The organism is Corynebacterium glyciniphilum AJ 3170 (genome assembly GCF_007673095.1).
GTDB lineage: Bacteria > Actinomycetota > Actinomycetes > Mycobacteriales > Mycobacteriaceae > Corynebacterium.
In genome coordinates, this window is record NZ_VDYZ01000007.1 from 57,400 (window position 1) to 172,742 (window position 115,343).

The 115,343-nt window shown below is 67.5% G+C and carries 90 protein-coding genes and 1 tRNA gene (2 of these 91 only partly in view); 30 read left to right on the forward strand and 61 right to left on the reverse strand.

The features are described 5' to 3' along the window. The 4 genes from FS507_RS08180 to FS507_RS08195 all read left to right on the forward strand — a co-directional run. A protein-coding gene (locus FS507_RS08180) for a cutinase family protein (RefSeq protein WP_145942299.1) crosses the window boundary here: on the forward strand, positions 1 to 220 show its final stretch. It extends 710 nt beyond the left edge of the window; the window shows 220 of its 930 coding nt (coding positions 711-930); the start codon falls outside the window, past its left edge; its stop codon occupies positions 218 to 220. 97 nt (positions 221 to 317) lie between these two features. Further along, positions 318 to 2,210 (forward strand): FadD32-like long-chain-fatty-acid--AMP ligase, encoded by a 1,893-nt coding sequence (locus tag FS507_RS08185; protein ID WP_145942300.1) that lies wholly within the window; start codon positions 318 to 320, stop codon positions 2,208 to 2,210. Between the two features lie 229 nt (positions 2,211 to 2,439). Next, entirely contained in the window at positions 2,440 to 7,440 is a 5,001-nt protein-coding gene (gene pks13 / locus FS507_RS08190; RefSeq protein WP_145942408.1) for a polyketide synthase Pks13, read from the forward strand. 19 nt (positions 7,441 to 7,459) lie between these two features. Continuing rightward, entirely contained in the window at positions 7,460 to 9,076 is a 1,617-nt protein-coding gene (locus tag FS507_RS08195) for an acyl-CoA carboxylase subunit beta (RefSeq protein WP_145942301.1), read from the forward strand. A gap of 101 nt (positions 9,077 to 9,177) precedes the next feature. Here FS507_RS08195 and FS507_RS08200 read toward each other — a convergent pair whose 3' ends face one another. From FS507_RS08200 to FS507_RS08210, 3 genes are all read right to left on the reverse strand, one after another. Then, positions 9,178 to 10,638 (reverse strand): DUF6114 domain-containing protein, encoded by a 1,461-nt coding sequence (locus FS507_RS08200; protein WP_145942302.1) that lies wholly within the window; start codon positions 10,636 to 10,638, stop codon positions 9,178 to 9,180. Then, positions 10,638 to 11,207: a DUF6230 family protein gene (locus FS507_RS08205; RefSeq protein WP_145942303.1), complete on the reverse strand. Its 570-nt coding sequence runs from the start codon at positions 11,205 to 11,207 to the stop codon at positions 10,638 to 10,640. The genes FS507_RS08200 and FS507_RS08205 overlap by 1 nt, the downstream gene beginning before the upstream one ends. 129 nt (positions 11,208 to 11,336) lie before the next feature. After that, entirely contained in the window at positions 11,337 to 12,554 is a 1,218-nt protein-coding gene (locus FS507_RS08210) for an MFS transporter (RefSeq protein ID WP_145942304.1), read from the reverse strand. A 75-nt stretch (positions 12,555 to 12,629) separates the two neighbouring features. Here FS507_RS08210 and FS507_RS08215 point away from each other — a divergent pair, with 75 nt between their 5' ends. Then, entirely contained in the window at positions 12,630 to 13,562 is a 933-nt protein-coding gene (locus FS507_RS08215) for a LysR family transcriptional regulator (RefSeq protein ID WP_260853236.1), read from the forward strand. On the opposite strand, the gene FS507_RS08220 is transcribed toward FS507_RS08215, so the two are convergent. The 6 genes from FS507_RS08220 to trmB all read right to left on the reverse strand — a co-directional run bounded on the left by FS507_RS08220 (position 13,537) and on the right by trmB (position 20,202). Then, positions 13,537 to 13,959, reverse strand: coding sequence for a DUF3054 domain-containing protein (locus FS507_RS08220; protein ID WP_186314611.1), 423 nt, complete (start codon positions 13,957 to 13,959; stop codon positions 13,537 to 13,539). The two genes, FS507_RS08215 and FS507_RS08220, sit on opposite strands and share 26 nt — an antisense overlap. A 125-nt stretch (positions 13,960 to 14,084) precedes the next feature. Continuing rightward, positions 14,085 to 14,981: an arginase family protein gene (locus FS507_RS08225; protein ID WP_145942306.1), complete on the reverse strand. Its 897-nt coding sequence runs from the start codon at positions 14,979 to 14,981 to the stop codon at positions 14,085 to 14,087. Positions 14,982 to 15,008: 27 nt separating this feature from the next. Continuing rightward, positions 15,009 to 16,289, reverse strand: a complete 1,281-nt coding sequence (locus FS507_RS08230) for a lysylphosphatidylglycerol synthase transmembrane domain-containing protein (protein WP_145942307.1) — start codon at positions 16,287 to 16,289, stop codon at positions 15,009 to 15,011. A gap of 8 nt (positions 16,290 to 16,297) precedes the next feature. Then, on the reverse strand, positions 16,298 to 18,712 hold the full coding sequence (locus FS507_RS08235) for an MMPL family transporter (RefSeq protein ID WP_145942308.1): 2,415 nt from the start codon (positions 18,710 to 18,712) through the stop codon (positions 16,298 to 16,300). A 15-nt stretch (positions 18,713 to 18,727) separates the two neighbouring features. Further along, a complete protein-coding gene (locus FS507_RS08240; RefSeq protein ID WP_145942309.1) occupies positions 18,728 to 19,420 on the reverse strand; it encodes an NYN domain-containing protein in 693 nt (230 codons plus the stop codon). Continuing rightward, positions 19,417 to 20,202, reverse strand: coding sequence for a tRNA (guanosine(46)-N7)-methyltransferase TrmB (gene trmB, locus FS507_RS08245; protein WP_145942310.1), 786 nt, complete (start codon positions 20,200 to 20,202; stop codon positions 19,417 to 19,419). The genes FS507_RS08240 and trmB overlap by 4 nt, the downstream gene beginning before the upstream one ends. Positions 20,203 to 20,250: 48 nt before the next feature. Here trmB and FS507_RS08250 point away from each other — a divergent pair, with 48 nt between their 5' ends. From FS507_RS08250 to FS507_RS08265, 4 genes are all read left to right on the forward strand, one after another. Further along, positions 20,251 to 21,195 carry a hypothetical protein gene (locus tag FS507_RS08250; protein ID WP_145942311.1) on the forward strand — a complete coding sequence of 315 codons (945 nt, stop codon included), beginning with the start codon at positions 20,251 to 20,253 and terminating at the stop codon, positions 21,193 to 21,195. Next, positions 21,192 to 21,716 carry a DUF6802 family protein gene (locus tag FS507_RS17580; protein WP_186314612.1) on the forward strand — a complete coding sequence of 175 codons (525 nt, stop codon included), beginning with the start codon at positions 21,192 to 21,194 and terminating at the stop codon, positions 21,714 to 21,716. The genes FS507_RS08250 and FS507_RS17580 overlap by 4 nt, the downstream gene beginning before the upstream one ends. A gap of 68 nt (positions 21,717 to 21,784) precedes the next feature. Further along, entirely contained in the window at positions 21,785 to 23,617 is a 1,833-nt protein-coding gene (locus tag FS507_RS08260; RefSeq protein ID WP_145942312.1) for a phosphoenolpyruvate carboxykinase (GTP), read from the forward strand. A 31-nt stretch (positions 23,618 to 23,648) separates the two neighbouring features. Then, positions 23,649 to 24,800, forward strand: a complete 1,152-nt coding sequence (locus FS507_RS08265) for a glycerate kinase (RefSeq protein ID WP_145942313.1) — start codon at positions 23,649 to 23,651, stop codon at positions 24,798 to 24,800. On the opposite strand, the gene FS507_RS08270 is transcribed toward FS507_RS08265, so the two are convergent. Further along, positions 24,784 to 25,020 carry a hypothetical protein gene (locus FS507_RS08270; RefSeq protein ID WP_145942314.1) on the reverse strand — a complete coding sequence of 79 codons (237 nt, stop codon included), beginning with the start codon at positions 25,018 to 25,020 and terminating at the stop codon, positions 24,784 to 24,786. The two genes, FS507_RS08265 and FS507_RS08270, sit on opposite strands and share 17 nt — an antisense overlap. A gap of 158 nt (positions 25,021 to 25,178) precedes the next feature. On the opposite strand from FS507_RS08270, the gene budA reads away from it, so the two are divergent. Further along, the gene (gene budA, locus FS507_RS08275; protein WP_145942315.1) at positions 25,179 to 25,910 is read left to right on the forward strand and encodes an acetolactate decarboxylase; all 732 of its coding nucleotides are present in this window, start codon (positions 25,179 to 25,181) and stop codon (positions 25,908 to 25,910) included. A 3-nt stretch (positions 25,911 to 25,913) separates the two neighbouring features. On the opposite strand, the gene FS507_RS08280 is transcribed toward budA, so the two are convergent. Further along, a complete protein-coding gene (locus tag FS507_RS08280) occupies positions 25,914 to 27,515 on the reverse strand; it encodes an alpha/beta hydrolase (RefSeq protein WP_145942316.1) in 1,602 nt (533 codons plus the stop codon). 294 nt (positions 27,516 to 27,809) lie between these two features. Here FS507_RS08280 and FS507_RS08285 point away from each other — a divergent pair, with 294 nt between their 5' ends. Continuing rightward, positions 27,810 to 29,267, forward strand: coding sequence for a YeeE/YedE thiosulfate transporter family protein (locus FS507_RS08285; RefSeq protein ID WP_145942317.1), 1,458 nt, complete (start codon positions 27,810 to 27,812; stop codon positions 29,265 to 29,267). 137 nt (positions 29,268 to 29,404) lie between these two features. Further along, a complete protein-coding gene (locus FS507_RS08290) occupies positions 29,405 to 30,364 on the forward strand; it encodes a YihY/virulence factor BrkB family protein (protein ID WP_260853250.1) in 960 nt (319 codons plus the stop codon). Between the two features lie 15 nt (positions 30,365 to 30,379). Here the strand turns inward: FS507_RS08290 and FS507_RS08295 are convergent, their stop codons facing one another. The 4 genes from FS507_RS08295 to FS507_RS08310 all read right to left on the reverse strand — a co-directional run bounded on the left by FS507_RS08295 (position 30,380) and on the right by FS507_RS08310 (position 35,776). Continuing rightward, positions 30,380 to 31,036: a DedA family protein gene (locus FS507_RS08295; RefSeq protein WP_145942319.1), complete on the reverse strand. Its 657-nt coding sequence runs from the start codon at positions 31,034 to 31,036 to the stop codon at positions 30,380 to 30,382. Between the two features lie 188 nt (positions 31,037 to 31,224). Then, a complete protein-coding gene (locus FS507_RS08300; protein ID WP_145942320.1) occupies positions 31,225 to 33,516 on the reverse strand; it encodes a 3-hydroxyacyl-CoA dehydrogenase NAD-binding domain-containing protein in 2,292 nt (763 codons plus the stop codon). 39 nt (positions 33,517 to 33,555) lie between these two features. Then, on the reverse strand, positions 33,556 to 34,782 hold the full coding sequence (locus tag FS507_RS08305; RefSeq protein ID WP_145942321.1) for an acetyl-CoA C-acetyltransferase: 1,227 nt from the start codon (positions 34,780 to 34,782) through the stop codon (positions 33,556 to 33,558). A 145-nt stretch (positions 34,783 to 34,927) separates the two neighbouring features. Continuing rightward, a complete protein-coding gene (locus tag FS507_RS08310) occupies positions 34,928 to 35,776 on the reverse strand; it encodes a class I SAM-dependent methyltransferase (RefSeq protein WP_145942322.1) in 849 nt (282 codons plus the stop codon). A gap of 199 nt (positions 35,777 to 35,975) precedes the next feature. On the opposite strand from FS507_RS08310, the gene FS507_RS08315 reads away from it, so the two are divergent. Then, a complete protein-coding gene (locus FS507_RS08315; RefSeq protein WP_186314613.1) occupies positions 35,976 to 37,103 on the forward strand; it encodes a glycosyltransferase family 4 protein in 1,128 nt (375 codons plus the stop codon). Here FS507_RS08315 and FS507_RS08320 read toward each other — a convergent pair. Both FS507_RS08320 and FS507_RS08325 read right to left on the reverse strand, forming a co-directional pair. Continuing rightward, positions 37,084 to 37,545: a hypothetical protein gene (locus tag FS507_RS08320; protein WP_145942324.1), complete on the reverse strand. Its 462-nt coding sequence runs from the start codon at positions 37,543 to 37,545 to the stop codon at positions 37,084 to 37,086. The genes FS507_RS08315 and FS507_RS08320 overlap by 20 nt on opposite strands. Before the next feature lie 36 nt (positions 37,546 to 37,581). Then, positions 37,582 to 38,139 carry a manganese efflux pump MntP gene (locus tag FS507_RS08325; protein WP_145942325.1) on the reverse strand — a complete coding sequence of 186 codons (558 nt, stop codon included), beginning with the start codon at positions 38,137 to 38,139 and terminating at the stop codon, positions 37,582 to 37,584. A 376-nt stretch (positions 38,140 to 38,515) separates the two neighbouring features. On the opposite strand from FS507_RS08325, the gene FS507_RS08330 reads away from it, so the two are divergent. Genes FS507_RS08330 through FS507_RS08340 form a run of 3 tightly spaced genes read left to right on the forward strand, consistent with a single transcriptional unit; the run spans position 38,516 to position 40,499 of the window. After that, on the forward strand, positions 38,516 to 38,902 hold the full coding sequence (locus tag FS507_RS08330; protein ID WP_145942326.1) for a GntR family transcriptional regulator: 387 nt from the start codon (positions 38,516 to 38,518) through the stop codon (positions 38,900 to 38,902). Next, complete coding sequence (locus FS507_RS08335; protein WP_145942327.1) at positions 38,899 to 39,612, forward strand: ATP-binding cassette domain-containing protein; 714 nt, start codon at positions 38,899 to 38,901, stop codon at positions 39,610 to 39,612. Before FS507_RS08330 ends, FS507_RS08335 begins: the two co-directional genes overlap by 4 nt. After that, positions 39,609 to 40,499, forward strand: a complete 891-nt coding sequence (locus tag FS507_RS08340) for a hypothetical protein (RefSeq protein ID WP_145942328.1) — start codon at positions 39,609 to 39,611, stop codon at positions 40,497 to 40,499. The genes FS507_RS08335 and FS507_RS08340 overlap by 4 nt, the downstream gene beginning before the upstream one ends. A 92-nt stretch (positions 40,500 to 40,591) precedes the next feature. Here the strand turns inward: FS507_RS08340 and FS507_RS08345 are convergent, their stop codons facing one another. Both FS507_RS08345 and FS507_RS08350 read right to left on the reverse strand, forming a co-directional pair. After that, positions 40,592 to 42,262, reverse strand: a complete 1,671-nt coding sequence (locus FS507_RS08345) for a hypothetical protein (protein WP_145942329.1) — start codon at positions 42,260 to 42,262, stop codon at positions 40,592 to 40,594. 139 nt (positions 42,263 to 42,401) lie between these two features. Further along, complete coding sequence (locus tag FS507_RS08350) at positions 42,402 to 43,706, reverse strand: DUF3068 domain-containing protein (RefSeq protein ID WP_260853237.1); 1,305 nt, start codon at positions 43,704 to 43,706, stop codon at positions 42,402 to 42,404. A gap of 123 nt (positions 43,707 to 43,829) precedes the next feature. Between FS507_RS08350 and FS507_RS08355 the strand changes: the two genes are divergently transcribed. Further along, positions 43,830 to 44,981, forward strand: a complete 1,152-nt coding sequence (locus FS507_RS08355; RefSeq protein ID WP_145942330.1) for an acyltransferase family protein — start codon at positions 43,830 to 43,832, stop codon at positions 44,979 to 44,981. A gap of 92 nt (positions 44,982 to 45,073) precedes the next feature. Here FS507_RS08355 and FS507_RS08360 read toward each other — a convergent pair whose 3' ends face one another. From FS507_RS08360 to FS507_RS08375, 4 genes are all read right to left on the reverse strand, one after another. Next, complete coding sequence (locus FS507_RS08360) at positions 45,074 to 46,486, reverse strand: ATP-binding protein (protein ID WP_145942331.1); 1,413 nt, start codon at positions 46,484 to 46,486, stop codon at positions 45,074 to 45,076. A 113-nt stretch (positions 46,487 to 46,599) separates the two neighbouring features. After that, positions 46,600 to 50,184 carry an alpha-(1->3)-arabinofuranosyltransferase gene (locus tag FS507_RS08365; RefSeq protein ID WP_260853238.1) on the reverse strand — a complete coding sequence of 1,195 codons (3,585 nt, stop codon included), beginning with the start codon at positions 50,182 to 50,184 and terminating at the stop codon, positions 46,600 to 46,602. A 22-nt stretch (positions 50,185 to 50,206) separates the two neighbouring features. Next, positions 50,207 to 50,401, reverse strand: coding sequence for a DUF2613 domain-containing protein (locus FS507_RS08370; RefSeq protein WP_145942333.1), 195 nt, complete (start codon positions 50,399 to 50,401; stop codon positions 50,207 to 50,209). A 49-nt stretch (positions 50,402 to 50,450) separates the two neighbouring features. Further along, a complete protein-coding gene (locus FS507_RS08375; protein ID WP_145942334.1) occupies positions 50,451 to 51,068 on the reverse strand; it encodes a universal stress protein in 618 nt (205 codons plus the stop codon). Positions 51,069 to 51,174: 106 nt separating this feature from the next. On the opposite strand from FS507_RS08375, the gene FS507_RS08380 reads away from it, so the two are divergent. Beyond that, on the forward strand, positions 51,175 to 52,398 hold the full coding sequence (locus FS507_RS08380) for a glycoside hydrolase family 3 N-terminal domain-containing protein (RefSeq protein ID WP_260853239.1): 1,224 nt from the start codon (positions 51,175 to 51,177) through the stop codon (positions 52,396 to 52,398). 36 nt (positions 52,399 to 52,434) lie between these two features. Further along, positions 52,435 to 54,207, forward strand: a complete 1,773-nt coding sequence (locus FS507_RS08385; protein ID WP_440130343.1) for a VanW family protein — start codon at positions 52,435 to 52,437, stop codon at positions 54,205 to 54,207. Between the two features lie 843 nt (positions 54,208 to 55,050). On the opposite strand, the gene FS507_RS08390 is transcribed toward FS507_RS08385, so the two are convergent. From FS507_RS08390 to FS507_RS08405, 4 genes are all read right to left on the reverse strand, one after another. Further along, the gene (locus FS507_RS08390; RefSeq protein ID WP_145942336.1) at positions 55,051 to 56,130 is read right to left on the reverse strand and encodes an acyltransferase family protein; all 1,080 of its coding nucleotides are present in this window, start codon (positions 56,128 to 56,130) and stop codon (positions 55,051 to 55,053) included. Between the two features lie 43 nt (positions 56,131 to 56,173). Further along, complete coding sequence (locus FS507_RS08395) at positions 56,174 to 56,647, reverse strand: hypothetical protein (RefSeq protein ID WP_260853240.1); 474 nt, start codon at positions 56,645 to 56,647, stop codon at positions 56,174 to 56,176. Between the two features lie 141 nt (positions 56,648 to 56,788). Beyond that, entirely contained in the window at positions 56,789 to 57,310 is a 522-nt protein-coding gene (locus FS507_RS08400) for an arsenate reductase/protein-tyrosine-phosphatase family protein (protein WP_145942337.1), read from the reverse strand. Then, positions 57,307 to 58,383, reverse strand: a complete 1,077-nt coding sequence (locus FS507_RS08405; protein WP_145942338.1) for an acyltransferase family protein — start codon at positions 58,381 to 58,383, stop codon at positions 57,307 to 57,309. The genes FS507_RS08400 and FS507_RS08405 overlap by 4 nt, the downstream gene beginning before the upstream one ends. 131 nt (positions 58,384 to 58,514) lie before the next feature. Between FS507_RS08405 and FS507_RS08410 the strand changes: the two genes are divergently transcribed. Then, positions 58,515 to 60,998, forward strand: a complete 2,484-nt coding sequence (locus tag FS507_RS08410) for a glycosyltransferase (protein ID WP_145942339.1) — start codon at positions 58,515 to 58,517, stop codon at positions 60,996 to 60,998. Between the two features lie 9 nt (positions 60,999 to 61,007). Here FS507_RS08410 and FS507_RS08415 read toward each other — a convergent pair whose 3' ends face one another. From FS507_RS08415 to FS507_RS08440, 6 genes are read right to left on the reverse strand one after another with little or no spacing between them, the layout of a single operon-like run. Then, positions 61,008 to 61,475 (reverse strand): hypothetical protein, encoded by a 468-nt coding sequence (locus FS507_RS08415; protein WP_145942340.1) that lies wholly within the window; start codon positions 61,473 to 61,475, stop codon positions 61,008 to 61,010. 22 nt (positions 61,476 to 61,497) lie between these two features. Next, positions 61,498 to 62,757 carry an amidohydrolase gene (locus tag FS507_RS08420; RefSeq protein WP_260853241.1) on the reverse strand — a complete coding sequence of 420 codons (1,260 nt, stop codon included), beginning with the start codon at positions 62,755 to 62,757 and terminating at the stop codon, positions 61,498 to 61,500. 11 nt (positions 62,758 to 62,768) lie between these two features. After that, entirely contained in the window at positions 62,769 to 63,986 is a 1,218-nt protein-coding gene (locus FS507_RS08425; RefSeq protein WP_145942341.1) for a hypothetical protein, read from the reverse strand. Between the two features lie 56 nt (positions 63,987 to 64,042). Beyond that, a complete protein-coding gene (locus FS507_RS08430; RefSeq protein ID WP_145942342.1) occupies positions 64,043 to 66,760 on the reverse strand; it encodes a polysaccharide biosynthesis tyrosine autokinase in 2,718 nt (905 codons plus the stop codon). Then, positions 66,732 to 67,847: a glycosyltransferase gene (locus tag FS507_RS08435; RefSeq protein ID WP_145942343.1), complete on the reverse strand. Its 1,116-nt coding sequence runs from the start codon at positions 67,845 to 67,847 to the stop codon at positions 66,732 to 66,734. The genes FS507_RS08430 and FS507_RS08435 overlap by 29 nt, the downstream gene beginning before the upstream one ends. Beyond that, on the reverse strand, positions 67,848 to 69,485 hold the full coding sequence (locus FS507_RS08440; protein WP_260853242.1) for a sugar transferase: 1,638 nt from the start codon (positions 69,483 to 69,485) through the stop codon (positions 67,848 to 67,850). It lies immediately after the preceding gene. Between the two features lie 236 nt (positions 69,486 to 69,721). On the opposite strand from FS507_RS08440, the gene FS507_RS08445 reads away from it, so the two are divergent. Continuing rightward, positions 69,722 to 71,386, forward strand: coding sequence for an MFS transporter (locus FS507_RS08445; RefSeq protein ID WP_260853243.1), 1,665 nt, complete (start codon positions 69,722 to 69,724; stop codon positions 71,384 to 71,386). Positions 71,387 to 71,397: 11 nt separating this feature from the next. Here FS507_RS08445 and FS507_RS08450 read toward each other — a convergent pair whose 3' ends face one another. Further along, entirely contained in the window at positions 71,398 to 72,138 is a 741-nt protein-coding gene (locus tag FS507_RS08450) for a DsbA family oxidoreductase (protein WP_145942344.1), read from the reverse strand. A 223-nt stretch (positions 72,139 to 72,361) separates the two neighbouring features. Next, positions 72,362 to 75,997 (reverse strand): bifunctional proline dehydrogenase/L-glutamate gamma-semialdehyde dehydrogenase, encoded by a 3,636-nt coding sequence (locus tag FS507_RS08455; protein WP_145942345.1) that lies wholly within the window; start codon positions 75,995 to 75,997, stop codon positions 72,362 to 72,364. A 179-nt stretch (positions 75,998 to 76,176) separates the two neighbouring features. Between FS507_RS08455 and FS507_RS08460 the strand changes: the two genes are divergently transcribed. Beyond that, entirely contained in the window at positions 76,177 to 77,643 is a 1,467-nt protein-coding gene (locus FS507_RS08460) for a GntR family transcriptional regulator (RefSeq protein ID WP_145942346.1), read from the forward strand. Between the two features lie 71 nt (positions 77,644 to 77,714). Here the strand turns inward: FS507_RS08460 and FS507_RS08465 are convergent. After that, positions 77,715 to 77,788 (reverse strand) — tRNA-Gly (locus FS507_RS08465). A 104-nt stretch (positions 77,789 to 77,892) separates the two neighbouring features. Between FS507_RS08465 and dcd the strand changes: the two genes are divergently transcribed. Further along, the gene (gene dcd, locus FS507_RS08470; protein WP_145942347.1) at positions 77,893 to 78,504 is read left to right on the forward strand and encodes a dCTP deaminase; all 612 of its coding nucleotides are present in this window, start codon (positions 77,893 to 77,895) and stop codon (positions 78,502 to 78,504) included. 403 nt (positions 78,505 to 78,907) lie between these two features. Here dcd and FS507_RS08475 read toward each other — a convergent pair whose 3' ends face one another. The 7 genes from FS507_RS08475 to FS507_RS08505 all read right to left on the reverse strand — a co-directional run bounded on the left by FS507_RS08475 (position 78,908) and on the right by FS507_RS08505 (position 85,956). After that, entirely contained in the window at positions 78,908 to 80,116 is a 1,209-nt protein-coding gene (locus FS507_RS08475) for a lipase family protein (protein WP_145942348.1), read from the reverse strand. Between the two features lie 33 nt (positions 80,117 to 80,149). After that, entirely contained in the window at positions 80,150 to 80,872 is a 723-nt protein-coding gene (locus tag FS507_RS08480; RefSeq protein WP_145942349.1) for a response regulator transcription factor, read from the reverse strand. A gap of 26 nt (positions 80,873 to 80,898) precedes the next feature. Next, positions 80,899 to 81,144: a hypothetical protein gene (locus tag FS507_RS08485; RefSeq protein ID WP_145942350.1), complete on the reverse strand. Its 246-nt coding sequence runs from the start codon at positions 81,142 to 81,144 to the stop codon at positions 80,899 to 80,901. A gap of 33 nt (positions 81,145 to 81,177) precedes the next feature. After that, complete coding sequence (locus FS507_RS08490; protein ID WP_145942351.1) at positions 81,178 to 82,470, reverse strand: sensor histidine kinase; 1,293 nt, start codon at positions 82,468 to 82,470, stop codon at positions 81,178 to 81,180. Positions 82,471 to 82,482: 12 nt separating this feature from the next. Next, positions 82,483 to 83,739 carry a pyridoxal phosphate-dependent aminotransferase gene (locus FS507_RS08495; protein ID WP_145942352.1) on the reverse strand — a complete coding sequence of 419 codons (1,257 nt, stop codon included), beginning with the start codon at positions 83,737 to 83,739 and terminating at the stop codon, positions 82,483 to 82,485. Positions 83,740 to 83,831: 92 nt separating this feature from the next. Continuing rightward, positions 83,832 to 84,908 (reverse strand): hypothetical protein, encoded by a 1,077-nt coding sequence (locus tag FS507_RS17585; RefSeq protein WP_186314614.1) that lies wholly within the window; start codon positions 84,906 to 84,908, stop codon positions 83,832 to 83,834. Positions 84,909 to 85,038: 130 nt separating this feature from the next. Then, positions 85,039 to 85,956, reverse strand: coding sequence for an alpha/beta hydrolase fold domain-containing protein (locus FS507_RS08505; protein WP_260853244.1), 918 nt, complete (start codon positions 85,954 to 85,956; stop codon positions 85,039 to 85,041). Between the two features lie 220 nt (positions 85,957 to 86,176). Between FS507_RS08505 and dnaK the strand changes: the two genes are divergently transcribed. Together dnaK and grpE are read left to right on the forward strand one after the other, a co-directional pair. Continuing rightward, on the forward strand, positions 86,177 to 88,039 hold the full coding sequence (dnaK, locus tag FS507_RS08510) for a molecular chaperone DnaK (RefSeq protein WP_145942353.1): 1,863 nt from the start codon (positions 86,177 to 86,179) through the stop codon (positions 88,037 to 88,039). Positions 88,040 to 88,041: 2 nt separating this feature from the next. Continuing rightward, entirely contained in the window at positions 88,042 to 88,695 is a 654-nt protein-coding gene (gene grpE, locus FS507_RS08515; RefSeq protein WP_145942417.1) for a nucleotide exchange factor GrpE, read from the forward strand. Between the two features lie 154 nt (positions 88,696 to 88,849). Here the strand turns inward: grpE and FS507_RS08520 are convergent, their stop codons facing one another. From FS507_RS08520 to FS507_RS08530, 3 genes are read right to left on the reverse strand one after another with little or no spacing between them, the layout of a single operon-like run. Further along, the gene (locus FS507_RS08520; RefSeq protein ID WP_145942354.1) at positions 88,850 to 89,935 is read right to left on the reverse strand and encodes a hypothetical protein; all 1,086 of its coding nucleotides are present in this window, start codon (positions 89,933 to 89,935) and stop codon (positions 88,850 to 88,852) included. A gap of 22 nt (positions 89,936 to 89,957) precedes the next feature. Next, complete coding sequence (locus tag FS507_RS08525; RefSeq protein ID WP_222121398.1) at positions 89,958 to 92,786, reverse strand: hypothetical protein; 2,829 nt, start codon at positions 92,784 to 92,786, stop codon at positions 89,958 to 89,960. Positions 92,787 to 92,791: 5 nt separating this feature from the next. Next, entirely contained in the window at positions 92,792 to 93,859 is a 1,068-nt protein-coding gene (locus FS507_RS08530) for a hypothetical protein (RefSeq protein WP_145942356.1), read from the reverse strand. 190 nt (positions 93,860 to 94,049) lie between these two features. Here FS507_RS08530 and dnaJ point away from each other — a divergent pair, with 190 nt between their 5' ends. Together dnaJ and FS507_RS08540 are read left to right on the forward strand one after the other, a co-directional pair. Then, positions 94,050 to 95,264 (forward strand): molecular chaperone DnaJ, encoded by a 1,215-nt coding sequence (dnaJ, locus tag FS507_RS08535; protein ID WP_145942357.1) that lies wholly within the window; start codon positions 94,050 to 94,052, stop codon positions 95,262 to 95,264. A gap of 20 nt (positions 95,265 to 95,284) precedes the next feature. Then, entirely contained in the window at positions 95,285 to 95,758 is a 474-nt protein-coding gene (locus tag FS507_RS08540) for a heat shock protein transcriptional repressor HspR (protein ID WP_145942358.1), read from the forward strand. Between the two features lie 177 nt (positions 95,759 to 95,935). Here the strand turns inward: FS507_RS08540 and FS507_RS08545 are convergent, their stop codons facing one another. The 3 genes from FS507_RS08545 to FS507_RS08555 are packed head-to-tail and all read right to left on the reverse strand — an operon-like array spanning position 95,936 to position 99,091. Then, a complete protein-coding gene (locus FS507_RS08545) occupies positions 95,936 to 96,118 on the reverse strand; it encodes a FitA-like ribbon-helix-helix domain-containing protein (RefSeq protein ID WP_145942359.1) in 183 nt (60 codons plus the stop codon). Between the two features lie 36 nt (positions 96,119 to 96,154). Continuing rightward, complete coding sequence (locus FS507_RS08550) at positions 96,155 to 97,672, reverse strand: basic amino acid/polyamine antiporter (RefSeq protein ID WP_260853245.1); 1,518 nt, start codon at positions 97,670 to 97,672, stop codon at positions 96,155 to 96,157. A gap of 21 nt (positions 97,673 to 97,693) precedes the next feature. Next, positions 97,694 to 99,091 (reverse strand): alpha/beta fold hydrolase, encoded by a 1,398-nt coding sequence (locus FS507_RS08555; RefSeq protein WP_145942360.1) that lies wholly within the window; start codon positions 99,089 to 99,091, stop codon positions 97,694 to 97,696. 246 nt (positions 99,092 to 99,337) lie between these two features. Here FS507_RS08555 and FS507_RS08560 point away from each other — a divergent pair, with 246 nt between their 5' ends. Next, positions 99,338 to 99,622: a hypothetical protein gene (locus tag FS507_RS08560; protein ID WP_145942361.1), complete on the forward strand. Its 285-nt coding sequence runs from the start codon at positions 99,338 to 99,340 to the stop codon at positions 99,620 to 99,622. 267 nt (positions 99,623 to 99,889) lie between these two features. Here the strand turns inward: FS507_RS08560 and FS507_RS08565 are convergent, their stop codons facing one another. From FS507_RS08565 to FS507_RS08590, 6 genes are all read right to left on the reverse strand, one after another. Further along, entirely contained in the window at positions 99,890 to 100,816 is a 927-nt protein-coding gene (locus tag FS507_RS08565; protein ID WP_145942362.1) for an exodeoxyribonuclease III, read from the reverse strand. Between the two features lie 30 nt (positions 100,817 to 100,846). Beyond that, positions 100,847 to 101,932 carry an LLM class flavin-dependent oxidoreductase gene (locus FS507_RS08570; RefSeq protein WP_145942363.1) on the reverse strand — a complete coding sequence of 362 codons (1,086 nt, stop codon included), beginning with the start codon at positions 101,930 to 101,932 and terminating at the stop codon, positions 100,847 to 100,849. A gap of 99 nt (positions 101,933 to 102,031) precedes the next feature. Then, the gene (locus tag FS507_RS08575; protein WP_145942364.1) at positions 102,032 to 103,177 is read right to left on the reverse strand and encodes an NAD(P)-binding domain-containing protein; all 1,146 of its coding nucleotides are present in this window, start codon (positions 103,175 to 103,177) and stop codon (positions 102,032 to 102,034) included. Then, the gene (locus FS507_RS08580) at positions 103,177 to 104,577 is read right to left on the reverse strand and encodes an alpha/beta hydrolase (RefSeq protein WP_145942365.1); all 1,401 of its coding nucleotides are present in this window, start codon (positions 104,575 to 104,577) and stop codon (positions 103,177 to 103,179) included. The genes FS507_RS08575 and FS507_RS08580 overlap by 1 nt, the downstream gene beginning before the upstream one ends. Next, positions 104,577 to 104,900 (reverse strand): hypothetical protein, encoded by a 324-nt coding sequence (locus tag FS507_RS08585; RefSeq protein ID WP_145942366.1) that lies wholly within the window; start codon positions 104,898 to 104,900, stop codon positions 104,577 to 104,579. Before FS507_RS08585 ends, FS507_RS08580 begins: the two co-directional genes overlap by 1 nt. 161 nt (positions 104,901 to 105,061) lie before the next feature. Next, complete coding sequence (locus FS507_RS08590; RefSeq protein WP_145942367.1) at positions 105,062 to 106,537, reverse strand: SulP family inorganic anion transporter; 1,476 nt, start codon at positions 106,535 to 106,537, stop codon at positions 105,062 to 105,064. 36 nt (positions 106,538 to 106,573) lie between these two features. On the opposite strand from FS507_RS08590, the gene FS507_RS08595 reads away from it, so the two are divergent. Then, positions 106,574 to 107,464, forward strand: coding sequence for a carbon-nitrogen hydrolase family protein (locus FS507_RS08595; protein WP_145942368.1), 891 nt, complete (start codon positions 106,574 to 106,576; stop codon positions 107,462 to 107,464). 93 nt (positions 107,465 to 107,557) lie between these two features. Here FS507_RS08595 and FS507_RS18475 read toward each other — a convergent pair whose 3' ends face one another. From FS507_RS18475 to FS507_RS08625, 6 genes are all read right to left on the reverse strand, one after another. Continuing rightward, positions 107,558 to 108,481 (reverse strand): hypothetical protein, encoded by a 924-nt coding sequence (locus FS507_RS18475; protein ID WP_260853246.1) that lies wholly within the window; start codon positions 108,479 to 108,481, stop codon positions 107,558 to 107,560. A 117-nt stretch (positions 108,482 to 108,598) separates the two neighbouring features. Beyond that, a complete protein-coding gene (locus FS507_RS08605) occupies positions 108,599 to 110,695 on the reverse strand; it encodes an iron ABC transporter permease (RefSeq protein ID WP_222121399.1) in 2,097 nt (698 codons plus the stop codon). Next, complete coding sequence (locus FS507_RS08610; RefSeq protein WP_145942370.1) at positions 110,692 to 111,831, reverse strand: ABC transporter substrate-binding protein; 1,140 nt, start codon at positions 111,829 to 111,831, stop codon at positions 110,692 to 110,694. The genes FS507_RS08605 and FS507_RS08610 overlap by 4 nt, the downstream gene beginning before the upstream one ends. Positions 111,832 to 111,842: 11 nt before the next feature. After that, on the reverse strand, positions 111,843 to 112,679 hold the full coding sequence (locus FS507_RS08615; RefSeq protein WP_145942371.1) for an ABC transporter ATP-binding protein: 837 nt from the start codon (positions 112,677 to 112,679) through the stop codon (positions 111,843 to 111,845). 127 nt (positions 112,680 to 112,806) lie between these two features. Further along, complete coding sequence (locus FS507_RS08620) at positions 112,807 to 113,574, reverse strand: helix-turn-helix transcriptional regulator (protein ID WP_145942372.1); 768 nt, start codon at positions 113,572 to 113,574, stop codon at positions 112,807 to 112,809. Next, complete coding sequence (locus FS507_RS08625) at positions 113,571 to 114,758, reverse strand: hypothetical protein (protein ID WP_145942373.1); 1,188 nt, start codon at positions 114,756 to 114,758, stop codon at positions 113,571 to 113,573. Before FS507_RS08625 ends, FS507_RS08620 begins: the two co-directional genes overlap by 4 nt. Positions 114,759 to 114,947: 189 nt before the next feature. Here FS507_RS08625 and clpB point away from each other — a divergent pair, with 189 nt between their 5' ends. After that, positions 114,948 to 115,343 carry the start of an ATP-dependent chaperone ClpB gene (clpB, locus tag FS507_RS08630; protein WP_145942374.1) on the forward strand. Its footprint extends 2,199 nt past the window's final position, so 396 of the gene's 2,595 nt are visible here — the first part of the coding sequence; its start codon is at positions 114,948 to 114,950; its stop codon lies beyond the right edge, outside the window.

Genomic DNA, 115,343 nt, shown 5'->3' on the forward strand with positions numbered 1-115,343 from the left:
CGGTGCGCTACAGGACAACACCCTGCAGTTCTGTGCCCCGGCGGACCTGGTGTGCAGCGCACCCCGGGACATCGGCAACGCCGTGCAGCGGGCGAATGACCTCATCGACGCCAACAAGGTGCATGCCGAGTACTCCAGCAACGGCACCGTCGTCGACGGTGGCACCGTCCCGGAGTGGATCAACAACTGGGTCCGCGACATCATCGACGAAGGGCGGTAATACCCGCAGACCGACGGTTGAGACGATAGAGTTCGTTAGAGTTCTTTGCAGAAAGCAACACGACGAACGCTACGCACACAGTAATGAGGGATACCTGATGGACATCAGCGCCGCGATGGCACAGTTCTACGACGACAAGGGCGAGATCGCGATCCCGGATCAGCTCTCGCTCTCCGCCATGTGCGAGATGCTGTACTCGATGGCACAGATGGAGGGGGCGGTGGACACCCCGCTGATCACCTTCCACGATTTCAGCGGCAGTGCTGAAGGCGAGACTGTCACCTGGACCCGCGCCGAGGTCAACACCCGCATCAAGGCGGTGTGTGTCAGGCTCCAGCAGGTCGCCGAGCGTGGCGACCGGGTCGCCATCCTCGCCAACAACAGCCCCGAGTACCTCTTCGGGTTCATGGGCGCCCTGTATGCCGGCACCGTCCCGGTGCCGCTGTACGATCCCACGGAACCGGGCCACGCCGACCACCTGTCCGCCGTCCTGGGGTCCTCCACCCCTACGGTGGTGCTGACGAACAAGACGTCCGCAGGGCATGTCCGTAACCACTTCTCCTCCCTCCCCTCCGCCGAACGTCCGCGCGTGCTGACGATCGACGCGCTGCCGGACTCGCTCGCCGAGGAATGGCAGAACCCGATGATGGCGATGATGGAGAACCCGGAGCTCGCGCCGAAGTCGAGCGACCCGGCGTTCCTGCAGTACACCTCCGGTTCGACCCGCACCCCCGCCGGTGTGGTGCTGACCCACCGCAGCATCGTGACCAATGTGCTGCAGGTCTTCCAGGCAGCGCAGCTGAAGACCCCGCTGCGTCTGGTGAACTGGCTTCCCCTCCACCACGACATGGGCATCATCCTGTCGGCGTTCGTGCTGATTCTGGGGATTCCGCAGGACCTCATGGCCCCGCGTGACTTCATCCAGGATCCGGGGCGCTGGATCGGACAGCTCGGTGACCGCGGCGACGATCTCAACGTGTACACCGCGGTGCCGAACTTCGCCCTGGAGCTCGCCTCGCGTTACGCCGACCCGGCGAAGCGGTCCGACCTCGCCGACGTCGACCTGAGCCACGTCGAGGGCATCATCAACGGTGCGGAGGCCGTCAGCCTGCAGTCCGTGGACCGGTTCTGCGACGTCTTCGGGCCGTACGGGTTCCGTCGGTCCACGATGCGCCCGTCCTACGGTCTGGCCGAGGCGACCGTCTTCGTCACCACCCCGCAGACCGAGGAGCGTCCGAAGCTGCGGGTCTTCGACCGCGAGAAGCTCGCCGAGGGACAGGCCGTGGAGGTGTCCGCGGACGCCGAGAACGCCGTGCCGATCATGAGTGTCGGTGAGCCCGGCCCCTCACTGTTCATGCCGATCGTCGACCCCTCCTCCGGTGAGGAACTCGCCGAGGGGACCGTCGGCGAGGTGTGGCTCAACGGCGGCAACATCGCCGCCGGCTACCTCGACCGCGAGGACGACACCACCGAAGCCTTCCGCAACTCCCTGCCCGCCGACAAGCGACTCTCGCAGGGATCCGCCGCTGAGGGCGCTCCGGAGGACAACTGGCTGCGTACCGGCGACCTCGCCGTCGTGGTCGACGGCCAGCTCTACATCACCGGCCGTATCAAGGACCTCGTCGTCGTCGCGGGTCGTAACCACTACCCCCAGGACATCGAGGCCACCGCCGCAGACGCCACCGGGGGGCACGTCCTGCCGGGTGTCCTCGCAGCGTTCGCCGTGAGCGGTGAGCTCATCGAGAACGCGGCCGGGGGTGACTCCGGCTCCGAGCAGCTGGTGATCGTCGCCGAGCGTGACCCGGAGGCGTCCGCCGAGGGCGACGCTGAGGCCGTCTCGGCCATCCGGTCGGCCGTCACCGCCACACACGGCGTCCAGCCCGCCGACATCCGCATCGTCGACGAGGGCACGATCCCCCGGTCGTCAGCCAACAAGATCGCCCGCCGGGTCTGCGCCAAGGCCTATCTCGACGGTCGGTTCGACCGGTAGTCGACTAGAGTGGGCGACGTCCTTTTTGTAGCGTGGCGACGGCCACCGTCGATGTCACGTTGACGGTGGCCGTCGCGCCCGTTCTGGTCACCTCTCCTCTTCTGTCCGTCATGAAATAAGGATGATCTTCTCCGAAATGTCTGAAACGTCTGGAACGTCTGGAACGTCTGGTACCCCCGGGAACGAGAACGCCCGTGCCGCTGAGCCGGCGCCCACCACGGCCGCCGGTATGCGTGGCTGGTTGCGTGACTGGGTGCAGTCCACGACCGGTCTGGACGTCGCCGACATCACCGACGACAGGCCCATGGAGGAGTTCGGACTGTCCAGCCGGGATGTCGTGGTGCTCTCCGGGGAGCTGGAACGGCTCACCGGGGTCTCCCTCGACGCCACCGTGGCCTACGAGTACAACACCATCGCCGCACTCGCCGGCTTCGTCCTCGCCGGCGGAACGCGCGCTGCCCGGGGAGTCGCCGGTGGCCACCGCACACAGCGTCAGGACGGTGCCCAAGGTGGCGGACTGAACCCGGAGGACCGCCAGATCGCCGTGGTCGGCATGGCGGGCCGCTACCCGGGCGCGGACGACGTCGACGCCATGTGGCGAATGTTCGAGCAGGGCCGCAGCGGCGTCGGTGAGCTGCCGGAGGGGCGCTGGAGCGAATACGGAGATGACCCGGAGATGTCCCGGCGGATGGCCGAAGCCGTTCTCACCGGCGGCTACATCGACGACATCGCCTCCTTCGACGCGGAGTTCTTCGGACTGTCACCGGTCGAGGCCGCGAACATGGACCCTCAGCAGCGCATCCTGCTCTCGCTGACCTGGGAGGCGCTGGAGGACGCCGGCATCCCGGCGAACAGCCTGCGTGGCAGCGACGTCGGTGTCTTCATGGGCACCACGAACAACGACTACGGCATGCTCATCAGCGCGGACCCGACCGAAGCACACCCGTACGCGCTGACCGGTAACTCGAGCGCCATCGTCGCCAACCGCATCTCCTACGCCTTCGACTTCCGCGGCCCGTCGGTCGCGATGGACACCGCCTGCTCATCGTCACTGGTGGCCATCCACCAGGCGGTGCGGGCGCTGCGGGACGGTGACGCCTCGGTCGCGGTCACCGGCGGGGTGAACCTGCTGGCGAGTCCGTTCGCCACGATCGCATTCTCGGAACTCGGTGTCCTGAGCCCGACCGGGGGGATCCGGGCGTTCTCCGACGACGCCGACGGCATCGTCCGGTCCGACGGTGCCGGTGTCGTCATCCTCAAGCGTCTCTCGGACGCCCGACGTGACGGTGACGACGTGCTCGCCGTCATCGCAGGCTCGGCCGTGAACCAGGACGGGCGGTCCAACGGACTGACCGCCCCGAACCCGGAGGCGCAGGCCGCGGTCCTCGACGCCGCATACGCCGACGCCGGCATCGACCCGTCCCTGGTCGACTACGTCGAAGCCCACGGCACCGGAACCATCCTCGGTGACCCCATCGAGGCGGGTGCGCTGGGCCAGGTGCTCGGCGCTGACCGGGACGTGGCGTCGCCACTGCTCCTCGGCTCGGCGAAGACGAACTTCGGACATACCGAGGCTGCCGCCGGCGTCGCCGGTGTCATCAAGGTCGTCTCGGCGATGCGCCGCGGCGTGCTGCCCCCGACCGTCAACTTCACCGGCCCGAACCCCTACATCGACTTCGACCGTGAGCGGCTCGAAGTCGTCGAGGACCCGCGTGAATGGCCCGAATACTCCGGTGCGCCGGTCGCGGGAGTCTCCGGCTTCGGTTTCGGCGGCACCAACGCCCACGTCGTTCTCGTCGCTCCTGAGGGCGCGGCACCGGCGGAGGACGCTGCGGCGCCCCTCCCGGACGTGATCGACTGGGCAGGGGTCCAGGACAGTACAGACAGCACAGAGGGCACCGACGAGTCCGGTGAGGGTCGTCCGCTGCCGCGACTGATCCCGGTGTCCGGGCTGCTGCCCTCCCGCCGCCGGACCGCTGCCGCCGACCTGGCCTCCTGGCTGGAAAGTAAGTCGGACGCGTCGGCCAACGCCGTACTCGCCGGCACCGCAGCGGTCCAGGGGGACCGCAACCACGGGCGTTCCCGGGGAGTGGTGCTGGCACACGACACCGCTGAGGCGGTCGCCGGGTTGGGCCGGCTGGCCGAGGGCAAGAAGGGTGCCGGAATCTCCGTCGCCGACAGCCCCGAACGCGAGGGTGCGGTGTGGGTCTTCTCCGGCTTCGGCTCACAGCACCGCAAGATGGGCAAGGAACTCCACGCCCTGTCCCCGCAGTTCGCGTCACGGCTCGACGAGATCGACGAGGTCGTGAAGCGCGAGTCCGGTTTCTCCGTGGTCGAGTTGATCCTCGACGACGCACAGAACTTCGGCACCGAGACCGCCCAGGTCGGTATCACCGCGATCCAGATCGCCCTGACGGACCTGATGACCGGGATCGGCCTGCGCCCCGCCGCGATCGTCGGTCAGTCCATGGGTGAGATCGCCGGTGCCTACGCCGCGGGCGGACTGTCCATGGAGGACGCCGTCACCGTCGCCTGCCACCGCGCCCGGCTCATGGGTGAGGGCGAGACCCTCCTGCCGGAGGACAGGCAGGGGGCCATGGCGGTCGTGGAACTCGGTGTCGAGGACCTCGTGGAGTTCCAGAAGGAACACCCGCAGTTCGCCGCCGTGGAGCCCGCCGTCTACGCCGCGCCGGGTATGACCACCGTCGGTGGACCGGCGCAGCCTGTCGCCGATCTCGTCGAGCACCTGGACGGCCAGGGCAAGTTCGCCCGCATGCTCAAGGTGAAGGGCGCCGGCCACACCAGCATGCTCGACCCCATCCTCGGTGAACTCCACGCTGAGATCAGCGGCATCACACCGCTGCCGATCCATACCCCGGTGTACAGCAGTGTCGACCGCGGAGTGGTGTACAGCCCGGGTGCCGTCCTGCACGACGCCGACTACTTCCTGCGCTGCACCCGGTACTCGGTGTGGCTCTCGGACGCCACCGGCCTGCTCTTCGACGAGGGGTTCCGCACTTTCGTGGAGTTCTCCCCGAACCCGGTGGCCCTGATGCCGATGATGAACACGGCCTTCGCCCACAACGCCGGCGAATCAAGCCTGATGTACCTGCTCAAGCGCAAGGAACCGAGCATCGACACTCTGCTGGCCACGGTCGGCGAACTCTGTGTGCGCGGTGCCGACGTCGACTTCCGTCGTCTCAACTCCGTGGACGGTGAGCCCGCGCGACCCGGGCGTGCCGTCTCCGGCATTCCGGGTGTGCACTGGAACCTGCAGCGTTACTGGACCGCGGCACGTCCCGGTGGCGGCTCGGTCCGTGGCATCCCGGGGCGCCGTGTCGCGTTGCCGGACGGACGGACAGCGTTCGCTGTCGCCGCAGCGGAAGTGCCCAGTGTCGACGCTGTCGCCGAGGCTGCCGCGCGGGCGGTGGTCCCGGATGCGGTGATCGCCGCGGTGGAGACCTACGGGACCCTGCCGACTGACGGCGAGGTCACCACCCTGGTCACCCGTACGCTCGGTGGGTTGAGCGTGCACGTCTACGCGATGGACGGTGCTGCCGGTGCTGCGGGTGCAGAGGGAGCCGGTGAGTCCCGCCTGGCCGGTGAGGCCTTCGCCGCGTCGCCCACCACGGGTGTCGCCGCAGCGGCCTCCCGTGCTGTCCAGGAGGCGCAGGACGGGCAGAACACCGGTAACCCGGCGCATCCGACTGGGCCGACCGGGCCGACCGGGCCGTCGTCGAGCCGGAACTCCCTGCCGTCGGTGGACACTGACGCCGAACGCTGGAGCCCGGAATCCGGCGAGAGCGTCGCCGACCGGCTGCGCAGCATCGTCTCCGAATCAATGGGCTACGACATCGACGACCTGCCCGGGGAACTGCCGCTGATCGACCTCGGACTGGACTCCCTGATGGGCATGCGCATCAAGAACCGGGTCGAGTACGACTTCGCCCTGCCCCCGCTGAATGTGCAGGCGCTGCGCGACGGGTCCGTCGACGAGGTCATCGCCCTGGTCGAGCAGATGGTGCACGAGAGCAGGGCCGAGACCGCCGAGACCGTCGAGTCCGGTGGAGACTCCGGTGGTTCTGCTGACGCCGCTGACGCACCCGCAGCCCGCTCCGCGGGGCGTGCCGGGAACGGTGAGGGTGTCGGTGTGGCGCCCCGTGACGCCTCCGAGCGCATGGTCTTCGGTACCTGGGCGTCGCTCACCGGAGCGGCCCCGGCCGGCGTGACCAGCACCCTGTCTGAGATCGACGCCGAGACCGCCGCCGCGATCGCCGCGCGGTTGAGCGAGCGCTCCGGCGCGGACATCACCGCCGGGCAGGTCAGTGCGGCACGGACCCTGGAGCCGCTGGCCAACCTCGTGCGCGACGTCTTCGAGACGTCCGTGGACGGCAACATCCGTGTCCTGCGGGCCCGTCCCGAGGGATCGGAGAGCCCGGCGGTCTTCGTGTTCCACCCCGCCGGTGGATCCAGCGTGGTCTACGAGCCCCTGACCCGTAGGCTGCCCTCCGACGTCCCGGTCTACGGTGTCGAGCGCCTGGAAGGTTCACTCGACGAGCGCGCCGACGCCTACGTCGCCGACATCACCGCACTGGCGGACGGCCGTCCCGTGGTGCTCGGCGGCTGGAGCTTCGGCGGTGCTCTGGCGTTCGAGGTCGCCCACCGCCTGGAGAAGTCCGGCGAGGTGAGCGTCGGACATCTCGAACTGCTCGACCTGGTCCGGCCGGCGAACCCGGCACCGGACACGACCGAGGAGATGCACGCCCGCTGGGACCGGTACTCCGCCTTCGCGAAGAAGACCTACGGCATCGACATGCCGGTGCCGCACGACCTGCTCGAGAGCCAGGGTGAGGAGGCGCTCATCGGGATGATGAGCATGTTCCTGCAGAACACCGACGCCTCCTCGCACGGTCTCGCCGCCGGCGTGCTGGAACACCAACGGGCCAGTTTCGTCGACACCCGCATCCTCAACACGCTGGACTTCGAGCGGTGGGCCGAGGTGACCGCCCCGGTGACCCTCTACAAGTCGGAGGGGATGCACGAGGGTGCGATCGAGCTGGAACCGTCCTTCGCCGAGATCCCCGCCGACGGGGGTTGGGACGGCGTCGTCGACGACCTGGAACTCGTCCAGCTCGCCGGTGACCACCTGGCCGTGCCCGATGAGCCCTCGATCGGCATCGTGGGCGCCCGGATCACCGAGCACCTGCGCGACATCTCCGAGCGGAACTGAGTGCGATAGCGTGGAACCCATGACAGGAACACCGGAACACCCCTGGTTCGGCGATGAGACCGTCGCCGCGGAACGCACCGCACCGGGTACAGGAAGGTCCACCGCCGAAAAGCTGGAGGACCTGCACTCCCGGTTGGAGGAGGCCCAGGATCCCGGTAGCGAACGCGCGCGGCAGAAGCGCGATGAGGCGGGCGGCACGACCCCACGTCAGCGTATCGACGCGTTGTTGGACGAGGGGTCGTTCACCGAGATCGGTGCACTCGGGCGTACCCCGGGAGATCCGGAGGCACCCTACGGCGACGGCGTCGTCACCGGGTACGGCAGAGTCGACGGTCGTCCCGTCGCCGTCTACGCCCACGACAAGACCGTGTACGGCGGATCGGTCGGCGAGACCTTCGGCAAGAAGGTCTGCGAGGTCATGGACATGGCGACCCGTATCGGTTGCCCGGTCATCGGCATCAACGATTCCGGTGGCGCCAGGATCCAGGACGCGGTGATGTCACTGGCGATGTACTCGGAACTGTCGCGGCGCCAGCTCCCGTTGTCGGGGCAGTCGCCCCAGATCTCGATCCTGCTCGGCAACTGCGCCGGCGGTGCCGTGTACGCCCCGGCGACCACCGACTTCCTGGTGGCGGTGGAGGACCAGACGACGATGTTCGTCACCGGCCCCCAGATCATCGAGTCCGTCACCGGTGAGAAGATCAGTATGCAGGACCTCGGCGGCGCCCGCGTCCAGGCCGCCAACGGGAACATCAGCTACGTCGGCAGCGACGAGGACGACGCCTTCAGCTACGTCCGCGAACTCCTCGCACACCTGCCGAGCAGCGCCTTCGAGGCGACTCCCTACACTCCCGCGCCGCCGGACACCCTCAACGAGCGGGACGCCGAACTCGTCGACCTGATTCCGGACGACCCGAACTCCGGCTACGACATGATGGACGTGCTCACCCGGATCTTCGATGACGAGGACGTGCTGGAGGTCCAGCCGGACTACGGTCAGAACGTGATCACGGCGTTCGCCCGTATCGACGGTCGTTCTGTCGGGGTGGTCGCCAACCAGCCGATGTCGTTGGCGGGCTGCCTCGACGCCGAGGCCGCGGACAAGGCGTCCCGGTTCATCCGGATCTGCGACGCCTACAACATCCCGCTGGTGTTCGTGGTGGACACCCCCGGCTACCTGCCGGGCGCGGAGCAGGAGAAGCTCGGTCTGATCCACCGCGGCGCCCGGCTGGGCTTCGCCATGGTGGAGGCCACGGTGCCGAAGATGACCGTGGTGGTGCGCAAGGCGTTCGGCGGCGGCTATGCGGTAATGGGGTCGAAGAACCTCGGTGCCGACGTGAACCTGGCCTGGCCGACCGCGCAGATCGCGGTGATGGGTGCCGAGGGTGCGGCCGTGATGATCCAGGGGCGTCAGCTTGCCGCGATGCCGGAGGAACAGCGTCCCGCGGCGAAGAAGATGTTCATGGACTTCTACAACGCCAACATGACCAGCCCGTATGTGGCCGCGGAGCGCGGTTACGTCGACGAGATCATCGATCCGTCGCAGACGAGGTTGCGGTTGCGTCAGTCGCTGCGGCTGCTGCGGGACAAGCAGGTGCTGGAGCCGGAGAAGAAGCACACCATCATGCCGATGTGACCGGGGGCGGGCGCCCGGGGCACCTGGTTCGTCACCGAGAAATGAGAACGACCCCGGACAGTGAATCTGTCCGGGGTCGTTGTCGGCTTCAGGTGTGAGGGTCAGTTCTCGTGCCAGGGGCCGATGTCCTTGTGCGGGAAGTCCATGTGGTCTGACATCACATGGTAGGTCTCCAGGTTGACGTCCAGCACGCGGGTTTCCGCGGACAGGAGGTCGGGCAGCCCCAGTCCGATCTTCGACAGTTCCGCGGCAATGTCGTCGGGAGCCCAGTCGGCGTTGATCGTGATGGGGACCATGGTGTCGACACCGAGCAGCTCCAACGTCATCGTCAGTTCCTGGACGAAAATGTGGAAGTTACCGGTCAAGGTGCTTGTCGCGCCTTTGGTGTCGTCCAGCAGGTCCGGGCCCAGCGAGTTCGGGAACTGCACACGCAGGTTCTCCATGACGGCCTGGTCGGCGTCGATGCGGATCGCCTTCTTCGGGCCCTGCATCGTGTCGATGGTGACGTAGGACAGTTTCATTCCGGGGGTCATCTTCGCCGTGTCGGTCTTGATGGTGAAGGTACCGCCGAAGGGGGCCCGCATATTCGCCACCGGTTCCGGCGGAGCCACGTTCAGTCCCGGAATCTCCACCCCCAGTGACTCCAAAGAGTTGTCCAGGCCGTCCTGCAGTTCGTTGCCGTCGGGGAGACGGAACTGCGGGAGGTTCAGGTCGGGGGCCTCGGGCAGGTCGGGCAGGTTGGGCAGGCGGGGGCTGTTGTCCGCCCCGTTCTGCCCGCCGTCGGTGTTCCCGTCTCCGTCCTCGCCGTTGTTTTCGTTGCCCTGGCCCGGGATCTGGAGCTCCGGGAGCTGGATATCGGGCAGGCCGGGGATCTGTGCGCGGGCGTCGGGGGTCTGGATCCCGACGCCGACTGTCACTGCCGCGAGGACAGCGATGACCGACTTGGCGGTTCCTGCACCCGGCGCGGACTTCTTGCCGGCCTTCTCTGCTTTCCGCGCCTTCTTGGCTTCCTTCTTCTCGGTCTTCTCCGCTTTCGCGTCCTGTCGGGACTGGGGGTCCCAGGCCAGGGCGAGGGCGCCACCGATCAGTCCGAGGATCAGGCCGATGCCGAAGCCGCCGAAGTTCGACTGCCAGAGAGCCAGAATGGACAGGATGATCGCCGCGACACCGGCGAGGATCCGTCCTTCACCGCGGAACCAGCACATCAGGCCGCAGGTGATCAGCAGAATGCCGATGACCAGGGTCGAGACGCCTCCCATGGTGGAGATCTGGATCTGGATGTTGGACACCGAGAAGGAGAGGTAGGCCGGAGCCATGATCACGATGCCGGCCAGCATCATCAGTAGTCCGGCACCGAAGGGACGCCCCTTGCGCCACCGGCTGAACCGCCGGTTCTGCTTCTCGAGCTTCTCTGAACGGGAATCCGTCGCAGCGTCGGTGTCGGCGCCGGTGGCGCCGGGGGCGCTGTCGTCGACGGCGTCGATGGACCGGGTGGTCTCGGTGGAGTCCTCGGCTCCGTCGGCCCCGTTCACGCCCGAGGGCGTGGTGGAGTCGTCAGGCATCAGCACTCAGCCTCGTCGACGTTCACGACACCCACCTTGGCGCCGGCGGCGGTCAACTTGTCCGCAGAGATAGATGTTGCCTTGATGACCTGGTCCCAACCGTTGAGTGCTTCCGCATGCAGGCCCCAGGAGCCGGAGACAGCCTCATCGTCAAGCTCTCCAGCGTCCACGCCGATCTGCGCCCCCTCGAGGGTCAGGCCGCCGACGAGGCCAGGGGCACCGAGGACCAGATGCTCGGCGGTGGTGTTCTCACCGGGCACGAGCATCTGGAAGCGCTTCTCGCCCAGGCCGGGAAGATGCAGCGGTGCGGTCATGCACATGTCAGAGATCGTGGCATCCTGGAAGATGAGGCGTGCGACACCGGTGGCGCCGTCCTCCTGGTCATCGGTGCCGCCGAAAATAGTGACGTCGGTGGCGTCAAGGTTGCTGACTTCCTGGTTGAAGATGGTGTTGGACAGGGCCAGGTTGGCGGAGATGCCACCCTGGGCCATGGCCACGCCGACACCGGCCGTAGCCAGCAGTCCGACTGCCATGACCCCGGCGAACCGCTTTCCCTTGATATGTCCCATGTTCGTTCCTCCGTTGGTGAGGGACGCTGTCAGCGGACCCTCGGTTAGTAAATATGAAGCCGACTGCGGATCATCGTATCGCTGTCGTACTTGTTTCTGTGAAGAATTCGTAAATTGTAGTGTGCTGTGTCACGATCGTCCAGTCGTCCTGGTGCTGAACAGGCATAATACCAGGGCGGATATCTGTAGTACGGCGAGTGCCACGACCAGTGCCGCCCATCCGATCTGGAAGAAGTACCCGGAGAGCCAACCGATCACCGAGGAGCCGAGGTAGTAGCTCATGACATAGGTGGAGGACGCTTCCGCACGGTCCCGGTCGGCGACCTGACCCACCAGTGTCGACGCGGTCGAGTGGACGGCGAAGAAGCTGGCGGTGAACACGAGCACACCGAACACCGTGACCACCAGGTTAGGCACGAGGGCCAGGAGGAGCCCTGCGGTCGTGAGGGTGACACCGGTGACCAGGACCCGCGCGGCCCCGTACCTGGTGACGAGCGCTCCGGCGCGTGCGGAGGACCACGTGCCGGACAGGTAGAGGATGAACACCGCCCCGGCCACGGCCTCAGGGAGGCCGAACTGGCCGGTCAGGCGGAAGCCGAGGTAGTTGTACAGTGAGACGAAGACGCCCATCATCAGGAACGGGAGGATGAACAGGGCGACGAGTCGCCGGTCGTGCCAGTGTCGTCGGAAGGCGTCGAGTTCATGGCGCAGGGTGATCTTCTTGGCCACGAAGTTCCGCTGTGGCGGGAGTGCCCACGCACACACCACGCCGAGGAGGAAGGCGACGGCACCGCCGGCGAGGACGGCGCCACGCCAGTCGGTGAACTCCAGGACGCTGGACGGGACAAGCCGTCCCAGCAGGCCACCGAGAGTCGTCCCGGCGATGTAGAGACCCATGACACGTCCCAGGTGATCCTGGCGGATCTCCTCGGACAGGAAGCTCATCATCACCGCCGGCACCCCGGCGACGGCGATGCCCTGGAGTGCGCGCAGCCCCACCAGCGTGCCGATGCCGGGCGCCGCGGCGAGGAGCAGGCTGAGCGCGGTGGCCACGAGGACGGACACCTGCAGCACCCGGCGTCGTCCGACCCTCTCGGAGAGGATGCTGACGGGGATGACCGCCACGGCGAGCATGCCGGTGGTGGCGGACACGGTCAGCGCGGCGGTGGTGGGGGAGACACCCAGCCCGTCGTGAATCGCCGGCAGGACGGACTGGGTGAGGTACATGGCGTTGAAACTCGCCAGGCCTGCGGTGGCGGCGGCGATCATGATCCGGCGGTAACCGGAGTCGCCGGGGGAGAGTCCTGCAGTGGGTCCTGCAGGAGTTTCAGAGTCGGTCGCGTCCATGTGTCCCATGGTGCTCACTCAGAGCTGACGATCATAATGCATTAACATGTTCTTTGTGTCCTGTTCAGTGCATAAATGGAGGAGAGGAGTGAGGCCATGGCCGCGCCGGTGGATCTCGACTGGTTCCTGGATCTCGTGGAGACCGGGAACATGGTGGACACGGCGTTGGCGACGGGGGTGAGCCAGTCGACGCTGTCACGGAGGCTTGCCGCGCTTGAACGCGGGGTGGGTGCCGAGCTCTTCGACCGTCACGGACGTCACCTCGTCCTCAACCGGCGGGGAGAGGTGCTTGCGGCGTCGGCCCGGGCCGCAACCGCGACCTGGCGTGCCGGCGTGGAGGAGGTGCGGCGTCTGGTTGACCCGGAGCGTGGCACCGTCCGTCTCGGCTTCATGCACTCGCTGGGGACGTGGTTGGTGCCCGATCTGCTCCGCGAGTTCCGCACCCACCGGCCGACGGTGGATTTCGAGCTGGTGCAGGGGGCTGCACTCGACCTGGTGGACCAGGTGACGGCGGGCACGGTCGACCTGGCGATCGTCGGCCCGTGTCCGTCCAGCCAGGTCGCCGCCGGTCAGGTCGGCTGGGAGGAACTGGCGGAGCAACGGCTCGGCCTTGCGGTGCCGTCCGGACACCGGTGGGCGGGACGGGAGACGATCGACCTCGCCGATGCAGCGGAGGAGCCGTTCGTGGCCATGCTGGAGGGCTACGGGACGAGGCTCCTGCTCGACACGCTGGCCGCCGACAGCGGCTTCCGCCCCCGACTGGTCTTCGAGTCCATGGAGCTGACCACGGTGGCGGGCCTGGTCACCGCCGGTCTCGGCGTCGCGCTCCTCCCGTTGGGTGACCCGAACCTGCAGATGGAGGGGATGTCCGTCATCCCCCTCGACACGGACCGGGTGCGCGAACTCGGCATCGTCTGGGCAACGCCCACAGCCCAGCCAGGGGCGGAACTGGTCTCGCCGGTCGCCGGATTCCTCGAGTTCGTCAGGACGTGGGCTGTCGCCGGGTGACGAAGGAGGCGACGGCGCGCCAGCCGATCAGCAGGATCCCCAGGAAGATCAGTGACGTCAGGACGAAACCCCACGCCACCGAGACGGTCACGATACTGCGTACCACGATGCCGATGAACCAGGTGACTATCAGGATCCCCAGCCCGGTGCCCGGTGCCGGACGGACGACCCCGGTCATCAGGAGAGCCCAGGCGACCGCCAACCCGAGGAGGAAGGGCCACGCCGTCCCCAGCCACCCCAGGACGCTGAAGCCGTCGGTGCTGTGGAAGAGTTTGCCCAGCAGCGCGAAAAGCAGGACGGCGATGGCATCGATGGCCAGGGCCATCGTCGTTGCGGTACCGGCGGTGGCGGAGAGCGGACCGGTGTGCCCGGTCGTCGCATCGGGGGAGTTCGTCATGACGCCCATTCTAGGTCGTCTCTAGGTCGTCGTCGCGGCATGGCGCTGCCGCTCCGGAATCCGTCCTCCCGGGCCCCGGGCCACGTGGCGTATCCCGACGACGGTTGGCGGCTCCGGGGGCTGGTTCAGCGCCCGATCAGGGGCAGTGGATCGAGCATCTCCACGGCCGCCAGCAGGCTGCGGGGGATGAACTCGGCAGCCGTGAGTCCGACGACGTCAACGACCGACGACACGTCGGCGACGATCCGTTGCACCTGCGCCCGGGACAGCCCACCCGGTACGGCACCGAGGCCGAGCACGATGTCGTCACTGTCCACCACGTCGACGTCGAGGTGGACCGCCACCTTCGAGCACCCTGTCGCGCGCAACCACTCGAGCAGAGGCGTGGATGATTCGCGCAGGTCATCTGGGGTGAACGTCTGCAGCCCCCACTCGGCGACGTGCGCATAGGCGTCTTCTGTCCAGTCGTGCAGGCCCGTCAGCGCGATACGCGACGGGTCCACGGTGGAGGGGAGCAGCGCGCCGATCTCGGGGGCACCGTGGCCGGTCAGGTGGCTCACCGCCATTGCGTGGTAGCCGTCGTAGTCGGTGTCAGGCGTGTCGACATCTGGGTGCGCGTCGATCCACACGACGGCGAGATCGTCGCCGTACTTCTCCGCGAGTGAGGAAAATGGTGCGACGCTGACCGAACACTCCCCACCGAGCGTGAGGATACGGTCGGGGCGGTGCCGACGGATGAGCTCAAGGGCGGACGACAGTGACCGGGTGACGGCGTGACGCGACTCGATGCCGTCGGTCGTCTCCTCATCGTCGACGACAGGTGTCGGAACAACCTCGGTCGGGCCGGTGTGGGCGGGGAGGAAAGCGTCGAGCGCCCTGGCACCGACGGCGTAGCCTTTCCTCGCCGTCGCGTAGTCGATCTCGGGGACGAGCTGCGCGACATTCTCCCGCGTGGCTCCGTGGAACTGGGGCCAGACGAGCCTGAGGGTGGTGGCGGTGGTAGCAGCATTCTGTTCAGCCATGCCGTCAATTCTCACATCCGACGATGCTCAGTCGGTCCCCGGCTCCGGGTCGTCGAGACGCTGGGGCCGTATCCTGCGGTCTCTACGCTCGTTACTGTCCTGACGGTCTGGATGACGGGGAAGGCGGTCAAGGGCATCGTCGTCTGGAGCTTTGCCGTGCCGGTGTTTCCTCGCTGCGGCGCCACCGGTGATCTGCCGGACGGTCAGCCCCCTGCCGGAGCCCTGCCGGGAGGTATCCGACGTCTCGGCATCCTCGGCGCTGTCCTCCTCCTCCGGACGGACGAACGTCCAGAGGAACACCAGCCAACCGACCAGGGTCAACAGGGCGAAACTGATCATGCGGAAGACGATCACCGCGGCCACCGCCTGGCCGGAACCCAGTCCTGCGGTGCCCACCAGCATGGTGGTGAGTGTGATGTCGACCGAGCCGAGACCACCCGGGGTGATGGGTACCTGGCCGATCAACTTAGCCATGATGAAAGCGAGGACGGCTCCGGCGACGCTGGGCTCTGCACCGATGGCGAGGATGCAGAGGAAGAGACAGATGATCTCGAGCACCCAGTTGAGCAGCGAGACCGAGACAGCGTAGCCGAGCCATTTCGGTGAAATATCCACCGCACGGAGCTGGTCGGAGAAGTTGCGGATCTGGTCGTGGAACCGGTCCAGCGGCTTCTTCCGCTTCCGGTTGAACCAGGTCATGGCCGACAGCAGGCCGGCCTGTACCTTGTCCGGGTGACGGGCGACCCAGTTCGCCGCCAGGGTCAGGGCGATGAGGGCGATGAGGGAGGCCGTCAGGGAGAAGACGTGCACATTCGCCTGGAGGAAGAACACGGCCCCGAATCCGAGGATCGCCATGCTCGCCCCGGACAGCGCCCCGGAGATCACCAGGTACCAGCTGGCGATCACGCCGGTGGCGCCCCACTTCATCTGCTCGCGGAAGATCATCGCCGCGGAGATCGCGGGACCACCGGGGAACGTGGACGACCAGGCGTTGGCAGACAGGCCCAGGGCATTGGCGCTGGTGCGTTTCACCGGGACCCCGGCAGGACGTAACAGGGCCACCATCACCTCGGCCTGCGCCACCATGGACAGGCTCATCGCCGCCACAGCGGCGAGGATGTACCAGTTGTTGGCCTGCAGCATCGCCGCCCACCCCTCTTCGAGGAAGTGGTAGTGGTCGCGGGCCAGGAAGATGATGGCACCCAGCAGCATGAGCGTGAGCAGCGCCCGGACGCGTGGATCCTTCAGCCAGTGGAGGATCATGCGCCACCGGCGTCGCAGGGGGCTGGTCGTGTGCTCTGCTGCCATGGTGTCCGTCAGCGCTCCCGGTTCCCGGGACGCTGCTCCTCCTGCAGGCGACGCATGAGCTCGCTGAAGGGGATCGCCTCGTCCGAGGTCGAGTGTGCGCCGTAGGAGTCGGCGTCGTCGGCGTCGTCGGCGCTGTCATCGACGGCGTGGGCCTCAGGGATGGGCGAGCGTGAGATCACCGCACCGCCGGAGCGGGGGACGTCCGCCGCTGACTCGGGGGCGGCGCCGAGGGTGACCGGTTCAACGGGAGCAGTGGCGGGGGGCGGATCGCTGTCGTGGCTGAACCCCTCGAGGCGTTCGTTGTGGCCGATCCGTTTCGACAGTGCGGTGACCCACTTCGGAGCCCACCAGCAGTCCTCGCGCAACAGGTACATCACGGCCGGGACGAGCAGCATGCGGATCACCGTGGCATCGATGACCAGTGCGGCGATCATGCCGAAGGCGATGTACTTCATCATCACGATGTCGGAGAACGCGAACGCCCCGGCGACGACGATCATGATCAACGCCGCCGCAGTGATGATGCCGCCGGTCGTGGCGGTGCCGAACCTGATGGCCCGCGGTGTCGAGGCGCCGTGCGCCCGGGCCTCGACCATCCTGGACACCAGGAACACCTCGTAGTCCGTCGACAGCCCGTAGATGATCGCCACGATGAGGACCAGCACCGGACTCATCAACGGGCCCGGTGAGAAGTTGAACAGGTCCGCGCCCACGCCGTCGACGAACAGCGCCGTCAGGATGCCGAGGGTGGCACCGGTGCCGAGGATGTTCATGATCACCGCCTTGGCGGGCAGGATCACCGAACCGAACACCAGGGACAGCAGGATGAACGTGGCGGCGATGATGTACACCAGCATCCAGGGCAGTTTGTCGAAGAGCGCCTCGATCGACTCGACCTCCATCGCGGGGGTCCCGGCGACAAGGACCTCGCCGTCGGCGGTGAGACCGTGGCCGATGTCGCGGAGTTCGTTGACGATCCGGTCGTTGTCGTCCCGGTCGCCGATACCTGCCGACAGGACGGTCACGCCGTCCTGCGTCGGACGCGTGACCTGGAAGGTGCCGGTCAGGCCCTCCACGGCGTTGGCCTTCTGGAAGACCTCGCCCACCGCGGAGTTGTCGCCTTCGATCACCAGCTTCACCGGATCGGTACGGAACTCCGGGAAGTTCTCGTCGAAGTGGGACTGGGCGACGCGTGTGGTGTTGTCCGGCGGCAGGTAGGTCTCGTTGATGCCGCCGAACTTCACCCCGCTGAGCGGGATGGTCAGCAGGATCAGCAGGGCGACGATCCCCACGGTCATCAGCTTCGCGTGCTTCATCGCGAAGGCCGGGATCCTGCCCCACCAGGACTGCACGGTCGCCTCACGGGTCCGTCCGCGGTGGATGATCGTCCATTTGTCGATCCGGTGACCCAGCATCGAGAAGATGCTCGGCAGCACCGCCACACTGATCAGGGCGGCGAGCCCGACCGCTGAGATCGCACCGTAGGCCACCGACTTCAGGAAGGCCTGCGGGAACATCAGCAGGCTCGACAGTGCCACCGCCACCATCAGCGCAGAGAACACCACCGTCTTGCCTGCCGAAGCGGTGGTGTTGCGCACCGCGGTCCGGGTGTCGTTGCCCTCGGCGAGTTCCTCGCGGAACCGCGAGACCATGAACAGGCCGTAGTCGATCGCCAAACCGAGGCCCAGCAGCGTCACCACCGACTGCGAGAACGTGTTGACCTGGGTGATCCCGGCCAGGATCGACAGGATCCCCATCGACCCGAGGATCGAGAGGACGCCGACGATCAACGGCATACAGGCAGCGACGACGCTACCGAAGATGACCAGCAGGAGCAGCGCGACGACCGGGAGGCCGATCAGTTCGGCGCGCTGGATGTCGTCGCCCATGCCCGAATCCAGCGCACCGGCGACGGCGGTGGCACCGCCGATCTCGACCGTCGCGCCGTCGACGCTGATGTTGTTCAGGTCGTCCTCGATGTCCCGGAAGTTCTTGAGGACCTCATCCTCGGTGCCGTGCAGGCTGATCGCGGCGAAGGCGGAGGAACCGTCCTCGGCGAGCATCTGCTGCGGGCCGTTGTCGAAGTAGCTCGTCATCCCGGCGACGGCGTCCTGGTGTCCGACCGCGATCGCGTTGAGCTGGCTGGTGACGTTCTCCTGCAGCGCCGGGTCGGTCAGGTCGGTGTCAGCGTCGTCACCGGTGACCAGGACGATCACATCGCCGGAGGCGTCGCGACCGAAGGTCTCCTGCTCGATCTGCGCGGCGCGGGTGGACTCACTTCCCGGATCATCCCAGCCCTCCTGGCTCATCCGGTCGTCCAGCTGGGTGCCGATGCCCAGGTAGAGCACACCGATCAGCACGATGATGACGGCGGGGATGATCCGACGGAAGCGGAAGGCGATGTCTCCCCATGTCGTGAACACTTAAGAAGGCTCCTTTCAGCGAACCAGCGCGGAGAGAGGCCGGTACGGCTGGAGCCATGCACCGTCGTCCGGCAGGGAGTCGAGGTTGACCCGCGGCAGGGGCGCGCGGAAGACCCCGGGAATGTCCTCGAGGTCGAGGAAGTCCAGGGTCTCATGTTCGACGGCCCAGTGCGCGTGCTCGTGGAAGCCGAGGACGGTCACCGGGATCTCTTCGGCGAGCTCCTCGAGGAGTTCGCGGAAGTTCTGCCCGTCAGCGCTGGCGACCACCAGGCCGTCGAGCACGCCTTCGTCGCGTCGGCGCCGGATATGGTCGAGCATGTCCGGGTCGACGTCGGAGTCCTCGGTCAGTTTCGGCTTCGCGAAGACGGCGAAGCCGACGTTGCGCAGCGCGTCGACCCAGCCACGGATCTGTTCGGCCGACCCGGGTGCGACGTTGGTGAACACCGTCGCCTCCGGCGCCGGTGTCGTGCCGGCGTGTGCGGCGTCACCGGCCGCACCCGCGACGTCGATCAGCCAGCGCCCCACCGCGTCGAACCGGGGACGGTGCACGGCGTCCGGGCGTCCCCCCAGCAGGGAGCCCAGACCCATGTCGATGTTCGGCGCATCCCAGACCAGCAGGTACACCGGACTCTGCTCCGGCTGCCCGCTGTAGGACAGGGATTCGTTACTCACTGTGTGCGCTGTGCTCGCTGTGTTCGAGCCGCTCATCGTCGTCTCCAGAGGTACTCGCGGATGGTGTGGTCCTTGTCCAGTCCCTTGCCCTCGAACTTCGTGATGATCTGGCGGTCGGTCAGGACCGGGACGGTACGGTTGCGTTCCGTCTCGTCCTCCGGCCAGCCGAGGTACTCCAGATCGGGTTCCGCCTCGACGAGCTCGTCGATCCACCCGGCGTAGTCGGCGTGGTCGGTGGCGACGTGAAGGATCCCGCCGGGACGCAGGCGCGAGGCGATGAGGTGCAGCGTACCTGTCTGGATGATCCGACGCTTGTGATGTCGGGCCTTCGGCCACGGGTCGGGGAAGTAGATCCGCACCCCGGCCAGGCTGCCCGGGGCGAAGAGCCGCTGCAGAACCTCGACACCGTCCCCCTTGACCATGCGGACGTTCCCGATACCGCCACGCACCACGGCCCCGAGGAGTTTCGCCAGCCCCGGACGGTAGATCTCCACGGCGACCACATTCGTGTCCTCCTCCAACGGTGCCATGGCCGCGGTCGATGTGCCTGTGCCGGACCCGACCTCGACGATGGTGTCGTGGCCGGTGCGGCCGAACCAGTCGTCCAGGTCGACCGGGTCGGTGAGGTCGTCGGTGAGTTCGATGCCCAACGACGGCCAGTTGTCCTCCCAGAGGGTCTCCTGGTTGTCGGTGAGGGTGCCGCGCCGGAAACTGAAGCTACCCAGTCGCGGATAGTCGCGTCCGTCGTTAAACTCGGTCTGCAGGGGGCGGCCGCGGCCACCCGAACGCGGTGCTGGGGGATTATCGGGAATAGACATCCCTCACATTGTGGCAGAACACAGCGGTACAGGGAACTAGGGGGAAGTGTGACGGTCATTTCTGTGATCGGCCCGGACGCGCGGGCCGTCGAGCAGGTTACGGCAGGTGTCAGGACAGCCGCAGGACGGCCGGGGCATCCGGGACGACGGTTCACCGCCGGTGCCGGGCACGGGGAGGCTGACGGCGTCGTCGCCGTGGTCACCTCGCCGGTGGTCACGGCGGAGGACATGGAGGTCGTCCGTGCGGTGCGGGACGCGATGGGTGTGGTGGTCGTGTACACGGGGGACGGGACGGACCTCGCTGACGAGGCCGGTGTGGTGCACTGCGCGTGGGGCGGTGACGGACCCGCCGGCCCGTCGTCGTTGGCCGGGCTGGTCGATGTCATCGACGGGATGTGGGTGGACATGGACCGGTGGGAGGCGGATGCCCGACGTGCCGACGCCGACCGGCTCGACCGGGTACGTATCGCCGTGCGTCTCGCGGCCGACCGCATCGCCACCGACCTGCTGGATGAGGACCGGGCAGATGTCAGCGGGGCTGGTGGGGCCGACGAGCTGGACAGGCTGTTCCGTGCCCGGCTGAGCGTCGCCGTCCTGCAGCAGGGCGTGGAGATGCCGCATCTCGCGGAGGTCGGTGCCGGAGAGGCGGAGGAGGGGTCGACTGTGCCGACTGTGCCGACTGTGCCGGGAGCACCCCGGGAAACGATGTCCCGGGTGGTGACGGGAGTCGCCGCGGTCGGTGCCGGTCTCGCCGCGTCCGCGGCTGCACTGCGCGTGACCGACTCCGTGGTGATCGGGATGACGGTCGGGCTGGTGGTCATGGTGACGACGGCGACTGCGCGGTGGTGGACGGGACGTGTGGCGCGGCGGGAGCAGGACCGGGCACGGCTGACGGCCACGCTCCGTCGACGCTGGGCGGCGACGGTGACCGACGTCATCGCGCGTATCGACGTTCCGACGGTGGCGGGACGACTGCCCGGAGGTGCGTCATGACCGGGTGGGACGATATCGGCCTGCCCGGGGCTGCCGGGGTGGACCCGGTGATGATCGGCGCAGAGGGACCGGGTACGACCGGCTCGGGGCTGCTCCTGGACCTCGGGGACGAGACGTTCGGGCTGCCGGGGTCCTGTGTCCTGCCGGGGGAGGAGTCGGTCACCCTGGCTGACGAGACCGGGATGACCATCTGCGCTGACACGGACGGGGACGGACGTGTCGACACCCTGTCGGTGGTGACGTTCGACGGTGGGTGGTCCTCGTGGCGTCGCCAGGACTGTATGGACGGCTCGGCGACGGTAACGGAGATGGACACAGATGTGTCTTCCGTCACAGCGGAAGGCCCGGGTACTGGGGAGTGTATGCTCGACGGAGGGTCGGCCGAACAGGGTGAACACGCCGGTGAACTGGGGCGACAAGCCCACGGCACGCACGACGTCCCCCCGTCTACCCCCGGAAACGGACGTGGATCGTGGGACGCGCGCGGGTGGGAATGTGTGGACAGGGGGAACTGGGGTTAGTCTTGTGAGACGCAGAAGACCTCATCACTCTCAGAACAGTTCTGAAACACATCTCGTCAGGAGTTTTCATGACCATCCCCGGGCTCGTCGGCCAGCCACCCACCCAGCACGAGGGCCTCCTCGCCTGGATTACCGAGGCAGTCGAACTTTTTCAGCCGGAGAACGTGGTCTTCGTCGACGGATCCCGGGAAGAGTGGGACCGTCTGACCGGTGAGCTCGTCGAGGCAGGCACGCTGACCAAGCTCAACGAGGAGAAGCGTCCGAACAGCTTCCTCGCCCGCTCGAATCCGTCGGACGTCGCCCGTGTCGAGTCCCGGACCTTCATCTGCTCCGAGAAGCAGGAAGGTGCGGGCCCCACCAACAACTGGGCGCCGCCGGCGGCGATGAAGGAGGAGATGACCGAGCACTTCGCCGGCTCGATGCGGGGGCGAACCATGTACGTCGTGCCGTTCTGCATGGGACCCATCAGCGACCCGGAGCCGAAGCTGGGTGTGCAGCTCACCGACTCCGCCTACGTCGTGCTCTCCATGGGCGTGATGACCCGCATGGGCCAGGAGGCCCTCGACAAGCTCGGCACGGACGGCGCCTTCGTCCGGTGCCTGCACTCCGTCGGTGCACCCCTGGCACCCGGCGAACAGGACGTGCCCTGGCCCTGCAACGACACCAAGTACATCACCCAGTTCCCGGACACCAAGGAGATCTGGTCCTTCGGTTCCGGTTACGGCGGAAACGCCATCCTCGCCAAGAAGTGCTACGCCCTGCGTATCGCCTCGGTCATGGCCAAGGAAGAGGGCTGGCTCGCCGAGCACATGCTGATCCTCAAGCTGACCAGCCCGGAAGGCAAGGACTACCACATCCTCGGCGCGTTCCCGTCCGCCTGCGGCAAGACCAACCTGGCGATGATCACCCCCACCATCCCGGGTTGGAAGGCGCAGGTCGTCGGGGACGACATCGCCTGGCTGAAGTTCGGCGAGGACGGCCACCTCTACGCCGTGAACCCGGAGAACGGCTTCTTCGGCGTCGCGCCGGGCACCAGCTACGGCTCCAACCCGATCGCCATGGAGACCATGGAGGCCGGGAACACCCTGTTCACCAACGTCGCGCTCACCGACGACGGAGACGTCTGGTGGGAGGGTATCGGTGGAGACACCCCCGAGCACCTCATCGACTGGAAGGGCAACGACTGGACGCCCGACTCCGACGGGAAGGCCGCACACCCGAACTCCCGCTACTGTGTGCCGCTGGCCCAGTGCCCGGTCGCCGCACCGGAGTTCGACGACTGGAAGGGCGTCAAGGTCGACGCCATCCTGTTCGGCGGTCGTCGCGCGGACACCGTGCCGCTGGTCTCCCAGACCTACGACTGGGAGCACGCCACCATGGTCGGCGCGCTGATGGCCTCGGGTCAGACCGCGGCCCAGGAAGGTGCCGTCGGCACCCTGCGCCACGACCCGATGGCGATGCTGCCCTTCATCGGCTACAACGCCGGAGAGTACCTGCAGCACTGGATCGACATGGGCAAGCGCGGCGGCGACAAGATGCCGGACGTCTTCCTGGTCAACTGGTTCCGACGCGGCGATGACGGTCGTTTCCTGTGGCCAGGGTTCGGTGAGAACAGCCGTGTGCTCAAGTGGATCGTGGAGCGCATCGAGGGCAAGGTCGGTGCCGACGAGACCGTGGTCGGGCACACCGCCCGCTACGAAGACCTGGACCTGGACGGTGTCACCGAGCCGGAGGAGGACATCCGTACCGCGCTGACCGCACCGCCGGAGCAGTGGGCCAGCGACATCGAGGACAACGACGAGTACCTCACCTTCCTCGGCCCCAAGGTGCCCGAGGAGGTCTGGGAGCAGTTCCGCGCCCTGAAGCAGCGCGTCACCGAGGCCAAGGCCGCCAGCGCGTAAGAACAGCCTGGGCCCACTGCGGGGGACACCGATGCCGACCGTCTTGATCTGTTGCGACAAGTTCAAGGGGTCGGCATCGTCGCGTGCAGTGGCGGCTGCCCTCGGGCGGGGGCTGGAGTCCTCGGGCTGCTCCGTGGCCGCTCTCCCATTGGCCGACGGTGGTGACGGTACGCTCGAGGTCTTTGACGACCTGGGCTACCACCGCAGGGCTGTCGTGGTCCATGGTGCTGACGGGGAGCGGGTGGCGGCGGAGTACGCCTTGGAGAGCGCTTCCGTCGACGGCGGACGGACGGCGGTGATCGAGATCGCGCGCGCCTGCGGACTGGACATGGTCTCGTCGGGAGGGACGCCGCCCGGCCCGCAGGAGGCCCGTCAGGCAGGTTCCTGGGGTGTCGGTGAGCTCATCCGCGCCGCGCTCGACGAGGGCGTCGGACGGATCATCCTCGGACTCGGCGGGAGCGCCACCACGGACGCGGGGTTCGGCATGGCGCAGGCCCTGGGTGTGGTCTTCCTTGATTCCGCCGGGGCACCTGTCACCCGGATCGGGGATCTCGCTGACGTCGCTGCCGTCGATCTCGACAGGTTGGACCACAGGTTGTCGGAGTTGGAGGTCGTTGTCGCTTCCGACGTCCAGAATCCGTTGTGCGGCCTGGACGGTGCCGCGGTCGTCTACGGCCCCCAGAAAGGTCTGGCACCGGAGGACATTGATGAGGTGGACAGCGCCATCCGGGGATTTGCTGCGGTGGCCGAGGATGCGCTCGGTACCTCAGGGGTGGCAGCACAGCCCGGTGCGGGGGCGGCAGGTGGTCTCGGATTCATGGCGCTAGGGCTACTGGGCGCGCAGATGCGCTCCGGTGTCGGTCTTGTTCTGGAGGAGACCGGCTTTTCCGGTGCACTCGGCACCGCTGACCTGGTCATTACCGGGGAGGGCCGGTTGGACGCACAGACGCTCAGCGGGAAGGGCCCGGCCGGAGTCGCTGAACGCGCACAGGAGAGCGACGTCCCCGTCGCCGCTGTCTGCGGGCAGAATCAGCTTGATGCTGGCCAGGCCAGCGCCCTGTTCGCCTCCGTACACGGCCTCGCGGACTACGAGCCGGACGTGGAGAAGTGTTTCCGTGATCCGCTGCCGATCCTGGAGCGCATCGGATTCGAGATCGGGGCAGGGCTCACACGCGGTCCCTGACTCCTGTGGCTCCCGTCCCCTCCCGGGAACAGTTCGCGCAGCAGTAGGTCTCGTCGCCCACGTGGACTCCGTGCCCGAGCACCCGGCACCCGCAGTGGGCGCAGGTCGGGGCCATCGCGTGTACGGCGCACTCGAAGCTGTCGAATACTCCGCTGCGGTCGCCCTGGGTGATGGTCAGCGGATTGTCGTAGTCGTTACCGCAGACGTCGCAGGTGCTCATGGTGAAACACCTCCATTCGGACGTGCATTGCCACCGTCAGTGTCGTGTGACATGACGTGTCTCCTTTCCCGTAGGGGATGTGGGATGCGCTACCCTACGCGGGACGCAGGTATGTGGCTACCCTTCCGGGTGCGGGAAATACGATTATCCTGGGCGGCATGACTGACCGTCCTGTCACACGCCACACCATCTTCCAGAACTCCCTGATGACCGCTCTGCTGGACGGCATCTACGACGGTGAGATGACCGTCGGGGAACTGCTCGGCAAAGGGAACTTCGGGCTGGGCACCTTCGACGCTCTCGACGGTGAGATGGTGATCATCGACGGCACCTGCTACCAGCTGCGGCACGACGGCAGCGCGGTGCGTGCCGACCTGGAGGCGAGGAGCCCGTACGCGGTGGCGACGAATTTCGTGCCGCGGATCCGCCGCCGTGCCCCGGAGAATATCCGGCGCTCCGAACTGTCCGACTTCATCGACGAGATGACCCCGTCGGCGAACTACATGTATGCCGTGCGTATCACCGGACGGTTCAGTGATGTGACCACCCGCACCGTCGTCCGGCAGTCGAAGCCGTACCCGCCGATGACCGAGGCGGTGGGGGACGACGCCGAACAGCATTTCACCGATGTGTCCGGGGTGATCGCGGGGTTCCGCACGCCGGTGTTCGAGAAGGGGATCTCGGTGCCGGGATGCCATGTGCACTTCATCGACGACGGTCGCACCGTGGGCGGGCACGTGCTGGACTTCACGCTCGCCGAGGGCAAGATCGAGCTGTGCCCGGGGACGGACCTCGACCTCCGCCTACCACTGACGTCGACGTTTTCTTCGGCGAATCTCGACCCTGAAGATCTGGACGACCAGTTGCACGCCACCGAGGTCAAGGGCTGAGGATCAGCCCACCGGTCGCGACGGAGCGGCGGTGACGTCGGTGGTTCCGGTGCGCAGGTAGTCCACGACGGTGTCGTCCACAATCGTGTTGCCCACACCGACCTGGGCGTGACCCGGCCCGTCCACGGTGATGACGTGGCTGTTCATCGCCTCCGCCATCGGGCGGTGGGTGCGGTAGAGGGTCTGCGGATCACCGGTTCCCTGGATCTGCAGCGGCCGGACGTCCAGGGCACCACCGTTGACGTCCACGATCGGAGCGTTCGGCTCGATGCCTGCACAGTTGATTCCTGCCGCGGCAGTGTCACCGGGGAGGGAGAACACGTCCTGTTCGACGAAGTTGTTCCACAGTGCCCCGGGGATTCTCAGGGGGTCAGCGTCAACCTGGTTCTCGTTGCAGATGACCATCGACTGCATGGCCTGGGTCGCCATCACCTGGTTCAGCGCTTCTGGGTCAGCGTCGGCCTGGGCTTCAATCTGTTCCTCAAGGGAAGGGAGCTGTGTGGTGCCGTTGATGATCTCCGCCAGCTCGCCCCAGAACTGCGGCTGTGGCAGTACCTGGTGCGTAGCCACCAGGGTCGTTGATGCAGCTTGAATAGCGCCGGGCGTGCTGACCATGCGGAAGAGGTTCTCCAGCTTTGCCTGCGGTTGGCCCGTCGCGGTGAGGATGTCCGCCGCGGGCTGGCCGGCCCACTGCAGCCCTTCGGGCAGATCACCGATCTGGGCTGGTGGCGGGACGACCGTCGGATTCGTTCCGGATTCCTCCACGATCACCCGCGACCATGCCTGGTACACCTCCAGAGGCGTCTCACCGAGTCCGTAGGTGTCGTTGTTCTCCGCGGTCCATTCCAGGAAGTCGTGGAGTGCACCGGTGTAGCCGCCGGTCTGATCATCGAGCGTGCCTGTCCAGGTTCTGTTCTGGTCCGACCCGGAATCGAGGACGAGTTTGTCGGTGCGCTCCGGGAACAAGGTCGCGTAGGCGGATCCGAGATGAGTCCCGTAGCTCACCCCCGTGACAGAGACGGTGTCCTCGCCGAGGGCGGCACGGACGTCCTCGAGATCGTGTGCAATTTCCGAGGTGTTGATCGAATCGGTGTAGCCGGGCGTACCGATCTCGCAGGCATCCTGGAAATAACCCGCCGCCTCCGTGAGGTTCGCGCGCAACGGGTCCCAGCCGGTCGGTTCGTGGTCACAGTCCAGGGGCGTGGAGCCGACGAGGCCGCGTGGTTGGATGGCAACCATGTCCCACTCGTTCTTCATGTCCTGCGGCCACTGGAGCAGGTGGTCTTGAGCTCCAATGTGGCTATACGCATCGTCTCCGGGTCCACCGGGGACGGCGAACAGCGTTCCCCTGCGTGCGTCAGGGTCGCTGGCAGGGACGCGGACGAAGCCGACGGAGATCTGTTCGCCGTCCGGTTCGGCGTGGTACATCGGGACGTCGATGCGTCCGCATTCCGCGGTGTCCACAGTGACCTGGTCGGGACAGGTTTCCCAGGTGATGTCGCTGGAGGAGGCGGGTTGTGGGATACCGTCTTCCCCGACGGTCCCGGCCGTCGCGGCAGGTAGTCCACCGGCAGCGACGACGATAGCGGCCAGGATGGCGGGCATAGACGTGCGAGCACACAATGGTACGGATTCTCCTGAAACGTCGTGGGAGGATTCTGAGTAAAATGTATATGACGGATCAGACGGGATGAAGTACGGGGTCCGGCCAATCAGTGCAAGCGTGCCGGATTCCGGCTTCCGCCGGCAGCGCGGCGTCGTTTCCGGCACGCCCCCACTGATCCGGCCGGACAGCGTGCCGCCATGAACGGACCCCTTGTCCGGTGCCGCCGTCCGGTGTAGGGTCCACAGGCACAAACAGACCGATCTGTCCATAAGCAGATCTCACGGGAGGACCTCATGCTCATCACCGGACTGGCCGTCGGCGCCGTCCTCGGCTTCGTCATGCAACGCGGCCGTTTCTGCGTCACCGGCTTTCTGCGTGACATCTTCACCCAGCGGACCTGGCGTGGTGTGACTGCGCTCCTGGTCGTCATCGCCGTCCACGCTGTCGGCCTCACTGCGCTGACGAGTACCGGAGTGATCGATCCGGACGTCAGTGATTTCGCGCCCGCAGCCGTGGTCATCGGCGGCTTCGTCTTCGGTCTCGGCATCGTCCTGGCCGGCGGATGCGCGTCCGGTACGTGGTACCGCTCCGGCGAGGGCCTGGTCGGTTCGTGGATCGCCCTGGCGATGTACGCACTGTCCTCGGCGGCGATGAACTACGGCCCGCTGTCCGGTATGAACGAGTGGCTCGGCGGGTACACCGTCGAGGCCACGACCGTCCCGGAGACGCTGGGTGTCACCCCATGGATCTTCGTGGTCCTCATTGTCGTGGTCACGGCACTGATGGTCCGGCACTACGTCTCACGCGATCGCTCGGTACCGAAGCCGACCACCCTCGCCCCGAAGAAGACCGGTATCGCGCACCTGCTCACCGAGAAGCCGTGGCACTTCTACGTCACCGCGGCGATCGTCGGTGTCATCGGTGTGATCGCCTGGCCGCTGTCCGCGGCAACCGGCCGCAACTCCGGGCTCGGTATCACGACTCCGTCGGCGGATCTGGCGTCCTGGCTGACCACCGCGAATCCGGCGAACTGGAACTGGGGTGTGCTGCTGGTGCTCGGCATCCTCGTCGGCTCCTACATCGCGGCCAAGGCCTCCGGTGAGTTCCGCGTGCGTGTGCCGGACGGTCGGCAGGCGGTCCGTTCGGTTGTCGGCGGTGTGATGATGGGCGTCGGTGCCGTCTGGGCCGGCGGATGCACCGTGGGCAACGGCATGGTCCAGACGTCGCTGTTCAGCTACCAGGGGTGGGTGGCGATCGTGGCGATCGCCCTCGGTGTCGGCGCAGCGGCCAAGATCTGGCTGAAGCCGGACCAGCCCTACAACCCGCAGGACGACGGCCCGTCCGGGCGGGCCGACGACGACCTCGCGCCCGTCGCGCCCGCCGCACCCACAGAGCCCGGAGCCGCAGGAACCGCCGGGACGTCGGGCAGTGCCGTGCTCACCGCACCGACGCTGACGGCGTCCGCGCTGGGGGTCGTCGGATCCACGACCCGGGACAAGGGAAATCTCACTGACCTGGGCAACGGTCGGTGGAAGATGGACACCCTGGGTGCTGTGTGCCCCTTCCCGCTGATTGAGGCGAAGGACGCGATCAAGCGCATCGACGTCGGCGAGGAGCTGGTCATCGAATTCGACTGCACCCAGGCGACGGACGCGCTGCCGCGCTGGGCGGCGACGGACGGTCACGAGGTGACGCAGTTCGAGACAGCCGGGGACGCCGGTTGGGTGATCGCGGTGAAGCGCGGCGCATAGTTGTGCCCGCGGGCCCGAGTGTGGCCCCTGGTTACCTCTGGTGAACGAGGTTTCGCTAGCCTGTCGTTATCGACGTTTCAGCACATTCCTCGCCACCGGCCTGGCGGTACATCCCCGGTCGGTCCTTCCGGCGATTCCTGTTGTGCGGATGTATCGACCTCGCGGGGAGCCTGACGTTCCGGACGTTGCTTGCCCTTTTCCCGGCACTCATCGCCCTGGTGTCGATCCTCGGGTTGTTCGGGCAGAGTGAAGAATCGGTCGTGTCCATGCTCAACGAGGCAGAGGACATCGTCCCGGAGACCGCGTGGGGAGCAGTGGAACCGGTTCTGTCGGAGATCCTGAATACCCCGTCCGCGGGCCTGGGGCTTGTCCTCGGTCTGGTGACGACCTTGTGGACCGCGTCCGGATACGTCAAGACCTTCGGCCGGGCGATGAACAGCATCTACGACACCACCGAGGGGCGGGGGCTGATCAAGTACAACCTCCAGATGTACCTGCTCACCGCATTCCTGCTGGTGCTGATCGCCCTCGGAATCGTCGCGTTCAGTATCTCCGGGCCGATCGCCGAGATGATCGGCTCCGCGGTCGGGCTCGAGGAGACGACGCTGCGGATCTGGGGGGTCGCCCGCTGGATCGTGATCGCCGTGGTGGTGATCCTGCTGGTCGGGCTGTTGTACCGGACGACGCCGAATATCCGGGTCCGCGGCATGCGTTGGGTCAGTGCCGGTGCCGTGCTGGCGATCGGGGGAGCGGTCCTGGCGTCACTGGTCTTCTTCTTCTACGTGGCCAACTTCGGCAACTACAACGCCACCTACGGCACCCTCGCAGGCGTCGTGATCCTGATGCTGTGGTTGTTCATCGTCAACATCGTGCTGTTGTTCGGGGCGGTGGTCGACAGCGAGGTGGAACGGGTGCGGCAACTGAAGGCGGGGATGCCTGCGGAGGAGAGTCTGCAGCTTGAGGCCCGCGACACCGTGGCCATAGAGAAGGCGGAGGACCAGCTGGCACGCGACGTGGAACGTGCGCGGACGGTCAGGGAAGCTGCCGGGACTGCGGAACCGGCCGACACCGCAGGAAACCCTCGGCCGGAGGGATAGCCTGCGGCTCCCTTCTCACAGAGCCGTCCGGTGTGTGTTCTCCGTCCGCTTCCTGGCCGCTTTACGTCGCCTGTCGCGGACAACCAGAAAGACCACGAAGGCCACGACCGCCAGGGCCAGCGCGACGTACACCCAGCTGGAGTAGCGGTCGATCACGTCTGACACCGTCTTCCAGTTCTCACCCAGGGCGACACCCAGCCAGATCAGCACGCCGTTCCAGACCCCGGAACCGACGAGAGTGAGCACCGAGAACTTCAGCAGCCCCGTACGGTGGACCCCGGCGGGAATCGAGACCAGGCTCCGCACACCCGGAACCACGCGACCGATGAGGATCGAGGCCTCCCCGTACTTGCCGAACCAGTGCAGTGCCTTGTCCACGTCCTCGCCCTCGGTGAGCCACATCCTGTCCGCGATGGCGCGCAGACGCTCCGCGCCGACCACCGCCCCCAGCCAGTAGAGCAGCCACGCCCCCAACATCGACCCGGTTGTCGCGCCGATGAATGCCGCCCACACGTTGAGCTCGCCCTGCGTGGAGCTGAACCCGGCCAGAGGGAGGACGAACTCACTGGGGATCGGCGGAAACACGGTCTCGATGAGGATCGCGAGGCCGACACCCAGGGCGCCGAGGGTGTCCATGAGGGAGACAACCCAGTCGACGAGAGAATCAAACACGCGGGTCCTCCGGAACGGTCAGACGGAAACAGGCCATAGTTACGGTAAATATAGCGACCGTAACTGGCAGGGCACTGGCAGACGCCTGGGAACGTCGGAGAACGTCGGAGAACGTCGGAGAACGTCGGAGAACGCAGAACGACGGTTACTGGAGGACAGTAACCGTCGTGGTCGGCAGCCGGGCGAGACTAGCCCTTCAGGGAGTCCAACGGGGCGAACCGGTCGCCGTAGGCGGCCGCGAGCTCCTCGGCACGGGCGACGAACCCGGCGACACCACTGGTCGGGTAGTCGTCACCGGCGTCGGCCGGCAGTGCGGCAGCGGCCGGACGAGCGTAGTTGGTGATGAACTGGCGGGATCCACCGGTCCACGCCGGGTAGCCGATGCCCAGGATCGAGCCGATGTTGGCGTCGGCGTCCGAGGTCAACACATTCTCGTCGATGCAACGCTGTGTCTCGAGGGCCTCGATAAACAGCATGCGCTCGATGAGGTCGTTGAGTGTCGGGGCACCGTCAGCGGAACCTCCGGTGGAGTTCAGATCAGCGCCGGCAGTGGCTGCTTCACCGTCGGGGACGGTGACCGGGGTGATGCCCAGCTTGTCGCGGACCTCGCCGCGCAGGCCGGACCACAGGCCGGCACGACGGCCGTTCTCGTCGTACTCGTAGAAACCCTTGCCCTCGAGCTTGCCGGGACGGTCGAACTCGTCCAGCATCGCGTCGACCAGCGCATTGACGCCGCCGTCGTCGACGGTGACGCCGGCCGCCTCGGCGGCCGCCTTGTTCTCTTCGCCGATCTTTCGGGCCAGTTTCAGGTTCAGCTCGTCCTGCAGCTGCAGCTGTGGGGCAGGGTAGCCGGCCTGGCGTCCGGCCGCTTCGATCACGGCGGGGTCGACGCCCTCGACGAGCATGCGCATCGCCTCGTTGAGCACCGTGCCGATCACCCGGGAGGTGAAGAAGCCGCGGGAGTCGTTGACCACGATCGGGGTCTTGCGGATCTGGCGGGCGAAGTCCAGGGCCTTGGCGAGGGTCGCCGGGTCGGTCTTCTCGCCGGAGATGATCTCGATCAGGGGCATCTTGTCCACGGGGGAGAAGAAGTGCAGGCCGATGAAATCGGCGGCGCGGTCGACGCCCTCGGCCAGCCCGGTGATCGGCAGGGTGGAGGTGTTCGAGCCGAGAACCGCGGTGGACGGCACGGCGGCCTCGATCTCGGCGAAGACCTTGTGCTTGAGCTCGGTGTTCTCGAAGACGGCCTCGATCACCAGGTCGACGTCAGAGAGATCCGCGTAGTCGGCGGTCGGGGTGATGCGTTCCAGCAGAGCGGCGGACTTCTCCTCGGTGGTCTTGCCACGCTTGAGGGCCTTGGCCTCGAGGCCCTCGGAGTAGGCCTTGCCCTTCTGGGCGTTCTCCTCGGAGATGTCCTTGAGGACGACCTCGATGCCGGCCTTGGCGGCGACGTAGGCGATGCCGGCGCCCATCATGCCGGCACCGATGACACCGACCTTCTTGAAGGTCGTGGCGGGGTACGGGGTGCCGTCCTCCTGCACGGGACGGGAGCCGCCGCCGTTGCAGTGGTTCAGGTCGAAGAAGAAGGCCTGCATCATGTTCTTGGACGTGGGGCCGGTGACCAGCGAGACGAACCAGCGTGTCTCCACGGCGGTGGCGTCTTCGAGTCGCTTGAGCTGCGCACCCTCCACGGCGGCGGACAGGATCGCCTGCGGGGCGGGCATCGGTGCGCCCTTGATCTGCTTGGTGACGTTGGCGGGGAAGCTCGGCAGCATCGCGGCCAGCGCCGGGGTGGTCGGCGTGCCGCCGGGCATGCGGTACCCCTTGCGGTCCCAGGGCTGGGAGGCTTCCGGTCCCGAGGCGATCCAGGCCTTGGCCGCGTCGATGAGCTGGTCGGCGGGGACGATCTCGTCGATCAGCCCGGTGTCCTTGGCTGCCTCGGCGCTGAACTGGCGGCCGGTGGTCAGCACCTTCATCAGGGCGTCCTGGATGCCGAGCATGCGGGTGACCCGTGCCACGCCGCCGCCACCGGGCAGCAGGCCCAGGGTGACCTCGGGGAGGCCGAACTTGGCACCCTTGGTGTCCGCGGCGATGCGGTGGTGGGTGGCCAGCGCGATCTCGAGCCCACCGCCGAGGGCGGTGCCGTTCAGGGCGGCGACGACCGGGACGCCGAGCGTCTCGATGGTGCGCATGTCGGCCTTCATCTTGTCGATCTGCTTCTGCAGGGCAGGGGCGTCGGCCGGGGTGGACTTGATCATGGACTTGATGTCGCCACCGGCGAAGAAGGTCTTCTTCGCACTGGTGATCACGACGCCCTTGACCTCGCCTGACTCGACGCTCGCCTGCAACTTGCCGGCGGTCTCGCTGACGGAGTCGCGGAAGGCGTCGTTCATGGTGTTGACGGACGAGCTGGGGTCGTCGATGGTGAGGGTGACCACGCCGTTGCCGTCGGTCTCCCAGGCGATGATGTTGTCGCTCATGAGGTGTATCTCCTAGAGAAAATCGGTGTTCAGCAGTGGTTAGACGCGCTCGATGATGGTGGCCACACCCATGCCCGCGGCGACGCAGAGGGTGATCAGGGCATAGCGTCCGCCGGTGCGGTGCAGCTCGTCGACGGCGGTGCCGGTGATCATCGCACCGGTGGCACCCAGCGGGTGGCCCATGGCGATGGCGCCACCGTTGATGTTGAGCTTCTCGTCCGGGATGTTCAGGTCGCGCTGGGCACGCAGGACGACGGAGGAGAAGGCCTCGTTGATCTCCCAGACGTCGATGTCGTCGGCGGTCAGGCCGGCCTGCTCCAGGGCGGCGCGAGCTGCCGGCGCGGGGGCGGTGAGCATGATCGTGGGCTCGACACCGGTGGTCACCGCAGCGACGACGCGTGCCCGCGGAGTGAGGTCGTTCTTCTTGCCGGCGGCCTCGGAACCGATCATCAGCAGGGACGCACCGTCGACGATGCCGGAGGAGTTACCGCCGTGGTGCACGTGGTTGATGGTCTCGAGCTGCGGGTACTTCGTCAGGGCCACGGCGTCGAAACCACCCTGCTCGCCGATCGCGGCGAAGGCGGGACGCAGACCGGCGAGCTTCTCCGGTGTCGTCCCGGGACGGATGGTCTCGTCGCGGTCCAGCACGGTCACGCCGTTGCGGTCCTTGACCGGCACGACGGAGTTGGCGAACCGGTTCTCATCCCAGGCCTTCGCGGCACGCTCGTGGGAGCGGGAGGCGTAGGCGTCGAGCTCCTCACGGCCGACGCCGTCGAGCGTGGCGATCAGGTCGGCGGAGATGCCCTGCGGGATGAAGTCGTTGGCGAAGGAGGTCTCCGGGTCCATGGCCAGGGCGCCGCCGTCGGAGCCCATGGGAACACGGGACATCGACTCCACACCACCGGCGAGGACGAGGTCCTCCCAGCCGGAACGGACCTTCATCGCACCCAGGTTCAGGGCGGTCAGGCCGGAGGCGCAGTAACGGTTGATCTGCACACCGGTCGCCGAGTAGGGCAGACCCGCGTTCAGTGCCGCGGTCCGGGCGATGTCCATGCCCTGGTCGCCGAGCGGGGTGACCACGCCGGAGATGACGTCGCCGACCGCTGCCGGGTCGAGGCCCGAGTTACGGTCGAGGATCTCGGTGATAAGCCCACTGAGCAGGTCAACGGGTTTGACGGTGTGGAGGCTGCCGCCGGGCTTGCCTTTACCGCGCGGGGTTCGTACGGCTTCGTAGATGAAAGCCTCGGGGATGCTGTTGTTTGTCATGACGGTCCTCACTTGCCTCACTTGTTGGTGCGACGACATCGGTGTGCAACATGTGTCGCCGATCACTCTATCCCCATATGTGGTTGCATGCGGCATTCGGGCGAGGTTCGGGGGTGCCGTTTTCCTGCGGTTTTGTGTCGTGAAGCTACACGGTGACCTGTTTCCGCAACACCAGAACCAGGTTCGAGACCGCCAGTTCCCGCACTCCCGGGACGTTGACCATCCACCATGCCCACCACGGGTGGTAGCGGGGGAAGGCGGCGAGGAACTCGGCGTCCTCCGTGCGTTGTCCGGACGCGGCGTCCTGCGCATAGCGCAGTCCGTCGGCACAGGAGACGTTGAACAGGCTCTCGCCCCAGCGGTTCTTGGGCGGATGGCCGTTCTTCCTCTCATACCGGCGCGCCGCGTACTCCCCGCCCACGTAGTGCTGCCACAGGCCGGTCTCATGCCCACCGAAGGGTCCCAGCCAGCAGGTGTAGGAGAAGATCATCAGCCCGCCAGGTCGGGTGACACGCAGCATCTCGTCGGCCATCCGCCACGGGTCGGAGACGTGCTCGGCGACATTGGAGGAGTAGGTGATGTCGAAGGCCCCGTCGGCGAACGGAAGGTCCATGCCGGACCCACGCACGGAGGACTGCAGACGGATCCCGGCGGCAGCCATCTCGCCGACATCCGGCTCGCAGGTGACGTAGTCACCGGTCGCGACCCCTGCCGCGGCGAACGCCCGGCCGAAGTAGCCGGGGCCGCCGCCGACGTCGAGGATGCGGCGTCCGGCGAGCGCCTTCCCGGTCGCGCCGTCCTGAAGGTCGCGGATCAATCGGACCGTGTCCTCGGCGAGGCGCCCGTAGAAACGGTCTGGGTCACTCTGTTCGAAGCGGAAGTCGCTGAGCAGTTCGAGTGAACGGCGCAGCGTCGCGCGTCGACGGAGGGGCCGGAGGACAGATGATCTGGCTGAGCTTAGCGATGTGGTGGCGCAGGAGGGGACCGCGAACATGTCGCCATCATGGCACACCGTGTGTCGGGCACCACGGTGGACAGTGCGGCCCAGAGGGGTTGTGGGTACAGGTCAGCAGGAGGCATGGAAACTGACCTGAGCGCTCAAGGTGCCGCCCCTCGGGCATCGGGGTGCGTCGGACCGCCACGGTGCTGTCGACCCGTGATCAGTCGGTCGTGCCTGTATCGTGAGAACGGTCATGAAGGTTCTGTTGCTGTGTTGGCGCGACTCCGGCCACCCCGAAGGCGGTGGTAGTGAGGTCTATCTCGAGCGCGTCGCGGAATACCTGGCACGGCAGGGTCATACGGTGACGTTCCGCACCGCCCGCTATCCCGGATCGGCACCGTCGGAGGAGCGCAACGGGGTCCGCTACAGTCGCGGTGGCGGAGCTCTGACCGTGTATCCGCGCGCCTGGTGGTACATGGTGCGCAGCGGACGTCCGGACGTGGTCGTCGACACTCAGAACGGTGTGCCGTTCTTCGCGCGCATGATCGCCGGGACAGGACGCGACGGTGCCCGCGCCGTCTTGCTGACCCACCACTGCCACCGTGAGCAGTGGCCGGTTGCCGGACCCGTGTTGTCGCGGATCGGCTGGTTCATCGAGTCGCGTCTGTCCCCGTGGGTGCATCGGCGGACGCCCTATGTGACCGTGTCGGAGCCGAGCGCGGAGGAACTCGTGGATCTCGGCGTGGACCGCCGACGGATCACGGTGATCCGCAACGGCGTGGACATCCCCGACACCGTCACCACCGGTGACGCGGGGGATGAAGGACGGTCAGGACGGTCAGGACGGTTCCGCCTGGTCACCCTGTCACGTCTGGTGCCGCACAAGCAGATCGAGCACGCCATGGACACCCTGGCCAGCGTCCTCCCCCGGCACCCGGAGACCTACCTCGACATCATCGGGGACGGGTGGTGGTCCGAACGGCTACGACGGCACGCCGAGGACCTCGGGGTGTCGGGCCACGTGATCTTCCACGGTCATGTCGGCGAGGAGGTCAAGCACCGCATCCTGGCGCGGGCCGACCTGCACATCCTGCCCAGCAGGAAGGAGGGCTGGGGCCTGGCGGTCATCGAGGCAGGCCTGCACGGGGTGCCCACGCTGGGCTACAGCTCGTCAGCCGGTTTGCGCGACAGTGTCGTCGACGGGATCACCGGTGTCCTGGTCAACTCGGAAGGCGGACTGATCAACATGCTGGGCCAGTTGATGGAGGAGCCGTCCCGGCTGGCGACGTTGGGGGCGGCTGCACGGGAGCGCGCGGGGACGTTCTCCTGGCAGCGCACCGGCGCGGCCTGGGAGGAGCTGCTCACCGGTCTCGTGGAGTGACAGTCGAGCGACCCCGGAACAGCCTCCGGGCCACGCGGAACACGAGAACGAGCAGGCATGCCAGCCCCAGCGCACGTCCGAGGGGATAGAGCACGCCGAGGGAGAAGATGACCGGAAGATCCTGCTCTGCCCGTGACGTGGGGTAGGCGAGAGCCGCAATGATGAAACACGCCGCCGTCACCAGTGCGAGAACCTTGTCCGGCCACCGGTCACTCACTGCCGCGACACCGACAACGAGGATGAGCAGGATACCGCCCGCCACCAGTGAGCTGATGAGCGGATACAGGTCATCGGCGGTGTCGCGGGGGAGGAGCTGCGCCAGGGCGGCGGCAATCCCGAAGAGGGCGACGGCTGTCAAGAGGCCGACGACATAGGGACCCGGACGGCGCTCGCGTCGCGGGGGTTTCTGGAAGGGGACAACGTCTCCCCAGTACTCGTCCATGAGGTCTCCTGCGGTGCTGCCGACGGGGAAACTAGTTTACCCCAGGTGCTCGATCAGGATGCTCACGCCGATACCGATGAGGACGAGGCCACCGACGATCGTGGCGGGCTTGCCGAGTGTGCGTCCGCCGTGGTGGCCGAGCCAGCCGCCCAGCAGGGACGCCAAGAACGTGATCACGCCGATCAGCCCGACTGCACAGAGGATGTTGATCGGCACGAGCGCGAAGCCGATACCCACGGCGAGGGCGTCGATGCTTGTCGCGATGCCGAGAGTGAGGACGGAGCGGACGGTGAATGCCGTCGCCGTCGTGTCGGACGGGCCGGCGGTGACACTGTCGATGACCATCTTCGCCCCGATGCCGCCCAGCAGCGCGAAGGCGATCCAGTGGTCGACGCTGGTAACCAGGTCGGCGACGGACGATCCCACCGCCCAGCCGATCAACGGCATCATCGCCTGAAAGGCGCCGAAGACCAGGGACAGCAGCAGTATCCGGCGCACGACGTGCTCGTGGATCGTCGTTCCCTGGACGACGGAGACCGCGAAGGCGTCGGCGGACACCCCGAGGGCGATGAGGAGAAGTTGGGTGGTTGTCATGGTGTCGGTGACCTCTTCTTCGGCTGTTCCGGCAGGGGTGCTGGGCCGAAGGTCTCGTTCGCCTGCGGTGCTGTCGCGGGGTGGAAAACAGCGCAGGTGTGGTGCCGGGCCGTGTGGGACGGCCGGTATGTCGACACAACGCCGACCGGGAACGGCCGGGAACTACTCCCCTTCTCGTGGGGCGACGCACGGGGGCTTGCCGCGCGTCGGGAGTGGACTGTATCAGCAGGTCAGAGAGTGCGAAAGCACGTTTTTCAGAGTTCTACCGGAGTAACTCCGGGGAGTTCGGTCATTGACAACGGCACTTCGCCGTGTCAGTGTATTAGGTGCCTAATACAGAGAGACAAGATAACGGAAACGCAGGGAGGAGGTGGCCGTGGAATTCGACAACTCGTCCCCGATCTGGAGTCAGCTGCTCGTGGAGTTCTCACGGCGCATCGTGACCGGTCAATGGACACCGGGGGCACGTCTTCCCGGCGTCCGCGAACTCGCCGCCGAACTGGGGGTGAACCCCAACACCGTCCAACGGTCGCTGAGTGAACTGGAACGGGCCGGACTGTGCCGCACCGAGCGGACGGTAGGACGGTTCGTCACCGAGGACGGCGACCGGATCAACGAGGAACGCCAGAACCTGGCGCGGGGTGCCGTCGACGATTTCGTCCGACGCGTCCGCGGACTGGCACTGAGCCGGAGCGAGGCAGAGACCCTCGTCGCGACCAGGTGGGGAAAGACATATACAGACACAGAAACGGAGGAGTCATGATGGACACCCCACACACCACGGGCCTGATCCACACCCGTGCGCTCAGCAAGAACTACGGCCGTCGGACGGCGCTCGCCAGCATCGACCTGGACCTGCAGCCCGGCCAGATCGTGGGCCTGCTCGGCGAGAACGGCTGCGGGAAGACGACACTGCTCAAGACGCTCGCCGGCGTCCTGGCCGGATACGACGGCGAGGTGGCCATCGCCGGGCATGCCCCGGGCCCGGAATCCAAGGCGCTGGTGTCCTTCCTGCCGGACGTGGGATTCCTCATCCCGTCCCACAAGGTCAGCTTCTGCCTGGCGATGTGGAGCGACTTCTTCGCCGACTTCGACATCGACAAGGCCCGCGCGATGATCGCCGATTTCGGGATCGACGAGGGTCTCCGCATCAAACAACTTTCCAAGGGCATGCGGGAGAAGGTGCAGGTGGCGATCGCCATGTCACGTCGCACACCGGTCTACCTGCTCGATGAACCGATCTCCGGGGTGGACCCGTCCGCCCGTGACTCGATCCTCAGGAGCATCATGGCGAACCTCTCGGAGGACTCGCTGCTGCTGATTTCCACGCACCTCGTCCACGACCTCGAGCCGATGCTCGATGCGGTGGTGATGATGCGCTACGGCCAGGTGATGCTCCAGGGCAGTGCCGATGACCTGCGCGCCCACCACGGCACCAGCCTGGACGGCATCTTCCGGGAGGAGTACCGATGACTACCGCAACGACACCGACGACACCGACGACACCGACGACACCGACGACACCGACCCGCACTCTCTTCCGCTACGAGTGGCTGCGCACCCGCAGCATGCTCGCCGTCGTCCTCGGTCTGGCGGTGCTGGCTATCTTGTTCTGTGCAGCGCTGATCGCCGTCGACTGGACGGTCTTCAGCACCCTCGCCGCGGGCGTCGGGATCATGGTGGTCATGGGCTTCACCCCGGTCATGCAGATCGTGCTCGCCGTGGACTACTGGCGCTCCAGCTACGGCGCCTCCGGCTACCTCACACAGACCATCCCGGTGAAGGGCAGCCGGATCTTCACGGTGAAGATGCTGTGGGCCGTGGTCGTGACCACGGTGAGCCTGGTGGTGACCGTACTCCTCGGCTGCCTGCTCTGGGTCGGGTTCTCCGCCGGTAACGAGCAGGTCACCGGCCTGGGCGAGATGTTCCGGGAGCTCCGGACGGCAGTCTCCGACTCCGGTGTGCCGGCGTGGCTGATGATCAGCGTGCTGGTCGGTGGCTACCTGGCCACCCTGACGGGGCCGGTCCAGTACTACTTCTCGATCTCCCTGGGCAAGGAGCGGTGGCTGCAGACCCTGGGTGCCGGCGGGGCGGTGCTGGTGTTCTTCCTGCTCGGCATGGTCAGCCAGGTGGTGGCGCTGATCGGACTGTTCGCCATCCCGGTGGGCATCACCGGCGACGCATCAGGGTGGACTCTGGGTGGCTACAGCCTGCTGGACGAGATCGGACGCGATCCGGGCACGACGTCCTCCTATGATTCCATGATGCCGCTGGGCTTCATCCCTCCGATGGCGATCCTCATGCTGCTCTGCCTGTGGCGGACCGTGTACTCCTGGAACCGCAAGGTTGAGCTGGAGTAGATGGCCTGATCATCCCGGACACGGGGCGGTTTGCGCGTCTGGTGGCGTTGAGTCAGCGAACTCAACGCCACCAGACTCGCAAACCGCCCTATCTACCTGTCGACGGCGTAGAGGCTCCACCGTCCGGACGACCAGAGCTCATCGTGCTCCTGCAGGACGTCGGCCACGCCGCGGGTGTCGACGCCACCGTTCCCACCGGCCCCACCGTCCTCGACGACGACCAGGTCGACACCCCGGTCCGCCAGCGTGTCCTCCCCGGACGCCAGCTCGTTGAGAGCGGCGACCGTATCCGGATCACCGTCGACCAGGGCACCGTCGACGATCAGGTACCCCGGGTCGATAGGCCGCCCGGGCAGCATCTTGAGAGCCGGGTCGAGCGCAGGGCGGCCCCCGATCATCCGGTAGTTACCGGGCGGCCACAACAGGGTCCGGGCCGTCGTCCCGTGATCGTCCTGCCAGGCAGTGACCTGGTCGGCGAGTTCGTCGTAGACGCCGTCGAGCTGCACGGGGGCAAGGTCGGCGAGATCCCGCGGCAACACGGGCACCGCGACCCACACCAGGACGAGGACGGCGGTGGCACACGCAGTGGCCGTGCGCCGTCCTGCCTGCACCACGGGCGTCACCGCCGAGGCGAGGAGGACAACCAGGCCGGGAAGCGCGAGGACCACGAACTTCTGGGAGTCGCGGACAAGGCCGGCCCCCGGCACGTATTCGAGGAACCAGCCGGTCACAGTGATCCCCGGGGCGGTGAACATCAGGGCGGGGACGACGACGGACACCAGGGCCAGCCAGACCAGGGGTGCGCCCCGTAGCCGACCGCGACGCCACAGCAGGACCGCAGCCACGACGGCCACGAGCGCCAGGACCACCCCGGCACCGGTGCTCACCGGCGCGAGCGCTTCGCGGGAAGCGGGGACCGCGTCAGCATTCCAGATCCCGCCGAGCCCGGCCAACGCCCCCAGCACGCCGACGCCCGGTTCTGCCCCCGCAGCGAACAACGCAGCCCCGGCAGCATCGGTCCGTGTCGCGTTGGCACCCGTGGTGACCAGTGTGGGGATGACCCAGGGGAGGGACAGGACAGCGCCGACGGTGCCGACGCCGACGACGGTGAGCGCCCGGACCAGCGGCGCTGCGCCGACGAGAGCCGCCACCGCCGCGGTCAGGGTGGCCAGGATCAGCCCTGTCGGGGTCAGCGCACTGACCAGGAGGAGCACGACGAGGGCGACCAGCGATGCCGGCGAGCGTCGCAGCACGCTGACGGCCACGGCGGGCAGCAGCACCCCGGCGAGGACGACCGACCAGTGTCCCTGCAGCAACCGTTCGGCGACATACGGGTTCCACAGGGTGACTGCCGCGGCGAGGGCGCCGGCCACCCAGGTCCCCCGACGGCCGGCGTCACCGACGATCTGCCGCACGAGAGTGGCCGCTCCGAGGGCACCGGCGTAGCCTCCCGCCAGCATGAGGACACTGACCGTCACCGGCGGTGGCACCACCGGTGAGAGCCAGGCCAGTACGGTGTCCTGGGGGACGGCGCGGGGAAGCCCGTCGCGGGCGGTGGCCAGGTCGTTCAAGGCCATGGAGTGGGGGACGACCATGTCCCGGAGGATCAGGGACGGTGTCGCGGAGCCCGGGGCCACATAGCTGAACAGGGTGCAGAGGAACGGCCAGAAGACGATGCCGACCAGCAACGCGCACCAGAGGTGGAGCAGGAGCCGCGGGCGCACCGTGAGCGGGCGCGACGGGCTCTGGTCCTGCGTGGTCATCGTCTCATCGTAGGTGGGTGCAGCATATTACGCCTCGCCGGGAGAGCCCACCGGTAAAACCGCAGGTCGCCACGTGGCGGAGGCGTAATCGGTGACAGGCCCGTGCCGAGCCGGCGGGCGCCAGCGGGCGCCGGAGGTGTCAGTTGCGGTGACGGCCGGCGGACCGGGAGAGCAGGAAGCCGATGATGAGCAGGATGACACCGATGATCCCGGCACCCCACGGCACGTAGGTGCCGATGAGGTCCATGGTCTTCAGGCCGTCCTTCGCGCGTGCCATCTGGTTCTCGTGCGTCTCGTCGTTGAACTCGCCGGGGTAGTACAGGGCGGTGCGGGTCGGGTTCTCCAGCTCGCGCTCACGGTTCTCCGGCTTGGCCATCTCCTCGGCCTCCGCGTCGTCGCGGGCGTAGAACATCCAGACCTCCTCGGCACCGTGGACGATCACGCCGGTGTCGGGCTGGACGCGCAGGACGCGGTTGACGGTGTAGTACCGGCTCATCTCGACCTCCGGACCCAGGTCGGCGTCCGCCGAGTCACCTTCCTCGGAGTCTTCGTCGTCGTTCGTCGCGGCGGAGTCTTCGTCGTCCGGATCCCATCCGTCGACCTCGTCGGGGGTGAGTCCCCACTTCGCGGCCGGGAACGCCAGCTTCAGTGAACCGAGGGACTGTCGGTCAGCGGCGCTGAGCTCACCGTCGCCCTTGAGCATGGCCTCCACGTTGGGGTACATCTCCGACGGGCCGATCTCCTGCTCGAAGCGGTAGACCGTCTCGCCGTCCATCTTCTCCTGGTCGACGAAGTCGATGTCGTTGGTCTCCATCAACCGGTGGTCGAAGAACGGGTAGGCCTTCTTCTCCGTGTTGAAGGGGAACTGGAACTGCAGGCCGGTCCGGGTGAACTGCGGGACGTCCTCCTGGACGTTGCCGCCGTCGGCCCCCGGGGCGGTGATGTTCAGTGACGAGGTCGGCTCGTCGACGGGGAAGGCGGTCTTGCGGTCCAGCGTGACCCGGTCGATCTCGGCGGAGAGCAGGTTCTCCGGCTCCGGCAGGTCGGCCTGGTAGACCGTGCCGCCGGCCTCCAGGGTGACCTCGTCATCGTCGGTGGGGTCCTGGGCCATGACGAACCGCTGGGACTGGATGTCGGTCTCCGGCCAGATGAAGCAGCTGACGACCTTGTTCTCCCCGCGGCACTCCGGCAGGGAGTCCTTGCCCGCCACGGGTTCATCGGCGGCGAGTGCCCCGGCATCGGTCAGGATCCCCGGCGTGACCTTGGTGACCGTCGCCGACTCGATGTCCTTCGGGATGACCTTGCCTTTGGGCAGGACGTAAATCGGCAAAGCCAGTGCGATGACCAGCAGTGCGGCGCCGAGGATGATGGCGAGGTGGGAGAAGACCTTCTTCATGGTGGCCTGGTTCCTGTCCTGGTGTACGTCAGAGAGCGGGGTATTCACGGCTACTTTACCGGCTGAAACTACGATGCCGGGGAAGAACGCGCTGCGAAAAACAATAATGGTGAGAGACGTTCACCCGTGGGAGGCTCGGAGAGTAGCGTCACCACGGTATCCTGATCGTCGATGAGCACGCCGAGCCGGTCCCCGAAAGCCTTCCTCCCCGCCCTGGAGGGGATGCGTGCGGTCGCGGCGTTGGGGATCATCGTCGCCCATGTCGCCTTCCAGACCGGCAACGACACCGGGGCACTGGTCAACCGCATGATGGCACGGCTGGACTTCTTCGTCCCCGTCTTCTTCGCGCTGTCCGGCTTCCTGCTGTGGCGCCGTCACGCTGCAGAGACGAGGTGGGCGTCCTACTACGTGAAACGCCTCGGCCGGATCATGCCGGCCTACTGGGTGACAGTGGTCGTCGTGTTGCTGTTGTTCCCGGTGGCGTCGGAGGGCGGCGCTCCGGGGCCGGTGGCCACAGTGGCGAATCTTCTGCTGCTGCAGAACTACGTGCCGGACGGTCTGGTCGGTGGGCTGACGCACCTGTGGTCGCTGTGTGTGGAAATGTTCTTCTACCTGCTGATGCCGCTGCTGGCGCTTGCGGTGGGGCGGCGGAGTCGGCGGACGAGGGCGACGGCGATCCTCGCCGTGGGGTGCCTGAGCTACGTGTGGCCGTTCATCGCGTGGCATGACGCGGAGGTGAACGCGCACATCATGCCGTGGGCGTTCCTGTCCTGGTTCGGGGCGGGACTGCTCGCCGCCGAACTCGAAGGCTGGTTGGCGGACGCCGGGGCGCAGGGACGAGGAAGTACCGCCCGTACAGTCCGTACCGCCCATACCGTCCGACGGTGGGCGGGGCGACGGTGGATATGGATCCTGCTGGCAGCGCTGGCGGTGTTCGTCGCCGCCGTGGACGGGCCTGAGGGGCTGGTCACGGCAGGCGACGGTGAGTTCGCCCGGCGCAATTTCTACGGCATGGTGTTCGCCGCCAGCCTGATTGTTCCGTGGGCGGTGCAACCGGAGTCCCGGGTGCTGGACTCGGCGGTGATGCAGGCGTTGGGTCGGTGGTCGTACTCCATCTTCCTGTGGCACATGGCGATATTGTCGCTGGTGTTCCCACTGCTGGGGGTCGGACTGTTCCAGGGGCAGACGGTGCTCGTACTGGTGGCGACGGTGGTGCTGACCATCCCGGTCGCGGCGCTGAGTTACGCACTGGTGGAGGATCCTGCGCGCCGGGCGGTGAACCGGTGGTGGAGGGGCCGTCTACTTGATAGATCTATCAAGTAGCTATCAAGTAGAAATGTCAGCGCAGGTCAACAGGCTTGTCTACTTGTCATCGGATCTATCAAGTAGCTATCAAGTAGCGCGCGGCGGCGACGTCATTGTTGAGTGAGTGTCGTATCTGGCAGTGACCACACTGCCCGGGGATCTCGAGGGGACTGACCGCTCCATGTCACGAGTCCTTCTTCTCGGAGGGCTTTGAGTGCGCGCTGCACGGCGGGACGGTTCACGGCCATGATGTCGACGATCTCGCCGGTCCCCAACGGCGTCCGTGCTTCCCGGAGTGCGGCTAATATATCGTCTGCATATCGGGGTAGTCGATCCATCGTCCGTGCGTCCACGGCATGTTCGGCGCGGAGGATCAAGGTCACGGTACCGCTCGTCTGCCGGTACTCAGGATCGGTGAAACCGCCAGCGCGCATCTCATCGTAGATGCGGCGGATTCCCTCGCCCAGTTCCTGGCCGACGCCCAGGTCGATCGCCACCCGGGCGATCAGGGGGTTGCGAGCGAAACGGGCGATGGTCAGGGGTGTCCGCGGGTCAGCTAGTCCGGGGAACCTTCCTGGACTGGTGATTTCGATGCGGTCGGGATACAACTCGACCCTGATATGGTCCCCTGCCAGACTGTACGAGCGGTGAAGGACTGCGTTTACCAGGCCTTCGAGCCACGCATCTTCGGGGAGCGTCGCCTGCCAGGTGAAGGTCCCCGTGTCATTGAGGCGCCGATGTCGTGGAAGTAGTCGACGGACGGTAGCTGCGGCTTCTTCGATCATCGACGGGAGAGTTCCCTCGATCCGGATGTCCTCGACGATGTTCTGTCGACGGCCCGTCTCCCGTCGGGGGCTCTCGTACTGCAGGACACGAATAAGGGCGTTGGGAAAAAACTCCTGTGGGTCGGTGCCGAACAGGAGTTCCGCTGCAACGGTTACCTCGCCGCGTCGGGTCAGGAGATGTCGGCCTCTCAGGGCGGAGACGGCATCACGTGCGCCGATGGTGTCCGCGTAAGTCTCCACTTTCTCAGTGTTGAGAGGCGCCAGACCCAGACCTTCTGCTCCACGGGTGGGTTGTGAGTCGAACTGTCGCTCGCCTTTGCTGTATCGGAGCTCAAGTTGGTCATCGAAATTGAGCTTCATCGACTGATCGCCGATACGGAGATAGCAGGTTCCGTCCGTGGATTCATGGACCTGCTCACTGGCGGGCACGTCGATCAGGCACACCTGGGCAGGATTTCCGTCCTTGTCCTGACAGTCGAGAATCGAGAGGTCGTAACGGACGGTCGGGTTGACCTGCTCTACTCCGATCTGACGGAACTGGTTGAGTTGGTCGGGGCTGGGGAGGCCTTCAAGCTGTCCGCTGTGAATCCCGAGGGCGACGGTACCGCCGTCGGAATTCGCGAATGCGATGATGGTCTTGGCCAGGTCTTTGCCCTGGATCCGGAAGCTCTTGCGGTCGAACCACTGGTCTTCCGGGGTGCTGATGACCGTGTCACAGGTCCACGCTGGTGGGGTCATGGCGACAACGCTACTGCATTCTACTTGATAGATCTATCAAGTAGCTATCAAGTAGAACTGTCAGTGCAGGTCAACGGGCTTGTCTACTTGTCATCGGATCTATCAAGTAGCTATCAAGTAGGCTCATCGTGTCGCGCCCGGGTCCCACCGGCAAGCGCACCGCACGCCGTGGACACCAGGCAACCGAGGAACAGCAGCTCCGGGATCCACGAGTAGCCCGCGTAGTCTCCGCCGCCCCACGACCCACGCACCATCAGCACCGCGCCTGCGCCGCCCAGGATCATCGCCAGGGTGGTCGGCCTGGTCAGGTGGCGGAGGATCCGGACACCCCGCGAGCCGGCGATTCGCCCGGGGAGACGGCGGACACCAGCGGGCACACCGAGGACGAGTGCCGTCGTCGCCGCACCGACGATCCCGCCGGGAACACCGGCGACTCCGACCGACAACGCGAGCATACCTGCACCGGCAAGTACCCGCCGGGGGGCGACGGGCCGACTGCCAGACGCCTCCACCACCTGGTCCGTCCCGGCGGAACGTCGTGCGGGCCACCGTGCGTTCCGTGCGCTCCAGGCGCACAGCCAGCCGAGCAGCAGCACCAGCGCGCCGAGCAGTCCCGCGCCCAGCCACCGCTGGTAGGTGTCCGTCGCAGTGAACCTGACCTCGAGGGTCGACGTGATCTCCTCGTCCGACATGCCGTCGGCCACGCCCGCCGGGATGACCCACCCCTGCTGCCAGCCGTTGACCGTCACCGACTCCAGTGCGGTCCCGTCGAGTTCGGCGGCGCGTCCGCTGTTCACGGCGGTGGAGGTCACGACGATCCGGTCGTCGGGCGCGGTTCCGTCGCTGTCGACCGCTGTCGCTGCGCCAGACCTCTGCGTCTCGCCGTCCTGCACATCGAGGGAGACCCACCGGTCGCGGCTGCGGACCTCGTGCTCGCCGGGGGCCAGCGTCACCGTGCCACCGCAGTTCACCGGCGCCCCGTCGAGGGTGCTGGCAGTGTCCCTGCCCGCGGCGCAACGGTCGGATGTCAGTGACACCCTGACCGGTTCCGCTCCCTCGGGCACGGTGATGACACGCCTCATCTCGAACTCGTAGATCTCCTGCCCCAGGACCCACCGGCGCGGTGTCCCTTCCCCGGACGGCACGACGATGTCGCGGCGCGGGGTCACGTCCTGGCCGCTGGCCAGCTCGGTGAGGGTGATCTCGCTGAGCCCCGGGTCCCCCCAGGAACCGACGATGCGCAGCTCGACCCGGTCCGCCTCCCCGCTGGGCAGGACGATGGGCCGGTCACTGCTGTCGGTCTCGCGGTAGCCCGGTACCAGCGTGGTCGTGGAGGCCACGGTCTCGCCGTCGAGGTACGTGGTGGCCTGGACACGTACCGGGCTGCCGGCGGCACGTGCCGACAGTGACATCTGGGAGCGGGGTTCGTCCAGGTCGACGGTGAGTGTCTGGTTGATCGGGGACCCGGTGCCCGGTCGCCAGGCCGTCTCCGTGACACCGTCGACCGCGGCGGACGGCCCGGAATACGGTTCCGCCCCGTTCAGGGACGTCGGGTCGGCGGCGGAGGAGCTTGCGGTGATCCCGCCGCCACGCTCCCGGACCTGGGTGAGCTCGGCGTCATCGAGTCCGGTGGGGTAGTCGCGGACCGGGTTCCGGGTGTCGCGCGCGTCGTCGACGGCGCGGATGTCGGATTCGGCCCCGGTGACGTTGCCGTAGTTGTGCTCCCGCAGGGTCGGGGTGTCGGTCACCGTGTCGGGAACAGGAGCCCTGTCAGCACCGGTACCGTCAGGAAGATCCTGGACGAGGATCCGGTCGCGGGGCGTCCGTCCCGCTGCGGCATCGGCGGCGGCGAGACGGGGCAGTACCTCCGGGCCCCCGGCCGTGACCTCCAGGTCGGCGGCGTCGACCACGTGCGAGCGACCCCCTGTGTAACCGCCGTCCACCCGGAAGATCCGGATGTCCCCGTCGCCGATGTCGGCGACCTCGGTGAATCCGCCCGCCGCCGCGGAGTCGGTGAGCGTGCGCAGGACGGCCCGGGCGCCGGGCGTGTCGGCGGTGCGCGCCAGGTCGGTACGCACCAGCAGATATCCCACGCCCTGCTGCAGCAGGGCGTCCGCCAGCGCCGGGTTCGCACCGGCCGCCCCGTCGGCGACGAACTCGCGTTGGATCCCGTCGAGTCCGCGGATCGCCTCCGGCGGCACCAGGGGGACGGCGTCACGCACCACCCACGGCACGTCCAGCAGCGACTGCGCCGGTTCGTCCCGCGTATTTCCCCAGGTCTGCCGGGCGGTACGCGCCTCCGGCAGGATCATGGTGCGGGTCTCGTCGGCGCCGTTGGCCGGGTCGTTGAGCCAGTCCGCGGCCTCCTGCCAGGACGACGGCACACCGCGGTAGCCGTCCTCGGGCACCAGCCGCCCGGTCCACGCCGGCGCGGTGGCGACCGCCACGACCAGGGCAACCGCAGTGGTCGTCACCACCGACCGGTTCTTCTCCGGATGCAGCCACGTCGTGGCGTCCCGCGGGACGGTGAGCCCGCCGAGGACGTGGGCGACCCCGACGACCAGCGGGAGATGGATCAGGGGGTCGAACTTGTGCAGGTTGCGCAGCGGTGCCCCGGCACCGTCGAGGAACGCCTGGACCTGCTCGGCGACCGGGGAGAACGGTGTGGCGGCCACACCGAAGACGGCCACGCCGACACCGAGGATGACCAGCCATGACCCCGCGAACGGTACAGGACGGCGTGGACGTCCCGTCCCCGCCAGCCCTGCCAGCCCCAGCAGGGCCACCACCAGTGTCGCAGCCACGAACACCGCTTCGGTGGCCACGGCGAACCCGGCCTGGCGCTCGGTCGACAGGAACGCCGTCCAACTCGTCGCCCCCCGCAACACCTCACCCAGGTTGAACCAGTGGGTGGTCAGCCCGGCGGCCTCGATGTAGTCGGTGAACGGCGGGGAGTACCGCCCCAGGATCACCAGTGGTCCGATCCACCAGAAACAGGCGAGCACCCCACCCGGGATCCACCAGACGGCGAACCGCCATGCCGTGCGGCGACGCACCGCTGCGTCGCCGCCGGTCGCGAAGACCCCCTGTGTCAACCACCACAGCACCGCGGGCACCACCGCCGCCAGCGTCGCCACCGCATTGACCGCCCCCAGGCAGAGCACCGCGACGGCGGAACCCAGCCCGGCGACGGCGAGCCGTCGGGTCGTCGGACGCGGCCCCGGCAGCAGTACGCGAACGACCGGCAGCATGATCCACGGCACCAGCGCCACCGTCCACGCCTCCGAGGAGATCGCCCCGAGCGTGGTGAGGATGCGTGGGCTCAGGGCGAACAGGACCGCCGCCACCAGCCGTGACAGCCGCGACCCGGCCCCCGTCGCCTCCAGGAGTCTGACCACCCCGGCGAAGGCGAGGAACAGCAGCAGCGCCCACCACAACCGCTGGGTCAACCAGTCGGGGAGTGGGTCGAGCAGGGCGAAGAAGAGGCCCTGGGGGAAGAGGTAGCCGTAGGCCTGGTTCTGGAGCTGTCCCAGGGGGAAGACATCCGTCCAAGGGGACAGGGCCTGCGTGAGGAAACCCCACGGGTTCGCCGTGAGGTCGTGTTTGGTGTCGGCGACGGTCAGGCCCGGCCCCTGGATCAGGGCCAGGAGAAGCCAGAGGAGGCCGGCCAGGCTCCAGCCGCGACGGGAGAGTGTCACACCTGTCAGTTACCGGCGAGGGTCACCGGCGCTCGCCGTACTGGATCGACCCCATCACCGCATCATCCACGGCGATCTGGTTCGTCGGCAGGTCCGAGGAGTCGGCGATGCTGCCGGCGAACAAGGCCGCAGCCCCACCGAGGACGATGCCCACGACCGCAGAGGCGATGGCGGGGCCGAGCGTGCGGCGGGGCTGAGAGTCAGTCTCGGTGGGCATGGTCATTCCCGTCGGTGGAGGAAAGGTGGATCAGATTCACCAGATGATACTACCTGGTCTCCGCGTCCGCGACGTTTTCCCCGGCCGTGTCGGTCTCACCGTCGTCACCGTCGTCACCGTCGTTGTCGTCGTCGCCGATCGACGGGACCAGCAGCACCGGGCGTCCCGCATGTTTGACCAGGCTGTCGGACACGCTGGACTGCAGCAGCGACCGCCACCCGCTCAGTGCGCGGGTTCCGGCGACGATGATGCTGACGTCGAGTTCACGGGCGGCGTCGACGATCGCACTCCAGATCGCGGTGGCGGACTCCACGAGGAAGGGTTCGGTGGAGAAACCGTGTCCTTCGGCAAGGCTCACACCTTCCCTGCAGATCGCCACCGCATCGGCGTAGGCGGGGTCCTCGGTGTCGTCGGTGACGGCCGACCAGTCGTGCTGCATCATGCCGCTCATGCCCGCGGTGCGTGCCGCCTGCCGGTGGATCGGCTCCCACACGGTGAGGATGTAGGCGTTCCTGGTCGACAGGAAACGACCTGCGTAGTCAATGGCACCACGGGCCTCGTCGGAGCCGTCGAAGGCGATGAGGACGGTGTCCCCGTCGAAGGAGCCGACGTGGGCTGCCGAGTTCTCGTGGCTCTCGGATGTCTCATTCCTGGATTCGCTAGCCATGCCCATGAGCGTAGTACGGTCGGGGGGTGATGCGACGGCAAGGTCGAGAAAAGGTCGCGAAGTCGTCCCGAATTTTCCGAGTTTTGTAGAAAGCAGGAGGTCACGCGTGGTCACTGTTCAACGACGCACCCCCGCCACCGTGCTCGCCGCCGCAGCGGCGGGTGCCCTGGCGTTCAGTCTGGTGGCGTGTTCCTCGCAGGACGACGCCGCAGAGGACGCCGCGGGCGGCGCGACCTCGCCCGCTTCGTCGTCCCCGTCGTCCCCGTCAGTGTCGTCTGGCTCTGGCGCCCCGGGAGACGAGCCCACCTCCTGCGTGGACGGCGAGCAGGACCTGGCGACACTCGCCGCGTCGACCCTGGCGGTCGGGGTGGTCGGCTTCGACGACGCCGCGGAGGCCGTCGACGCCGGTGTGCGCCACATCTTCATCGGGTCGTCCACCGACCTGTCGATCCTGGACGGTCAGGGGGACCCGGAACGCAGCATCACCGCGCTCAAGGAGCGTGCCGCGGACGCCGGCGGTGAGCTGACCGTCTCCGTCGATGAGGAAGGGGGCCAGGTCCAGCGGCTCGGCGAGATCATCGGGGACCTGCCGTCCGCCCGGGAACTGGCGGACACGCTGTCCCCGGAGGAGGTGCGCGGTGTCTTCGCCGAGCACGGCCGCAAGATGCACGACCTGGGCATCACCATGGACTTCGCGCCGGTGGTGGACCTCGCCGGCGGGGAGTCGATCAGCGACAACGCCGTCGGCGACCGGGCGTTCTCGGACGATCCGGGTGCGGTCACCGACTACGGCCGTGCCGCGGTCGAGGGGCTGCTCGACGCCGACGTCACCCCGGTGATCAAGCACTTCCCGGGACACGGCCACGCCACCGGGGATTCCCACGAAGGCACCGTCACCACGCCGCCGATCGCGGAGATGGGGATGGACCTCGCGCCGTTTGCCGAGCTGTGGCAGATCCCGGGTGTCGCGGTGATGGTCGGGCACATGCAGACACCGGGGCTCGATGCCGGCGACGTCCTCGGTGCGGAGACCCCGTCCTCGCTGAACCCGGCGGCCTATGCGCTGCTCCGTGACGGGCTTGAGGGTGACGGCCCCGGCTTTGACGGCATCGTGTTCACCGACGACCTCACCGGCATGCAGGCCATCACCGACCTGCACGACGGCCCCCAGGCGGTGGTGCAGGCACTGCGTGCGGGGGCGGATGCGCCGCTGACCTCCACGGCCGCCGACGTGCCCGCGACGGTGGACGGCCTCGTGGCCGCGGTGGAGAACGGTGATCTGGACCGCGACCGGCTGACGGAGGCGGCGGACCGGCTCTGCGCCGTGTGAGCCTCGGGTACCGCCGGGGGATAATCACCGGTTATTGTGAGGAGTGTGAGCAGTAGCAACCCCAACGCCAGCAGCCCCACAGGACCGACTGACCCGTCGGACGACCAGTGGGGCTCCCAGGGCAGCAACAAGCACCGGCGGAAGCGTCGTCTGTGGCCGGTGTGGACGGTCGCGGGCATCGTCGGGCTCGGGGGAATCCTCTACGCCACCGACATCATCATGACCGAGGGCAACGTCCCCCGCGGTGTGACGGTCGGTGGCATCGACGTAGGGTCGATGTCGAAGTCCCAGGCGGAGGCGCGGCTGAAGAACCAGCTGTCGGACGGTGCCCGCGCCGAGGTCGAGGTCGCCGCCGGCGACATGTCGACCACGCTCGACCCGGCGCAGTCGGGCCTGTCCATCGACTGGGCGGCGACGATCGACCAGGCCGGCCAGCAGCCGTTGAATCCGGTCACCCGGGTCATGAGTTTCTTCCAGCAGCGCGAGGTCGGCACGGTCAGCGCCTTCAACGACGAGTTGCTGGACCAGACCCTGACCCGCGTCGAGCAGGACCTCACCCGTGACCCGGAGAATGCTGAGCTCTCCATCGACGACACGGGTGCGGCGGACATCGTCGACGATGTCGCCGGGCAGACCGTCGACACCGACGACGTGCGCACCGCAGTGAAGGACCACTGGCTCAACGACCAGCGCCGGGTGAGCGTGGACGCGGACGTCACCGAGGCGGATGTGCGCCGTGACGCCGCCGATGACGCCGTCGAGGAGGTCGTGGACAAGGTCACCGACGGTGACGTCGTCTTCGCCGGCCGCGACGACACCGACGGGGTGCTGCGTCCCGCCGACATGGGACGTATCGTCACCTTCGTCCCGGAGGACGGTGCTTTCCGGGCGGACTGGAACCGCGACGCCGCCCAGGAGATCCTCGACGCACAGCTCGGTGACACCGAGGTGGAGCTGCGTAACGCCGGATTCACCGGCACCGGGCGCAACCTCGACGTCACCCCGTCCCAGGACGGTGTGCTCATCGACTGGGAGAAGACCCTCGACCCGATCGAGGAGAAGCTGCTGGACACCGCCGAACGCCGTCACGAGGTGACCTACGAGGAGAAGAAGGCGACGTACACCACGGAGATGGCGGAGAAGGCCAGCTTCAACGACGTCGTCGGGTCCTTCACCACCGGTGGCTTCGCGGACGACTCGGGTGTGAACATCCGCCGGGTCGCCGAACAGGTGGACGGGGCGATCGTCCTGCCCGGCGAGACGTTCAGCCTCAACGGTCACACCGGGCCGCGTGGCGAGGCGCAGGGGTACGTCGACGCCGGCATCATCCAGGACGGGCACGCCGACAAGGCTGTCGGCGGCGGCATCAGCCAGTTCGCCACCACCCTGTACAACGCCTCCTACTTCGCCGGTATGGAGGACGTGGCACACACGCCGCACTCCTACTACATCGACCGGTACCCGGCCGGTCGTGAGGCGACCGTCTTCGAGGGGGCCATCGACCTGCAGTTCAAGAACACCTTCGACACCCCGGTGCTGATCGAGACGCAGGCGGACTCCAGTTCGCTGACGGTGGACCTGCGCGGGGTGAAACAGGTCGAGGTCGAGTCCGACACCGGTGCCCGGACGAACTACACCGATCCGGAGCGGATCGAGCTCTCCGGTGACACCTGTTCGCCGTCCTCGGGTGCCCGCGGCTTCACCGTGACCGACACCAGGACCGTGCGTGATCTCAACGGTGGTGTGCTGTCGCGGGACACCACGACCACGGTGTACGACCCGGCGCCCATCGTGAGCTGCAGCGACTGATCTGGAACGGCCCTTACGGAACTGTAGTGCGCGTGAAACTGGCCGGTTACACGGCGGTCCTAACGTAGTGACCAGTTCCCGGGAATGCCGGGGACCCACCCCTCATAAGGAGAATCACCATGGGTCTTGTTGCTGGTCTCGTTGCTATCGTCGGCGATCTTCTTCACCTGCTGCTCGGCGGTCTGTGACCTGACGCTCCGCTCCACCGGGGCCTGTACGTGACGTTCTGTCGGGTACGGGTCCCTTTTCCCGTGCCTGATCTGCCCGGGTGGGGCGCGGGACAGAGATCACAGGGTGGAACTCCCCACCAATTCCAACCCACAGTTGTCGTCCGGCCGTGGGGCGCCCTGCGCACACAGTCGGGCCCGCTACCGGAGGGTGCTCCGGCGGCGGGCCCGACTGTTCTCATGTGTCGCGCCACCGGGTTCGTGAGGAGGGACTCCGGACGTTTTCCACGCGGTGCACCGCCAAGAGAGGAGAGGAGGACGATGCATCGTGGGCGTTGAGGGGTGTGTTGCCCGGAGGGGCCGATGGCGAACTGTTGAGTTGTGTACCAGGGGCGGAGACCGGAGGTGAGGAGAGAACCGAGGATCACCGGTAGCTCGTTGCTGGCGTGCCATGAAGATAGGCAGGCCAACTGGTCATCTGCAACGGCGGAAAAAGCACTGTGGGGGTAGCCAGGTGGCCACCCGTACATCGTCCCCCGAGGAAATTGACAGCGTTCTTCCAGTACAGGTGCACTATCGTTTTCCTGCCGTGTTCGTTACGCTCCCGGCAGATAATTTCTTCCGGGGGTAGAACATCACCAAGTATATGCTTAGCTCATATTCCTGACATGATCTGTCAAGTTCGGGGAAACGCCTCGGTAACCGTGGGAGGGGGAACGGTCCGGACGGGCAGGGTGTTCGCACCCTCGCCCGGCCACGGGGCGATGAACAGGCCGGGCACCGGACGCAGGATCCGCCAGACTGCCAGCGTCCCGCAGACCGTGAGCACGGTCAGGACCAGGGTGCCTGCTGTCGCCGTCACCGGGGAGGACGTGATCCCCGGGTCGTAGACCAGCAGCACGCCGAGGACGGGGAGGTGGAGCAGATAGACCGGGAGGGTGTTGCGGCCGAACCAGTCCAGGTGCAGCCAGGGCACGTGACGGGCGATGAGGGTGGCGGCGATGATCCCGGTGGACATCCCCAGCGCGGTCAACGGCAGCCAGCACACCGAGGACAATCCGATGCCGGTCACGGTCACCCCGGCGATCCCCGCCGCCCAGCTCCCGCCCGCCACCAGCAGGGACAGCATCGACGCCCGCTCAGCGACGGCGGCGATGATCCGGTGCCCGTACACCCCGAACTGGAACACCACGAGGTGTGTCAGGGTGCGCTCCCAGGCGAAGTTGTCGACGGTGATCCAGTCGAACGCCACCGGCAGTGAGATGACCGCACCGATGCTGAACTGCAGCCACAGCGGCAGGGGACGCATCAGCTTCACCACGGCGTAGTAGATCGCCAGGGCGTAAATGAACCAGGGTCCGTAACTCGGGTCGAGCGGGACGCCGACCAGGTGCATCAGGGTGTAGTCGGCGTCGTTCCAGGGGAACACCTGGGCAGACACCGTCCACAGGGCGCTCCACAGGAGGAAGAGCCAGAGGAACGGTCCGAGACGGTTCTGCACCTGCCAGGGCCAGGGGCGGTCGATCCTGCGGAGGAAGAAGTAGCCGGCCATGGCGAAGAACAGCGGCATGCGCACGGTGCGCAGCGGTGACATGGCGTCGAGGACACGAGGGTCGTACCAGGACTGATCCACTGCCGCGGTGGCGACGTGCATCAGGACGACCAGCAGGATTGCGGCGCCCTTGACGGTGTCGATCCAGGCGACGCGTGTCGTCGGTGTGCCGGTGGCGGTGTTCTGGTGTGTGCGTACGGGCATGGGGCCTCCTTGGAGAGTGGAGAGGGAGAGTGGAGGGTAGCGGTCAGCAGTCGAGGGTGGTCATGGCGCGGGCCCATCCGGCGGTCTGGTAGCCGGCCTGTTTGACGTGGGTGAGGAACGACCGGGAGCTGGCAGGCCGGTTGACGGACAACTCACCGTCCCAGCACCGGCTGAAGTACAGTCGGACCCGCTCGACGTGTTCGCGTCCGGTCGCCAGCACCATGGCGGAGGCCCACTGGTGCTCGGACGCCAGGCGGGCGAACTCCTGGGCTTCCCCACGGGTGGTCGACGGGTCGGGTGCGAAGCAGTGCACCCGGACGCCCTCCAGTGGGGCGCACCAGGTGTCGTGGAAACGCTGCACCCCTGTGGGGTCCGAGATCACCAGGTCGGGGATGCTGTTGTCCTGTGCAAGTTCCCTGGCGCGGAGGGCATCGGTGGGTGTTGCGCCGCCGACCTGCATCAGAACGTCCACGTCCGTAGGGAGGGGGTCGAGGCGTGGGAGGTAGATCTTCGTCAACGCGAACCAACACCACAGACACACGGTGAACGTCAGAATCAGAATGACGACGTGGCGTAGCCGACGTACAGGAGACGTCGGTTTCCGGGATGGTGATGGCGTCCGGGATGACGGTGAGGTGTGGGTCATGACCGGTGCCCGTCAGCGTGCGAGCAGGTCGCGGAGTTCGGCGACATCCTGCGCGACGTCGTCGAGGAGCGCGTTGTAGGCATGAGTAGAACTGAACCCCACCGGGTCCTGGTGGTCGTGCTGGACCCTGGGGAGATCGTGGCGTACATGGGGAAGTTGTGTGAGCGAGGTCAATGCGCCGCTGCGGTGCCATTCAGCGAGCTGATGGAGACGGAATGTCCGCGTCATCGCCGTCGGCGCTGTACGCAGGCAACGGTCCACGTGAACCTTCTCTAGCCCGACAACGAGGTCGGCGTCCTGCAGCAGACGGCGGCTCACCCGACGTGCGACGAAGCCGCGCCCGTCGATCCCGTGATTGTCGAGGAAAGCCATCGACCGGTCGTCCATCGGGTAACCGGTCATCCCCGCAGTTCCCGCACTGCCGACCGTCAGCGACGTGAACCCAGATGCCCCGTGGGAGACGGTCTCGCGCAGCAGGTGCTCGGCGACGGGGGACCTGCAGATGTTGCCGGTACACACGAAAAGAATCCTCATCGGTTCCTCCGTCCGGCATTCTCGCCGAGGACGACCTTGCCGGCCCGGAAGCGGCGCAGCAGCGTCACGCCCAGGATCGACAAGGCCACGCCTCCGGCCGACAGGATGATGAACATCAGTGGTCGGGAGGTTATGCCCAGGGCAGAAGCTGTGACACTGCAGGCGCCGATGGCGAAGGAGTGCAGCAGGAAGATGCCGGAGGAGTAGCCGCCGATCCACGCCAGCGCCCGGTTGGACAGTCGCCATCCGAGGAAGACGAGGGGAAAGAGGATTCCGAGACCGATGCCGACCAGGCTGTGCCGTGAATCGAAGGCACCGTCCACCCCGGGCATGCGTCCCGTCAGGGAGAGTTGGACGGCCACAACGACCAAGAGCAGCACTATGGTGCAGGCCCAGCGGACGGTACGGGTGGACGGGACCAGAGAGAACCGGCTCAACGCGACGCCAGCGAGGAAGAATGGTGCGAGCGACAGTGCCTGGCCCCACTGGAGGAACCGGAATGACTCGGTGTGCGCGAACAGGGCGACCACCAGTGACACCGTGAAGAGGGTGCCGAAAGCACGCCGGGAGGAGAGGAGGTTCCTCGAATCCAGGAGAGCGACCATAGCGAAGAGCCAGAACGTGGTCAACAGGAACCAGTAGGGGTTCAGTGAATACAACAGCCACTGGACCGGCTCGAGGGGCCGGGCGTCTCCTCCCCTGGGCAGAAAGTGCTGCGTCAGCCCGATGGCGGGGACGAAGATCACGTAGGGCACGAGCAGGCGACGGACCTTCTTGCCCATGAAGCTGAGGTAGCCCGACGGGTCATGCAACGGACGCCACGCGTACACCAGACCGGAGAGCAGCGTGAACAACGGCATCCGCAGGTAGTCCACGGAGTCGGTGTAGTAGCGCAGGGCACTGTCGTCGTCGACGTGGAGTCCGTCGGTGGAGCTGTACCCGATGACGTGGAAGCTCACCAGAAGCAGGCAGGCGACGCCGCGGAGGGTGTCGACGGCGAGGTTGCGTGACGGGGGACTGGAGGCGTGGGCGGGTGCCACGGCAGTCTCCTGCCGGATCTTGTTGGAGGTCATCAAACCGTCCTACGGGGTGTGAGGGGTGAATCGGAGAGGCTGGCTGGGAGGGGAGAGAAGGAGAGAAGGTGGTCTCATCCTAGGCAGGCTCCACGAGGCGGGCAACGCGAACACCCCCTACAATGTCTTTCATGACCAACGTCGACAGGTCCCTCACCCTGCCGTCGGAAGCCAGGACACTCTGGGTTCACTGGGGTCGCACCGGTGGCGGCCCCAGATTCCTCGCCGATCTTGTCGACGGGGACCGGAACCGCGAGTCTCTCCGGGTCGGCGACGCCGACCAGCATGTCCAGACTTCCGTTACGCCCGCAGTGTCTCAGGCGCCGAACTCTCCGCACCCTCTGTCCTTCCTCTCCTACAATCCGGACGCCGAGATCGCGCCGCGTTTCGCCGCCCAGGCCCGTGGCGGCGTCCCGGCGTTCCCGGTACCGACCTACACCTCGACGACCGGAGTCATCCTCGGCCTGCCCCGACTGGTGTGGAACTCCCTCCGGTTGCGCCGGTGGATCCGGTGGCACCGCATCGAGCGGGTGGTGTGCGTGATGGAGAGCGTCTACCAGTCGCTCGCCCTGCCCGTGCTGGTCCCCGGTGACGTGGAGTACGTCTCCTGCATCCACGACGGGTCCGCGCACCCCGGGGAGGGCAGTGTGGTCCAGTCAGTCGGTCGGCACAACGAGCTGCGCCGCGCCGACCGGGTGGTGACCTTCTCGGAGGCGGTGACCGGGATCCTCGCCGACCAGGTGACGGTGCCGGTCACGACCGGCGACCACCCTCCGTTCGATCTAAAGGATGCGGCGACCAGGCCGCGCGACCTGCCACAAGGCTCGGGGCAGCTACCGGTCATCGGCCTGTTCGGACGCCTGCAGAAGTACAAGGGCATCGACGTCGCCCTGGCGGCGATGCGCATCCTGGAGGAACGGGGAGCTCCGGCATGCGAGCTGCGGATCATCGGCTCCGGACCGGAGGAACGGCTGCGCGAGACCCCGCTCGGAAACTACGCCACCTGGGACAACCGGTGGATCCCGGAGGACGAGGTCACCGACGTCGTCCGTGGCTTCGACATCATGCTGCTGCCCTACACCGAGGCCAGCCAGTCCGGGCCGGTGACCCTGGCACTGGCACATGCGGTGCCGTGTGTGGCGACCCCGGTCGGGGCGATCCCCGACCAGGTGGACGGGTTCGGGGTGGTCACTGATGACATCAGCCCGGAGGCCATCGCCGACGGGATTGAGAGTCTGCTCACCGACCCCGCCCTCTACCGCGCGCTGTCGTCCGGCGCGATACGTCGAGTGGCCGAGCAACCCGACTGGTCGGATCTGGCGTCCCTGATCCGCAGTGGTTCGCAGGCCCACCCGGCCCCGTCGCCGTCCGCCGATCCGGTGCTCTCGCGCCGGGAACGGGCAGTGGCACAGGCCAAGTGGGCGGGTCAGCGCGTTGTCGGCCTGATCAACTCTCACCGGCCGTTGCCCCGTGCCCGCCCTGCCAACGGTGGGTCAGCGACCGGGCGGGTGAGGGTGGTGCTCCCGGCCTCCCACGGCTCCTTCGGCGACGAGGCCATGGGGCTCGTCGCGGCATCCTCCCTGCAGCACCTGCTGGCAGAGGCGGGCCTCGACACCGGTGTGGACCTCGTGGTCCCCGGTGACGCAGGCCCGTGGCGGCGCCTGGTGCCCGCGGATGTCGGTGTCATCCCACTGAGCGACCTGACCGTCGGACGCGGTACTGTCCCGACCGCCACGACGGTGCGGGAACTCGCGTCCGGACCGTTGGTGGTCATCGGTGCGGACACCCTCGCCGGCGACTATGAACTGGCGTTGCTGGCGACCCGGGTGCGGATGCTGAACGTCGCTGCTGCGGCGGGCCACCCGGCGGCGTTGGTCAACTTCAGCCTGCCGACGACGGTCCACCCCGCCGCCGCCCGTATCCTCCGGAGCCTGGATCCGGGAGTGCTGGTGCGCGCCCGCGACCGGCTGTCAGCGCAGCGCGCCACGGAGATCCTCGGGCGGACGGTGTCGAGCACCCCCGATATCGCGGCACTGCTTCCGCCGACACCACGTAGCGAGCGCTCGACGGCACCTGTGGTCTTCGTACCGAACGCCCACCTCGGTGGCATGTACGGCGTCGGCACAGGGCACCTCGTCACCCTGTGGCGCGACCTCGGCCTCAGGATGCGGGAGCAGGGGGGTGACCGCCCGGTCGAGGTCGTGGTGCACGACATCCGCGACAGTGTGGGCGATGTCGCGCTCGGCCGCCGCATCGTCGACTCCCTGGCGGAGGCGGGCGTGGAGGCCACGCTGACCGTCCCCGCCACGGCCGCCGAGGCAAAGGCTGCCATCGCCGGCGCGGGCTACTGCGTGTCGGCTCGGATGCACGCCTGCGTGGCCGCGTTGAGTAGCGGGGTCCCCACCGTCGGGATCGGCTACGTGGGGAAGTTCAGTGGTCAGTTCGACTGGTACGGGGACCTGGGCTCGGTGCTGGAGTACCGTCCCGACCTCACGGCCGACGAGATCCTGGAAAGGATCGCCATCGTCCAGGGAGGCGCGGTGACCACGTGCGCATCCGTTACCGACCTGGTCCGCAGTGACTACGGCGCGCTGGTCGGTGCGGCGTCCCGGTAGGCTGCCCCGTCACCACTGCGGTTCGACCACCAGCCATTCCGCATGGTCGTCGACCCACCAGACCGCACCGGTGATGTCGCGCGGCTCCTGGCCGTCCTGCAGGAGCGTCTCCGGGTTCCCCTGTGCCGCCCGGTACACCGCGGCGGCGTCGTCTCCGCTGATGGTGCCGCGCTCACCGGACGGCGCGTCGGGCGCCAGGAACTCCGATGGGTCGGGCCCGGGCCAGGCGGGCACGTCCTCGGCGGTGAAATTGTTGTCGATCGCCCCCGGACGGTGGACGACGACCTCGTCGGGGACTGACTCGGGGGCGGGCTCGGACGCCGCATCCGACGTGGTGCCTGCCACCGGCGGCGCCGTCACCGTACTGGTGCCCGTGCCGGTAGTGTCCGCGTCCGTCTGATCGTCTGCACTGCACGCGGACACCAGCAGTGCGGTCGCGGCGGCGGCGGCAGCCAGGCCGACGGATGTGTGTCTCATGGCTGTTCCTCCTCGGGCTGCTCTACGGTGTCGTACCCAGGTGACTCCACAGGACGGCCAGTGCTGCCCGGGTGCCCGTGGACAGAGTCGTCTCGACATCGGTGGGGATGAAGAACGGGGAGTGGTTGCTCGGCAGGGCGCGGACCCCTCCCGCCTGGTCGATGGTGTCCTGGTCATTGCCTCCGAAGAACCAGAACACGTACGGCACCCCGATGGCCTGTCCGAGAGCTCCGAAGTCCTCCGAGCCCATGCGTGGTGCGGGGTGTCCGACATTCTCCCCACCGAACTCGCCGCTCAATGTGGTGTCGACCCGGGCGGCGAGATCCTCGTCGTTGTGGCACTCCGGGAAGTCGTACAAGGTCCGGATGTCCGGTTCCGGGGCTCTGCTGGCCAGGGCTTCGGCGGTGACGATGCGCCTGATGGAGGCCAGCACCCGGGTACGCACCTCGGGGTCCAGGGTGCGCACATTCACGGTGAACACCGCCTTGTCCGGGATGATGTTCTCCTTCAGCCCCGAGTGGAACGACCCCACGGTGACCACGGCGGCCTCCTGGGCGCCCAGCTCGCGTGAGACGATCGTCTGCAACCGCACTACCGTGGTGGACGCCAGGACGATCGGGTCCAGGGACGCTTCCGGCTGTGATCCGTGCGCCTGTGTGCCGAACATCGTCACCTCCAGGGCGTCCGCCGTTGCCATGGCCGGGCCGACGATGACGTCCACGGTGCCCGCGAGGCCTGGCCACACGTGCTGGCCGTAGATCGCGGCCGGTCGGGGCGCTGTGTCCCACAGACCGTCCTCGACCATCGCACGGGCACCGGCGGCGGTCTCCTCACCGGGCTGGAAAATCATGACCAGGGTGCCCGACCATGTACCGGTGTGCTCGGCCATGAGTTTGGCGGTCTCAAGCCCGACGGTGATGTGGGTGTCGTGCCCGCACCCGTGCATCACCGGGGTGTCGGTGCCGTCGTCGAGTGTTCCCCGGGCGGTGGAGGCGAAAGAGACCCCCGTGGCTTCCTCGATGGGCAGTCCGTCGGTGTCGGCGCGGAAGGCGATGACCTCGCCCGGGCCGTTCTCCAGCACACCGACGACGCCGGTGCCACCGCAGCTGAACGTCCGGTAGCCGTAGCCGGCCAGCATCCTGTCGATGGTGGCGGCGGTCTCGACCTCCTGCATGGACAGTTCGGGGTGGGCGTGGAAGTGACGGTAGGTCTCCACGACGCCCGGGAGGTCGGAGCTCAACTGGTCGGTGAGGGATTGCGGGAGGGTGTGGGGCGTGGTCACGGGCAGTCTCCTCAGTGGGACGAGATGCCCCGGTGGTGGTCGGTGTACTTTCCCCCACCGTAGCTGTTCTCGTGCCGCACCGGCCGCAGCGCGATCACCAGGAAAGCCACCGCGGCGAGGATCTGCACCACCACGATGCCGCCCAGCAGGACGGCACCTGAGGTCGCCAACAGAGCGAGGAGCGGGACGAGGCGTCCGACCGACCACACGAGGAATCCCCTGTCATGGCCTTTCATCAGGGGGATCTTCACCGACAGGTTCGTCGCCAGCGACGCCACGCAGAACACGGCGGTCGTGGCGAGGACCAGGGGGGTCAGGGCGTCGTCCTCCGGCAGGGAGAAGACCAGCGCCCCGGTCTGGATCACAGCGCTCACAGCGCCGAGCAGCAGGCCGCCGACGGCACAGATCCGGCACCAGCGTCGGGTGACCGCGGCGTCACCCTTCCGGATCGCCGCAGCGATCTTCGCCTCCAGCGACGGGGCGATGACCTGCTGGGCCAGGGACCCGAAACCACCGGTGAGACGCACGACGACCGCCCAGATCTCCTGGTACTGGCCCAGGAACGGGGTGAGGAAGCCCTGGATCTGGAAACCGCACTCCGACAGCAGCGTCGCACCTGTGGCCCGCGACGAGACGGCGAGGTAGCCGCGGTGTTCCCGGTCCAGGAGCCGCGGCAGGTCGCGGACGAACACCGTGACCAGCCGGTTACGGGTACGGGCCACGATCAACACCGCACCCACGAGCGGATTCACGATCGCAGCGACGATGAGGCCGGCCTGGAACGGGACGACGAACACCACCACGACGGTCACCAGGACGTTCACCACCCCGTAGACCAACCGGGCAGTGGAGTAGACGTCCATCCGCTGCTCCTGGGTCGCCACGGCGACGGCCATGAGGTAGACCCCGTTCGAGATGACGAGCAGCGCCGTCCACCCGGCCACGGCCGCTGCTCCGGGCACACCGACGGTGGCCAGGATGCCGGCGACACCCGCGCACACCAGTGTGGTCGACAGCAGTGCACCCAGGGACACCGATGTCGCGGTGCGCCGCACCGGGTCCGCCAGCGTCAGATACCGGCTGTGGAACCCGAGGACCGAGGTCCGGGACAGTACCGTGGCGAGCGCCAACGGCAGCATCAGGTAGGCCAGTTGTCCGGTCTCCTGCCCGATGACCGGCAGGAGCATCGCCAGGAAGTTCAGACCCTGGCCGATCAGTGCGGGGCCCATGCGTACCACCGACGACAGTCGGCCGGCCTGGGGTGGACGGGACGGACGGGACGGACTCAGCGGTCCGCTCCCACCGTCTCCCCGGAGGCGGCGTCCGATGAGTCGGCAGCGTCGACCGCATGCCGCGCCGGCTGGGCCGCAGGCTGCGACGTCTCCGACGCCGTCGCTGCCTGTGAGGCCCGCTGGACGGCGGCCGCGGTGTTTCCGTAGCCGTACCCGTTGCGGTAGTAGCTCTTGCCCTCGGACTTCGGGGTCATGGTGAACACGGTACCCAGGACGTGCGCTCCGACCTGGGTGAGGTTGCTGGTGGTCCGGGTGAGCTGGTCGACGGTGGTGTCACCGTGGCTCACGGCCAGGATCAGACCGTCGACGGCGGAGGACACCAGGGCGGCGTCGGTCACCGGAATCACCGGAGAGGCGTCGACGATGACGTAGTCGTACCGGGCGTCCAGATCGGTCAGCACGTCACGGAAACGCCGGGAACCGAGGAGCTCGGCGGGGTTCGGCGGCTGAGGACCGGAGGTGACCACAGTCAGCCCGTCGCGACCGGACTCCTGCACGATGTCGTCCACGCCGGCGGCACCGGACAGGACGGTCGACAGTCCGACCTCGGACTGCAGGTCTCCACCGAGGTAGTCGGCGACGCGGGGGCGACGCAGGTCCGCGTCGACGAGGCACACCCGTTCACCGTCGTCCGCCAGGGCGAGGGCGAGGTTCGTGGCCACCGTCGACTTGCCTTCACCGGGCATGCCGCTGGTGACGGCGATGACCGTCGGCGGGTTGTCGACATCGAGGAAACGCAGGTTGGTGCGCAGTTCGCGGAACTGTTCAGCGGCGATCACCGGTGCCGCGGCGAAGTCGAGGACATGGGAGCCCGCGGACCCGGAGAGGTTGTCACTGGTGCTGATCGTGCCGATCGCCGGTGCACCGACGATGTCGGCGATCTGACGACGGTCACGGATCCGGTTGTCGGTCATGCCGCGGACGACGGCCGCGACGAGGCCGAGGACCAGTCCGGCGCCGGCACCGATACCCACGTTCTGCAGGATCTTCGGTGAGGACGGCGCATCGGGGGTCAGCGCATCGTTCAACGGTGCCAGCTGGGGTGCGCTGGACGGCCCGTCGGGCGCGGTGGTGGTGTTGAGCTCGGCGACCATGGCGGTCAGCTGGGCGGCGGCGGAGTTGGCGAGATCGCGGGCCTCCTCGGCGTCCCCCGCCACGGCGTTGATGTTGAGGATCACCGTGTCGCGGTTGGCCCCGGCGGTGAGCATCGAGGCGACCTCCGCCGGGCTCTGGTCGAGCCCGAGGTCCCGGGCGACGCGCTCACCGAGCGCCCGGCTGGTGGCGATCTCGGCGTAGGTGCCGACCTGGCTCTGGCTCAGCAACGTGCCGCGGTAGGCGTCGGTGGAGTTGCCGGTGTTCGCCGCGCCGACGTACAGCTGGGAGGTCGCGGTGTACTGCTTGGTCATCAGGGCGGACGCGCCCCAGCCGAGGAGGCCGCCGATGACGGCACCCACGATGAGCATCCAGAACGACGTGCGCAGGTACCCCAGATAGGTGGCCAGATGGTTCTGTTCTGAAGGGGAGGAGGGGGTGGTCATGGGGATCCTTTTCTGGTTGGTGTGTTCTGTCTGTTGCGTCCGGTACTTCTCCATGAGCGCGACGGCACCCACGATCAGCGGCACCATCGGGGTGGCGTGGCGTAGTGCTGACCCCCAGTCCGGCTCGAAGAGCCCCTGGACCACGAGGAAGGACAGGGGCACCGCGGCGAAGCGGGCCATCATCCGGCGGTCACGGACCGGGACACGGTGGCGGTCACCGCCGTGGGCGCGTGCGGTGGCCGTCGCCGCAGCCACCGCGCTGATCCAGACCAGGGCGAAGAGAAGACCGATCACCAGGTAGTACGGGGAGAACTTCGCGGCCATCGGCAGCGGGACGATGAAGAACATCGTGGTCAGCACCACGTTCACCACACCGCCGAAAGGCTCAGGCAGATCAATGAACCGCCCGATGATCGACCCGGTCATCGCCTGCCGGGCCTCACCCTCGTTCACCGCGGTGCGGAAGTAGTCGGCCGGGTCGCCGGTCCCGATCCAGACCGCCAGCCCGGCCAGCGCGCTCAACAGGGCCAGGATGCGCAGCACCCGCCAGGGCGTCGCGGCGATGCGGCGTCCCGACACGGTGGACCGTCGGGCCAGCAGGAGCCGCAGGACGACGTAGATGACCGCGACGACGGACCAGTACGTCCGGTACTCGGTGCCGAGCAGGGCGAGCGCGGCGACGACCACGATCTCCCCGGCCAGGTTCACCGGCATCAGCACGATCACGATCATGCCCAGGGATATCAGGATCTCCTTGGTGTAGGTCGCCTGGTACAGGCCGATGAGTACCGGGGTGGCCAACGCCAGGACGAGCGATATCCTGCCGGCGTGCACCCCGCCGACGCGCACCAGGACGATACCCAGTGCCGTCGACCCGATCACCGCGCCGAACACAGAGGCTGCGGTGGGCGCGTCCTCCATGCCGAGGGCGGTGTAGAACTGTGCGATCACCGAGTACGAGCCGTAGCCCAGGTCCATCGCACTGAACGGGGAGGTCATGATCTCCCGGATGGTGCCGGCGTCGTTACCGAAACCACCGAATCGTCCGGTGATCGTGGCGCGGGCCACCAGGCCCACGACCACCGCCACCGTGCCGAGCAGCACCGCAACCAGCAGTGGCGAGTTCAGACTGGTCGTCAGCGGGCTACGTCCGGCGTCTGAGCTTCTGCGCATATGTCCTCCTTCCTGTGAGTTCGAGGGCCAGCGAGTAAGCCTCCGTGAGTGCCGCACGCTGGCGTTCGGGTGTGTGGGATTCGTCGAGGCCGGCCCAGTGCGACGGGTCGCGGCGGTCCCGCAGGATCGCCACCGCCTTCGCCGCAGCGTCCCCTGGAGAGTCGAACCGGGCGGTGGCCGGGCACTCCCGCAACGCGGGGATGTCGCGCACCAGCAGCGGGACGCCGACTCGTCGCGCTTCGAGCACCGCCATGGGGAATCCGTCCCACCGGGCGGTGTGCAGGACCAGGGACAGCCCGGCGACCTGTCGGCGTAACTCCTCTCCGGACAGCCACCCGGTCACCTCCACACCGGCAGTGGTCAGGACGTCGACCAGCGAGGCGTCCTTACCGTCCCCGGCACCGACCCACACGAACCGCGCGTCGGGGACCTGCCGACGGATCAGTCGCGCGGTCTCGGCGAAGAACGCCGGGTCACGTTGTGGTGTCACCCGGGAGACCACCCCGACGACGGGGCGCGCCACGTCCTGCGGGGGCGACCAGCTTCCCGGCACCGCCGGGTGGTCGTCCATCAGGGCGTTGGGCACGACGACGACAGGTGTCCGGCCCAGGCCGACCATCAGCTCGCCCTCCCACTGTGCGCAGGACGCGCCGACGGTGGTCAGCGGGTGCAGGGAGCGCTCCATCGCACGGAACGCCCGACGTTTCCACCGGGGGATGTCGGCACGCTCGAAGGCGAAGCTGTGCGGGGTGTAGACCACGGGCCGTGCCGGGCGTCCCGGGGTGACCAGGTCGAGGGACCGGGCGACCCGGGTGTAGGCCCCGGCGAAACTCGAGTGGGCGTGCACCACGTCGGGACGGTGGTCGGCGACGGTTCGGCGCACCGCCGTGACCGCGGAGGCGAGGGACGACGGAAGCCGCTCGTCCACGGCGAACGCGCCGGGGGAGCGGGCGGCGGTCGGTGCGGTGCTGCGGGCGTTGTTGGACAGCAGCAGGTGGCGGTACTCCGGGGTCAGCCTGGCGTACTGGTTGACCGCGGTGGCCACCCCACCGTCGAAGCAGTCGGTGACGTGCAGGATGCTGGTCATCTAGTACGCCCCCCTCGACAGGAGGACCGCGCGGACGGTGTGCAGAATGGTGCGGATGTCCAGCATGAGCGACCAGTTGTCCACGTAGTACAGGTCCAGTTTCTCCGCCTGCGTGGGGGTGAGGTCCGAGCGGCCCGAGATCTGCCACAGTCCGGTGATGCCGGGCCGGACCTCCATACGCATGCGCATGTCGTCGCCGAAGGCGTCGACCTCGTGCTGCAGGTGTGGACGGGGCCCCACGACGCTCATCGTCCCGAACAGGGCGTTGACGAACTGCGGGAGCTCGTCGATGCTGGTCTTCCGGATGAACCTGCCGACCTTCGTGACCCGCGGGTCGTCCTTCATCTTGAACAGCCCGTCGGCGCCGACGTCCTCGCGGAGCTTCTGCAACCGTTCCTCGGCGTCGGTGTGCATGCTGCGGAACTTGAAGATCCGGAACGACTGGCCGCGGTAGCCGATGCGGTCGCTGACGTAGAACACCGGGCCGCGGTCCTCCAGCTTGATCGCCAGAGCCGTGACCGCCAGGATCGGCGAGACCGCCACCAGGGCGAACGCGGAGACGGCGATGTCGAAGAGCCGCTTGGACAACCCGTTGGCCGCGTTGAACCGGGGGCGGTCCACGTACAGCGTGTGGCTGGGGCCGAACGGCACCACGTTCAGCCGGGTGCCGGCGATGCCCTCGATCATCGGGTCGAGGTAGAGGCGCATGTTCAGCCGGTCCAGGTGCCAGGAGAGCCGACGCAGGTTGCGGTGGCCGAAGTCCGCCAGGGACGCGACCCACACCGCGTCACAGTTGTAGCCGGCGGCGGTGGCCACGAAATCCTCGTTGGAGAAGGACTCGTCGATGCAGACGGAGTTGATCGGGACGTCGCCGGTGTCGGCCAGCTTGTCTCGGTTGTGTGGGTCGGTCACCAGGATCGCGTGGATCCAGCCCGGATCGCCGGTGCCTCCTGTCTTTCCCGTGCCCGTGCCCGTGGCGTCCCGCGGTGTGTTGTTCTCGTGCCACGAGGTGCACAGCAGTTTGTTGATGTCGGCGACGTTGCCGATCACCAGGAACTGGCGCTGCAGGTCCGTCCGGAAGCGTGAGGTGTACCGGCGTGACAGGTGCCGGGTGATGGTCATCAGCACCAGACCGGCCGGCAGCGCCATCAACGCGAACTGGCGGAACAGGCCGTAGTTCGACAGGGCGTCCACGCACGCCAGGACCGCGAAGTAGAACAACGACCCCTTGAGCACGTACTCCCGTCCGATCGACGGGAACGCCCGTGCCTGGTGGCTGTACCCACGGCAGACGGCGATCGCGACCACCCAGCACATCGTCAGCAGTGAGGTCATGCCGAGGCTGCGCAGGGAGAAGAACTCCTCCACCAGTGCCCAGCCCAGGGGCTTCCACAGGTAGAGGCTCAGTGCATTGGCCAGGAACGTCGCAGCGAAGACCGCCAGCGCGTCGGACACGATGAAGTACCACTTGCGCTGCAGGTGGCGGTCCTGACGCCGGTCCAGGGCGTGCGAGATGCGCTGGACGCTGGTGCCCCCGCCGTGGTGACGGGAGGAACCGGCGGAGGTTTCCGGGGATGTGTCCGGAGACGAATCGGGGGACGGAGGTGAGGGGTCAGTTGATGCTTTTCCGAGGATCACGGTGAATCACTTTGTTCGGCCCGGGGCGACGGCGACGGGCAGTGGAGAGAGGAGAGAGTGAGGGGTGGGGTGAGAATCTGAGGGAGGAGGAGAGTGAGGGAGAGGGGAGAGGTCGGAGGAGAGATGTAAGTGTTGCTCGTTGGTCATGCTAACCACTAATGGTCGGTCTGGCTACCGGAGAGGCTCTCAGGGAGATCCGACAGGGGTGACGATTTCTCCTCCGATACAGTTAGGGGATGACTGCGAACTCCCCGGCGCCCTCTGCAGTGGACCCCCGAACGAATCTCCGACGCTCCGCAGGCCGACACCGGCTGCCGGCCCCGCGTCCCGTGGGCTGGAGCCTGACCGTGGCGGCACTGTCGACGGTGATGATGACCATCGACATCACCATCGTCCTCGTGGCCCTGCCGGCGATCACCACGGACCTGGGCCTGTCACTGTCCGGAGCCCAGTGGGTCATCAACGCCTACAGCCTGACCTTCGCCTCCCTCATGCTCGCCGCCGCGAGCCTGTCGGACATCATCGGACGACGACGGATCTTCCTCATCGGCCACGTCCTGTTCCTCGGTGCATCGGTCGGTTGCGTCCTGACCGGGACGGAAGCAGGGATCATCGCCTTCCGCGCACTGCAGGGTGCCGGCGGCGCCCTGGTCTTCGGGACGTGCACCCCGCTGCTCGCCGACGCCTTCGACGCTGCCGACCCGGGGTCCTCGGCGAAACGCACCCGGTCGGTCGCGGCGATGATGGGCATCGGTGGTGCCGCCAGCGCCTTCGGCCCCCTGGTCGGCGGTGCACTGGTGGAGACCGGCACCTGGGAGTGGATCTTCGCGATCAACATCCCCATCGGCATCTTCGTCATGATCGCCACTCTCGTGTTCATCCCCGACCTGCACCGCGAGGAGCGGGACGCCCGCCGTGCCGCCCGGCAGGACGGGACGTCCGGCGTCCTGCGGGGTGCGCGGATCTCGCCGTGGGCGATGGTGCTCATCATCGTCTCGCTGGTGCTGGTCAACTACGGCATCATCGACGGGCAGGAGCAGGGGTGGACCAGCGAGATCATCATCGCCTCACTGGCCGCCGGCGTGCTGCTGTTCGCCGCGCTGATTCTCTTCGAACTGTCCAAGCGGGACCGGGCGATGGTCGACTTCCGGCTCTTCCGGATCCCCTCCTTCGCCACGGTCACCTTCAACGCCTTCGCCTCGCGCATGTTCAGCTTCGGCATGATGCCCTTCATCATCCTGTGGCTCGCCGGGCAGCTCGAATTGTCCGCCCTGGAGATCGGCTACGTTTCCAGTGCACTGGCGGTGCCGATGGTGGTGTTCTCCGCGGTGGGGATCGCCCTGGTGCGGTGGGTGCCGGTCGGTGTGGTCCAGGCGGTGGGCATGCTGGTCGTCGCCGGCGGGCTGATGCTCGGCCTGGTGATGGACGTCGACTCCGGCTGGGCGGACCTGCTGCCGATGTACCTGGTGCTGGGTGCCGGCACCGGGCTGATGCTGCCGCACGTGATGTCCCTGGCGGTGGCGGTGGTGCCCTCCGAACGCACCGGCATGGCCACCGGACTGGCGAACACCGCCCTGCCGTTGGGCACCGCGTTCGGTGTGGCGGTCTACGGGGCCTACCTCTCCGACCGCGTCAATGCGGGTATCGACGGCATGCAGTTCCCGCCGGGGATGCCACCGGCGATGGAGGGACAGCTCCGCGACGCCGCAGAGGGCGGCCTGTTCCAGGAGATCGCGAAGATGTCACCGGAGTTCGCCCGCGAGACACTCGGTTTCTTCATCGACGGACTGCACGGCATCTTCATCATCGCCGCTGTTCTCGCCGTGATCGGCGCGCTCGCCAGCCTGATCTTCATCCGCGGCAAGGACGGCACCGGACGCAAGAAGCAGGAGCAGGCGTAGCCCGTAGCGAGCTACAGCTGGCAGCCGTCCGGGCCACAGGAGGCGTCGTCGCTGGCACCGGATACCGTCGGGAGAGACGTTGGTGCCGGATGCGAGCGTTCCCACTGCTGTTCCAGGGCGCGGCTGAACACCTCGACCGGTTGCGCGCCGGGTACGGCGAGCTCCATGTCGAGTACGAAGGTGGGGACCGAGTTCAGTCCGAGGGACGCAGCCCGTCGGACGTCGGCCTGCACGGCGGGGACCCGTGATCCGCTCTGCAACTCGGCGGCGATGTCGTCGGCGTCCAATCCTGCGGCGATGCCGATGCGTGTCAGGACGTCCGACGAGCCGATGTCCTCGCCGTCCTCGAAGTGAGCCCGGAACAGGGCTTCCTCCACGGTGTCCACGGTGTCGATGGCGCCGGTGGTGGCCTTCTCCTCTGATTCCTTCGCCAGCTGGATCAGCTGGTGGGCCTTCATGGAGTTGGCGACGACCAGGGTGTCGAAGTCGTAGTCCAGCCCCTCGGCAGCTGCCTGTTCGGTGACGTGTCCGAACATCTGCCGGACCTGGTCGACCGGCATCCCCTTGGTGGCGGCGAGGTACTCGGCCTCGGAGCGGTCGTCATGCTCGGGCAGCGACGGGTCGAGCTGGTAGGAGTGCCAGGTGACCGTCACGTCGTCACGGTGCGGGAAGGCCGCGAGGGCGGATTCGAACCGGCGTTTGCCGATATAGCACCAGGGGCAGGCGACGTCGGACCAGATATCGATGTTCACTGGTTGTTCAACGCGGATGCCCGCGCGGCTATTCCGCTGGGGTGTGGTGAGGCTGTGGTGCCGAGGTACCGACGGCGCGACCGTCGGTCGGTTATCGCACCCCATAAGCAAATTATGCTTAGAAAACCCCAGGTCAGCTTTGGAGAAGCTTCTTCTGGGGTGCGAAAAGTGCGCTGACCCGGGATAGGCCCTGGGTCAGGCCCCGGACCGGTGCCGGACGGACCTACCCGCGCCGGATCTCGTCGGCGAGCGCGTGGAACTCGGTGCTCGGGTTACCGAAGCGGTGCAGTGTCATGGACACGGCCTGCTCCTTGAGCCACAGGCGCAGCTCGACCCGGCCGGACGCGGTGACCTCGTCGTTGAGCAGGCACACCTCGGGACGGTCCGCCAGCGCCGAGAGCGTCTCCGGGTTCCGCGTGCCGATCACGCGCACCCGGGCACCGACGCCGTCGTCCAGCACTCCGGCGGACAGGCGGGTGGCGAATGAATCGTCGTCTGCTGTGACGACGGGGACCGGCTGCTCACCGACACCGAGCCGGACCGAGGCGGCCAACACGTCCGAGACCTCGGAGCGGACCGCAGGGTCCACCACCACACGCACCGGGGAGCCGGCGCGGTGGGCGGCGACGACGGCCCGGGCGACCTCGACGGGGCGGGCGTCCGCGCTGATCCGCAGCACCATGTGGGCGGGGCGGTAACGGAAGATGTTCGCCTCGGCGGTCAGACCGGTGACGTCACGTGGGGTACCGAACTCGGTCTCCCAGGCGGCGATGTCGGAGCGGGATGCCTCGGCGAGCCAGGTGGCGTCGGCGTCGGACAGGGCACCGCTGCGCTGCAGCTCGGCGATGTACCCGTCGACGGGCGCGGAGCCGGTCGGGGCGACCGTCGAGGGGACCGTGGTGTCGTCGGACCAGCTGCCCATGAGCATCACGTAGTTCGGGCCACCGGCCTTGGAGCCCAGACCCACGGAGGACTGCTTCCAGCCTCCGAAGGACTGGCGCTGCACGATCGCGCCGGTGATGCCGCGGTTGACGTAGGCGTTACCGACCTCGATGCGCTCCACCCAGGTGCGCACCTCGGCGGGGTCCAGGCTCTGGATACCGCCGGTCAGGCCGAAGTCGGTGGCGTTCTGCAGGGTGATGGCCTCGTCCAGGTCCTCGGCCTTCATCAGTCCGAGTACCGGGCCGAAGACCTCGGTGAGGTGGAAGAACGAGCCGGGCTTCACGCCGTCCTTGATGCCCGGGGACCACAGACGGCCGGAGTCGTCGAGCTGGCGCGGCTTGAGCAGCCAGCTTTCACCGTCCTCCAGGGTGGTCAGGGCGCGCTCGAGTTTGTCGCTGGGCAGCTCGGTGAGGGGGCCCATGTCGGCGCGCATGTTGGTGGGCCAGTCGATGATCATCGAGGATGCGGCGTCGATGAGCTGACGGCGGAAGCGCTCCGAGGAGTACACGCTGCCGACGAGGATGCCCAGGGAGGCGGCCGAGCATTTCTGGCCGGCGTGGCCGAAGGCGGAGTACACCATGTCGGCCACGGCGAGGTCGCGGTCGGCGGCGGGGGTGACGATGATGCCGTTCTTGCCGGACGTCTCGGCGTTGATCTTGAGCTCGGGACGCCAGGACTCGAACATCGCGGCGGTCTCGGAGGCACCGGTGAGGATCACGCGGTCCACCGACGGGTGGCTGACGAGGGTTCGTCCAGCCGTGCGGTCGGCGGGGTAGACGCCGCGGAGGACCTCGCGCGGCACGCCGGCGTCCCACAGCGCGTCGAGGATGGCCATGGAGCAGTGCGGGGTGGGCTTCGACGGCTTGTGGATCACCGCAGCGCCCGCAGCGAGGGCGGCGAAGGTGGAGCCGGCGGGGATGGCCAGCGGGAAGTTCCACGGCGGGGTGACGAGGATGACCTTGTCCGGGGTGAAGCGGGCGTTGTCGACCTCCTCGAGCTCCAGTGCGTAGTGCGCGTAGTAACGGGCGAAGTCGATGGCCTCGGAGATCTCGGTGTCGGCCTGGGAGACGGCCTTGCCGACCTCGGCGGCGGCAATGGAGATCAGGTGGCCGCGTCGCGCGGCGAGCAGGTCCGCGGTCCGGTAGAGGATTGCGGCGCGTTCGGCGGCGGGCAGGGCGGCCCATTCGGCGGAGGCGTCGCGGGTGGAGGTGACCAGGGAGTCGATCTGCTCGTCGGCGACGATCTCCGGGGTGGTCTGGGCGTCCAGCCAACCGTCCTTGGCGGAGGTGGCGATGGCGTCCACGGCCCACCGCTGGTTCGCCGGCAGGGACGGGTCGGTGTCGGGCTCGTTGTCGAAGGCCGGCAGGCCACCGTCCGCCGCGGTGTAGGACGCGGCGAGTTCGTCGGAGGACGGTTCGACCTCGGCGCCGCGGTCCTGGCGGTGGTTCGGCAGCGGGGCGGTGTAGCCGTCGGCATCGAGGATCTCGGACAGGTCACCGAGGGACGAACGGAAGCGGGCCTCCTCGCGCCGGAAGATGTCGTTTCCGGGCTCCAGGTCGAAGATGCCGGACATGAAGTTGGCGCTGGCGGCGTTCTCCTCGAGGCGACGCACCAGGTAGGAGATGGCGACGTCGAACTCCTGGGGGCGCACGGCCGGGACGTAGAGCAGCAGCTGTCCCACGTCGGAGCTCACGGCGTCGGCCTGCTCGGTGGCCATCCCCTGCAGCATCTCGAACTCGACGCGGTCGGTCACGCCGCGCTTGACGGAGAGCAGGTGGGCGAAGGCGATGTCGAAGAGGTTGTGTCCGGCGACACCGAGGCGCAGTCCGCGCATGTTCTCGGGGTGCATCGTCCAGTCCAGGACGAGCTTGTAGTTGGCGTCGGTGGCCTGCTTCGAGCCGCAGGTGGTGACGGGCCAGTCGGCGACCTCCGCGTGCACGGTCTCCATGGCCAGGTTGGCGCCCTTGACCAGGCGGACCTTGATGCCGGCGCCGCCGTCGGCGACGCGCTGGTCGGCGAAGGCGGAGAGCTCCTGGATCGCGCCGAGGGCGTCGGGCAGGTAGGCCTGCAGGACGATGCCGGCCTCGAGGTTCTTCGTCTCCGGCAGGCTGAGCAGGCGACGGAAGACGGCGATGGTCAGGGCGAGGTCGCGGTACTCCTCCATGTCCAGGTTGATGAACTTGGAGCCTTCGGGGGCACGGGCGGCTTCGATGTAGAGCGGGGTCAGACGCTCGACGATGTAGTCGACGGTCTCGTCGAAGCCCCAGAGGCTGATCCGGGAGGCGATGGAGGACGCCTTGATCGAGACGTAGTCGACGTCCTCGCGGGCGAGCAGACGGCGGGTCTCCTCGAGGTGGTTGTCGGCCTCCTTCTCGCCGAGCACGGCCTCGCCGAGGAGGTTGATGTTGAGGCGGTGGCCACCGGCGGTGAGTTCGGCGACGGCCTTGCCGAGCTTGTTGTCGCGGGCGTCGACGATCATGTGGCCGACCATCGCGCGGATGCGCTGGCGGGCGGCGGGCACCACGATCTGCGGGATGACGGGAGCCAGGGCGGAGCCCATCCTGATCTGGGCCTTGTCCAGGGCACTTAGGGTGTCGGGCATGATGGCGCCGAGCTCGGACAGTGCGCGACCGGCGGCGCGCTGGTCCTCGGTGCGGACGACACGGTCGACGAAGCCGACGGTGAAGTCGAGGCCGTTGGGGTCCGAGAGGACCGCGGAGAGACGCTCGGCGGACGGGTTCGCCTTGACCTTCGAGGTCTTGCTCGCGTTGAGCCAGGCGGTGACCTTGGCGACGGCGGCGTCGGCGAGGGATCCGAGGTGGTCGGTGGAGACGCCGGTGCTTCCGGCTGCTGCGCTCGCCGGGGAGCCTGTCGTGGTGGTCGTTCCCTTGTCAGCTGCGGGTTTCGCGGTCGTCATGGTTGTCCTCCTCGGATGCTTTCTTGATCGGTCTCGTTCTGGTGACGTGCCTGTGCTGCCACTGATACTGGTCGAGTATCGGCGTATCGACCCCATCGTCGGCAGTGCCAGTTACGGCAGGAGAGACACTTTGAGTCAAAAATCGGTAAACGGCGGTGAAGGTGTGGCAGGATGTGCTTATGGGTACCGGTTCCCCCGCTGAGATTCAGGAGACGTCGCCGCCCCGGGGGAGGCCCCGGGTTCAGGAGGTGGCGGACGAGGTCGTCGCCGGTGTTCTGGCGACGGCGGGGCCGCGGGTCGGTGGCCGTGACTACTCCACCCGCCGCATCGCGTTGATGACGGGGCTGAGCCAGCCGGTGGTCAGTCGCGCGATGCGCCGGATCCGGGCGAGATCGGACGAGACGGCGGTGGTTGTACCGACCTCCGGCGACTTGTGGATCGTCGGTTTCAGGGTCGAGTACCCGCGGGTCACCCTGCTTTTCGAGGAACGCGACAGTTCGGGCGACGGGGGTGGCGTGTCTGCTCAGGACGGTGTCCGTGGTGGTGAGAGACAGGCGTCGGAGCGCCGTGCGACGTCGTTGATGGCCGCGCTGCGGGTGGCGGGCGTGTCGGGGTGGCCGCAGAGTCAGGCGACGTTCGACGCCGGTGACGAGAGCCTGCCGGCCGGGGTGGTCCGCGTCATGTGGGAGCCGGGCGGTCAGAGTTGGGATGGCTTCCTGGGTCAACTCTCCGCCGTCCTTGACGCGTGTGTCCCGTCTGTGGATGCGATCCCCGGCGACCTGCTGGCGCAGGTGTCCGTCGCCGTCGGTCACGGGCTGCACGGCCTGCAGTGGGAACGTGCCGAGGGAGGTGCCTCCGGGGGTCGTCGGACGAAAAACGACCCGGATTTTGACTCGAATTACTTATCTCTTGCGGAGTATCCCCCGCCCTCCAACGCCCGCACGGGGGCGACACCGAGACATCTTCAGAATGAAATATCGGTCACCGAGCAGATCGCCATTGCTCTGCGCAAGGAGATCATGAACGCCGGATTCCGTCCTGGTGACCGGGTGACGAGTACACGGTTGGCGAGCCACCTGGAGATCCCGCGGTCGGCGGTGCGGTCGGCGATGCGACGTCTGGTGGACGACGGGTTGCTCACCGCGACCGGGGGGACGTTCGCGCTTCCACTGGTCACCGGCAGCGACATCATCGACCTGTATGCGGCACGACTACAGGTCGGGCGCGTCCTGTTGCGTGCGTGCTCGGGGCGATCCCGCCAGCAGATGCTGGCCCCGCAGCTGGCGCTGCGGGCGGTGGTGGCTGCCGCGGAGCACGGTTCGGCGTCCGACGTGGACCAGGCGGACCTGCATTTCCAGCAGACGCTGGCCGACGCCAGTGGCCTGCCGCAGTCGTCCCGGGTCTTCCATGCGCTCACCTTGCGGTTGCGCATGTTCATCTCGGTGCTGCAGCTGGACTACACCCCTGCGGTGCAGCGCATCGTGGGTGATGACCGGTACATCCTCAATGCGCTGTTGTCGGGCAACGTCGACGGCGCGCTGCGGGTGTGGCGGGCGAAACTGGACAACGCGGTGCGGCACATGGCCCACGTGTCGCCCACGACGTTCGACCCGGCGCTGTGGGAGCGGCTGGTGGGGGAGGCGTAGCGGGCTTAGGCGTCCACGGCGATGAGTTAGAGGGCACCTCCGGTTTTCCGGAGATGCCCTCTGAACTGCTGTGGAGCCGATGACGGGAATCGAACCCGCGTATTCAGCTTGGGAAGCTGATGTTCTACCATTGAACTACATCGGCGATTGTGCTTCGGCGGTCGCGCTTTCGCACTGCCGATGACTTTAACACAGTCCAGCGGCGGGGTGAGACAACGGGGTGGCCGCTGGTCCGCTAGGGTAAGTGACGTGCTTCTTTCCGATCGAGACATCCGCGCAGCCCTCGGTTCAGGTGACCTCGCCTTGGACCCGTTCGACCCGACCCTGATCCAGCCGTCGAGTATCGACGTGCGTCTCGACCGCTACTTCCGGGTGTTCAATAACTCCCGCTACACACACATCGATCCGCGCCTGCCGCAGGAGGATCTGACTACCCTCGTCGAGGTCGGCGACGGAACCAGTGAGGACGGAACCGCCGTCAACGACGGTGGCGTCGCCGCCGAGGCGTTCATTCTGCACCCCGGCGAGTTCGTCCTCGGATCCACACTGGAGTTCGTGACGGTGCCGGACAACCTCGCCGCACGCCTGGAGGGGAAGTCCTCGCTGGGGCGCCTCGGGCTCCTCACTCACTCGACGGCCGGTTTCGTGGACCCCGGGTTCACCGGACACATCACGCTGGAACTGTCGAATACGGCGAACCTGCCGATTTCCCTCTACCCGGGCATGAAGATCGGACAGCTCGCGTTGTTCAACCTCTCCAGTCCGGCGGAGGCGCCCTATGGTTCCGGCCCGCTGGGGTCGAAGTACCAGGGCCAGCGTGGGCCTACGCCGTCCAAGGCTTACCTCAACTTCCGGAAGTAGCCCGGGCAGGAGGGCTGAGGGGCGGTTTGCGAGTTTTTGAGCGCTGAGTTCGCCAACTCACCGTCCACAGACTCGCAAACCGCCCGTCTCGCACCGCGCTGCGCCGTCCCCCATCCGATGACGGTGGACGGTGGCCGACCACAGAGGCACCTCCGCACACACCTCGCCCCCGGGAGCATCGCTGCTGCCGGGGGCGGGGTGCTGACGTTTCAAGAGGAGAATGCTCAGCTGCCGTATACGGGTCCTTTCGCCGGGTACCGTCGCTGCGACGGTCAGTTCAGGTGCGTTGGCTCCGGTGACCACCGTGATCTCGGTGTCTCAGCGACCTCCGGAGGCGCTGACATTCAATCTACGAACCGAGGATTAAAGATCCATGGGAACGCGGTGCGGTGTCGCTGGGGGGTCACTGGCGTGATGGTGCCGACCGTGCCGGTGCCTCCGCGGTCGCTCCTGTGGCGAAATCCAGGGCCTGGGCCAGGCCGTCCGTCCATCCGGCGTGCCCGGCGGGATCGTTGTCCACCCGGTAGGTCACGTCCTGGCCGTTCACTCTGGCCTTGCCCACGAGGTTATCCGTGTACGGCATCGGTGAAACGGTGTCGAACGCCTGTTGGTAGATGAAGACGGGTGCGTCCCACCCGGAGGTCGGCAGGTTGAGGTGGCGGACAAGCGCCCCGCGGAGTGGTCCGTCCGACAACGGCTTCGTGACCAGGTCACTGAGAGTGCTGGAGCCGATCTCCTCTGCCATCTCGAAGTAGTTGAGCTCCTCGGCGGCGTCGACGATCTCCCGGCCTCTGTCAGTGAGATAGTCGTCGAGGGGGAAGTCGGGGTCCGCAGCGCGGAAACCGGCGAGCACGTAGCCGAAGTATGTCATCAGATCGGGCTGATTGATCTGCATCCACGGCGCAACCTTCGTGATTTCGTCGGCGACACCGGCGGGGACGCCACCAGCGGTGGCGGCGGCGAGGTGAAGATCGGGGGCGTACTCGCCGACCATTGACGCGGCAGCGACTGACGCGTGACCCCCCTGGGAGTACCCGTTGGTGACGAATGTGGTGGAGACGTCGGAGGTGATGGCGTTCGCCGCCCGCACAACGTCGATCATCGCAGCTCCTGCACTGTGCGTGTTCAGGTACGGGTGGACTCCGTCGGTGCCTAGCCCCACGTATTCAGGGGCGGCGACGGCGAAGCCGGCGTCCAGCCATTCGGCGAGATACTGGTCACCGGAATTTCCCTCACCGACCCATCCGGTGTAACTGACGTTCTTGTCACCCAGCCCCTGGGTGCCGTGACCGTAGGCGACGACCGGCCACCCACCGTCCGGCACGGGACCGTCGGGCAGGTAGAGGGTGCCGAGGCTGGTCGCCGCTCCGCCGTCCGGCCCGGACGTCGTGTACTCGAACACCCACCCGCGGGAGGCATGGGTGAGAATGAGCTCCTCGGGAAGGTCGTCGACGCTGACGATGCTGCCGCCCGGGTCTTCCGTGCCGGTATGTCCGGGATCAGGGAACGCGGTTCCCGCTGTGGCAGGTGCTGCTCCTGCGACGCCCAGGAACGCGGCGAGGATCAGTGCGGCGGGTGCGGTAGCGACGCGGGGCCGTGGGCGGGTTCTCATAGGACGGATACTAGCCCGAACACTGTCCGGGAGTTACCGGACGTCGTCGGGACGGAAGCCCGACTCAACCGCCAGCACCGCGAGCTGCACGCGGGTGGACGCCCCGAACTTGCCGAGCAACTGCGAGACCTGCTTCTTCACCATGCTCGACGACCGTCCGGTCTTCCGGCTGATCTCGGCGTTGGACAGGCCGATGCACAGCAGCGACAGGATCTTCTCCTCCGAGGCGGACAGACGGGGCAGCTCCGGTGACGCCGTCTGGGGCCGTGGCGGTTCCGGTGCGGTTGAGGGACGGACTTCGTGCACCTCCGGGGTCAGGTGCCGGACCAGGTTCGACGCCGGTTGTGGACTGACCACGGTTCCGCCGCTGGCGGTGGCGAGGACGGTGTCGATGATGAATTCGGGACGCGAACTCTTGAGAATGTAGCCCCGACCGCCCTGGGCGAGCACCGAGAGCATCGTCTCCTCCTCGTCGAGCGCTGTCATCGCCACGAACACCGGAGGATCCGGGAGAGCTCGGACGTGGCTGAGCAATTCCACACCGTCCATGCCGGGTAGGTGGATGTCGGCCAGGACGACGTCGACGGGCGTGTCCCCGGCGCAGGTCTTCAGGACGTCGAGCGCTTCGGGGCCGGTGGATGCTTCGCCTACCACCTCGACCGGCTCACCTGCAGGTGATCCGAAGTAGAGGCGTAGGGAAGAAAGGACGAGGGGATCATCGTCCACGATCAGCAGGCGGACACGGGGAGAGGGCATATCAGGCAGAGTGCTGGTGGAGTCTCTCAGCGTTTACGGCACCACGGAAGGTTGGGCTGGTACTTGCAGCTGAAGATGTCGGAGATCGCCCGTTTGGAGTCGACCCAGGAGGAGGAGAGGGGCGCGGAGACCGACGACGAGACCGGCGATGATCCAGAGGCGTTCGTCGTGACGGATTCTGCCGAGGAGACCCCGGTGGACAGCCCGGCAGTGAGTGCGACAGTGGTGGCCGCCAGGAGAAGACGACGGCCGTGAGCAGGCAAAATGGACATGTTTGCTCCTAGGATTGACGTGAGGGGTGATTATCAAGATTTGATAACAACTATAGGCAGTCGGAGGGTGGTACGCCAGAAGAGGGCGTCCGATCCCCCCACCGTCGCCGCGTCCTCCGGCATCACGCTGCCCGTTCGCTCACTGGGGGTGGCCACGCCTGCCTCCACCGTACCCCCGGCCTTCGCGGCCCTCGTCCGCATGGAGTCCAGTCCCATCCCGCTGGACAGCACGTCGTCCCGGAGCGCCCCGTCACGAGAGTGGACGGGGTTGGTCATGGTGATCACGACGTCGTCGTCCTCGACGTGGCAGCCCAGGTACACCGTCGAGTGGGGCAGGGCGTGCTTCGCCGCATTCGACGTCATCTCGGTGAGTACCTTGGCCGCGGTGTCCCGGCCGACCCAGGGTCCCGCAGAGGCATCATGCGACTGTCCGGTGACAGGTGCATTCACCATCGCGGTGACATCCGGTGGAAGGTTGATGCTCGTGCACACCTCCAGTGAATGCGCCTCAAGTTCCTGTGCAGCCCTGGCCACGGCGACGTCAAGGGGCGGGTCGGTGACCCGGGCCCGGAAACAGGCACGGGCAGGATTCTCGTTGAGCAGTTGCAGCATCGTGCGTAGGTTGGTCAGGGCCTCCCTCGATGACTCCGAGATGTGCTCGAGACCCTGGCGGTGGTCTGTTCCGCCGTCCGGCGGGAGCAGGGTGAGAGCCTGTGCCTGCATCACCACACTGGTCAAGGACGTGGCGACGGAGTCGTGCAGTTCGCGGGCGAGTTCCAGACGCTGCTGACGCTCCTGGGCGGCCAGAGAGCGCCGGAGCTTCTCGCGTTGTCGGCCGTGGTTCGCCCGCGACCAACCGATCATGTAGGCCGCGACGAGGACCAGGGCGACGATGGTCAGCGCCGCCACATCGGTGGTCAGTGACATGTCCTGCGAGTCGACCGCGGACAGTACCCAGTGCGTGAGCGCCAGGGACCCGCCGAGCAGGATCTGCCCACTGGCGGCCACGATCTCCACGATGAGCATGGTGAAGAAGATGGAGTACAGGGGTACGACATCGTCGAAGACGAACGTCGCCAGGACGAGCAGGAGCGAGAGCATCGAGGCGGCGACGGGGAACTTCGCGGCACCGCCGACGAGTACGAGCGTCAGGCAGGCGACCACGGCCGTGCCGACAGGAACGGTGTCGGGGATCTCCAGCAGTTCGAACAGGGTGAGGGCCGCGGCCAGGACCGTCTCGATCACGCCCAGCTGCGTGAGCCGACGGGTCCGGAGGAAGGAGAGCAGCCGGCGGGGACGGTGAGGCGTCCGGGAACTGGCGTTCACGTCAGGGGCGTCCTACTGCCTGTACGAGGACAGGAAGTTCCCCAGCCGGTCGATCGCCTCGGCGAGATCCTGCTTCCACGGCAGGGTGACCACACGGAAGTGGTCGGGGGACGGCCAGTTCATGCCGGTGCCCTGCACCATCTGGATCTTCTCGGAGCGCAGCAGGTCGAACATGAACTGCTCGTCGTCGTGGATCTCATGGACCTCAGGGTCGATCTTCGGGAAGGCGTACAACGCGCCCATCGGTTTGACCACACTGATGCCGGGGATCTCGTTCAGCTTCGTGTACGCGGTGTTGCGCTGCTCCAGCAGCCGTCCTCCCGGCAGGACGAGGTCGTCGATCGACTGCCGCCCCGACAGGGCGACCTGGATGCCGTACTGTGCGGGCACATTGGCGCACAGACGGGTCGACGCGAGCAGTGTCAGACCCTCGATGAAGCCCTTCGCGTGTTCCTTCGGCCCGGTGATCACCGCCCACCCGGCCCGGTAGCCGGCGACCCGGTAGGCCTTCGACAGGCCGTTGAAGGTGATGCACAGCAGGTCGGGGGCCAGCGACGCGGTATTCACGTGCACGGCGTCGTCGTAGAGGATCTTGTCGTAGATCTCGTCGGACAGCAGCAGCAGGGAATGTTCGCGGGCGATGTTGACGATCTTCTGCACGACCTCGCGGCTGTACACCGCGCCCGTGGGGTTGTTCGGGTTGATGATCACGATCGCCTTGGTGCGTTCGGTGATCTTCGACTCGATGTCCTCGATCGACGGCGCCCAGTCGTCTTCCTCGTCGCAGAGGTAGTGCACCGGCTTGCCGCCGGACAGGGTGGTCGCCGCCGTCCACAACGGGTAGTCCGGCGCGGGGATGAGCACCTCGTCGCCGTCGTTGAGCAGGGCCTGGGTGGTCATGGTGATCAGCTCGGAGACGCCGTTGCCGATGAACACGTCGTCCATGTCGAACGCCGGGAAGTCCGGGACGACCTCGTACCGGGCGACGATCGCACGGCGGGCGGAGGGGATGCCCTTCGACTGCGAGTACCCCTGGGCATACGGCAGGGCGGCGATCATGTCCTGCACGATCGTGTCGGGGGCGTCGAAACCGAAGGCTGCAGGGTTGCCGGTGTTGAGCTTGAGGATACGGTGACCGTCCGCCTCCATCCGTTCGGCCTCGGAGTTGACCGGGCCGCGGATCTCGTAGAGGACGTTCTGGAGCTTCGTCGACTGGTCCAACGGGCGTGGCTGCCGCGTCCCCGTCGCGTTCTTTTCTTCAGTGCTCATTCCAGCAATTGTGCCAGTCGCCCTGCCGCCGTGACAGTCGACCGTCCGAACTCGCCGGAATCAACCGTGTAGGTCAACCCTGATCCGGGTGGTCACTCCCCGGTCGCGTCGTCTCCTTCGCCGGTGCCGGCTCCGGTGTCGCCGCCGTCCTCGCCGCCACCTTCGTTACCACCGGTATTGCCGCCGGTGTTGCCACCGTCACCGGTGCCGTTGCCGCCACCGTTGTTACCGTCGCCGCCGGTCCCGCCACCCGGGGTGGTCTGGTTGCCACCGCCGTTGTTGCCGTTACCGCCGCCGCTGTTCCCCCCGTTGCCGTTGTTGCCGGGGTTTCCATTGTTGCTGCCGTCACCGGGGTTCTGCTCACTCGGGGTCGGCGACTGGGAGGAGGGGGCGGACTCCTCCGACTCCTCCGGTGTGGAGGGGGTGTACTCCTCGGGTTCGTTGTACTCCGGCTCGTAGTAGTAGTCGCTGCCCGCGCTGTTGTCGGGCTCTGCGGTGGGGATCGACTTGTTCGAATCCCAGGCTTCTGGGCGATGGTAACTGGGGACGACGCTGGAGTAGGGGGAATGCCGCTCTTCACCGTCGCCGGTGCGCATCAGTGCGACAGCCGTGGCTGCGCCGATGACGGACAGCCCCAGCCCGATGACGAGGATCCAACCCCACGTGGGGAACCGTGCGAACCAGGGACGCGGGCCGTTGCCCGGCGGTGGGCCGTCGGAATCCCCCCCGCCACCGGTGGCGGGGGTAGGCGACGGGGACGCTCCGTCGGCGCCGGCTGACTCGGAGGCCCCGGCGGTCGGAATGACGGCGGTGGCGGCACTGTCGTTGCTTTCGCTGAGCTTCTGCGCGTGTTCGGAGATGCGGTCGTCGTTGACGATCGGGATGATGCCGGTGACCTCAGGGTCGCGGGCGGAGCCCAGCGGTTCCCCGTCGTCGGTCACCTCTGTCGATTCGGCGTCGATGACCTCCCGGTCACCATCCGTGCCGGTGGTGCCGTGTGTGTCGCCGGAGGAGTCGACCTCGGCGTCGTATCCCTCGGCCCCCTCGGCGGCGTCCGTGCCGTCCGCGGTGTCCTTGGAGCCCATGGAGAATTCGGTGTCCTCGAACGCGTCGGTATCGCGCGGGAGGTCATCGCCATGGTGGCGGTGGGGGTCTGAGGGATTGCTCATCTGGTCTCTTCGTCTCGTCACACGGTTCTGCGCCGTGCTGTATGGCACCGGCGCACGGAACGGTCCGGTCTATTCTAGCCCCCGAGGACTATCACACTAATCCGCGGCGACGTCGGACGTGTCGGCCCGGTCACGTCGCGAGTCGGGAGATGATCTCACGGCGTGCGGTTTTCCCCTCTGGCGTGCGCAGCAGCGGGAAGTTGTGGAGCGCACCGTCGACAACGGTCATGCCGCATCCGGTACGCCGGGAGAGGAGTGTCGCGTCAGCGTGCAGCACGTCCCGTGTGCCGCTCCAGATATGCAGGGGCGGCAGGGACGCGAGAGCCGCGTCCGACGCTTTCAAAGGGCTGACCAGTACCGACCCGACCCCGGCCTGCCGTCCCCACGTCTCTCCCGCGATGCGCAGCCCGTCCGGGTGCAGCCAGGGGTCCTCGCCGACGAGTTCCTCGGTGCCGGGGCTGCTGCAGGTCGCGTCGAGCCAGGGGGAACTGAGGACGGCCCGGTCGATCCGGTCGATCCTGCTGGCCCGGTCGGTCCGGTTGGCCCGGTCGAGCATCCAGCCCAGTGCAAGGCCTGCACCGGCGGAATCGGCGGCGAGGCGGATCCCCAGACCCGCTGCGTCCGCTTCGGCGACGGCGCGGTCGAGTACCGCGTCAAGCAGTCGGGCGGCGGAGGTGGCCTCGTACTCCGGCGCCAGCCCGTAGTCGGGGACGATGACCTTCATCCCGGCCCCGGCGATGTCGCTGATGAAGGTCCAGTGGGCGGTGCTCAGGCCGTGGACGTAACCGCCGCCGTGGACGTAGATGCAGATGTCCAGCGGCGTGTCCCGCGGGGCGTCGGTGGCGGGCACGAGACTGTACGTGGTGAACTCGCCGTCCGCGGTGGGGACGGTGTCCGTGACCACGTGGTTGACCTGGTAGAGCTCATGGGGCACGGGAGCGGACGGATGTGGTCGTCCCATGAGGTCACGCACTTTCGCTGCGGAGGTCCAGGATGCCCGTCCGGATCGTCCGGGGAGGGCGGCGAGGAGACGCATCTGCAGGCTCATGGAGGTTGATTCTAGGGGAGTGCGCTGGGCTCCAGAAAGCTCCGTGGGATGATCCGAAAAAAGTTGAGCGAACCGGGAACAACTTTGGCGCGTCGTGAGTTGTACAGGATGTCAGACATTGAGTCGCAAGCACTCAACTCAGGTTGACACCTCGGAACGGCAGGTGCAGACTTGAGCGCGGCTCACTTAACAAGCTCAAGAACAGCAGGAGGAAGTCAACATGGGACGTGCAGTCGGAATCGACCTGGGAACCACCAACTCGGTCGTCAGCGTGCTGGAAGGTGGCGAGGCCACCGTCATCGCCAACTCCGAGGGCGCCCGGACCACCCCGTCGATCGTCGCCTTCGCCAAGAACGGTGAGGTGCTCGTCGGACAGTCCGCGAAGAACCAGGCGGTCACCAACGTCGACCGCACCATCCGCTCCGTCAAGCGCCACATCGGCGACGACAGCTGGACCACCGGCGAGATCGACGGCAAGAAGTACACCGCCCAGGAAATCTCCGCCCGTACCCTCCAGAAGCTCAAGAGGGACGCCGAGTCCTACCTCGGTGAGGACGTCACCGACGCCGTCATCACCGTGCCGGCCTACTTCAACGACGCACAGCGTCAGGCCACCAAGGACGCCGGCCAGATCGCCGGCATGAACGTCCTGCGTATCGTCAACGAGCCGACCGCCGCCGCCCTGGCCTACGGTCTGGAGAAGGGCGACAAGGAGCAGACCATCCTGGTCTTCGACCTCGGTGGCGGTACCTTCGACGTCTCCCTGCTGGAGATCGGCGACGGCGTCGTCGAGGTGCGTGCCACCTCCGGCGACAACTCCCTCGGTGGCGACGACTGGGACCAGCGCATCGTCGACTGGCTCGTCGAGAAGTTCAAGAACGCCAACGGCGTCGACCTGTCCAAGGACAAGATGGCCCTGCAGCGTCTGCGTGAGGCGGCGGAGAAGGCCAAGATCGAGCTGTCCAGCTCCCAGCAGGCCAGCATCAACCTGCCGTACATCACCGTCGACCAGGACAAGAACCCGCTGTTCCTCGACGAGACACTGTCGCGCACCGAGTTCCAGCGCATCACCCAGGACCTGCTCGACCGGACGAAGAAGCCCTTCGAGTCCGTCCTGAAGGACGCCGACTTCAAGGTCGCCGACATCGACCACGTGGTGCTCGTCGGTGGTTCGACCCGCATGCCCGCGGTCTCCGACCTGGTCAAGGAACTGACCGGCGGCAAGGAGCCGAACAAGGGTGTCAACCCGGACGAGGTCGTCGCCGTCGGCGCCGCCCTGCAGGCCGGTGTGCTGCGCGGAGACGTCAAGGACGTCCTGCTGCTCGACGTCACCCCGCTGTCCCTCGGTATCGAGACCAAGGGTGGCGTGATGACCAAGCTCATCGAGCGCAACACCACCATCCCGACCAAGCGGTCGGAGACCTTCACCACTGCCGAGGACTCTCAGCCCTCCGTGCAGATCCAGGTCTTCCAGGGTGAACGCGAGATGGCCCAGCAGAACAAGCTGCTCGGTTCCTTCGAGCTCGGTGGCATCGCCCCCGCTCCGCGTGGCGTGCCGCAGATCGAGGTCACCTTCGACATCGACGCCAACGGCATCGTGCACGTCACCGCCAAGGACAAGGGCACCGGCAAGGAAACCTCGATCACCATCCAGGACGGCTCCGGCCTGACCCAGGAGGAGATCGACCAGATGGTCAAGGACGCCGAGGCCCACGCCGACGAGGACAAGAAGCGTCGAGAGGAGCAGGAGGTCCGTAACTCCGCCGAGTCGATGGCCTACCAGACCCGCAAGTTCCTCTCCGACAGCGAGGACAAGGTCTCCGAGGAGACCAAGACCAAGGTCGAGGACGCCGCGACCGCCGTCGACGAGGCGCTGAAGGGCGACGACATCGAGGCGATCAAGGACGCCGTCGAGAAGCTGTCGGCCGAGAGCCAGGAGATGGGTAAGGCCATCTACGAGGCCGAGGCCGCCAACGCTGAAGGCGCCGAGGGTGCCGCCGGCGAGGGTGCCGCTGACGATGACGTCGTCGACGCCGAGGTCGTTGACGAGGACGACAACAAGTCCGGAGATGATTCCAAGTGACCATGCCCGACAACCCCGGTGACCCGGACATGACCGACGAGGAGTACACCTCACCGGACCTGGCCGAGACCACCCCGGAAGAGGACGCAGTCATCGACGCCGAAGCTGCCGACGGTGCGGTCGACGCCGAGACCGTCGAGGCCGAGGAAGCCGCCGAGGAAACCACCGAGGCGCTTGCCGGCGAGGCCGAGGACGGGGTCCCCGAGACCGCGGACGCCGACATCGACGGTTCCGGCGAACTCTCCGACGCGGAGGCCCAGCTCGCCGAGCGTACCGCCGACCTGCAGCGGGTCAGCGCGGAGTTCGCGAACTACCGTCGCCGTACGGAGCGGGACCGGGTGGGCATCGGTGAGGCAGCGAAGGCGGATGTCGCCGCCTCCCTGCTGCCGATCCGGGACGACCTGGATCTCGCCGAGCAGCACGGTGACCTCAACGGTCCGCTCAAGGCCGTGGCCGACAAGCTGGACTCCGTACTCAACGGACTGAAGGTCGAGACCTTCGGCGCCGAGGGCGATGAGTTCGACCCGTCGAAGCACGAGGCGGTGCAGGACACCTCCAGTGGCGACGACAAGGCCGTGGGCACCGTCCTGCGCAGGGGCTACCGCCTGGGCGACCGCGTGCTGCGCACCGCCATGGTGGTCATCGCAGACCGCTAGTCGACCCGCTCACCCCGGAGCCTCCTGAACACGTCTCCGCCCGGGCACGCCTTTCCTTGATCGGCGTGCCCGGGCGGAGGCTTTTTCAGTCTTACTCGGGGCTGTCGCGGCTGGCGGGGCTGTCGGGTCCCAGTGAGTCTCAGTGAGTCTCAGTTCAGGACTCGATGCGTGACGCGAGATAGGCGTCCGGGTGGATCGCGACGACCTGCTGTCCGTCAGCGTTGGTGGAGATGTCGGTGAAGGCTGTGGTCTCACCGTCGTGCCAGAGGTGCAGTCGGGCACTGAGCGGACCCGGATTGCTCCGGTGCTGGGTCAGTGCCTCGGTACTCATCGCCTTGATACCGTTCATCAGGTCCTGACCGGTGCTGACCTCACGGACCAGCAGCAGGTGGCGGTGGGGCACCGCGACAAGGACACCGTGGGCCAGGTCGAGGCGGGGAAGCCAGCGGGGGAGCAGGTCGTCGAGGAACAGGGTTGCGCTGGCCAGGAAGAACGAGTCGGACTCCACCGTCCAGAACCGTGCCGCGGCGTCGGCCTCCAGGATCTCCCCCTGAGCAGTTCCCCGCATGATCTCCTGGACCGGCGTCGCACTGACGTGGCAGTCGATGAGCTCCTGCCAGGTGTTGCGGTAGCCGACCCGGTACAGGTCGCTGAGTTCCTCGGTGGTCGCCGAGCCGTGGGCGGCCAGCGCGTCGTCATCGAGCACCATCACCGTGTCCGGAGTGTCGAGCACCAGGGAGACGTGCAGGTCACCGGTGAACTCCCGGGAGGCGTCCTCGACGGTGCCCGACATGGCGGCGAGCGTCTCTGTCGTCGCGAGCCGGATACGGAGTTGTCGCAGGAAGTCGGCGTCGGGCAGGTCTGCGAGGGAGTGACGGGGAGACTCACCGGTGCCGGTGGTGGCGGTGTGGATGTGGCTGCGGATCAGTTCGAGGAGTTCAGAGAGGTTGGCGTGGGCTCCCGTATCGGCGAATTGCAGCGAGAGGGTTTCCAAGCTGATGAACACTGTCGCCGGCTCCGGGGAGTCGGAGGGGTGTTCGGGCGGCGCGATGTACCGGGCCTCGATGACGGCGTCAGGGCGCAGGGTGGTGTCGTAGCCCTCGTCGTCGAGCAGACGCAGGGTCTGTTGACGCAGGAAATCCGCCCGGTGCCGCGGAAGGTGAGGGAACATGCCGTCCGGCGCCGTGGGGTCGGCGCTACCCCGGGTGACCTGGCGCTTCCGGCGGTCTCGGAAGAACATGGTTATCTACACTAACAACCGGTCACACGGTGCGGTAGTACTCCGCCCGGTACACCTGCGACTCCGCCGCGGAGGCGGTGACCTTTTCACGACGCTGCGCCATGATCCGCACCTGGGGGCGCCCGGCCCGGGAGCCGACGGCGCCGACGGCCGCGCCGGCACTATCGGACGGAGTCTCCATGTCCTCCGGCATCGCGTCGCCCATCTCCACGGTCTCGGTGAACCTGCCCTCGGCGACGACCAGTGAGATCTCGTCGAGGACACCGCGGACCTGCCGTCCCATGATCCGGATGCCGAGCCGTCCCCCGGTGTCGTTGACACCCTCGACGACGAGCGTGCCGGGACTGTCGCCGCGACGCACGGCGACGTCGGTCAGGGCGACGCCCATGTCTCCGTCGACCTCCTCGGGGCCGGGGAGCTCAACGTCGAGATCGCCGGTCACCACCACCGGGGAGCCGGTCACGGTGACGCGTTCGCCGTCAGTGTCGAGGTCGCGACCGAGCACGTCCTGGCACCGGGTCGCACCAGGGACCGTGACCTGCAGGGACGATCCCTCCGGCGGGATCCACGGTTCGGGGTGGGGGAAGTAGCTGTCGGTGCCGTGGGCGGCGTTGTTGAGGTAACCGTCCTGCCTGCTCCAGAGCACCCAGAACGCCGCACCGTCACGGGAGAACCGTAACCCCCGCAGGTCGGGATGAGGGGACTCGATCCAGCCGAGGAACTCCGCACCGTCGAGCATCTCCGCGGCGAAGGCGAAGGCGGGGAGAGACGGTTTGGGTGAGCGGTCCGCGTGCAGGAGTCCGTAGTGGTACTCGGATTCGGTGGGGTTCACGCCGTACTTGTCGTGCCAGAGTCCGTCGGCGAGTTGGAACCAGTGCACCCCGCTGACCCCTTCCGCCTTGGCGAGCATGAGGGTCAGCAGGACGGAGTCCGCGGCGGTGCGTTCGTCGTCGTACCACCAGGCGTTGGGACGGGTGCAGGCGTAGGTCTCGGTGAGCCACAGCTCGGTGGGGGAGTCGGCGTCGGTGGCGTGGCCGTCGAGATAGGCACGCGCGGTGCGCACCTGCCCGAGGAAGTTCCATTTCCCGCCGTCGTAGTCGGGCACGTAGTTGCCGCGGCCTGCGTGTTCGGCGATGCCGTCGAGCAGTGTCCAGCCGCCGCGGTCGCGGATGGTGTCGAGGAACTCGGCGTCCCATCCCGCCAGGGGCATGGCGAGCAGTGTGGCGTCGGTGCCCCGACGGTCCATCTCGGCGCGGAAGGGAATGAGCCACTGGTCGGTGTACTCGGTGGCGAGTTCCACGGTGTCGGCACCGGCGAGGCTCCATTCGTTGAGGAGTTCGTAGTGTGCGGCGCCGGCGTTCTCCCCGCGGTCGAGGGCTTTCGCCGCCCACTCGCTGAAACTTTCACCGCCGGAGGCGTCATCGAATTTCCCGGGTGACCCTCCAGGCTGTACGGCGGTGCTGATACCGAGTTCACTGGCTTCCTCGGCGGTCAGCCAGGGGTTACGCAGGTGCCGGACGCCGAGGCGACGCCACAGGGCACGTTCTGCGCTGCGCGACTCCAGTCCAGGGCTCTGTGCGCTGCCGGGGGACGGCGTGGAGGCGAAACCGCCGAGTCCGATGATGGACTGGTCGGACGGTCCGAAGTCATGGTCGGGCCAGACAGCGGCGGCGGTGCGGGCGAAGGAGTCGGCGCTGGTGGCTTCGATGGAGCACCAGGACCGGGGGCCGGGCAGGTCGATGGTGACGTCGGTGTCGACGTAGCCAGTGGAGTCGGTGGAGTCGCCGTCCCGCGGTACGGCCACCTCATGGCGGGAACGGTGGAACTCGGTGCCGTCGAAGTCACGGGCGATGACCTCGATACCCGTGCTGCTCCGGGACGTGACCGACCGTCCGGCGAGACCGACGGTGAAGGTTCGCGGGCCACTTCCGGCGACGACGTTGTAGGTGGCTGCACTGGTGATGTCGACGGTGGGGTCGGGCAGTCCCGTGCTCCCGAGCACGGCGCCGGCGAGCAGTGTCCGTCCGTCGTCGACGAGACTGCGGGCCGCACCGACGGTCGTGTCGGCGCGGAACTCGAGCCGGGAGCGCCAGACACCGTCGTCGTCGCGGGACGGTGCGGCGTGCAGCATCGTGTCGCTACGGGAGGTACTGGTGGCGGTGGTGATACAGCCGTAGAGCCGGGCTGCACCGTCGCCCCCTTCACCGTTCCCACTGTCCTGCACGTCCCAGTCGATGAAGTTGAGTTCGGCGACACGCTCCTGGACCGGCACCCCGCCGCGGGAGTCACGCACCCACCGGCTGGCGGGGACGTGGAGTTCGGAAGCGTCACGGGCGTCCACGAGGGTGCAGTAGACCCGTCCGCCGCGCAGCAGCGCCCGTCCCGCGGAATCAAGGCCGTCGCCCGGTGCGGTGAACTCCCAGTCGGCTGTGACCCGTCCCCCGTCGGCACGGTAGGTGACCGAGGCGGTGTAGTCCGGATCGGTGACCTCGAAGTCGATGCGGACGGGGCCGGAACCGGGACGGCCGTCGCCGGGGTCGTCGACGGTGGCGCCGCGGGTACCGGTGGAGGTGGTCAACCGGTATCCGTCGAAGTGGACCAGACGGCGCCCTGCCGTGGTCAGGACGGTGACCCGTCCAGGATGGTCGTCGCCGCCGACCTGCAGTTGCAGCGGACCGGGATCGACGGCACGGGGGAGCCCGACCGACCCGTCGTCCTCGTCGCGGCTGCGGAGCAGTGTGCCGCCGCCGATGACGGCACCCGCCCCGAGGACGCCGACACCGCCACCGATGAGGAAGGCCCGCCGACTGAGCCCGCCGGATACACGTCCGGTGTTCACCTTCTTCTTCACCGTGGTCAGTTCTCGCTCTCGAGCCGGGACAGCAGGTAGTCGTCGGGCTCGACCTGGAGGATCTGTTGGCCGTCGTCGCCGGTGGTGATGTCGGTGAAGACGCGCACGTCACCGTCGTACGCGAGGTGGAGTCGGGCGGTGAGCGGGCCGGGGTTGGTGGCGAGTTGGGCGAGTGCGACCGAGGTCATGGTGTTGATCCCGTCGAGCAGGTCCTGTCCGGTGGTGACCTCCCGGACGAGCATCAGGTGGCGGTGCGGCACGGCGACCATCACCCCGGCGGAGGCGTCCATGTCGGGGAGCCAGCGGGGCAGCAGTTCATCGAGGAACAACGGGGCGCTGGCGAGGAAGAAGGAATTGGACTCCACGACGTGGAAGTACGCGCCGGGGGAGCCACCGTGCACATCGCCGTGGACCTCGTTGACGTCGACGGCGGCGTCGTGGAGTTCCTGCCAGGTGTTGCGGTAGCCGACGCGGTAGAGGTCGGCGAGTTGTTCCCGGGTAGCGGTGCCGTGGGCGGCGAGTGCCTCGTCGTTGAGCGTCATGATGGCGTCCGGGGTGTCAAGGACGAGGGAGACGTGCAGGTCGCCGGTGAAATCGCGGGAGGCGTCGTCCACCGCGCCGGACGCGGCGTCGAGGGCGCTACGTGCGGCGAGACGCACGTGCAGGTGCCGGAGGAAATCGGCGTCCGGTAGTGCGTCGACGTCAATCTCGGTGAGCACTGTGGCCAGGAAGTACCGGATCAGCTCGATGATCTCGGACACCGGTGCATGTGGTGCTGTGGCGATCTGGAGGGAGAGGTTGTCCAGGCCGATGAGTCGGCGGGACTGCGGAGGCGGCGCGTCCTGCTCGGCCGTGGCATCCTCTTCCCCCTCCTGCTTGCGGGCGGGTGTGGCGACGATGTACCCGTCCGGGCGCCAGGCGGTGTCGAACCCCTCGGCGTGGAGGTAGCGCATCGTCTCCTCCCGTAGCAGGTCAGCGCGCTGACGGGGGAGGTGGGGGAACATCGCGTCGGGTGCCTCCGGGTCGACGACCCGCCGTGGGGTGGGCCGTTTCCGACCGTCTCTGGAGAACATGGGAACCTACCCTAACAGCCGGGAATGTCCGCCGCTCGACGTGCGTTACAGGAGATAGACCTTAGCGTGATAGGCTCAAGTTTCATGAGAGGGTTCCGGGCTCTGCGGCCAGTGGCGGCGGCCCCCGGAGAGACAGCAGAAGACCGGAGACCCCGGCACAACCGGGACTGTTCAGGAAGAGAGGAACCAGGTGGCCCAGAAGGAGTGGATCGACAAGGACTACTACGCCGACCTCGGCGTGTCGTCCACCGCGGAGGCCGACGAGATCAAGAAGGCCTACCGCAAGATCGCGCGGGAGAACCACCCCGACGCACATCCGGGCGACACCGCGGCCGAGAACCGGTTCAAGACCGCCTCGGAGGCCTACTCCGTACTCGGTGACAAGGACAAGCGCGCCGAGTACGACGAACTGAAGCAGATGGTCGCCAGCGGTGGCTACGGTGCTCCGGGTGGCGGTTTCGGTGGGTTCGGCGGCGCGCCCGGGGGTGCTGGTGGCCCTGGTAGCGCTGGAGCCGCCGGCGGTTTCGACGGTTTCGACCTGGGTGACCTCTTCAATCGTGCCGGTGGTGGTGGCGGTGGTTTCAGCGACGTCTTCGGTGACATGTTCGGTGGCGGCGGAGCCCGGGGAGCCGGCACGCGCACTCAGCGACGGACCCGCGGTGCGGACGTCGAGACCGAGATCACCCTGGACTTCCGTGAGGCGACCAAGGGTGTCACCGTCCCGATCCGTCTGACCAGCCCGGCGGCCTGCACGACCTGCCACGGCTCCGGTGCGACGCCGGGGACGTCAAGCTCCCGGTGCGGCACCTGTTCCGGGACCGGTCTGGTCTCGGAGAACCGTGGTGCGTTCGGCTTCTCCCGCCCCTGCTCCGACTGCAACGGCACCGGTACCCGGATCGAGGATCCCTGCCACGACTGCTCGGGGACCGGCCGGATCACCCGCACCCGGACGATCACCGTGCGCGTGCCTGCCGGTGTCGTCGACGGACAGAAGGTCCGCCTCGCCGGCCAGGGTGAGGCGGGCGAGCGCGGACGTCCCGCCGGTGACCTCTTCGTCACCGTCCACGTCCGGCCCGACGACCTGTTCACCCGCAACGGTGACGACCTGAAGATGACCGTGCCGGTCAGCTTCACCGAACTCGCACTCGGTGGGGCGGTCACCGTGCCGACGCTGGACACCCGCGTGCGGGTCAAGATCCCGGCGGGAACCGCGGACGGGACGACGCTGCGCATCCGAGGCCGGGGTGTCACCAAGCGCAACGGGGCGTCCGGTGACCTGCTGGTGACGGTGAAGGTCGCGGTGCCGAAGAATCTCGACGAGGGCGCGGCGAGTGCGTTGCGTCACTACGCTGAGGAAGAGAAGCGAACCGGTTTCGACCCCCGTGCGGGCTGGTCCGGCAACTGACAGACAGCTGGTGATTGAAGATGAGTGACAGGAACGGAGACGTTCCGGGCGAATCCCGGGAGGTGTTCGTGATCTCCGTCGCCGCGGAGATCACGGGGATGCACGCACAGACCCTGCGCACCTATGACAGGTTGGGTCTGGTCTCGCCCGAGCGGACCAGTGGCGGTGGTCGCCGCTATTCGCGTGACGACATCGAGCAGCTGCTGGAGATCCAGCGGCTCAGTCACGACGAGGGGGTGAACCTCGCCGGGATCAAGGCGATCATCGACCTCCAGAACCAGGTCCGGGACCTGAAGGACGAGGTGGACGTTCTCCAGTTGAGACTCGCGACCGCCGAGCAGAATTCCGGTCAGGCGGCGCGGGGTGGTCGTCGCGGCGAGATCGTCCACGTCCCGCGCTCCACCGCTGTGGTGCTGTGGGAGCAGCGGCGGCGAGGGGGGCGGGGATCCTCGTCGTCCGGGTCGTCGGGATCGCCGGACGATCCGAAGCGCTGAGCGGACCGCTGGTTCTTCACTGAGGTTGTCACCGGCACTACTGTGCTAGATATCGCACTCCATCACCAGCTTCAGAAAATCTGACCTGGCGTTTTGATATGTTCAGCACCTTATGGGGTGCGAATGTTAACTGCACGCTGGCCGAAGGAATTCGCCGGGGGCGTTCGTCCGTGAGTCTCATGTGTGCGGCGGAAGGTGCGCAGTGCGATCGAAGACCGCGGGGTTGTTGCTGGACCTGGCTTCACGCTCGATCAGCTCCAGGATATATGCCTGGACACTCTTCCCCTGCCGCCGTGCCTGCTCGGCGATGCGGTCGCGGGTGTTCTCCGGGACGTTGCGGATCTGGAGCGAGACGGCCATGCATGTACTATGCATGCACCCGCGAGCGAGTGTCTCCTACAGACTCAGCGTCCCCTGGGCGATCAGCACCACCGCAATGACCGCCGCCACGGTGACGCCGACGGCGATGACCCATTCGAAGGCGTTGAACACGCGTCCGCCGGCGCGGCGGCGGGTGACAACGTAGGCGACCATGCCCGGCACGATCAGCACCATGCCCATCAGGACGTACTTCACGTCCGCGGCGTAGAACAGCCACAGGGAGTACACGAACGCCAGGACGCCGATCAGCAGGTGCCGACGGTTGGCCGAACCTCCCACCGTCGGGCCGGAGAGGTCGAACTTCGTGCCGGCATCCGGGTGGGATATTCCTTCGCCGCGGGTGCACAGGAAGATCAGGTACAGCGCCGAGAACAGATAGGGGATCAGGTACAACGATGTCGCCAGCTGGACCATCGTCGTGTAGGCGGACTCGTTGAGGTAGAAGATCACGATGAACAGCTGGATCACGATCGCCGAGAACAGCTGGGCGACGACAGGGGCACCACGACGGTTGACGTACCCCAGCCTGCGGGGGAGCAGGCCGTCCTGTGCCATCAGGGTGATCGGCTCGGCGCACAGCATCTGCCAGGAGACGTAGGCGCCCAGCACGGAGATGCACAGGCCGATGGAGACCAGCCCGGCGCCCCAGGGGCCGACGACGATCTCGAGGACCTCGGCCATGGAGTTGTCACCCATCGCGGCGAGTTCTTCACGGGGCGCCACCCCGTAGGACAGGAAACTGACCATGACCAGCAGCAGGAACACGGTGAGGAAGCCCAGCAGCGTCGCCATCGAGATGTCCTTGCGGCGGCGTGCCCGGCGTGAGTACGTGGATGCGCCCTCCACACCGATGAATGCCCACACCGTGAACAGCATCATACCCTTGACCTGGTCAGACAGGCTGGCTGCCTCATCGGCGTTGTCCCCGAAGGTGTCCGCCGACCCCCAGAAGTCGGCGGTGAAGATCTCGGTGTGGAACCCGGCGAAGAGCAGGATCCCGAGGAACGCGAGAATCGGCAGGAGTTTCGCCGCGGTCGTGACGACGTTCAGGACGGCGGCCTGGCGCACACCCCGCGACAGTGCCAGGAAGATCACCCAGTTCAGCCCGGACACGAAGAACGCCTGGACGAGTGACTGGCCGTCGGCGAAGAGAGGGAGGAAATGGCCGAGCGAGCCGAAGAACAGGGTGGCGTAGCCGACCTGGGCGATGATGCTGCCCAGCCAGTACCCCCAGCCGGAGGCGAACCCGACGAAGTCGCCGAGACCGCCCCGCACGTAGCTGTACACTCCGGAGTCCAGGTTCGGCTTGCGCTGTGCCAACGCCTGGAAGACGAAGGCCACGCACAGCATGCCGATGCCGGTGATCAGCCAGCCGATGACTGCCGCACCCGGCGAGGCTACCGCGGAGATGTTCTGCGGCAGGGCGAATATGCCCGCGCCCACGCAGGATCCGACGATGAGGGAGACCAGCGTCGGCAGCCGGACAGTGTCCCGCCGGGGCAGTATGCCGGGGTCTGAGGAGGTGTCAGTCACGGGGAGACAGAGTATCCCGGATCAGTGATCTTTCACCAGTGCGCGCAGATGGCGCAGGATAGCGGCACCGTCCTGGCTGATTCCGTTGTGCTCCCAGCGGTTGGTGACGTGGGGACGCAGACCCCGGATCGTCGAGGCGGTCTCCATCGACAGTTCGAAGGGGACGAAGATGTCGTCGAGGTAGACGGCGGCGGCGGTGGGGACGCTGGTCTGCCGCAGCTGGTCGGCGTCGTAGAGTGGTGTCCAGTCGTCCTTCGCCGCGAGCAGGTCGGCGACTGCCTTCCACGGACGCAGCGCCGGGTCTTCCTCGAACTGCCAGGGGAAGAAGTGCTCTGCGGTGAGGTACAGGGGACTGTCGGTGCTTGCGGCGCTTGCCGTGTTCGCCGTGTTCTCCGTGTTCTCCGCGAAACCGGGGATCTGTTCGCGGATGCGGTGGGCCGACCAGTTCGTGGCGGCGTCGATGCCGTAGATCGACTCGTGCATCACCCCGTACAGCGGGGCGTCCGACACACTGAGGTGGCCGGCCAGTTCGCTGAGGAACGGAGTGCGTAGGCGACGGCGTCCCACCGCGCCCGGGCTGCCGGGGACGGTGCGGAAGGGATCTTCCAGCAGGTAGGACAGCATGTCGAACCCTCCCGTCCGGCCGAGGTTCATGCCGACGGTGCGGAACCGGCGCGACGTCAGCCGTTCGCCGGTCGGCAGCGTCTCCTCGGTGTCGTCCAGGTGACGGCAGATCTCGGCCACGCGGTGTTCCGCCCAGGGGAAGCGCGCGTAGAAGCGGTCGTTTCGTATGGCGGTCTTCGCGAATGTGGCGCGGTAGATGTCGTCCACCCGGGTGTGCGGGTCGCTGACGTAGCCGGGCAGTCCGCCGGTGAAGAAGGCCTCACGGACACCTTCGGGACGGAGGGAGAGGTAGGAGGTGATGCAGAACCCGCCGAAGGACTGGCCCAACAGAGTCCAGGGATCTTCGCCGAGTGCCCGGCGAAGCAGTTCGGCGTCCTCCACGATGCTGTCGGCGCGCAGGTGGGTGAGGTACTCGGCCTGGTCCGGGGGTGTGGGGCCGAGCGCTTCGGGAGCTGCGACGTCGACGGGGGTCGAGCGGCCAGTGCCGCGCTGGTCGAACAGGATCACCCGGTAGTGGCTGAGCGCCTCGCCCAGCCACCCCGACAGGGACCCGCCGTCGCCGGGCGCCACGGGGCGGGGCGCTCCGTGGCCGGGCCCGCCCTGGAGGAACATCAGTACGGGGCGATCCTCTCCGCCGTCCGGGACGTATTCGCGGGCGTAGACCTCGATGGTGCGGGGGTCCGGTGTGTGGTGGACCAGCGGCGCGGTGAGGACGTGTTCCCGGACGGTGTGTCCGTGTCGGCGGGTCGAGGCTGACCGGAGATCAGGCGAGGCGGTGGAGGCGCTGGATGTCATGCTCTCCAGTCTTACCGGAGCGGGTGGACCTGGAGTGGCCCCGGGGACGGTTCCCCGGCGGGGGTGCTGGCGCGGGCCGGTCCGGCACCCCATTCTTCTGGTTACATATAGTCCCTGGATTGTCCACAGGTGCGTGGTTGTCCACATCTTCGACGTGATTCACGATTCCTCGGGCCGGTCCGGCATGGCGTGCAGGATAATCTCCGTGGGTGCCGGTAGTCCACCGGCTCCGGGAGAGGAGGCGCGATGACCGTGGAGGAATGGATCAGGGTCGGGCAGCTACTCGTCGCGGCGCTCGGGATTGTGGCTGTGCTGGTGACGATCTGGCAGAAGATGCGGTCGGACAATCGTGCTGAGTGGTGGCGCCGGTACACGTGGGCGACGGATCAGACCTTTGACGGCCGGGAACACGTTCAACTCATCGGTTGGGTTAATCTCGACCTACTTGGGAATAGCCGGCTCAAGACACGTACTGAGGAAGCGGTGGTGGATGCCCTGGCGCTCAGGACTGGAAGGTGGGATAATGGCTGAGGGCAGCAGCTCGCGCGATGGAAGGGTGCAGAGCATGGGAAGCGGATGGGATGTGGACGTGTCTCCTCAGGTCCGGCGCGCTCGAGCTCGGGCGATCGTGTCCCTCAGTGAGGGCACGAACCGCGTCCTTCCAAGGAGCATTTACGAGGATGCCGGGGTGGATGTCCCTCCAGAGGCCACGGACGAGCTTCAGATCATGCCTAAGAAAAGGCACTGGTGGCAGCGCTGGTCGGCCTGATATTCCTATCGTCCTGTTGACACGGCGGCTCACGACAGGTCGTAGTCGACGACCACGGGGGAGTGATCGGAGAGGCGCACGCCGTGATGGTCCCGGTCGACCGTGGTCTGCACCGCCGCATGCGCCAGGCGGGGAGTCGCGAGGTGGTAGTCCAGCCGCCACCCCGTGTCATTCGCGAAAGACTGGCCGAGCCATGACCACCACGAGTACGGACCGTCCTCGTCAGGACGCAGGTGCCGGACGACGTCGACGAGTGTCCGGGTGGACAACTGAGCGCCGAACCACTCGCGTTCCTCCGGCAGGAAGCCGTCATTCTTCTGGTTGCGGCGCCATGCCGCGAGATCCTGGCGGGTGTGGGCGATGTTGAAGTCTCCCATCAGCAGGAACTCGCGGCCTGCTGCGGCGGCTGCCCGGCGGGTACGCGTGAGATAACGCGAGAATCCGGCCATGAAAGCCATCTTGCGGTCGTATCGGGCACCACCGTCGGGGGCGTCGCGCATACGCTCCGGTCGTTGGAGCTCGGCCGGGAGCCCGCCCTTCGGCAGATAGAGACTGGCGATCGTGACGGGTTCGTCGGCGAGGTCGACCTCAAGGTAACGGCCCTGGCTGGCGAATGCCCGGAGTTCCCGGGCGAGCCCCACGTGATCGGGTGCCGGTACCTGCCGGAGATCGTCGGGGCCGGCATCAGGGCCACCGAGCAACGCGGTGTCGCTCCAGGACCGTACCGCTGCAGGCGGCTGCCGGGTGAGGACGGCGACCCCGTTGCGCCCGGGAATGTCGCCGGTCTCCAGGGCCACGTGGTAGTCGCCGAAGGCTTCTTCCGGAAGCTTGTGGGCCTGGGCCCGCACCTCCTGCAGGGCGACGACATCGCAGCCCCGGGAGCCCAGCCAGTCGGCGAACCCTCTCCGGTGCGTGGCACGGATCCCGTTGATATTGGCAGTTGCGACGCGGAGCATCCCCTGAGGCTACATTCCGTCGCAGCGCAGTCAGGGAATCGGGTAACCGGTCACCGGACCTGCGGTGCTCGGCTCCCATCCCAGCTCAGGTGCGACATGGTCGGCGAAGGCGGAGAGGATCCTCAGGTTGGCGTCCACCCCGAGCTGACTGGGGATCGTCAGCATCAGGGTGTCCGCTTCCATGACCGCCGCATCCTTCTTCAGCTCCTCGATGAGCTTGTCAGGTTCGTCGGCGTAGGTCCTGCCGAAGGTGGCGGTGCTGTCGTCGATGTAGCCGACCCCGCCATCGTCGCCGGTACCGAACATGCGGCGGTCTGTTTCCGAGAGGATCGGGAAGATCGACCGGGACACCGACGTCCGCGGTGTCCACGGATGGCCCGCTTCCTTCCACGCCTGGCGGAACAGTCGGAGCTGGTCAGCCTGGAGATCGGCGAATTCGTCGCCGTTGGCCTCGGTCAGCAGGGTGGAACTCATCAGGTTCACGCCCTTCTGCGCGGCCCACACGGCGGTGTCGCGGGAGCCTGCGCCCCACCAGACATGCTTGCGTAGCGACAGTGACGTGGGCATGACCGGCACCTGCGTATTCGGCTGGTACATCCGCGGATACTGCTCGTCGAGGGGGAGTGCAGTGGCGATCCCCTCCCCGTCGACGGCGGACATGAAGCGGTCGAACTTCTGCCGTGCCATCTCCGCACCCTTCGGATCGTCGGCCTCCGGGCGGTAACCGAACTCGGCGTAGCCGCGGTCCACCGGTTCGGGCGATCCACGGGAGACCCCGAGGGCCACTCTGCCGTCGGAGAGAAGGTCCAGCTGGGCGGCCTCTTCTGCAAGGTGGAGGGGGTTTTCGTAACGCAGGTCGATGACGCCGGTGCCGACCTCGATGTGCCGTGTCCTGGCCGCGGCGGCGGAGAGGATCGGCATGGGTGCGGCATGCTGCGGGGCGAAGTGGTGTACGCGCCAGTAGGCGCCGTTCACGCCGATCTCGTCGGCACCGACGGCAATGTCCACGGCATTCTTGATGTTCTCCTTCGCGCCGGGCATGGTGCGCCCCGGTGTGGAACGTCCGGATGCTCCGAGATCGTAGTGGCCGAAGCTGAGGAAACCGAAAGCCTTCATGACATCTCCTGAACAAGGAAGTAGTTGACATGTCAACTATATGGCAGGGGCGGAGTTCCCACAAGTGGCCGCCGGAGCCGTTAACGGGAAGTCCCCCGGTCAGAGCATCCCGGCCAGCCGTCGGGCCGCCACCTGGCCGGCAAGACGCCCGGCGCGGTTCGCCCCCACCGTGGATGCCGTGGACCCGTAACCGGCCAACAGGACGCGGTCGTCCCGCACCACCTCGACCTCGTTGACCACGGTGATCCCACCTCCGGGCTCACGCAGGCGCAACGGCGACAGATGGTTGAGGGCCGGACGGAAACCGGTGTTCCAGAAGATCACGTCCACCGGCTCCCGGTGGCCCTCGGCGAAAGGACGCCAGCTGTCTGGTTGGACCAGATCCTGTCCTGTATCCGGTAGGTCGGTATCGCCGAAAGTCACCGAGCTGTCGTTGATGCGGGTGAACATGCCGCGCGAGACAAGCGTTCCGTCGGCTACGCCCTCGAGGTACCGGGGCAGGGCCGGTATGCCGGTGTTGCGCACCACCGAGGCCGGACGCCGTCCATGCTCAGTGTCTGCGCGGACCCGCCGTTCCACCTCCCGTCCCCAGCTGCCGTCGTCGTTGTCGAAGATCCGGTCCACGAAATTCGGCGGCCGGCGTGTGGCCCAGACCGTGGACGCGGCACCACCGGGTTCGTGGAGCTCCAGCAGGAACTGGACCGCGCTCAGCCCGCCACCGACGACGAGCACCCTGTCACCGGCGAAGTCCTCCTTCTTCGTGTAGTCGGCGGTGTGCAGCTGGCGTCCGCTGAAGCGGTCGATGCCGGGAACGTAGGGGATGTACGGGTGCGTCCAGGTACCGGTGGCGTTGATCAGCATGCTCGTCTGCAGCCGGGAACACTGCCCGTCCATCACCACCGTCACGGTCAGCGGCCCCGGCGCGTCCCCGTCGACCCGGATGACGCGGGCGGGCCGCCTGACCCGCAGGCCGAAGGTGTCCTCGTAGGTGCCGTAGTAGTCGGCCACCAGGTCGGACGCGGGGACACCGGGGTCGGGCCGGGGCATCGGCAGGCCCGGAAGGTCGGCGATGCCGTGGGCGCTCCCCAGGGTCAACGACTCCCAGCGGTGTCGCCACGCTCCGCCGGGGCCGTCGTTGCCGTCGAGGACAAGCATCTTCTCTCCCGGGGTGATGCCCTTGCGCACCAACGCGTGTGCGGCAGCGAGCCCGGCCTGCCCGGCACCGATGATGATCACCGAGTACATCAGCGCACCTGTTCCAGAACATGGTCGTCGGACAGGTAGCTGCTGTGGGAGTCCCATTCGCCCCGGAACCACAGGTAACCGTCGGTCATGCGGCCCAGGATACGTCCGACGACACCGCCCTGCTGCCCGGACGGGAGGCCGTTGGACGTGTCTGCGCCGAAGCGGGTGGAGGTCGGGTCAACTCCGTGCACACCTCCCGATGCTCCGGTCGTCGCACCGATAAGATCTCCCGGTGCCCGCCAGGTGTGGATCTCCGCATCGCTGCCCGGGGCGCTGACATGTATCTGATCCGCACGTCGTACCCCGGTGCCCGGGCTTCCGAGCAGGTGGACGGTGTCCGCGTCCAGTGGGGCGGCCGGGTCCCGTGCTGCCGCACCGACCAGCGTCGTGCCGTAACTGTGCGCCACGATCTGCAGCTCGGCGCCCTCAGCGGAGCGGTTTCTCAGGGTCGACTGCACGCGACGCAATGCAGGTGCCCCGGCTCCCGCGTAGGCCGGGTTCACCCCCTGACCCACGTTCCCCGGCGCGCTGTAACCGTGCCAGGCGATGACGGCGTGCCCGGCTCCGGCGATACGCCCCGCACCGCCGGCAGATCCCACCAACGCACCGTCCGCCGAGGAACCGACACCACTGACCAGTGTGGTGATCTTGTCCGCTGTCCGGATGTCACCGACCACGACCACGGCCTCCCCGTCGATCTGCTCCACCGTGACCCCGACGGCATCCGGGTCGAGTCCCCGGAGGGCAAGTTCCTGGCGGGCGGAGACGACAGCCTTGCGCAGTGCCGCCTCCCGGGAGCCGTCCAGCGGAGTAGTCAACCCCGACGGCATGGTCACGGCCGCGGACGTCGTCGCAGTGTCGGCGATGAACTCGGCGGCAGCGCCCCGGGCGTCCAGCGTGCCACGGTCGACCGCAGACACCAGCGGTGCCTCACGCACTGAACACAACGCGGCGATCACCGCTGCCGCCGCATCGTCCAGAGCAGTGGCGAAGGAGCGGCAGGCGTGCAGGACCAGCGACCACGCTGCAGCCAGAGCCGACAACGGTGGCAGGGGGACCGGTGGCGTCACCGTGCCACCCGGCGACACCTGCATCCCCGTCCTGCGGGCCAGTGCCAGCACCGGAGCAACCTGGGACCTCACCTGCGACAGCACCGTGGCATGGTGTCCCAGCACGGTACCCACCCACCGGGCAGCGACGGTCACCGCGAGAAGCCGGTTGGCGGAACTGTCGATGCGGTGGCGCATAGCCTCGGACGCGGTACCGGTCCACCCCGGCAGTTTCCCGTGCTCCCGCACTTCCGTGCCCGTGGACTCCAGGTCCCGTGCCGTCGCGGACCACCGACCGGCGACGGCGGCAGCGTCCTCCAGGGGTGCGTCGGCGAGTGCGTGCACGTCCATCAGCGCACCCCCGCCGGTGATTCCGTCGGTGCCCCCGACAGCGATGCCGCGGCGTCCTGCTCGGCGGACTCCACCACGTCAGCGAAGGACCTCAGGTCAGTACCGAACACCTCGAGCACCCGGGCCTCCCCGTCGACGGCGCGCGAGACCCGGTCGGCGCCCTCGACCAGCGCAGCAACCGTCCGCCCGCCCGGTAAAGCAGAGGACACCGGAACACCCGCAGCGAGAACCTCCGCCGCAGCCGTCACCGCCGACGCTTCCCCGGTCAACTCTCGGGCGGTCGTCCTGACTTGTGACGGACGGATACCGAACACGGCGGTCATGCTGCCTCCTGGAAGAACCGGTGAACTGCGGTCCACGGAGACTACGACAGCCGCGCACCGGGACGGAAGGCCGCCGACCCGGGCCGGCGGCACTGTGCATAACTTTCGTCGAATTCAGCGCCACGTCCCGGCCCCTGTGCATAACCCGCCGACCCGCGGCTTCAGTCCAACCGGCCCTCAAGCCGGTCGATATAGCCCTTGCTCGTGGCGTCCAGGCCGGTGAACGTCACCGACTTCCCCCGCCGCGCGTACTGCTCGCGCACCCCCTGAAGTGCCGCCACCGTCGACGAATCCCATACCGTCGCGTCCGAGAAATCGACCGTGACCTCATCCGGATCACCCACGTAGTCGAACTGGTACACCAGGTCATTCGACGACGCGAAGAACAACTGGCCGTCCACCCGGTACCGTCCGCTGCCCTCACCGCCGACCCGGTCCACCCGGGTCAGGTGAGCCACGCGCCGGGCGAACGCCACCATCGCCGTGACGACCCCCAGGATCACCCCGACCGCCAGATTGTCCGTGACCACCGTGGACACCACCGTCACCAGCAGTACGACCGTCTCGGACAACGGCATCACCCGCAACGTGCGCACACTGTTCCAGTCGAAGGTGGTGAAGGCGACCACCAGCATCACAGCCACCAACGCTGCCATCGGGATCTGCCCCACCAGATCGGACAGGGTCACCGACAACACGATCAGGAACACCCCGGCCAGGAAGGAACTCACCCGGGTCCGCGCACCGGCCTGCTTGACGTTGATCATCGTCTGCCCGATCATCGCGCAGCCGCCCATGCCCCCGAAGAACCCGGTCACCACATTCGCCGCGCCCTGCCCCAGGGACTCACGGGTCTTGTCCGAATGCGTGTCCGTCAGATCGTCGACCAGTTTCGCCGTCAGCAGGGACTCCATCAGCCCCACCAGGGCCAACGCCACCGCATAGGGGGCGATGATCCCCAATGTCTCCACCGAGAACGGCACTGACGGCACCCCGAACCCCGGGAACGACGACGGCAACTCACCCTGGTCACCCACCGTCGGAACATCCCAGCTGAAGACCATCACCGCCAGGGTGATCAACAGGATCGACGCCAACGGCGCCGGGAAATGTGTCGTCAACCGGGGGAACAGCACGATCACCAGCAGCCCGGCCGCCGTCAACGGATACACCAGCCACGGCACCCCGAACAGATGCTGCAGCTGCGCCGAGAAGATCAGGACCGCCAGGGCATCCACGAACCCCACCATCACCGAGCGGGGGATGAAGCGCATCAGCTTCGCCACACCCAACGCACCCAGCACCATCTGCAGCACGCCGCCGAGAATCACCGTGGCCAGCAGATACTCCACACCGTGGTCGCGGGCGACCGGGAAGATCACCAGGGCAATCGACCCCGCCGCACCCGACACCATGCCCGGGCGCCCGCCCAGCACCGCCGTCACACACGCCATCGTGAATGCCGCGTACAGCCCCATCATCGGGTCCAGACCCGCCACGATCGCGAAGCTCAACGACTCCGGGATCAGCGCGAACGCCGTCACCAGACCACCGAGGACCTCGACGGTGAGGAGGCGGGGGCTGCGGAGGGCGGTTAACACACTGGCCGGGGAACGTTCGGTGGCAGAAGAACTCACCCGACAATCCTAAGCCGGTCACGTACCCTTGGCAGCATGCGCATCGCCGTCATCCAGATGAACTCCGTGCCGGACGTCGACAAGAACCTCGAGAAAATCAGATCCTATATCGCCGGATCCGCCGAAAACGGCGCCGACCTGGTGGTCTTCCCTGAGGCTGCGATGTTCCCCTTCGATGCCGGACGCCTCGACGTCATCGCCCAACCACTCGACGGTCCTTTCGCCCGCGCCGTCGAGAAAGCGGCGAAGGACGCCGGGACGACCGCCGTCGTCGGCATGTTCACCCCTGCCGACACCGTCTTCCGGTTGCCGTCGGGGGAACTGCAGACCGAGCCGGTGGAGGGCTCCGGACAGGCGAACAAGTTCCGACGCGTCCACAACACCCTGCTGATCACCGGTCCGCAGGGCACCGAGCACTACCACAAGATCCACACCTTCGACGCTTTCGGCTACCGGGAGTCCGACACCGTCAAACCCGGTACCCGTCGGGTCACCTACGACATCAACGGCGTGACCATCGGCCTGGCGACCTGCTACGACATCCGTTTCCCCGGACACTTCTACGCGCTGGCGGAAGAGGGTGCCACGGTCATGGTCGTCCCCACCGCCTGGACCGACGGCCCCGGTAAACTCGACCAGTGGCGCACCCTCACCGCCGCCCGTGCGCTCGACACGACCAGTTATGTCGTCGCGGCCGGACAGGCACGGCCCGGATCCCCGGACCGCTACGGGCAGAATGACGGGCCGACGGGCATCGGGCACTCCGTGATCGTCAGTCCCGGCGGCGCACGGTTGGCGGAGACCGGCTACGTGGCCCAGATCCTCATGGTCGACATCGACCCGAACCATGTGGAGAAGGTCCGTAAGGGGCTTCCCGTCCTCAAGGGACACCGGCAGGACCTGGAGATCGGCCAGAAGGGCGCGTAGCAGACCCCGGGCACCTGAGGGTGCGTGACAGAATCCGGCAGCCACCGCCACTGAACGCTTGAATCTGTCACGCACTGACTTTCCCTGTGGCGCCTACCTCGGGTGCCACAGCCACACCTGCCGATCCGTCGGCAGTTCGTGCGTGCGGAGCTTGCGCGCCCGTGGATTCGCCAGATTGAACTCCACCGTGTCCAGGACCTCCGCCGCTACCTCGTCCAACGCTTTCCTGATGCTCGCGTCCGGGTAGCGCAGCAGCGTCCACCCCCACCGCACCGCGGCATTACCCTTCCAGCGGTCCTTGACGAAGTCCTCGCTGCTCGCCGTCTCCGCAGAGTGGTAGAACCAGCTGTCGATCTCGATGCACACCCGGGCCTCCGGGATGACGATGTCGAAGTAGTAACCGCGGATCATGGAGTTGACCTCGACAGTGACGTCCAGGCCATCGAGTGCGATCACGATGGCACGCACCGCCCGCAACTCCAGGTTGCTGGCCGTGCCGGTGATCAATCCACCGGTCAGGTCGGCGGCGCGGGCGCGGCGGGACGGAGGCAGGGCGGCAAGGTCCGCGGCCAGGCGCCCGTTGCCCTTCACTCCGCCGTAGCTGCGCTGCAGGAAGTCGCGACGCTCGCGCACCCCGACCTCCTGGCAGTCGATGGCGGTGGCCAGCGCCGACAATACAGGCACGTCGTTGACCCGTACGCTGTGCTGCTGCACGGCCGTCGTGAGACGCAGGAGTTTCCCTCCGTCGCTGCTTCTGCCGCGTGAGATGGACCCGTGCGCCGGCCAGCTCATCGGCATCAGTCCATGGAGGAAGGCCGCGGTCGGTCCGGTGTAGACCAGGCCGGGCCGTGCCCATGCCAGCGCGGCGAGCTTCACCATGTCCGTCGGTTTCTCGCTGGTGTACAGACTGAAGGCGATCCGGTGGATCTCCCCGCGTCGGACCGCTGCGGTGATCTCGTTGCCGGTCTTGCCGAGCGCACGCAGCTCGCGCGTCGTCCAGTACTTCTTCCTCATCATTCCCTCCCCTGGACGCGACCCCCTGCCACGTCCGACTCTCTACGGTAGTGCACCGCGAGAGTGCGTGACAGATTCCGTCGATCCATGGCATGGAAGCCCGGAAAATGTCACGGACCGTCACGTCCTGCGCAGCAGCCACACGAAGTACGGCGCACCGACCAGGGCGATCATCAGCCCGGCGGGCACCTGCGCCGGGGCGATCAGAGAACGGCCCAGCCCGTCGGCGAGGCACACCATCGCCGCGCCGAGCACCATCGCCACCGGCAGTACGCGGGCGTGCCGTCCTCCGACCAGTGCCCGGGCCAGGTGAGGGGCCACCAGTCCGACGAATCCGACCACACCGACGGCCACCACGCTCACCGCGGCCAACACGGCCGAGAGTGTCAGCAGCCCCAGCCTCGTACGTTCCACCGTCACGCCGAGGACCCGCGGTGTGTCCTCGTCCATCGACATCAGGTCCAGGTGCCGCCGCAGCATGACCAGCACCGGCAGGGACATCAGCAGGACCACGGCGACGGGGAGGACGTCGGGGAACGTCCTGCCGTAGGTCGTCCCGGACAACCAGGTGAAGATCCGTGGTGTGTCGTAGGGGTTCGCCCGCAGCAGCAGGAATGTCGTCACCGCAGAGATGCCGTAGCCGCAGCCGATACCGATGAGCACGAAGCGGTCCGGGAGCAGACCGCCCCGCCAGGCCAGGCCCGTGACCAGGGTGAAGGTCGCCAGGCCCGTCGCCACTGCCAGAGCGACGAGGACGGGACGACCGCCGTCGGGGAGCAGGGTGGTGGCGATGACGGCGCCCAGTCCGGCGCCGGCGGTGATGCCGAGCAGTCCGGGTTCGGCCAGGGGGTTGCGGACCGTCCCCTGCACCACCGTGCCTGCCACACCGAGCGCGGCGCCGGCCAGGACGGCGGCGGCGACCCGGGGGACGCGGGTGTCCAGGGCTCCACCGACCAGATCCGGAGCGGCGTCGCGTAGCCACAGTGCCACGTCGCCGAGCTTGAGCCACAGGCTGCCGGCGAGCAGGCCGTAGATGACAGCACCGACGAGCAGCAGGACGGTGATACCCAGGACCAGCAGGAAACGACGCCGGGCCTGGGCGGGGGTGAATGTTCCACGTCGGGCACCGGCGTTGGAGCGGGCGGAACGCACCACGCCCTGGTCACGCATACGCATCGCCAGGACCACGATGACCACGGCGCCGAGCAGCGAGGTCGGGATGCCGGTGGGGATCGACGCGGCCTGTTCGGCGCCGAGGACGGTGCGCAGCAGTGCGTCGGACAACAGGACGAGTAGTGCGCCGACCAGCCCGGTCACGGGAATGAGCACGGCGTGGTGGCGCAGGCCGCGGAGGCGGGTGGAGAGCAGCCGGGCGAGCACCGGGGCGCCCAGCCCGATGAAGCCCAACGGTCCGGCGACGGTCACGGACAGGGCGGTGAGCAGGACCGCGAGGACGACGGCGGTGGCACGGGTGGCACGGACCGGGATGCCGAGGGTGGTGGCGGTGTCGTCGTCGCCGAGGGAGAGGACGTCGAGGCGGCGGGACATCACGACTGCGGCGACGAGCCCGAGCAGGATGACAGGTACGGCGCGGGCTGAGGCATCCACGCTCAGCTGGGACAGGGACCCGGAGCCCCAGGCGAACAGCCCGGTGGTGTTCTGGCTGAACAGGATCAGCAGCATGCCGGTGACCGCGTCCAGTGCCATGGCGATCGCGGAGCCGGCGAGGATGAGCTTCGTCGTCCCGGTGGAACCGCCGTGGCCGGACCCCGCACCCGTGAGGGTCAGGACCAGGGTCGCGCTGGCCAGGCCACCGGCGAAGGCGACCAGGCCGGATGCCCAGAACGGCACGCTGACGCCGAACGCCGCCACCGCAGTCAGGGTCACATAGGATCCGGCGGTCACCGCGAGGGTGTCGGGGGACGCCAGTTGGTTGCGCGTCACCGACTGCAGGAGGATGCCGGCGACGCCGAGCGCGAATCCGACCGTGATCCCGGCCAACAGCCGGGGGATCCGCGATCCGGAGAGAATGCTGTGGACGGGTACGCCGTTGATGTCCTGCGGCGCACCCGGGTGCCCTACGGCGTACAGGACCAGGTCACGGATACCGAGACCGGAGGTGCCCTGGGTCAGGTGCCAGGCGCTGACGCAGACAATCCCCAGGACCAGGGCAACGATCAGCGCAAGTGGCGCGAGGGGTGTTCTGGTCGTCCTCACTTGGAGTCGGAGGATCCTTCAGAGCCTTCTGAGCCTGCCACAGCCTTGACTGCGTCGACGAAGGCGTCGATCAGCTGGATGCAGGAACGCGGGCCACCGGCGGCCCAGAGGTCGTTGGGGAACTCGTGGGTGCGGTTGTCCTTGACGGCGGGCAGGTTGTTCCAGATCGGGTTGGAGGTCATCGCCTTGACGTAGTCGTCGGCGCCACCCTGGGACCCGGTGTAGAAGAGGTTCGCGTCGCCGACGGCGGTGAGGCCTTCGATGTCGGTCTGGGCGAGACCGTAGGAGGGGTCCACCCCGCCGTCGCCGTAGGAGTCGTTGATGTCGTCGGTCCAGGCGGAGGTCATGCCCAGTTCTTCGCCGAGCTGAGTCATCAACGCACCGGTGGTGTAGGGCCGGATGGTCAGGTTCCCGCTCTCGACCCAGCCGTCGAAGTAGAGGAAGTCGGATTCGTCGCGGTCCTTGAGGGTGGCCACGGTGTCGGCGAGGTCGTCGCGGGCAGCGGCGAGGTGGTCGTCGAATTCCTGGTTGATCTCCGCGGCGCGGGCGGAGCGGCCGGTGGCTTCACCGATCTTGGTGAGGACGTTCTTGACCGTCCCGATCTGGTCGGCGGCGTCGGCACCTTTCACCGCGAGGACGGGGACGTCGCGTTCCTCCAGCTGGGTGAGCACGGCGTCATCGGCGCTGAACGCCTCGACGATGATCAGGTCGGGGTCGGCGCCGTAGATGGCGTCGAGGTCGGGCTCGCCGCGCTCGCCGGCGTTGACGACGTCGTCGGGCAGGGCCTCGGCACTGACGTAGGTGCTGTAGTCGTCGGGGGACGCGACGGCGACCGGGTCGACGCAGAGGCTGATCGCGTCCTCGATCTCCTGCCACTCCAGGACCGCGACGCGGCTGGCGGGCCTGTCGAGTTCCACGGTGCGTCCGAGGTCGTCGGTCATGGAGACCGGGTCGGTGCTGGTCTCGATGTCACTGTCGCAGCCGGCGGCGCCGGAGGTGGGCGCTTCGCCGGAGGCGTCGGACGAGCCGGTGTCGGTGGTGCCGCAGGCGGCGAGGGTGAGCGTCGCGGTGGCTACGGCCGCGGTGAGCGCCGTGGCGGCGGTGGGGAACCGGCGCCGGATTCTGGAGAGGTGCATGGATGGTCCTTTCAGGGGGTGGTCCGGACGCACCCACGGTCAGGGTGTCGTCCGATCGGGTCGATGCGCAGGCGGCCGGTGCGGGGGTCCACACCGACGTCGACGGGGATGTCATAGGCGGTGCTGATGTTCTCGGCGGTCAGGACGTCCTGGGGCGGCCCGGTGGCGAGGACACGGCCCTCGGTGAGCAGGACGAGGTTGTCGGCGACGCGCAGGGCGTGGTCGAGGTCGTGCAGGACGACGCCGACGGCGACGGGACTGGAGCTGTGTCCGTCGGCGAGATCGCGGATGAGGTCGAGGATCTCGGTCTGGAAGCGCAGGTCGAGGTGGTTGGTGGGCTCGTCGAGCAGGATGACGCCGGTGTCCTGGGCGAGGCAGGCGGCCAGCCAGGCACGTTGGACTTCACCGCCGGAGAGCTCACCGGCGTTGCGGTCAGCCTTGTCCGCCATGCCGGTGACCTGCAGGGCATGGTCGATACTGGCGTGGTCGTCGGGGCCGAGCCCGGCGAAACGGCGGCGGTGGGGGTGGCGTCCGAAGCCGACGATCTCGCGCACGGTCAGCCCGTCGGGGGTGGGCCGGGACTGGGAGAAGAGGGTGAGTCGGGTGGCGACGTCGCGGGGGTTGAGCAGGCAGATGTCGTCACCGTCGAGGCGGACGGCGCCCTGGTTGACGGGGTGGAGGCGGGCCAGGGAGCGCAGCAGCGTGGACTTCCCGGAACCGTTCGGCCCGACGAGTGCGGTGACGGTGCCCGGTTCGAGGGTGACGGAGACGTCGTGGATCACCGTGGACCTGCCGTAGCCGAGGGTGAGGTTCTCGCCTTCCAGGGTGCGGGCGGATGCGGTGGACATGGGTGTTCTGGTGATCCTTCGGGGAGATGGCCGGGAGTTGGCCGGGAGATGGCATAGCCTAACCTCAAGAAGAGTAGGGCAGCATAACCCGTGTCCGCAATCTCGTTTTCAGGACACCCGATTCGGGTCAGCGGACATCTTTGAGATGGTGGCTCGGCCGGTAGGCGCCGGGCGTCGTGCCCATCATCCGGCGGAAAGTGTCGATGAAGGTGCTGGTCTGGGCGTAGCCGAGGGTGCTGGCGACGTCCTGCACGGGTGCCCCTTCGCTGAGCAGGGTGAGTGCGCGCTGGATGCGCAGTGTCAGGCGCCACTGCCCGAAGGGAAGGCCGGTGGACTCGCGGAAGGCGCGGGTGACGGTGCGCTCGCTGGTGCCGAGCCGTCTGGCCCAGACCTCCAACCCGCTGAGGTCGCCGGGATCAGCCAGCAGGGCGCGGACGACAGGGGCGATGCGGGGGTCGTCGGGGACAGGGAGGTCCAGCGGGGTGGTCACGGGATGCAGGACGTCGAAGACCACGGCTTCGGCGCGGCGTCGTTCGCCGTCCGACAGGGTGTCCTGCCCGAGGTGGGTGAGCAGGGATTCGAGGACGGGGTTCATGGCCACCACGGTCACCTCGTCCGGTGGGGCGAAGCCTTCGGGTGAGTGGTCGGGGGAGAAGAGGGTGCCGTAGAGCGTGACTCCTGAGGACACGTCGCCGGAGTGGTCCGTCTCGGCGGGGATCCAGATGCCGCGACCTTCGGGGACGGCGAAGATGCGGTCGTGTGCGCGGGTGGTCATCGCACCGCGCCGTACCCACACCAGTTCATGGCAGTCGTGACGGTGGGTGGGCCAGCTGGTCGGCGGGTTCGTCGCCCCGGCGGTGACGATGGGGTGCGGGGTGGACGGTATGACGGTCATGGCTCGGCGATGATCTGCTCAGGATCCACACCGGCACCGGTGAGGGTCCGCACCTGGTCGCGGACGGTGTCGGGGTCCTCCCCGGAGATCAGGACGAGGGTGCTGTCACGGTGAGCTGCTGCCAGCGCTGTCGACAGGGCTGTCTCCGCGGCGGTGACGTGGTCCTCGTCGGAGACGACGGGGGTGAAGGTGAACCAGGGGAAGCCGCGCTCCAGTCCGCGGAGGTCAGTGAGTCCGTGCAGGTCGCGGGAGGTGTCGGTCCCCCAGAACAGGTGGACCGGTGGTGGGTCGTCTGCGCCGGACACCTCCATTACCAGGGCGCGCAGCGCGGCCAGGCCGGAGTTGACGGCGATCATCACGACGCCGGACGGGGCGTCGTCGCCGGTGGGGACGCCGAGTCCGCCGGTCGGATTGGCGACGACCCAGGTCTCGCCGACCTCGGGTTCGCCTGCGGACGCAGGGCAGTGGAACTCCAGGTAGCCGGCCTGGTTCGGAGGCAACGCCGAGGCGTACTGCTGCCACTCGTCCGGCGCAGCGGGGGTCCGGACCTCCAGTGTCTGCCCGGCCCACCCTGTCTCAGGGGACGACGCCTGCAGTCGCACGACGGTGGTCTGTGCGGTGCGGTGCGCGACCTCGAGGACCGTGGCGGACAGTGAGGCGGGGACACCGGCCTCGTCGTCCTCGACCGCACCGAGTGCGACGATCCGCACGGCATTGTCCACCGCCTGCAGAAGCTCTGTCAGGCCGTCGGGGATACCCAGTTCGGCGGCGCGTCGGTAGGTCAGGTCGATTCCGGGGTAGGGGTAGTCGAATTCTTCGCAGACGGCGCGGCCGGCAGCTTCGGCAGCTGCTTCGTAGTGCTGCATCGTCACCCCGAACTTGCGGAGGTCACGGCCTAGGTAGGCGAGGTAGTCGGTGTGGTGCCCGCTGAACTCCGCCTGGTCGCCGGTGAGTCCGTGTGAGGCGTACAGGACGGCCCGGCGCAGCATCCCGCGGGGGACAGGTGCCGCAGGGGCGGCGGCACCGTCGGCCGTGGACGGGGAATGGTCGGGGGCGAGGGGAGTGGCCAGAGCGGTGAAGTGGGTGCGGGTGTGTGCGGTGATGCTGTCGATGCGCTCGCGTGCGACCTGCACTGCCGAGGTCAGGTCGCCGAGATCGGTGGTCAGTCCCCTCTCCTGTGTCATGGGGACCATTGTGGCATGTCCGCGGGCATCGTCCGTGCCGACACGAGAAAGTGATGCAGATCACATCATAATAGGTATATTGAGTGGAACAGACTCAACCCTGATGACGTTGGAATGACCGTAAGCGAAAGTTGACACGAACACGCTAAAGTAGACACCGGCACGCACCCGCAGAACAGGAGACTGACGATGAGCGGATTCACCCCCACCACCCGAACCCAAGAGGCGATGCAGGCCGCCCTGCAGTCCGCCAGCGCCAACGGGAACCCGGACATCCGTCCGGCGCACCTCCTCGTGGCGATCCTCGACCAGGAGGACTCCATCGCCCGCCCCGTCCTGCAGGCGGCCGGTGTCGACGCCGACGACGTCCTGCGTGACGCCCGCGACCTCGTCGCCGGGCACCCGCAGGCGTCCGGGTCCGGCATGGCGAACCCGAACTTCAACCGGGACGCCCTGAACGCCCTCACCGCGGCCCAGGAACTCGCCGAGGAGCTCGGCGACTCCTACGTCTCCACCGAGGTACTGCTGGCCGGCATCGCCAAGGGAGACTCCGAGGCAGCCAAGGCCCTGCACACCCGAGGTGGC

Excerpts from the sequence above, each read along its gene's own strand:
- FS507_RS08205 (WP_145942303.1), bottom strand. The coding sequence starts at position 11,207 with ATGGGACATATCAAGGGAAAGCGGTTCGCCGGGGTCATGGCAGTCGGA.
- FS507_RS08400 (WP_145942337.1), bottom strand. The coding sequence starts at position 57,310 with ATGAGGATTCTTTTCGTGTGTACCGGCAACATCTGCAGGTCCCCCGTC.
- FS507_RS08225 (WP_145942306.1), bottom strand. The coding sequence starts at position 14,981 with ATGGCTGAACAGAATGCTGCTACCACCGCCACCACCCTCAGGCTCGTC.
- FS507_RS08415 (WP_145942340.1), bottom strand. The coding sequence starts at position 61,475 with ATGAGACACACATCCGTCGGCCTGGCTGCCGCCGCCGCCGCGACCGCA.
- FS507_RS08560 (WP_145942361.1), top strand. The coding sequence starts at position 99,338 with ATGACCGTGGAGGAATGGATCAGGGTCGGGCAGCTACTCGTCGCGGCG.
- FS507_RS08455 (WP_145942345.1), bottom strand. The coding sequence starts at position 75,997 with ATGACGACCGCGAAACCCGCAGCTGACAAGGGAACGACCACCACGACA.
- FS507_RS08540 (WP_145942358.1), top strand. The coding sequence starts at position 95,285 with ATGAGTGACAGGAACGGAGACGTTCCGGGCGAATCCCGGGAGGTGTTC.
- FS507_RS18475 (WP_260853246.1), bottom strand. The coding sequence starts at position 108,481 with ATGATGAGGAAGAAGTACTGGACGACGCGCGAGCTGCGTGCGCTCGGC.
- pks13 (WP_145942408.1), top strand. The coding sequence starts at position 2,440 with ATGCGTGGCTGGTTGCGTGACTGGGTGCAGTCCACGACCGGTCTGGAC.
- FS507_RS08230 (WP_145942307.1), bottom strand. The coding sequence starts at position 16,289 with ATGGCAGCAGAGCACACGACCAGCCCCCTGCGACGCCGGTGGCGCATG.
- FS507_RS08435 (WP_145942343.1), bottom strand. The coding sequence starts at position 67,847 with ATGACCAGCATCCTGCACGTCACCGACTGCTTCGACGGTGGGGTGGCC.
- FS507_RS08620 (WP_145942372.1), bottom strand. The coding sequence starts at position 113,574 with ATGACCGTCATACCGTCCACCCCGCACCCCATCGTCACCGCCGGGGCG.
- FS507_RS08615 (WP_145942371.1), bottom strand. The coding sequence starts at position 112,679 with ATGTCCACCGCATCCGCCCGCACCCTGGAAGGCGAGAACCTCACCCTC.
- FS507_RS08495 (WP_145942352.1), bottom strand. The coding sequence starts at position 83,739 with ATGAGCACTGAAGAAAAGAACGCGACGGGGACGCGGCAGCCACGCCCG.
- FS507_RS08220 (WP_186314611.1), bottom strand. The coding sequence starts at position 13,959 with ATGACGAACTCCCCCGATGCGACGACCGGGCACACCGGTCCGCTCTCC.
- FS507_RS08405 (WP_145942338.1), bottom strand. The coding sequence starts at position 58,383 with ATGACCTCCAACAAGATCCGGCAGGAGACTGCCGTGGCACCCGCCCAC.
- FS507_RS08185 (WP_145942300.1), top strand. The coding sequence starts at position 318 with ATGGACATCAGCGCCGCGATGGCACAGTTCTACGACGACAAGGGCGAG.
- FS507_RS08340 (WP_145942328.1), top strand. The coding sequence starts at position 39,609 with ATGACTACCGCAACGACACCGACGACACCGACGACACCGACGACACCG.
- FS507_RS08305 (WP_145942321.1), bottom strand. The coding sequence starts at position 34,782 with ATGACAAACAACAGCATCCCCGAGGCTTTCATCTACGAAGCCGTACGA.
- FS507_RS08270 (WP_145942314.1), bottom strand. The coding sequence starts at position 25,020 with ATGAGCACCTGCGACGTCTGCGGTAACGACTACGACAATCCGCTGACC.
- FS507_RS08625 (WP_145942373.1), bottom strand. The coding sequence starts at position 114,758 with ATGACACAGGAGAGGGGACTGACCACCGATCTCGGCGACCTGACCTCG.
- FS507_RS08320 (WP_145942324.1), bottom strand. The coding sequence starts at position 37,545 with ATGGACGAGTACTGGGGAGACGTTGTCCCCTTCCAGAAACCCCCGCGA.
- FS507_RS08375 (WP_145942334.1), bottom strand. The coding sequence starts at position 51,068 with ATGGCTAGCGAATCCAGGAATGAGACATCCGAGAGCCACGAGAACTCG.
- FS507_RS08480 (WP_145942349.1), bottom strand. The coding sequence starts at position 80,872 with ATGCCCTCTCCCCGTGTCCGCCTGCTGATCGTGGACGATGATCCCCTC.
- FS507_RS08335 (WP_145942327.1), top strand. The coding sequence starts at position 38,899 with ATGATGGACACCCCACACACCACGGGCCTGATCCACACCCGTGCGCTC.
- FS507_RS08425 (WP_145942341.1), bottom strand. The coding sequence starts at position 63,986 with ATGGGCCCCGCACTGATCGGCCAGGGTCTGAACTTCCTGGCGATGCTC.
- FS507_RS08345 (WP_145942329.1), bottom strand. The coding sequence starts at position 42,262 with ATGACCACGCAGGACCAGAGCCCGTCGCGCCCGCTCACGGTGCGCCCG.
- budA (WP_145942315.1), top strand. The coding sequence starts at position 25,179 with ATGACTGACCGTCCTGTCACACGCCACACCATCTTCCAGAACTCCCTG.
- FS507_RS08530 (WP_145942356.1), bottom strand. The coding sequence starts at position 93,859 with ATGTTCTCCAGAGACGGTCGGAAACGGCCCACCCCACGGCGGGTCGTC.
- FS507_RS17580 (WP_186314612.1), top strand. The coding sequence starts at position 21,192 with ATGACCGGGTGGGACGATATCGGCCTGCCCGGGGCTGCCGGGGTGGAC.
- FS507_RS08390 (WP_145942336.1), bottom strand. The coding sequence starts at position 56,130 with ATGCCCGTACGCACACACCAGAACACCGCCACCGGCACACCGACGACA.
- FS507_RS08280 (WP_145942316.1), bottom strand. The coding sequence starts at position 27,515 with ATGCCCGCCATCCTGGCCGCTATCGTCGTCGCTGCCGGTGGACTACCT.
- FS507_RS08585 (WP_145942366.1), bottom strand. The coding sequence starts at position 104,900 with ATGACCGCCGTGTTCGGTATCCGTCCGTCACAAGTCAGGACGACCGCC.
- FS507_RS08595 (WP_145942368.1), top strand. The coding sequence starts at position 106,574 with ATGCGCATCGCCGTCATCCAGATGAACTCCGTGCCGGACGTCGACAAG.
- FS507_RS08430 (WP_145942342.1), bottom strand. The coding sequence starts at position 66,760 with ATGCGCAGAAGCTCAGACGCCGGACGTAGCCCGCTGACGACCAGTCTG.
- grpE (WP_145942417.1), top strand. The coding sequence starts at position 88,042 with ATGCCCGACAACCCCGGTGACCCGGACATGACCGACGAGGAGTACACC.
- FS507_RS08485 (WP_145942350.1), bottom strand. The coding sequence starts at position 81,144 with ATGTCCATTTTGCCTGCTCACGGCCGTCGTCTTCTCCTGGCGGCCACC.
- FS507_RS08370 (WP_145942333.1), bottom strand. The coding sequence starts at position 50,401 with ATGCCCACCGAGACTGACTCTCAGCCCCGCCGCACGCTCGGCCCCGCC.
- FS507_RS08445 (WP_260853243.1), top strand. The coding sequence starts at position 69,722 with ATGACTGCGAACTCCCCGGCGCCCTCTGCAGTGGACCCCCGAACGAAT.
- FS507_RS08520 (WP_145942354.1), bottom strand. The coding sequence starts at position 89,935 with ATGTTCTTCCGAGACCGCCGGAAGCGCCAGGTCACCCGGGGTAGCGCC.
- FS507_RS08195 (WP_145942301.1), top strand. The coding sequence starts at position 7,460 with ATGACAGGAACACCGGAACACCCCTGGTTCGGCGATGAGACCGTCGCC.
- FS507_RS08570 (WP_145942363.1), bottom strand. The coding sequence starts at position 101,932 with ATGAAGGCTTTCGGTTTCCTCAGCTTCGGCCACTACGATCTCGGAGCA.
- FS507_RS08610 (WP_145942370.1), bottom strand. The coding sequence starts at position 111,831 with ATGCACCTCTCCAGAATCCGGCGCCGGTTCCCCACCGCCGCCACGGCG.
- FS507_RS08355 (WP_145942330.1), top strand. The coding sequence starts at position 43,830 with ATGAGCACGCCGAGCCGGTCCCCGAAAGCCTTCCTCCCCGCCCTGGAG.
- dnaK (WP_145942353.1), top strand. The coding sequence starts at position 86,177 with ATGGGACGTGCAGTCGGAATCGACCTGGGAACCACCAACTCGGTCGTC.
- FS507_RS08575 (WP_145942364.1), bottom strand. The coding sequence starts at position 103,177 with ATGTACTCGGTGATCATCATCGGTGCCGGGCAGGCCGGGCTCGCTGCC.
- FS507_RS08475 (WP_145942348.1), bottom strand. The coding sequence starts at position 80,116 with ATGAGAACCCGCCCACGGCCCCGCGTCGCTACCGCACCCGCCGCACTG.
- FS507_RS08360 (WP_145942331.1), bottom strand. The coding sequence starts at position 46,486 with ATGACCCCACCAGCGTGGACCTGTGACACGGTCATCAGCACCCCGGAA.
- trmB (WP_145942310.1), bottom strand. The coding sequence starts at position 20,202 with ATGTCTATTCCCGATAATCCCCCAGCACCGCGTTCGGGTGGCCGCGGC.
- FS507_RS08325 (WP_145942325.1), bottom strand. The coding sequence starts at position 38,139 with ATGACAACCACCCAACTTCTCCTCATCGCCCTCGGGGTGTCCGCCGAC.
- FS507_RS08555 (WP_145942360.1), bottom strand. The coding sequence starts at position 99,091 with ATGACATCCAGCGCCTCCACCGCCTCGCCTGATCTCCGGTCAGCCTCG.
- FS507_RS08200 (WP_145942302.1), bottom strand. The coding sequence starts at position 10,638 with ATGCCTGACGACTCCACCACGCCCTCGGGCGTGAACGGGGCCGACGGA.
- FS507_RS08210 (WP_145942304.1), bottom strand. The coding sequence starts at position 12,554 with ATGGACGCGACCGACTCTGAAACTCCTGCAGGACCCACTGCAGGACTC.
- FS507_RS08565 (WP_145942362.1), bottom strand. The coding sequence starts at position 100,816 with ATGCTCCGCGTCGCAACTGCCAATATCAACGGGATCCGTGCCACGCAC.
- FS507_RS08505 (WP_260853244.1), bottom strand. The coding sequence starts at position 85,956 with ATGAGCCTGCAGATGCGTCTCCTCGCCGCCCTCCCCGGACGATCCGGA.
- FS507_RS08410 (WP_145942339.1), top strand. The coding sequence starts at position 58,515 with ATGACCAACGTCGACAGGTCCCTCACCCTGCCGTCGGAAGCCAGGACA.
- FS507_RS08315 (WP_186314613.1), top strand. The coding sequence starts at position 35,976 with ATGAAGGTTCTGTTGCTGTGTTGGCGCGACTCCGGCCACCCCGAAGGC.
- FS507_RS08580 (WP_145942365.1), bottom strand. The coding sequence starts at position 104,577 with ATGGACGTGCACGCACTCGCCGACGCACCCCTGGAGGACGCTGCCGCC.
- FS507_RS08460 (WP_145942346.1), top strand. The coding sequence starts at position 76,177 with ATGGGTACCGGTTCCCCCGCTGAGATTCAGGAGACGTCGCCGCCCCGG.
- FS507_RS08215 (WP_260853236.1), top strand. The coding sequence starts at position 12,630 with ATGGAGGAGAGGAGTGAGGCCATGGCCGCGCCGGTGGATCTCGACTGG.
- FS507_RS08300 (WP_145942320.1), bottom strand. The coding sequence starts at position 33,516 with ATGAGCGACAACATCATCGCCTGGGAGACCGACGGCAACGGCGTGGTC.
- FS507_RS08545 (WP_145942359.1), bottom strand. The coding sequence starts at position 96,118 with ATGGCCGTCTCGCTCCAGATCCGCAACGTCCCGGAGAACACCCGCGAC.
- FS507_RS17585 (WP_186314614.1), bottom strand. The coding sequence starts at position 84,908 with ATGAGCAATCCCTCAGACCCCCACCGCCACCATGGCGATGACCTCCCG.
- FS507_RS08310 (WP_145942322.1), bottom strand. The coding sequence starts at position 35,776 with ATGTTCGCGGTCCCCTCCTGCGCCACCACATCGCTAAGCTCAGCCAGA.
- FS507_RS08285 (WP_145942317.1), top strand. The coding sequence starts at position 27,810 with ATGCTCATCACCGGACTGGCCGTCGGCGCCGTCCTCGGCTTCGTCATG.
- FS507_RS08260 (WP_145942312.1), top strand. The coding sequence starts at position 21,785 with ATGACCATCCCCGGGCTCGTCGGCCAGCCACCCACCCAGCACGAGGGC.
- FS507_RS08240 (WP_145942309.1), bottom strand. The coding sequence starts at position 19,420 with ATGAGCGGCTCGAACACAGCGAGCACAGCGCACACAGTGAGTAACGAA.
- FS507_RS08265 (WP_145942313.1), top strand. The coding sequence starts at position 23,649 with ATGCCGACCGTCTTGATCTGTTGCGACAAGTTCAAGGGGTCGGCATCG.